A 115,343-nucleotide genomic window follows, 5' to 3' on the forward strand; every position below is an offset into this window, starting at 1 on the left:
AAGTATCCTAAGCGCAAGCCGTTGAACATGACTTTACTCAGTGAACCGACATAGATAATTCGGTCGTCAAAGCCTAACTTACCCGCCAGCCCCTGCATGCTTGTATACGGACGATGAGCAAATTGAAATTCACTGTCGTAGTCATCTTCAATGATCCAAGACTGATTTTTGTTGGCCCAATCAATCAGTTTCAAGCGTTGTTCTGTGTTGAGTGTCGTCCCCATTGGATATTGATTACTTGGGGTCACATACAAAGCCTTAGCATCACTGGCTAAAATCTTATCAACGTCGAGACCCACTTTTTCACGCACACTGACGCCATCAAGATCGAGCTTTAGCATATCGACAATTTTATGGACCTGTCGATAACCAGGCTCCTCCATCAGGATTTGGTCGCCCATCGCCAACGTGGCCATTAAGCCAATTGAGATTGCTTGCTGTGCCCCTGCCGTGATGATGATTCTGTCTGCATGACACCGAACTGAACGGCTGCTCGCGAGGTAGCCGCTTAGTGCTTCTCTTAAGGCAAAGCTGCCTTGAACATCTTGATTACCTGCGATGTTCTGACGTGTTCCGTGTCGCTGCAGTAATCTCTGCCACTTAGCAAAAGGGAATGCATCCAGATCGGGTACACCCGGAGCAAAACTTCGGTTGATATCATTGGATGTCACTCGCGCGCTACTTGCTGTATCAACCTCTGCACTCACATCATGTGAACTCTGAATACTGCTCGATTGAGATAAACTCAAGAAATGTTCAGGCTGTTCAACCGACACATAAAAACCTGAACCTTGCTTGCTCTCGATATAACCTTCGGTGACCAGTTGTTCATACGCGTAAATCACCGTATTTCGGCTTACTGACAATTCCACAGCCAACTTGCGCGTTGAAGGTAACTTGCTGCCCTTGCTCCATAAATCTTGGACAATCTTTTCTCTTATCGCATGAAACAAGGCGGTTTGGCGTGTGTCATGTTGATCGTCTAACTGTAGGTCACCGACATCAATAGGCTGCATAACTGGATCCAAATAGTGTTTAAAAGTGGCTCTATTTAATAGACCAGTTAATCGCTACATTGTTCAAAAGGCAATGATTAAGGAGCGATTATGTTATCTAACACGAAAAGAACCACGATCAAGAAAGGGGCTCACAAGGCCGAATTTGAACCAGAAAAACTGCATCAGATCATTGATGAAAGCTTAATCGCGCACATTGCACTAGAAGGTGAGCAAGGCCCGTTGATTATCCCAATGCTCGCATGGCGAGTGGATGACATGGTCTATATCCATGGCGCCAAAAACAGCCGTCTTCTGAAAGGGTTAAAAAAGGGAAACCCTACCTGCCTAACATTTACTTTGTTTGATGGCTGGGTGTTGGCACGTTCTGCTTTTCATCACAGTGCGCATTACCGCTCAGCAGTGGTATTTGGGTCTTTCTCTGCGATTGATGATAACCAAGAAAAAGATCGCTTGTTGAACATCTTCATTGAGCAAATCGCACCGGGCAGAACCGATGAAGTCAGGCTCAGCAATGAAAAGGAGCTGACCGCGACCGAACTACTAGCGATACCGTTAACCGAAGCGTCTGTGAAGATAGGGAAACATGGTGTGAATGATGATAAAGCCGATATGGATACCCCCGTTTGGGCAGGCGTATTACCTTATCGCACCGTTGTTGGACCATTAGAGACGGTTCCTGAACAAGAAGGCCTTGTCGATAAGCCGGATTACCAAGCAGCCTATGGTGAACGTTGGTATCAGAATTAGTATTCTATAATGGTCAATACGATAAAATTGTATACAATCTGACTTATCAAAAATTTAACATAGTCAGAAAATGCAGAAGAGTAAGGACATTCTCCCACTTCAAGGCTTGCTCAATGGTATTGGGCAAGTCTATTTCACATCATCTGTCGTGACTTCCCTTCTGCTATTGCTCGCCATTTCAATTGAATCTCTGCCACTGGCTTTTCTTACCTTATTCGGTGCGAGTTGCAGCTACGGTTTTTCCCTGTATACCAATAAGCCGTCTCAAGATATTGATAATGGTATGTATGGGTTAAATGGCGCGCTGATTGCTTTGTTTATCGGGAATTTCTTTGATGTGAATACGTGGCTGATTTTAGTAGTCGCTCTCGGTTCGCTGATTACCGTACCTATCGCCAAGATCGTGTTTAGCTTTAAGAAGTATCGCGGTTACACAAGTGCCTTTATTGTCACCTCTTGGTCTATCTACATGATTCAATCAGGCTTGAACCTCCCTTTTTTCACACCCTCAAACACTACATCACAGTCGGCGGCGCTTTTGGCATTCAACGATTGGTTGAACCTACCAAGTATGGCGATAACGTTATTAAAAGGCATTAGCCAAGTCAGCTTCATCAACAATGAGTTATCGGGGTTGGTTATCTTGGCTGCGATTGCGTTCAACAACATCAAGCATGCGTTATGGGTCGTGCTTGCCGTAGCCGTCAGCACAGCTTTCAGCTATTTAATCGGAGTATCCGACGAACGGATCCAACAAGGGCTTTATGGTTACAATGCTGTGCTTGCGACCTTAGCGCTTGTGCTTTATCAACGTATCCCTTGGCCGCTCATTGTCCTATCTATGTTACTAAGCTGCTTGGTCACTTTGGGCTTTCATACCTTGGCACTACTTCCACTAACAGCACCTTTCATTCTGAGTACTTGGACAGCGGTTTACTTATCAGGCTTATTGCAGAAACGAAGCTGGGCCTAAAAGAAAGCAAACTTATAGATCCGTCCAGAATCGCTCAACATATTGCTTAGGCGTTAAGCCACGGTGCTTTTTAAACATTCGATTAAAGCTTGCCACATTGGTGTAGCCTAAACGTTTCGCGACCTCTTCGACCGGGAGTTTGTAGCTCAACAATTCCACTGCGACATTGCTCAGTGCGTACCCCATGATGGTGGAAAAGTTGACGCCCAACTTGTGCAAACGGCGTTGAAACTGCTGCTCAGAAAGCCCTAATAAACTAGAAACCTTGTGAAGAGTTGGTAAACCAAAGTGGCGACTGTAATTGATCATCTCATAGGTGACCTTATGTTCATCACCTGCATCTGGCATGTTGAGATAATTGTCTAAATCGTGGAAGTTCATCGCCAAGCTCATTTTACCTGCTGCCGGAGACTGATTAATGGATAGCCTCAGTTTACTTGGAATCCAGACCTCTGTGCGTGGTTGTCCCCACTGAATATTGCACCCAAAGTACTCGTGATAAAGCTCAGTATTCTCACGATACCCAGCAATGGATACTGCTGCTGGTTTGAAGTCAGGCCCTAAATAACGCCTTAGGATCTTCATCATAAAAATCGCGATACGCACCGAGTCGTGTACTTTACCAACCTCAGAATACTCAGGGTTGTCATAACACCATTTAATGAGTGTCCCAACTTGTGCGCCATATAAGAAAGCCCCCGACTGTAAACAGTGCAACCCGATATTGACTCGGCGAATCGCTGACGCGAGATCGTGACCCGAGAAAAACCAGTTAGCAAGTGGCCCTAACTTTTCAATATCCACCCTATCTGCCAGTTTCAAAATAATGTCGGGATCGCGGGTTTTCTGTTCGAGTAAGCCATACCATTGGTCCACTTCATTCACTGGAATCAGGTTCATCGCGTTAGCAAATACTGACTTGGGAATACCCAAAGAGTCCATATCTAAGTCACGATTGGCCGCCGCATACTGATATACACCTAAAATTCCTAATGCTCTTAGGAAGTTACAATTGTTCATTTGCTACTAAGCCCCGAATTCCAAATTACAGATCAAATCATATAGAACTCATTATTAAAGTAATTAGTAAATTTTCAACCTATAAATCTGATATCCATCACACTCGGCGCTCAAATTTAACCTAGGGTTGATCAATGAGTTTACTAAGTGTCCCATTTGTTGGAACAGGCGCAGACACCGCACTACACGTTGTAGCAGGCGTTGTGTTGGTCGCGACAATCGCAGCAGCATGTTACGGCTTTTGGCGTGTTCATGAATTACCAATCAATAAAGCTCACAGTAAAGAGCATCACCAGCTCGGTTTAATTACCGCATTAACGTGGATTGGCTTCATATGGCACTGGGTATGGGTACTCGCAGTAATCGTGTCGTTTGTTGATATGGAAAAAGCCATTATCAACCTCAGGGATACATGGCGTGCGCCAAGCAACACCAGCACAGAGAGTACGAGCAATAACAATGCGGATACTGTCGGCAACGTAAACAGCACCCAATCGGTTGATAATAAGGAGAACCCAGCATGTTAGAAGGTTTGGCTGTATGGGCACTCTTTATTTATTTGCTGCGTTTAGTGGGCATGCCGTGGAACAAAGGGACTAAGGCGTTTGCTTACTTAGGTGGTACGTCTTGGCTACTATTCGTCTGGGTTGGATTGGTCAACTTTACCCCAATGGATCTGTCTGGCGGGTCGGTTGTTCAGTCTCCGCATATTCAGCTGCGTCCAGACTCAACATCGGTCACCGGCAAAACCACCAAGGTTTACATCAGTCCAAACCAAGATGTGACGAAAGGTGAGCTGATCTACGAGATTGATGACACCAAATATGTCATCGCGAGAGACAAAGCGAGCGTTCAACTTGAATCGGCTCACGTTGCCTTAGATACCGCTCGCCAAGAAGTCAGCATCGCAAAGGTCAGCCATCAATCTGCGCTTGAAGACATTAAAGCGTCTATCGCACAAATTGAATCAGCAAAAACAGACTTAGTCCTTCAATCGAAGACACTCTCTCGTTACCAACGTCAGAACAATGTTGTTGAACATACGATTACAGAGACCGACATAGACCAACAAACGGCAAAGGTAGACTTAGCGACGCATAATGTCACGACGTTAGAATCTCAACTGAGCAAGAAAGAAGTCGATGCCGAGAATGCGAAGTTAAACATTCACAAAGCAGAAACGAACGTCAGTAAAAAGCAAACTGAAGTCGACTCTGCAAAGGCAACCTTAGCCCAAGCGCAATGGGACCTTAACAGCACCAAAGTCACCGCCCCAACAGATGGCTTTGTGACTAACTTTATTCTTCGTGAGGGACAACGAGTCTCAATGATGCCTCGTATCCAGATGTATACCGAAGAGAAATACGTGCTGATGCGAGTCAATCACCAAGCGATCCGTAACGTAAAAGTGGGCCAGCCTGCTGAATTTGCAACACCGGTTTATCCAGGGAAAGTTTTCTCTGCGACCGTTGAAGGTATTGTTGAAGCGACAGGTGAAGCACAAGCCAGTTTGCTTGGTATTGATGAACAGGTTCGCGTCACAACCGGACGGAACCTTCAAAACAAACACCACTTCGTGAGACTGAAGATCGAAGAAACAGAAGGCTATGATATCCCAGTAGGTTCTGTTGGATTGGCATGGGTGAGCGGCGAAAAGCCAATCAGCTTTATGGCATTCTTAGATGTTATCCGTGGAATCATTATCAGAATGAAGTCGCAACTGTACTTCTTCTATTCGATATAACACGACTTCAATAAATTAAAAGCAATCTTAAGCCCACATAGACTGATGTCATGTGGGCTTTTTTAGTGCTTGCCTTAGTTTTAGTACCTGTCTTGGTTTTAGTATCAAGCTGGCTTCTTGTCTTTATCGCTTACTTACAACATTACAACACTTGGAAATGCTTAAATTCCCTTACTGATAAAATGTAAAATTGGTTGCAGAGCATCAACAATTCGCAAATTGCATTTTCATAATGCAAAAGCACCCTTCAAATACGCACCAAATTGCTGTAAAACAGCCCAATTCGCGGGTTTAAAAGTTGGCACGCTATCTGCAATGTATATATTGACCCTTCTTAAGCCGAGGGTCACCTAGCCAACTGACGTTGTTAGTGAACCTTTCTTGTTCACGATATATATAGGCCAATTGCGGATATTGCGATTGGCCATTTTTTTGCCTGTAATTTAAGAAACATCGTCCATCCAATATACAGACACCCATTCACACTCATAATCGCTAGCATTCATAGTGAAGCTCAACCCTGACTCATCATCTACGCCATAGAAAACGTTTTCTAATTATTTTTAAAAAATAAATATAAAAAGTAACCTCATGTTTTAAATGTCTATTTTAAACAAAGCTGTCTTAATGGCGGACTTATTGACAAAACTAGCATTGACTATGTGATTTATATCACCATAATGCGCTCGTTTGCCTGCAATACGGCGACCGTTATTTTTAATTTTGATCAATTGCGGAGGTAAAAAATGGCTGCGGATAATAACTACAGTCTTGGGCCGGTTCCAACATCGGCTAGGAAAGGAGTTGCTTCACTCACCATGGTAATGCTTGGACTCACTTTCTTCTCTGCAAGTATGTGGACAGGTGGTTCACTCGGGACAGGTCTTTCTTTCAACGATTTCTTCCTCGCCGTTCTCATCGGTAACCTAATTCTTGGTATTTACACTTCTTTTCTTGGCTACATCGGCTCATCTACTGGCCTCTCTACTCACCTCCTTGCTCGTTTCTCTTTCGGTACTAAAGGCTCATGGCTTCCTTCTGCTCTACTTGGTGGTACACAAGTCGGTTGGTTTGGTGTGGGCGTTGCCATGTTTGCGATTCCGGTACAAAAAGCCACAGGCATTGATACCAACACCTTGATTGTTGTATCAGGCTTGTTGATGACAGGTACGGTGTACTTTGGTATTAAAGCGCTGATGGTACTCTCAGCGGTTGCCGTTCCTGCAATTGCAATTCTGGGTGGTTACTCAGTATTGACTGCGGTAGACAGTGTTGGCGGGCTAGAACAGCTCCAACTCATCGAGCCAGAAACACCAATGGACTTCTCCATGGCGCTTGCAATGGTTGTGGGTTCATTCGTGAGTGCGGGTACGTTGACTGCGGATTTCGTTCGCTTTGGTAAAAAGCCAGCGAGCGCAGTATTAATTACAATGGTCGCGTTCTTCATCGGTAACTCACTGATGTTTATCTTTGGTGCGGCAGGTGCAGCAGCGACGGGGCTCTCTGACATTTCAGACGTGATGATCGCACAAGGTCTTCTACTTCCTGCCATCATCGTTCTAGGCTTGAACATCTGGACAACCAATGAAAACGCACTTTATGCGTCAGGTCTTGGTTTATCCAACATCACTGGTCGCTCAAGTACTACAATGTCTATCATTAACGGTATCGTAGGCACGATTTTCGCGCTTTGGCTGTACAACAACTTCGTCGGTTGGTTAACCTTCCTTTCGCTGGCAATTCCACCAATTGGTGGCGTAATCATCGCCGACTTCTTCGCGAACCGTAAACGTTACAAAGATTTTGCAAAAGCAGAGTTCCAAACCGTTAACTGGGCTGGCATTATCGCGGTAGCAACAGGCGTAGCCGCTGGTCACTTCCTTCCTGGCATCGTTCCTTTGAACGCCGTGTTTGGTGGTGCAATCAGTTACCTCGTGCTTAACCCTCTATTGAATAAAAACGCTCTGAAATCTCAGGCCGCTTAAGGACACACTATGACAACCTTATTAATCAAGAACGCGAAGCTTCAAGACCAAGATGGCTTGAAACAAATCCTGATTGAAAATGGTCAATTTTCTCGCATTCTCGATAATGACGCGCCAATCAATCATCAAGGTGAGATCCTTGATGCTGAAGGTGGCATTGCAGTTTCTCCTTTCTGTGAACCGCATATTCACCTAGATACTACGCAAACGGCTGGGGAACCTAACTGGAACATCTCTGGTACTTTGTTTGAAGGTATTGAGCGTTGGGCTGAACGTAAAGAATTGTTATCAATCGAAGACGTAAAGTCTCGTGCGAAGCAAACACTGAAATGGCAGATTGCTAACGGTGTTCAACACGTGCGTACTCACGTTGATGTCTCTGATCCAACGTTAGTTGCATTACGAGCGATGGTTGAAGTTCGTGAAGAGATGAAAGAGTGGGTCGACATCCAGATCGTTGCATTCCCTCAGGAAGGCATTCTTTCATATCCTAACGGCAAAGAATTGCTTGAAGAAGCTGTGAAAATCGGCGCTGACGTTATTGGTGCTATCCCTCACTTCGAATTCACTCGTGAATACGGCATTGAATCTCTGCACTATGCGTTCGAGCTTGCACGTAAGTACGACTGCCTGATCGACGTTCATTGTGATGAAATCGATGACGAGCAATCTCGCTTTGTTGAGACACTGGCGGCTCTTGCTCATAAATTCGACATGGGTGAAAAGGTAACGGCAAGCCATACCACAGCAATGGGCTCTTACAATGGTGCTTACGCATCTCGCCTATTCCGCTTGCTAAAAATGTCAGGCATTAACTTCGTCGCGAACCCGTTAGTGAACATTCACTTACAAGGCCGTTTCGATGACTACCCGAAACGTCGTGGCGTGACTCGTGTTAAAGAGATGCTAGCAGCAAACATCAACGTTTGTTTCGGCCATGATGATGTGTTTGACCCATGGTACCCACTGGGTACAGCGAATATGCTGCAAGTTCTGCACATGGGACTGCACGTAACACAAGTTATGGGCTACGACCAAATCAACACCTCACTTGATTTGATCAGCAAGAACTCAGCTCGAACTCTGAACATTCAAGACAACTACGGTATTGAAGAAGGTAAGCCTGGTAGCCTACTGATATTGCCTGCAGACAATGGTTTTGATGCTGTTCGTCGCCAAGTACCCGTTCAATACTCGGTACGACACGGTAAGGTGATCGCTGAAACGCAACCTGCGAAAACAAAAATTAACTTAGATCAGACAGAAGATATCAACTTCAAGCGTTAATATCGTCTATACTGATGAAGAAAAGGAAGCTACAGGCTTCCTTTTTACTTTGACATGGTGTGTAACTTTATAAAACTATCAGCTATTAAGCGTGGTTTTGTTAACGAGCACAACATGACAAAAAAACTCGCTGATTTCTCAATCAATGAGTGTACAACCGGAAAGACTGTGTTAACATGCACTCGCTCTGTTAGCCGGAGTTATTTAAGTTAGATAAATAGTAAAAAATGACATGTAAAATCGTTACCCGTTTTTGTAAGTAGTTTTTCCTTATTTCTTAGCAATATTAAATAATTCAATTATCAGCGCATTGCAGTAATGCAATCAACAATTTAGAAAATTTATGAATAAGGGACAAATTATGTCTAACACAAATACTGGCACTGTAAAATGGTTTAACGAAGAGAAAGGTTTCGGTTTCATTTCTCAAGACAACGGCGGTGCTGACGTATTCGTTCACTTCCGTGCAATCGCTTCAGAAGGTTTCAAAACTCTGAAAGAAGGCCAAAAGGTTTCTTTCGAAGTTGAAAACGGTCAAAAAGGCCTACAAGCAGCAAACGTTGTTGCTCAATAATTAGCTTTTAGCTAAAAAGAATTTTAAAGCGCTGATTTTTATCGGCGCTTTTTTATGCCTGAAACTTTTTATGCCTGAAACTTTTTATGCCTGAAACTTTTTATGCCTGAAACTTTTTATGCCTGAAACTTTTTATACCTGAAACAAAACTTCTTACCTGAAATAAAGCTTCTACCCCGTTATCATCGCCCCCGAACTGCGTCATATTACCTACTTTTCAGCTAACCTTTTCTCCAAACTCTTTTAACTCAACTTATCTATCAAAGCTCATCTTCTACTGATTATCAAAACACCGAGAAGACAGCCAATCAAACTATCAAACTATCAAACTATCAAACTATCAAACTATCAAACTATCAAACTATCAAACTATCAAACTATCAAAAACATAGCTATTCTTCTTGGCCGTTGCCAATTTTGTGCTGAACCTTAACCAATCGACTTAGTGAAACTCCAAAACTGCTCTTCTCCTCTTTGGTCAAAGAACACTCTATTTAATGTTCGATATAAATATGCAATCGATGTCCATAATAAAAATGATTGATTTATCCAACCCTTATCCATTAATTATATAATTTTTAAAGCAAATACATGCAAAATCCGCTAACCTTGTTCGCAAGTGGCTTTAGTTGGTTTGGTATCTGTAGTAAAAATAATGAACAAAGATGAATTTCAGAAATCCACCGCTAATTTGAAAAAAGCGGTGCCTCTTATGATGAAGAATAGAGTGTCGACAACACCTGCAAATTACGCACTTTGGTACACCTATGTCGACAATGCTATCCCGCAGCTCACTAAAGATATGGATGGTGTGTTAGAACACTATGGTATCTGCCCTCCTGCGGTAGGTGAACAGCTCTACAACAACTACGTTGCAAGCAAATCCGAAACCAATATCAATGACTTACGAGCAAACCTAGAACTGTTAGTTTCTGAGGTTTCTAACTCAATGAACGATACTCTCACCGACACTTCAGCTTTCTCTGAGATGATCGATAAGAGCTTCGAAGACTTATCTCGTGTCGACAATGAAAGTTTGTCTATCGATGAAGTGATGTCGTTGGTTCGTCAGCTGGTTTCTGAATCTCGCAACATTCGACACTCGACTCAATTCTTAAGCTCTCAACTGAACTCTGCTACGTCAGAAATCAGCAAGCTCAAGACACAGCTTGTCGAAGTGCAAAAAGACGCACTATTTGATAGCACGACTACGCTTTACAATCGACGCTCTCTGGACCGCGATTTGGAAACATTGTGCGAAGCTAAGCAGTCGTTATGTCTGATTCTTCTCGATATCGACCATTTTAAAAACTTCAACGACACCTATGGCCACTTATTTGGCGATATGGTTCTTAAAGGCATTGCGCGTAAGTTAAAACAAATGTGCCGCGAAGGTATTTCTGCTTACCGATTTGGTGGCGAAGAGTTCGCTCTCATCGTTCCAAACAAATCATTACGCATTGCACGTCAACTTGCTGATACCAATAGACGATCTCTGGAAAAACTGTCGATCAAAGATCGCCGCAGTGGACAACAGGTCGGTAGCATCACCGCATCATTTGGCGTTGCAGAGCTTGAACCTGGTGAATCAGCGGAATCACTGATCGAGCGTGCTGATAAGCTACTTTACGAAGCAAAATCTCTAGGCCGAAATAGAGTCATGCCGCTGTAGTCCGCAATTATCTAAACAGATTACTGTGAAACAGCCTGCTTGCTAAGCCCTGATCTCTAGGCACTAGGCATTAAAATAGACTCGCAGTTAACATCGAAAAGCAAAAAGCCCCAATCAATAACCAGTAGGTTAATCATTGGGGCTTTTTCGTTTATAGTCAGTGTTTGATGTTAAAGACAACCAAAATCGCTAACTCATGACTCAGCATCTTTCATGAGTACGAAAGGCTAAAGTGCGTAGCAGTAATTAAGGCAGTAATCTTCACCGCTCTTTGCTCTGAACTCTTTGTCTTCACTGCATGCTTTTGGTTTACCCTTCTCATCACCTTGAACTAGGCTGATCCAGTGACGTATTGCTGTCGTGATTCCTTCACGCTCAGTATTCGTTTGTACCGCTTCCATTGGTGACTGACCAAAAGTAGTACATGACTCGAGCTGAATATCATCGATATCGACCAGTTCAATGCAACCTGTCCCTTTGTGACAACCAAACATCACTTCTAAGTGGCTTCCACTGCTGTCTCGGAACAAGATTGAATCTGGGTCACACTTCTCACCCATGTAAGCTACAAACTGCTTAGGATGCTTTAGGCCGCTGTGTTGACCATCTTTGAAGTAAGCCATGACATGGCGGTAGTCAACTACGTAGCTCGTTACATCTTGATGTGAGCCGTTCTCTAGTGGGAACAATCGGTCTAGCAGTTGCTTCGCTTTGAGTTGCTTCTCAGTTTGCTGTTTGGCACTGATAGTCTCCACGGCAAAGACAGCTTCAGCGATAAATGGTTTTGTTTGTTTTTGGATTTCTGTTTTATCGAATGTAAGCATATTCATAGTCTTTCCCTCTTGACTAACTCGGTGAACATTCACCGATTTTTAAAGCAAAAATGTGTCCTAGAGCAATTATTCCAAACTAACGTTTAATTTATTTGTCATTTTGTGAATTGCTTAGTTTGTAGATTAGCGCTTTTTTACATACAATTTCACAACAAAAATTTTACAATGTGAATTTTACAAATATGGCCTTGTCAAAAAGTTTAGTTCGTCAGTCACATTTCCTAGGTACTAAGATCCGTAACCTAAGGAAGCGTAACCATTTAACCATGGAAGATCTGTCTGCGCGTTGTATTCGAATCAACCCAGAGTACGCACCTTCCGTTTCTTACCTTTCAATGATTGAACGTGGAAAGCGGGTTCCAAGCATCGATATGCTGGAAGTCATTGCGCAGGTCTTTCAGAAGAACCCCACGTGGTTTCTCGACGATGAATCAGAACAGCAAGCCATCGCACCTGACAAAGGGAATCGTGGCGGGATAAGTGGCATGGCACTCGAGCCGAGCTTTCTTTTCTCTAACGACATCCTGCAAATCGCGATACCAGAGATGTTGTCGCAAACCGGTATCTCTGGTCGTCAGTTCGCCCACCTCTTAATTCGAGCTCACCAAGAAAGTAATCAAAACCACTTCCCTGATCTAGAACGAGCAGCAGAAGAAGTTGGTTTGAAACGCCTTAACCTTGGCGTCGAAGATCTTATCGACATCGCGAGAAACTTAGGCATTCAAATCCGCTGGGTAACACGCACGCCTCAAGACGTGGTGGATGAGCTCGGAATCAATGCCAAGCAATTGGTGACTTCGTTCTTCGAACCACCCGGTACGATTTTCTTGAACGAAATTCTCAAAGAGTACCCAACTCGACTGAAATACGATTTATCGGTTTATATCGGCCATTGCATTTTGCACAGCAAAGAAGGGCTTAAGAGTGTGTTGTCGGTTGGGAACAACAACACATGGGACGATAATCAAATATCGGGATCTTCTCAGCTGAACTCTCAAGACATTCTTCAGGCATGGCGAGACTTCGAATCCAGCTTCTTTGCTGGCGCATTACTGTGTCCAAAAGTTCCATTTAGACAGCTGCTCGATCGTACTGGTTATGAAATCGACGTTCACAAAAGAGCGGGGGTTTCCCCCTCTGTTGCGATGCGCCGAATGACGGTAGTATCGCCCTACCCTCACTGGCACTACTTTGATGCTTATGGGCCGGGGAAACTCAAGGCGGTATACCGCGGGAACGGGATTCCACTGCCTTGGGGGAATATGAGAACGGTCGCCGACCCATGTCAACATTGGGCTGTGTTCCGTCGATTATCAGAGCCTCGAGCGGGTAGCTCAGCTCAAATCTCCATTTTAAATGTGGGAGATGAGCCAAGAATCTACTGCTGTGAATCCATCAATATGACGGATCCTGCGGGTAACAATCGTGTGTTGTGTGCTGGTATAGACTTAAACCCAGCGATTGATGCTCAAGGTGGTAATTCAAGAGACATCGCAGAGCAGCTTAAGGCTTCTTGCGTCAGCAATGGCGGCTCGGTAGCAATACCACGTAACATCAAGAAAGATCTCACGACAGTAGCCAAGATTCTAAATATAAATTGGATTGAACGCGGGATCGAAACAGAGGCGAGGCTTATCTGCTCCAGAGGGGGAGAATGTCCACGCCAACCAAGCTGCTATTCAAAGTGTGGTGAGGACTAGCGACCTTTTAGCGACTCTAATGCAGCAAAGCAACAATACGCTCTCAAATAAAAACATAGTGAATTCGTTTGCTATGTTCGATTCAAGAGCTTAGGGCGTGTTGATCTTTCGAGCTGATTTTTGCAGCGAGTTGCTGGGTATTTATACAAGGCAGAGGCGTCGATGTGTAGTTAGCCTACATGAGAAGCCGATAACGTAGTAGAAATGACCAGCAAACGCTGCCCGAAGGGTTCGGCTAAAAGCGTTTTACTCTTTGTTGAGGGAGATTTGCTTAGAATGACTAGGCTACTTCCCCCTCGCCGCGATTAAAACGCTTTTATCTCGAACAAAATTTAACCACGAAAGGTCAACACGCCCTGGTAAAAATAACCAATAGAACTCAAAATTCAGGCAAAAAAAAACCAATCACAATAAAGGTGATTGGTTATATATTTTGTGTGAACAATATGGGTTCACTAACAACGTCAGTTGGCTAGGTGACCCTCGGCTTAAGAAGGGTCACCATTACTAATGCAGCAAGCGTGCCAACTTTTTATCTACGTATTTACTACGCATCTGGACACGTATTAGACACGAATTACTGTTTATTTTGCAAAGTGGAATTGCAAATTGCAAAATAAAACAAAAACGCTAGTGATTATGTTGTTATTAAATAATGATTAACGTTCGATTAATCCTCTCAGAGCCTGTCACATCCCATTTACTCAGCCTATTTTCAATCTAACAACCCATAATATTGCTATATAACACGCATAAAAAAACGCGAACATTGAGTATCAACATTCGCGTTTCATTGGGTTCGATTCAAAGCTTCTAATGTATAGCTGCTAGTTTCTAACGTATATCTATTAGTTTCTAACTGCTCATTGCAGAAGGTGGCTTTCTCAAAAAGCGACCTTCGCAGAAATCAACTTCAACTGAACTTGTCTTTACTTTTGAGCAGCAGGCTTAGAACGATTTCTAGATGGCTTGCTACCAGACGGTTTGTTCGTCGAAGGTTTATTGCCAGAAGGCTTGTTAGACGCTGATTGGTTTGATGAACGGCCAGGGCCGTAGCTACCACCGTAACCTGATTTCTTAGGCTTACCAGCACCGTTTTGACCGCCTGAATTGGTGTTCTTCTCAGCACCTCCAGCAGCATTACCGCGCTTGTAGTTGCTACCATTGTTTCTTACAGACTTATCATCACCAGCAACTGCAGAGTTGCTGTCAGAACCTTTGTTACCTGAGTTAGGCTTGTTCGCATTTGGCTTACGCTTAGGAGCAGAACCTGAACCAGAAACATGACGCTTGTTCTTACCTGCCGGTTTGTGCCCGCGAGCATTGTCACCAGAACGTTGACCATCAGAATGTTCGCGTGTCTTTTTCGGCTTCTTAGGCTTAATCGGGCGCGAATCCAAACGAGATTCAGGCAGTTTGTTTACAGGTGCAAAACCTTCAAGTTCACGGCGCTCAAGTACTTGCTGAATAAGGCGCTCGATACCAAACAGTTCACCCACTTCATCAGCACAAACCAGTGAAATTGCTTTACCCACTTCACCAGCACGGCCAGTACGACCAATACGGTGAACGTAATCTTCTGATACGTTTGGAAGGTCGAAATTCACTACTTGAGGCAGTTGCGGAATATCGATACCACGAGCTGCAATATCTGTTGCCACTAATACGCGTACTTTACCCGTTTTGAAGTTCTCTAGGGCTTTAGTACGCGCGCCTTGGCTCTTGTTGCCATGAATAGGTGCCGCTGAGATGCCTTGCTCGTCAAGGAAGTGAGAAAGCTTGTTCGCACCGTGTTTCGTTTTACTGAACACGAGCACTTGTCGCCAATCATTATCTTTGATCAGCTTAGCGAGCATTGGTGCTTTTTTCTTTTTATCTACTGGATAAATACTCTGTTCAACAGTTGGTGCCGTTGAGTTTGCAGGGCTTACCGAGATTTCAACTGGGTTGTTTACTAAGCCTTTAGCCAAGCCACGAATATCATCAGAGAACGTTGCTGAGAACAGTAGGTTCTGACGTTTCTTAGGCAAGAAAGCCAAGATCTTACGGATATCGCGAATGAAACCCATGTCTAGCATGCGGTCGGCTTCATCTAACACTAGGATCTCTAGTTGATCAAAACGGACTGCGTTTTGGTTGTATAGATCAAGCAGACGACCCGGCGTTGCCACCAGCACATCACTGCCTTTACGCAGTTTTTGCATCTGAGGATTAATTTTCACGCCACCAAACACAACCGTAGAAGTCAGAGGTAGATTGATACCGTACTTAACCACACTGCCATTTACTTGCGCAGCAAGCTCACGAGTCGGTGTTAGCACTAGCGCACGAACTTGGTTCTGACGTACGCGAGGGCCTTTTGATAACATTTCAAGAATAGGTAGCGTGAAGCCAGCAGTTTTACCTGTACCTGTTTGAGCAGCGGCCATTACATCTTTGCCCGTTAGGACAGCTGGTACGGCTTTCTCTTGGATTGGTGATGGCTTATCGTAACCTTGTGCTTCAATAGCTTTAAGGATCGGTTCAGAAAGGCCCAGGGAGGTAAAACTCATAGATTATTTTCTCAGTTGAATAACATTTAGTATGAGCAACACCCCGCGAAGACGCATTGCTACAGCTTTTGCTTATCAATTAAATTGATACGAAGCAAAGCGCGGTATTCTGAGGCTTTTCCCCACATTCAGCAACTAAATTCTAATCGTAGCTCAAATTCAACCTAGATAACTTGTCGCTTCTGTTCGTACATTTTTTCATCAGCTGCTTTCAAGAGCGCATCAACGTCATCGTAGTTATTATTATGGATAATCCAACCAACACTAATTCGAAGATAAATAGAGTGCGCTTCATAGACAACGGGTGTGGTACATATCGCTCTTCTAAGTTTAGCCACAATCGAAGAGGCATGTTGTTCATCTATGATGCGGGGTAGCAAGACTAAGAACTCATCGCCCCCGATCCTTGCGACGAGATCTGAAACACGCAATTCACTCTTAATACGCTTAGCACACTCAATTAACACCTGATCGCCAGCAGCATGGCCAAAAGTGTCATTGATCGCTTTAAACCCATCGAGATCGATATTCACAACGGCAAAGGTTCTCGCTCTCTGCTTTTGCGTGACCTTGAATGCCTGCTTTAAGCTATACATGAAGTATCGGCGATTCGGCAACATGGTGAGTTCATCATGCATAGAGCGGCTATCGGCAATGCGGTACAGGCGATAAATGGTCATAAAGGCAATCGCCAACACAAGCATAATGGTGTAACCCACCAGCCTGACAATTTGAATTCGATACCAAGGCACATCCATCAACACATGTTCGTTCCCAGAGAGCGCCAAAAACCAACCGCCATAAGGGAAGTTCACTTGCTCAGTGGCAAACGCATTCGTAAATACATGTTGTTCACCGTGGAAGATAGGCCCCTCTTTACCTGAACTGTTCGCGCCACGAATCGCAAGTTCATATTTGTTTTCAATCTTGCCAATACCGACGTCTTCATACAGCTCATCAAGATCAATCACTGCACTAGACACTCCCCAATAGTCTTGATTAAAAGGAGGGTCTCTGAAAATAGGTGTGCGCGTAATCAAGGCTTGCCCACCTTGAAACAGGTCAAAGGGTCCAGCGATAAAGGTATTGCCAATATTTCGCGCTATTTCAACCGACTCCCACTGGGTTGGATGATCGCGATAATCAATACCCAGGATCTGCTCATTGCCTTCCATTGGATAAACGAAATTAAGGATGTCATCTTCAGCGAGGCCAATCAGGCGAATGTGGTACCCATCTCGAATGATGTTTTGGGCGATTTTGTCCCAACTTTTCATATCGCTGTCTGGGTTTATCGTCACAAGCGTAGAGAAATTATTGAGGATATACATATCCGATACGATCGCGGCTTCTATGCGAGATCGAATGATGGAAAGCTGCTTTTTTGCCTCAGAGTATGATTCATTTTTGAGGAAGGTTAATTGCTTGGCGTGAAAAACCTCTATGGCGGTTACCACCACCAAGAACAACAATAAAGATAATAATTTGGCAGGCCACTGCTTGCTAGAACGACTGGGCATTTACGAACCTCTAACACTTTTGTTCTGTTTACTGCCTTAAATCGGCTCATTTCTGGCTAATTCGTTCAGTATGCCGACAAGCAACTAAAAATCCACACTTTGCGTCGGGTCTCAGTTCATTATTGAGCGATTCATCACTTCACCGTGAGTTAACTACACTGATTATTAAATCAAAAAACCTTAATGAACCTTATAAAGCTTACATTGTATTGACCCAAACCTTACATTAAAGGATTCATCAATGTTATTTTATACTTACCATTAATCAGCTTGGTACCTTACGAACATGAAGCTAAAAACGCTAACTCTGTGCACATTGTTATCAGCCTCCGTTGCAGTTGCGGTTCACGCACAAGCAACGTCTAATGCGCAAACAAACTTTGACACACAACAGCCTGTTAACATACAAGAGAACAAACAAGCAACAAGCGTACCAAATGTTTCGTCCCCTGCTGATTCTCTCGACTCTCAAGAACAATCTTTCAAGCAATCTGCCAACCTGATTCGCACGACCTACGAAAGCCAACTTTATACCCTGCCCGCTTTCAAAGAGGGTCACTATGGTTTGCGTATGTATCGACAAACATTAGACGATAAATATTCTGCAGCGGTGTGGAGTGACATGGCGCGGGTATCGAGCAAGCTCAGCCGCCTGTCTAATGATGTTCAAACCATGGAACAGATCGTACTTTACTCAGAAAAGCGCGTGGCTTCGTATGTGGGTGATGACGACGAACGCAGTGTTCGACGCTACAACATCACCAAGCACATGCCAGAATATCTGTACCTCGGCGTTGACCTTCTTGGCTCTATGGCGCGTGCCAATGAGTACGGTTTAGAACACAAGAACGATGCCAAACTACGTGAAATCATTCGTCGCTATGACTTCTCTCGCTACGTAACCAATGAAGACATGATAAAAGCCTGGGCAGCACAATTAGCTAATCAGGTTTACTGGCTGCGCCAACTGGGTGAGCAAGATGTCGTTGACCAGTTCGTCGACACTTTCAAAAAAGCGTACCCAGACGACAAAGACAAGAAGCTTTCAAGCCAGCAGTACGGCAATAAAATCTATGGTATGACACATGTGATCTTTGGTGATTCGGAATATTACCAACACCAAGTCAGCGAGCAAGAACACCAATGGATCTACGATTACTTCAGAGAGAACATCGATACCATTCTATTGCGCGCTAAAGAAGATGTGATTGCAGAGGTTGGATTGACCTTCTTGCTTGCAGGCTTAGAAGATGACCCGGTTGTAGAGAAAACTCGACTCGCGATCCAAGCCTCAATCGATGAGAAGTACGGGATGATTCCTTCAATCACTGGTGATTTTGACCTTGAATACGGCGAACACCGCAACGTGTTGGCGATCATGCTGCTCGATTGGCAACAAGTGAACGAAGCACCGACGTTAAAAGGTAATCCTAAGGTGTTTACTACGATTCCGTATGGGCTAATTGAAAACCAGCCATTGAGTAAATAGAGACTCCGGAGTTCATCTATATGTCTCGTCCTAAAATACGTTGACGATTTTAGTAAGCCAGTAACGCAAGTTGCTGGCTTTTTTCATGCATCTTATTTGGCGTATTCATACCTAGGCTGAGATGTGGCCTCATTTCGTTGTACGTATATATTGACTCTTCAACAAGTGTTTTCAACTCGCGAAGATCTTTGCACTGAGTAAGCAAGAACTCTTGCTTGAGGATACCATTGACCCGCTCAGCTAACGCGTTTTGGTAGCAGTCATAACCATCAGTCATTGATGGAGTTATACCATGCTTTTTAAGTTTCTCTTGATAGAGGTTTGAGCAATACTGAAGCCCTCTATCTGAGTGATGGATTGTCGCATGACAATAACATCGAGTTTTTACCGTCATATCTAAAGCCTTCACAACATCGCTCGCTTTCATTTCATTGCTAACTTCATACCCCATGATTTTACGGCTGAAGGCATCGGTAACCAATGACAAGTAGTGAACGCCCTCGTTTGACTGAACATAAGTGATGTCGCTCACCAGAACTTCTTCTGGTTTTGACGGAACGACTTCTTTTAGCAAGTTCGGATGTTTTTTCATCCAGTGTCTGCTGTTCGTTGTTTTGGTGTAACTTCGTTTCGGCTTAACGAGTAAGCGCTCTTCTCTGAGGTAATTAAACAAAGCATCACGGCCAAGTTTTATTCCCTTAGCTATCAACTTCGGCTTCAGTAAGAAATAGAGCTTACGAGCTCCCAGCCGAGGCATGAATCGTCTTATCTCAAGCACCATCCCTTTCACAGGAGCAAGCACAGCCTGACGAGTGGTCTCACGCTTTTCTCTCTGATAGACACACTGACGAGATATATTGAGCAATGAACAAGCTTTACTTAAGCTTACTTTCTTCTCTTTTTGAAGGCTTCTTGCTCCTTCGCTATATACTTTTTTCTTAGCGACATCCCGTGCTCAGCATCAAGAATATCAACAACCCTATTGAGAAGAAGGCATCTGAGACGTTCATCTTCGAGTTCTTGTTCAAGTCGTTTTATTTTTTGGGCAGGCGTTTCATTCGCTCTCGGTGATTTAGGCATCGTGTTCTTCCTTGGGTTGGTAGTCCAATCCATTTTGCCATGCTTTCTTAACCAAGTAAGAACAGTCGAACGACCTTGTATGCCGTAAATTGATTGGGCTTGTTTATAGGTCATGTCGCCCTTTTCGATGGCGTCTACAACCTGTAATTTAAAGCCTAGTGTGTAATCACGCTGAGTGCGCTTAACGTGGTGTTTATTTGGAATGGTCATCATTAGTCCTCAATGTGTAAACACATTTCAGGACGGGACAATAAAACCTAAAAAGCCGCAAACCTCTCAAGGTCTGCGGCTTTTTATTGTTTGCTACGTCAATACTCGTATCAAAAGTTGTTAATATCAACACCTGCGTAAAGATAAAGACGACATCAATCCCCTGTCACCGCTTTGTTCATCACTATCGTGAAATCTCCTTCTGCATAGCCTTCTATCAGAGAGACATCGTCACACAGGATTTTACAGAAGCGATAAACACCTTGAGGGTGATAACTCATTAAAGTATTACGCGAAGGATATTGGCTTGAATTGAGAAGGTTAAAAATCACAGTCTGATTCGCCAACTCAAACATACGAGTGATCATATTTGTTAGGTAATCAGAATCGCGAGAGATGTAGTTCAGTGAGCCACTTGCGATAACCACGTCGTGCGCTTCGAGACTCATCTTACTCATGTCACCCGATAAAAACTGGCAGCGTTGTTCTGTGTAATTTTGCTTGGCCTTTTTTAGGAAGTCCGCGTGTTGATCAACGCCCGTGTAAGATTGAATTCGATAGATACTGTCGAGCAGTTCAAACAACTCTCCGTAGCCACACCCCAAATCCAAAACACTCTTCTTCTCAAAGTCGGCCGAGCGAGCGATCACTTCAAAGCGACATAATTGACTCTCTTCGTTCGTCCAGCCTAATGCTTTAGCCTTATCGCCGTTCGAGCGGTTTGTCTGCTTTCGGTGGTACCAATACACCTTGAAACGATCACGCCAGTGCATTACGAGAAATCCACCCACACTTCACGGCCACCAACCAACTCTTGGTTATGGTATTGCCATTGATACTGCGCGAGCAGCTTCTCGGTGAGCTCTAGCCCTAGACCAAAGCCGAGATTATTGTCTTCTACCGTGCCGTCGGTATTGTGATTAACGATGATGACTTTTGAACCAACTTGAACCATATCTACAGTACCGCTTCCTGTGTGTTGAAAGGCATTACGAATCAAGTTAGTTAATACGATTCGGGTTAACCCGACTGGCAACTGGCACTGTGTGTCATCGCTTTCAAGATTCACGACCACAGTCTTTCCATTCAATAGATAGGTTAGGTCATGGTTTATCTGTTGCAGCATGTCGCCAAGATGTATGTTTTCCAGAGGCAGGTCTTTGTCTTGTTGTCGAGTTAGCCACAACAAGGTCTCTGTCAGGTCTGTCATGGTGAAACCCGCACGCTTGATTCGGTCTATCACTTCAAGCTGCTTTTCAGGGCTCTTACCTTTTTGAATCAGCTTCTCTAACAGTTCACTGTTGGTTCTTGTTACAGCGATGGGTGTGCGTAATTCGTGACTCGCGTAACCTAAGAACTTCTGCTCTCGTTCTAAGCTGCTTTGAACCGAACTTAAGCTGTCACGAATGATGTTAGCCAAAGTGTTCAGCTCACTGAAATGAAAATCGGGAGTGGGTTCATTAAGATTATCTTTATCTAACGACTTAGCCCAATTTTTGAGTCTTTCAACAGGCGATGCGACCTTACGTAATACCAAAACTAGAATGACCACGAACAGAGTAATCGCGCCTAATGCAGTCAAAAAAATCGTCACAAAGTGCGGAAGTGCATCGTTATCTATGAAGTGATCTTGCCTTTGAGTAAATACCGCAGAAACATAACGAACCTCGTCACCTTTCATTACCTTCATGGCGAAGTAGCCTTCTTCTGGCGGTGAGAATATGGATTTACCAATGATCATTTTAGTAATGAGGTTGAATTGGAGTTCATTCTGCTTGAGGTTGCTCTGGATGCTTTGTGGCAAGTCACTCCATTGCGTCGCCACAGTAAACTCTTGGTTGGTCATCGGCTTACCGGGTTTTACGGCATCCTGTTGAGCTTGAGCAATCATAGAACCGCGCATCGCGATATCCATACCCGAAACAAAGTAGTTTACGCTCAATGCAGACAGAACCAGAATCGTCGTGACACCTGTAACCAGAATCGCCAATAAAACGTAGATCCTTAAACTTGGTCTGATCTTCATTCTTGTCGTAACTCCTTAATCGCAAAGCCTTTACCCGCAATGGTATGCAGCAGCTTATTGTCTTGATCAGCATCGACTTGTTTACGCAGGTTGAAGATATGCACTTTTAAGCTATTGCTGTCGGGTTGGTCGTCACCCCACACGCCCTGCATGATCGTCTCTCGTGAAACAGGATTAGGGCTAGAACGCATCAACACTTCTAAGATTTTGAGCGCAGTTGGGGAGAGCTTGAGAGGTGAATTCGCACGATAAGCTTGATGTTGCTTAAGGTCGATCTCCAAATCACTCACCGATAAGCGGCTCACCTGACCGCTGCGTCGCTTTGCCAATACTTGCGCTCGAACAATCAACTCTTCCATCGCAAATGGTTTGATCAAGTAGTCATCGGCTCCCTTTGAAAAACCCGTCAGCTTGTCATCAAGCGTATCACGTGCCGTGAGCATCAATACGGGTGTATCGATCCCCTGTGCTCGTAAGTTCTCACACACCTGTAAGCCGTTCATTTTGGGTAAGTTAAGATCGAGTATCACCGCATCATAGCGATTGGTTTCGATGAGGTTGAGACCAGCTAGACCATTCGCTGCGTGATCGCATTGAATGTCTTCTAAATCGAGGTAATCGATGACAGCCGTCGCCAAATCGAGGTCGTCTTCAACCAAAAGCAATTGAAGCTTATCTGTGAGTTTATTAGTGACGGATTCTGCCATCATGACGACCTCTATTATTAGTTGTTGTGTGGCTTGTTATGCAGTGATCTTTAATATCTTGTTTAGTAACGAACCTAGACCGATGTAGCAGAGACTCACTCGGCATTCATCAGCCTAGATATATTAGCTTAGCCATTGTTAAGCTGTTTGTTCAACGCCTTTTACTCGATTTGTGACTTTAAGAATCAGCGACTTAATCTCACACTGAATCATTAATAATGCAGGCGTCAGAATCAGCGTAATAAACGTCGCAAACAAAATACCGTAGCCTAGCGCCGCTGCCGCAGGAATCAGGAATTGAGCCTGCAAAGACGTTTCACTTAATAGTGGTGTCAAACCTGCGAACGTAGTGACCGATGTAAGTAATACGGCTCTTAATCGACCAGAACACGCTTCAACAATCGCATCGCGAACCGATTTACCTTGCTCCTTAATAAGCTCGTTAAAGCGAGAAACCAACAACAAGCTGTCATTCACCACCACACCGCTCAACGCTAGAATGCCGTTTAACGATAGGATACTGATTGTTAAGTCATTCCACCAGTGTCCTAGGATTGCGCCAACAATACCAAATGGAATCGCCGTCATGATGATCACTGGCTGAATGTAAGACTTCAGCGGGATAGCAAGCAGCGTGTAGATAGCAATCATGGCGAGTACAAACATGCTCATCATTGAGCTCGCGGTCTCTTCTTGCTCTTCCGTTTCGCCTGCAAAGTCGACCGTTAGTCCCGGATATTGCGCTTCTAAATCAGGTACAAAGGTGTCTTGCAGCTGATGAACAAGCTCTGCAGGGGCAACAACGTCTTTGTCTAACACTGCGCTGATGTACACAGCACGTTGGCTATCAATGCGTGTGATTTCTGATACTTGATAATCTGAATGCACTTCAGCAACCGTACTCAAAGGCACCACGGTACCGTCGTTGGTTCTCACGCTTGATTGCTTAATATCCGCAATGGTTTGGCGATCCGATTCTGGGTAACGAACTCGAACTTTCACCTCATCTTTACCACGTTGAAATTGCTGAACTATGTCACCACCAAACGCCTGCAATACTTGTTGTGAAAGGCTTGCCGTATCAAAACCTAGCGCACGGCCTTGTTGTGTTAATTCGAAACGATACTGAGGCTCACCCAGATCCAAGTTATGATCAATGCCACTAACACCGTCAATTGCTTGCAGCTTAGTTAAGAACTCATTGCCCGCCGCCGAAGCTGATTCTTCATTCCACGCTTTCAGTTCAACTTTGAAGTTGTCGACCATCTCCATTTTAGACAAGATTTTGAGCTTCTTAACCCCTTCCATTTGGCCAACAGCCTCTTGCCATGCATCTGCAAACTCGTTCGATGTGTAAACACTGTCGCTGTCCAATTCAATTTTCACTTGGCCAGAATCATCGGCATCGGCGATAACCTGAAGGCTCAGCAGTTCCGATGCTTCATCTTGAGCACCGTATTGCGCTCTCAGTGTTTCATCTGTTTGTGTCGCGGCCGCTTCAAGTACTAATAAGTTTTGTTGGGTTTGGCCAAAACTCGCGTCATTTTGCATCGACATGTCAGCAGTCACGGTGTCGCCAGGCATATCAGGGAAGAATGCCACACGAACCGCCCCCGTCATCGGCAAACCTGCCACCAAGATAAGCAGTGACAAGAAAACCATCACCACGGCATAACGCAGTTTCAGCGCCCATTCAATCACAGGGCAATAGATGCGCTTATTAAACCAACCTAACCCAGTATCGGCAGCATGTTGAACACGAGCCCACAGCCCCTTTTTGTCACTGCGCTTGGTGTTAATGTGCGCAAGGTGAGATGGCAGAATGAATTTAGACTCGACCAAAGACAGCAACAAACAGATAGTCACGACCGTACCGAACTGAGCGTAAATCTGACCCATTTTACCTTCAACGTTAGCCAGTGCTAAGAAAGCAACAACCGTCGTTAGCACACCAAATATGGTCGGTGATGCCACCTTCATGGTGCCTCGAATGGTACTGCCGATCGAGTCGCCTTCTTCCTTGCGTGTGGAGTAGATACTTTCCCCGACCACCACCGCATCATCGACCACTATCCCGAGCGCCATAATGAAACCAAAGGTGGTCATTTCATTGATGGTTAAACCCATAAAAGTGTCGGTCATGAAGAACATAGTGCCAAAGAATACGAACGGTAAGCCCGCTGCTACCCAGAAAGCGACACGCACATTAAGGAATACCGCTAATACGATGAATACCAGAGCAATACCCGTTAACGCATTCTTCACCAACAGGCTCAAACGGTCTTTGATCATGGTACTTTTGTCGTACCAAGTTTCGATTTCGACATCGCTCGGCAGCATGTTGCTGTTTTCCCAGCGCTCTACCACTTGTTGAGCCTGTTCAACGATGCTGACGACGTCTCCGTATTCATCCATCACGATCTGAATCGCCATCGCATTCTGTTGGTTGTAACGAGAAAGCATGAAAGTGTCATCAGCAAACATGTCTTCCACGTTAGCAATGTCACCCAATGTAATTTGAGTGCCATCGGTGGTCGTCATCACCGGAATCGCATTGAAATCTTGGATCTCATACGCCTGCTCAGACACCTTCAAACGAACCGTTTTTTCACCATTACGAAGGCTGGTAGAAATTGCAGCCGAAGATTCCGCGTTGATCGCTTCTGAAACATCAGTCAGAGTTAAGCCGTATGCTTGCAGCTTATTCTCATCAACCTCGACTGAGATCATAGGATCAGCCTTAGCCTTAATCTCTAAGTCACGAATCGCTGATTGGCTCAACAAGTCCGACTTAAGTTGGTCTGCTAAGCTCTGCAACGTTGCTCGATCTGCATCCCCATAAAGCTGTACCCATAAGGCGTGATCTTGCATGCGAGCCTTATCAATCACAGGATTGTCAGCGCCTGCAGGCAGGTTATTAATGGCATCAACCTTAGTTTTAACGTCGGTTAACAGGGTATCAAGATCATAGGTGCTCGTTTTCTCAATCGAAACGTGGCTGCCGTTCGCATCAGAAGTAGACGTAATACGCTTAATGCCCGGCACGGTTTCTAGCGCATCTTCGATCTTAATCGCCAACCCTTCTTCCGCTTGAACAGGGTCACCACTGTCATAAGTCACCGAAACAGTGACAACATCAGGCTCAAGACTTGGGAAAGCCTCTTTACGTAATGTGTTGAGCGATAACACGCCAATAATAATCACGCCAACGAGCAATAAGTTCGCTGCCACAGAATTGTTAGCAAACCACGCGATTACGCCAGTATGCGGTTTATCTGACATCTGATTACTGTGCACTTGGTTATTAGGTTTCAGCTCGTTAGACATAACTAACCCTCCGCCTTAGCCAGTACAACCATGCCTGATTTAAAGCTGCTTAATGGACGCTTGACCACTTGCACACTGTCACTATTTGATTCTGTAAGGCTATTCAGATCCGCAGAGTTGCTCAGTTTGGTAGGGTCGATGTAAATCAAACCGCCCTTTTCAAATTCAACATCCGCGTTTGATTTAGAAAGCAGACCGTTGTCATCCACAAACCACAGGTCACCTTGTTGCGAAAGTGCTGAAGCTGGCAGCTCCCATAATTGGTTTAATTGTTTTCCAGCAATCGTTGCTTGCACGAACGTACCCGGATAAAGATCTTTGTCTTGTTCCAAAGGATTATCGACTTTCACGATCAGTGAACGTTGACGTGTGTCTTGTTGTAAATGCTGCTCTACTCGCTCGACATAGCCTTGCCATTGGAATTGACCGTCAGAACTCGACAGAGTCACTGGCCACGGCTGTTGTTTCAATTGCGAGTTATCGCTGCTCGGCAGACTCAACCATTGGCTTTCAGACAAAGGCACAGAGACTTCAACCTCATCGATGCTGTATAACGTAGCGATCTGCGCGCCCGTTTGTGCGTAGCTTCCCGGTTGAACATCACGGCTCACGACCAACGAATCAAAAGGGGCAACCAAAGTTGTTTTTTCAAGGTCTTGCACAGCCTTCACCAATTCAAGCTTGGCGTTCTCTAAAGCTGCTGTTACTTGTGCCAGTTGTGGCTCACGCAATACCAAAGGTGAATCAGGCTCGCCCGACAAACCAGAACGTTGCCATTCAGACTTAGCTTGTTCGCCTTGTCTCTGTTCTTCCAATAAATCCAGTTGAGCTTGAGCCACATTCGCCTTTGCTTGGGTTACCGCTTGTTGGTAACTGGTCGAATCGATATTGGCGATCACCTCACCTTGGCCAATCACTTGCCCTGTTTCAAACTGCGAACTGATCGTTTCTACTCGGCCGCCGACTTCCGTTGAAAACATCAATTCGTAACGCGACTTCGCTTCTCCGTAACCCACAACTTCTGCTTGGTAGTTACCCAATGTTGCGAGCACCACAGACACTTGCTGCTGTTGTGATACAGCTAAAGTCGTCGTGTCAATATCAACAGACACAGCTTGAGGCTCTGAAACCGTTAGTTCACTCACCTTCTGAGGAGCAGATGCCACTTGAGAACCGTTGTAAGCAAGGGCAGCAAAGATGCTTGAACCAGCCACTAGAGTGATGGCAATTGTGATGGTATTCAGTTTCATGAAGATACTCCCAAGCCCAGAGCTAGGCCTAAATCAATTCGGTTTACGAGACGGTTATAGATGGTTTGTGTTAGCTGCGATTCAAGGTCATAGGTTTGTTGCTGAACAGTAAGTAAATCAAAAATGTCGACCAAACCCTGACGGTATTTCTCTTCATAGCTGGTGAAGCTGCGTTGTGCGCTCACTAAGGCATTCGTTAGATGTTGCTGTTGAAGCGTTAATGACGACTCTTGACCCATCGCGTTCTCCACTTCATTCACCGCACTGAGCAATGTTTCTTGGTAAGCCCAGTAACTGGTTTCAGTGGTTAGGTCTGCAATCTCAGCCTGTGCTTTCAGCTTGCCACCTTGAAACAGTGGTGCTGATACTTGGCCAAGCGCACTCCACAAAGGTCCAGTCAACAAGGCTTCACTCGGAGATTCCGCCATATCGGTTAGGCTTGCAGATAAACTGATCGAAGGCAGCATCGCTTTGTATGCTGCATCAGCTCGTAGTGTTTCCGCTTCGATATTGAAGAAAGCGGCTTGAAGATCCGGACGCCCTGCCAGATCTTGCGTCGGCATGTTGTCTAGCGGATTAATGATGGTTGGGAATGAACCGAGTTCAGCAAGCGATAACTCATCAGATTCACCACTCCACTGCCCAGTTAACAAAACCAATTCACGTCGGCTTTGTGCAAGCTGCTCGCGGTAGTCAGCTAAAGTTGCCTGAGTCGATGCGCTGCTGGTTTTCGCGTTATCCAGATCTTCAAGGCTACCTAGCCCTGCTCGGTAACGTTCTAAAACAAGCTCTTCGTTATTTTCTAGAATCACTAAGCGCTGCGCTTCAATATCAACAAGCTGCTGCTTCAAACTGATATCAAGCCAACCTCTCATCACACTCGCGACCAAAAGATCTTGAGCGCCCTGAAGATTAGCTTGAGACGTCGCTATATCTTTTAAAGCAGCGTTGTTTGTGTCTGCAAGCTTCTGCCATAGGTCAAGCTCCCAACCGACAGTCACATCTGTGGTATAGGTTTCAGTGGTGCTTGAGCCGTTAGTGCCTTCGTCCGCTTTGCCTGAAAAGCTCGCATCTACGGTTGGCAAGCGGTCGCCAGACGTCACACCTTGTTGTGCATAGGCTATTTTGAGTGCTGTGATGCTTTGTTGGAGGCTTGGACTGTTCTGCAGCGCACGCTCGATATAGAGATCGAGTTCTGGTGCATTCACGAGATCGGTGAGTTGCAACTTCTCAGCTTCCAGATCTTGGCCGTTAGAAGCATTTTGATCCAAAGCCTGTTCATCAGAGGCTTGTTGGATCAGCTCTGAGAGCAAGCTTTGCTGCGTTTGATTGGTACTTTGTTCAGCTAGCGATACGTAATCAGCCTGACTGGTTGAAGTACAACCGATCAAACCAATTAGAGCGAGCGCGATGACGGAATGTTTTAAAGGAAGATTCAATTTCATCTTCTTGTCTCCTGTAAGAATGGAGACAAGATAACGAGTTGGAGGTTAAGAGAGGGTTAAGGCGAACGTTAACCCTAAAGAAAATGCATAGAGCGTACGTTTAAACTTCTGATTTACGCTTCTGACTTGCTTGAGAAGAGCCCACCGATCTTATATCCAATCGCATAACAAACCACAGCAATAGTCACAAACACCAATGCTGAGAAGAAGTACGCCACCGATGCTGCTACGCCAGTGCCCCACACAACGCTGAACACCAAACCAAGATAAGCCTCTTGCGGCCACTGAGAGATAGGAAACTGAGTACCACCAGCAATAAGATAAACCATTGCAAACAAGCCGATAAAGGCGGTGATAAGACCGATGAGAACGCGCATATTCATGGGAAGGCCCTTGATTTATTGGACTTGGTTACTTTTGTTCTGGTGAAAACCGATTGTTCTTAATCGAAACCGAACGTTATTAATCGCAACCTAATGATATTCAAGTATATCGGATAAAACAGGCTTGCTCTATTACTCTTCCGAGTGAGCCTTATACACTACAGAGTAATGAAAGTGGTGGTTTGAATCTGAATCAACTAAAGCAGCAGGCACAAAAAAGCGGAAACCTTCTTACGTAAACTCCGTAAGCAAGATACCCGCTTTTATTGAATCTAACTATTTTACTGAATCTAGCTTAAAGTAGGATGAAGATACCCGCTAAACATGCACTCATTAGGTTGGCTAGCGTACCAGCAGCAACGGCTTTCAAGCCTAAGTTTGCTACTTCAGCACGACGCTCTGGTGCCATCACACCGATAGAACCCAGTTGAATCGCGATTGAGCCAATGTTAGCAAAGCCACACAAAGCAAAAGTTACAATTACTTGGCTGTGTTCAGATAGTAGCTCTTTGTTCTCTACGAAGTCGATGAAAGCAACGAACTCGTTCATTACGATTTTCTGACCGATGTAAGAACCCGCCATCAAGACTTCATCACTTGGAATACCAATCAGCCATGCTAGTGGTGAGAAAAGGTAACCGAAGATAGCTTGCAGCGTAATACCCGCAAAACCGAACGTTTCACCTAAGCTTTCAAGGCCCGTGTTGACCATTGCAATCACACTCACGAATGCAATCAACATAGTACCAACGGCTACTGCCACCTTCATACCGTTCATCGCGCCGCTTGCCAATGCATCGATCACGTTGCTTTGGTCAGCTTTATCTAGCTCAATGTGCTCATAGTCACTTGGCGTGTTGCGCTCAGGAACAATGATCTTCGCCATCAATAAACTACCAGGAGCCGCCATGAAGCTTGCTGCGATAAGGTATTTAAGCTCAACACCTAATCCTGCATAGCCACCAAGCACACTACCCGCAACAGACGCCATACCACCAGCCATGACAGCAAACAGTTCAGAACGAGTCATAGATTTTAAAAACGGACGAATAAGAAGAGGAGACTCACCCTGAGAAAGGAAGATGTTGCCCGTAGCGACCAAGGATTCAGCTTTGCTGGTGCCCAGCAGTTTTTGCACCGCTCCACCAAGAACTTGAATCACTTTTTGCATGATGCCTAAGTAATAAAGTGCCGAGATCAAAGCGCTAAAGAAGATGATAATAGGAAGAACGCGAATCGCGAAAATGAAACCATCAGTAGCAAGGTCACCAAAAAGGAAAGCGATACCAGCGTCCGCAAAACCAAGCAGGCTTGAAACACCATTGCTCATGCTCGTTAGTGCTAATTGTCCCCATGGGAAATACAACACTAAGGCTGCAAAACCAATTTGAAGTAACAATGCACGAGACACGGTTTTCCAGTTAATAGAAGAGCGACTCTCAGATAGCAGACATGCGCAAGCAATCAGTGCAATAACACCGACAAGACCAAATAGAATATTCATAATGTGTCCTAGCAATCCTTAAAGAGTGAACATGAGCCAAATAAATGACATCAAAGGAATAGGACAAAGAACCGCAAGCAAAACGCTACGCGATGAAGGAGCTAACAAGGTTAGCGAGTGTGACAACGAGTTGTTCATGTAAAAATTCACCTTATACAAGCAGTGGAACGTAGCTGGTCCGGTCCGTGGGGTCATTCACATATCCATGTGACGGCTTGTATTGGCTAAGCACCGGCTTAAAACCGGAAAAGAAGTATAAACAGTTAAGTGAGACTTTCATCACATTTCTTGACGCAAACGTTCGCGCGGTCAAGGATTAAACAAAACGCGGTGTTTATCATCATTTACGTGCTTCAAAAGCTGTAAACAATCTGTATGAGATTGATTTTGGAATGTTAAATCTTTAAGAGTAATCGAGTAATCACTCGGTTAATTCTGTGTCATTCTTTAAGCTTTTCTGTGCTCTACCTCATTTCCGAACACTTCAATATTCATCTTGAGTTTAGATACGTATATACTTTGTTTGATCTCACAAAATAATTATCTATAAAATTCCAATAGAGCTGATTAGATATAACGGCCTTCGAGACTAAGAGAGGAAACACGTGAAGAAAATGGACGCTCCACACGACATGACGAACGGATCTAAATTCAAAACAAATAGACACGGCTATGTGACAGTAGTTGAATATTATAATACCTATACTGTTATTGTCGCGTTTGAAAACACCGGAAATATCCGCGCTATCAGTGCGGCGAAATTACGTACAGGTCAACTTACCGATCGTTCTGTTGCGCCTGAATCAATTATGATTGGTGAAAAAGTTGAATCCGTTAAACATGGTATTCTTACTATCACTCAAGTTGAATCTGAAAACATTGTCGTTCTCACTAATGCTAATAACGAAGAAATTAGAATGTTATTACCCGCAGTGCAAAGAATGAAAGGCAAGGTAGAAGAAATCGACAGTGAAAAAACCGAGACGCCAAAACCAACCTCTCTGAGTCAATTAACCAAAAGAAATAAAAAGACCAAAGACGTTAATAATATGCTTAAGAAGATGCTTACCGACTATGGTCGATACGATTAGTGCATTAATTCCGCTATAAACTCCACAATATTCACATTCCGATAGACAAATAAAATAAGCCCTGCCTTTCTCAATAAAATACGTTGCATATTCGAGTGAAAAGTTAAATTTGATCAAAGTCTCACTCTGGATCTTTACCACAAATTAACGAGATCTACTTCACAATCTCATTTTGACTTTGTGATGTAGATCTTATTGAAATCTCAATATTTCCATTACTATGCTCTCACACAATAAGAGAACGAAGTTTCTCAACCCTTAAAATCCAATTGAGACAAATATTATGAAAAAGATTCTTGTAGTTTGCGGTAACGGCCTTGGTACTTCACTTATGATGGAAATGGCAGTAAAAGAAGTGGCTAAAAAAATCGGTTTCGAAGCAGAAGTTGATCACGAAGATCTATCATCTGCAGCATCAAGCAATGCTGATATTTGGGTAGCAGCAACAGACGTTGCAAACCAACTAAAAGAAGGCGGCAAAGAAAACATAATCAGCCTTAAAAATATTTTTGACAAAGCATCAATCGAAGAACAACTAAAAACTTTCATGTAAGGTCAAAACTATGCAAAACTTTTTCGAGTTCATGCTCGGCTTATTAAAAGAGCCGGCGATCATGGTAGGTTTAATAGCTTTCATTGGCCTTGTTGCACAGAAAGCAGATATTTCCACCATTCTAAAAGGCACAATTAAAACCGTAATGGGTTTCCTAATTTTAGGTTTTGGTGCTGGTGCCCTTGTTGGCGCTCTAAATAACTTCTCAGTTGTATTTACAGAAGCATTCGGTGTACATGGTGTTATTCCAAATAACGAAGCGATTGTGGCATTAGCACAAGAAGCATTCGGTTATGAAATGGCTCTAATCATGTTCTTTGCATTCGTTGTGAATATTTTATTGGCTCGTTTAACTCCTTTAAAATATATTTTCTTAACGGGTCACCACACCATGTTTATGTCGATGTTAGTGGCAGTTATTCTGTCTTCAGCTGGCATCGAAGGAACCGTTTTAGTCGCTATTGGTGCAATTCTAGTCGGCACACTGATGGTTGTGATGCCTGCACTAGGCCAGAAGTACACTGAAAAAGTAATGGGTACAGACCAACTGGCTATCGGTCACTTCTCTACCCTTTCTTACATCGTGTCTGGTTTCATTGGTAGCAAGTTCGGTGACACATCGAAAACAACGGAAGACATTCAAGTTCCTAAAAGCCTGATGTTCCTACGTGATACGCCAGTTGCAGTTGCAACAACCATGGCTATCTTCTTCATGCTTGCGTCTATTATTGCTGGCGGTGAGTTTGTAGAAACAGTATCAAGCGGTCAAAACTGGGTTGTCTTCACCTTCATGCAATCTCTCATCTTTGCGGGTGGTGTTTACATCGTGCTGCAAGGTGTGAAGATGCTAATTGCTGAAATCGTTCCTGCATTTAAAGGTATTTCGGACAAACTGGTACCGGGTGCAAAACCTGCTCTTGATTGCCCTATGGTATTCCCAGTAGCGCCAAACGCAGTACTTATCGGCTTCCTATGTTCTTTCGGTGCTGGTCTACTCGCAATGGCAGTACAAGGCGCGCTTGGTTGGACAATCATTGTAGCGGGCGTTGTTCCTCACTTCTTCGTTGGTGGCGCGGCTGGTGTTTACGGTAACGCAACAGGCGGTTTACGCGGTGCAATCCTAGGTTCATTTACGCAAGGTCTGTGTATCTCTTTCCTACCGATGCTGCTACTTCCAGTACTGGGTGGCCTAGGTCTTGAAGCAACAACATTTGCTGACTTCGACTTCGGTGTGGTTGGTCTGATTCTAGGGTGGATTGTTTCATGAGCCTGTTTGATTTAGTTGGTAACCAAGGCGTTATCATCAACTCTGAAGAGAACCTAACGGTTGATGCGGCGATTGATGTGACATGTTCAACACTGCTAGCGAGCAACAAAATCGAAGCTAGCTATGTTGAAGCTATCAAGCAAAAGCACAAGGACATCGGCGCGTACTATGTTCTAGCACCAAAGATTGCCATGCCACATGCTCGACCTGAAGATGGCGTTAACGAAGCATCACTGCAGGTAACGGTATTCAAGAAGGGTGTTGATTTAGAGTCGGAAGACAACGGTGACGTTTATCTTTCAATTACTCTGGCGGCAATGGATTCAGATAGCCATATCCATACTATTATGGCGCTGTCTGAACTGTTCCAAAATGATGATGACATTGATGCCATTATCGCAGCGGAAACAGAGCAAGCGATCATCGATATCTTAAAGCGATACTAGCTTCAATTTTTAGGTCTTAACCTTTAGCTCCTACTGATGTTTAGTTCCTACTGATGTTTATCTCCTGAAAGCCCCCATTAAAAAAGCGATAGCCGAGGCTATCGCTTTTCTGTTTCTGGTGCTTAGTCATTTCTCATCGAGAGTAAATTAAGACATCCCTCCCCCAAAAAGACTCGTTCGTACTAAAACGCGAACATTCTTTTATCGGTCGATAATTCGAAGCAGTACTGTGCATGCTTTTCAAGACATTCAAACACTTCTCGGTCTAGCTTATAGTTTTCAACATGGTCTCTCAAAATAGCCATCGTCTGTTTTAACGTCATACCACCACGATAAGGACGTGACTGAGATAATGCTTGGAACACATCAACTACTGCGACGATCCGACTCGGTTGATCTAATTCTTCCGCCGTTTTGCCCATCGGGTAGCCTGAGCCATCTAACCTTTCATGATGGTTGGATGCCCATTGGCAAACCTGCGGAGAACTAAACAACTCTTGCAGTGCAAATCGAGTATCCGTTGCATGTCGTTTAATACAACAATACTCCTCTTCGGTTAGCAAATCCGGCTTATGAAGAATGTCATTAGGTGTTTGCAGTTTGCCGATGTCATGAACTAACCCAGCTAAATAGAGTTTGCGCTGAGTGGTGTATGAGTAACCCAACTGCTTAGCAAGATATTCAGAGAGTTGACCTACCTTCAAAGAGTGCTTAAAGGTAAATGAACTCTTGGTATCAACCACGTTGGCAATGAATTCGGCAAAAGCCACGGTCTCATCCAACGACATTTGTTGAGAGAAGAACGGCACAGGTGCAAAGTTGTCCCGCATGTTCTCAATGTAAGGAATCTCCATCGAGAACCAAAAATCATCCAGATCGACAAGCTCACACATATGTTGCACAAGGTTGGTTTCGAACATCTCGTCTGCTTGCTCAGTCAAACGTTCAATAATGCTCGCTTTACCATCCGGAGTCAGGTTTCCATACCGATCTGAAGAAGTGATGCCGTATAGATAGTCTACTCGATCCGCGAGCATGACAATCGCAGCCAACTCCTTCTCTAACTCACTGATCGGCATCGCCTTTAACTCAACCCAAGGGGTATGATGGTAAAGCACCGGCTTAGCGAATATAGAAAGAACTGGGCATTCCTTTAGGATTTGGTAGCCCTTTTGACAATGGTGATAGCTCGCATCAGGAACAAACCCTGAAGTCAGGCTGAGCTGCTCATCAATTTGCGATACGCCACAGTCGTGAATTAACCCCAATGAGAACGCAAGTTGCGCCTGCTCTTCTTCCCACCCGACACTCAGAGCACATCGATACGCGATGTAACCCACCCTCTGTCCATGATTTTTGCTTTCAAAACCGACGTTATCAAGCGCCTTCGCAATACCAAATAGAGCCTTTCTAAGGTCTACGGTTACATTCTGGCAATGTTGAATCATTATTTAAGCCTAGCATTTTTATAGTTTTTATATATTTAGGCTGCCAATACTAATGCATAGCTAATGATTATATACACAACTATTGTAAGGTTTAACGAGTTTCGTGATAGAACTAACGTATCACGTAATATCCGTGCTACAAGTTGTTGCATATTGTTTATTATGCGACATTATATCCTGCTGTTAATCGTACATTTTCAAACCAACCGAGGACTTAAACACGTATGTTCGAAACTGTTATAGACGAAGAGCTCTCCATCGCATTGGTCGAAGAAAGCTTCGCTACCCATTACGCTGACTATTCACAAAGCCAAAATGATTACCTTAGCCAGTGGCTAGCATGGCCACCGCACTGTAAAACAGAGCAAGACTTTAGGATTTTTATCCAGCGTTCGTTACACGATTATGCTGAAGGGAAAAGCATGACATGTGCCATCGTGTATCAAGGGAAGATCGTCGGTAACTGCAGTTTCAACACCATCGACCACAATACCAAGAAAGTAACGATTGGCTATTGGGTGTCACAGACTCAACAAGGCAAAGGCATCGTCACTCGTGTGGTTCAGAAACTGATTGATATTGCTTTCAATGAGTTAGATATGGAAAAGATTGAAATATCAGCCGCCACTGAGAACATGAGCAGCCGTAAAGTTTGTGAACGCTTACATTTCACATTGGAAGGCATCATCACTTGTAACGAAAACTTGAATGGTCGCATCATCGATCACGCTATTTATGGCCTGCATCGTTCAAAGCGATAAGCGATAGCTATTTGAAAATTCCAGAACGTAGCGGGCAAGTTGACGATAAACACGCGTAGATTAAAAACAACAAAGCCACGGCATTCGACCGTGGCTTTGTTGTTTTACGAACTTAGAACTTAGAACTTAGAACTTAGAACTTAGAACTTAAGTAGATCTTAAAGCACCCAGCTATGCGACCTTAGGAATCACGATACTAAATTTAGCACCACCGTGATTGCTGTCATCTATCTTGATATCCCAAGCTAGCTTCTTAGCGGCCGAAATGGCAATCGCAAGCCCCAACCCAGAGCCTCCTGTGGCCGACGTTCTGCTTGAGTCTAGACGAGAAAACGGCAGAAAGACTTCATCCCGTCTATCTTCTGGAATCCCAGAACCATTGTCTTCAATAACTACTAACCAACTCTCGGAGTTTTCGTCCAGAGTCATCCAAATTTTATCTTGCGTGTAGTTACCCGCGTTCTTGAGAATATTATCGAACACCAAACGAGCCATCATGCAATCGCACTTAATATCGAAATCTCGCGTTATCTTAGATTCAAAGCTGATGTTGTCTAATTCCGAATAACGAATCCTATCCAAGCAATACTCAGCAAGATCCGCTCTCACCTTCACCAGCTCAAAGAAAGAGTTATCCATCACGTTCAACTTCGACAGCATGATAATCTCCGAGGTCAGCTCGTTGATGTCTTCAATATAACCATCAATGTCATCAAACAACGCTTGATGATGACTTGGTGCGCCTCTCCTTAAGAGATCCGTCGCGAGCTGAATCCGACTCAACGGCGTACGAACTTCATGTGGGATCGCTTGGGCAAAGATATGACTTTGTTTAACTTTGCTTTCGATCTCTTCAGCCATGACGTTAAAGCTACTCGCAAGATCAGACACTGGATGTATCTCATCCATACTGGAACGGGTACTCAACTTACCTCGACCAAACTGCTTCTGCTTCTCAACCAGTAACTCGATTCTTTCCTGAAAACGTCTCACAGGTAAATAAACACTTGCGCCAATTGCCACGATGACCGCCAGCAACAGCCCTAATAGAAAATGCCTTTCAGAATCTTCATACCATTCAATATCAGGAGAGAAAAAGTCACCTACCTCGCTGAATGCGAAGCTAAATTTAGAATTTGGTAATTGAAATACAGCCGAATAGAGATTGTTTTCGCTGAGGTAAATCGGCACCCCATTCAAGGTGGTGTATAACTCACATTTTTGACAAGGAGCCTCTCCCGACCAATTTTCTAACAGGCGTAAATTGAAGATATAAAATTGTTGGTAGCCTGTTTTGTCGAGTTCTTGGTATAGCGAGTTCACTTGGTTGTGCTGACGAATATACTGTTCAACAAAGTAAGAACCATCGTTAAGAAACGTTTCTATCTCGGTTCTTCGCATGTGCCCTTCACCAAGGTTCAAGAACAAGAAGATCGTCGCCGACATCCCAGTCACAATACCAAGGTATAAACGGGCGAACATAGAAACCGAACGTAACTTAGTAACAATAAACTTACGCAACCAGCATGTACCCCTTGTTGCGAACCGTGCGGATCAACTGTTTGTCTTTTGCGTGCATACGCAGCTTGCGACGCAATCCTGAAACTCGCATATCAATCGAGCGGTCATTAAACGCGTAATCAATCCCTCTAAATAACTGACAGCACTGATCTCGAGTCACAACCTGACAGATGTTATTGACCAGAAGGTTTAGGATTTCAAATTCAGCAGAGGTCAGCTTGAGGTTTTGTCCATATAACGTGGCACTTTGCGCCGTATTATTAATGACAATATCACACTGTTTTTCAGTACCAGTATCCGTTATACCAACCACAGGTGACGCTCTGCGCAGCAAAGCCTCAATGCGGGCTAACAGCGCGTGACCACGAATAGGCTTAGTGACGTAGTCGTCTGCACCAAACTTAAATAAGCTAACTTCGCTCATCTCATCCGCTGAAGCGGTAAGCACCAAGATGATTCCGTTGTAGAACTCACGAGCCTGGCGGCAAATTTGAGCACCACTCAAACCGGGTAGCATCAGATCTAACAAAACAAGATCAGGTTCAGTATTACGAATCGCTTCAAGCGCTAAATTCCCATCATGAACAACGCTGACATTGTAACCTTCCGCTTCAAGATAAAGCGTCGTTAAACGAGCGATCTCTTGGTCATCTTCGACAATGAGCACTTTGGTTTTCGACATTCCTATCACCAGTATTTATTAAAAGCGAGGGCAGTATATATACTGGTCATATATCATCAATGTTGTTATTAGAGCCTTAACTTTACCGTACGCAAATCATTGTAATCACTTTTGTACATACACGTTTACAAAATACGTAGCTCAGCAACCAGTGCGCCTGAGTTTATGAAGGTTCTAGTAAACAAGGATAATCACGTTGGCGGTTCTACATGTTCATTCAATGCTTACATTTGCTTTATTTTCTTACGCGCACTTACATTTAAGGCATTTACAAATTCCAATCAAATCAACTACCCACACACTCAACACATATCAGTTAATAGCACTGAAAATGAATAGATTAGCGGCCTAAAAAACCGCTCAAATGAACTTACAATCAAAAGAAATCGATTACCTTATGAGTTCACCAGTGTTTTCCATTGTTAAGCACACGACAACGCCTGTTAAGCGATCGGCTCTTCACGTACCATTCATCCAGCTAATAAATTGAATCCATATAAGCATTAATCACGTCATCACTGGGTTCTCTTTAAGATGAATAAATCGCTTTCACTGCTGCTAACCACCACAGCTTTGATTTCAAAATCGTCTTCTACTGACGGTTAAAAACCAGAATCCAATTTAATAAGCAGCCTACTGAATGCGTGAGTTCGGTTGGCATCGTTCGCCCAAAATATCCGTTTGCCGAGTTTAATATGATGACAAGTTATCAACCTTTCGAGTATCTCCAGTGTCCTATTTGGATATATGACATTGATAACAAGAGAATAACTTGGGCAAACAGCAGCGCCCTGCCTCTCTGGGAATCTGAATCTCTGTTTGAGCTGACATCGCGTGACTTTAGTGTAGAAATGTCAAAGGCGATAGAAGCCACACTTGAAGAGTACCAAAGGCAATTTCAGCGAAACCAAAGCATCAAAACATGGTGGAACTTCACGCCCAAGTACATTGCTAAGCGGGCACTGTGTTTGTTTTCTGGGATCCCATTGCCAGACGGCCGAACTGGAATGCTGGTGCAAGTCATCGCAGAAGAAGGTAGCCTAAAGCACGACCTCGCTTGTTCTGATGGCTCTAACCTATCCCTTCTGTTTGATAGATCGGGAGCGGTAGTGAGTGCTAACTCTGCATTTTCCCAAAACTATGGTTCGCCGTTTACCACCCTTTCCGATTTCGTTTCAAGTGAAGAAATAGCCGCCCAATGGTTGTTTTCAGCACGTAAAGGCCAAGAGATTTTAGAAGAAGTCAGCTGCCATATTGGTGATAAAGCCCACCACTTTGATGTGCAGGGAAAATGGCTATTTGATAAGAGTGAGCTGCTGTTAAACCTGACTTGCACAACCAAACAGAAAGAGAAGCTGATAAAGGCCAGATACAACGCGGAACACGACTGCCTAACTGAGCTTTACAATCGCCGTGGCATCACCAACCTTCTGGAAACCAGCATCGCCTATCGCTCACCTTTTGAATTGATGTTCGTTGACCTTGATGGCTTCAAACTGGTGAATGACACCTATGGCCACAGTGTCGGTGACCAACTGCTCAAACAAGTGGGTGAACGCCTGAAACAGCTCGTTGATGAAACCTGTATGATCGGCCGATTTGGTGGCGACGAATTCATTGTGATTGCCCACACCTGCCGAAACCACAACATCCCGCTGCTATGCTCGCGTATTATTGATGCACTGAATAGAAGCTTCCATATCCGTGGCATTGGCACACTTTCTGTTGGATGTAGCATTGGTACGGCGCATTTCCCTGATAACGCAGTGGACCAAGAGTCATTACTTAAGCAAGCAGGTATGGCAATGCACATTGCTAAAGCCAATGGTCGAAACCGCTTCCAGACTTTCACGCCGAACTTAGCGCAGATCCTTCATAGGAAAGTAGAAATCCGCCATCGATTGACTCAAGCCTTGGAAAACGACGACCTTAATCTGCATTATCAGCCGATCATGAACATCAACCACGGTAAGGTGAAAGGGTTTGAAGCACTGCTGCGTTGGTCAGACAAAGAGCTCGGTAATATTGGCCCTGATGAATTCATCACTCTGGCGGAAGAAACCGGCCAGATCGTCCCGCTAGGAAAGTGGGTGCTCAATTCTGCCCTTAAGCAGCTATCGATATGGCATCGAGAGTTTGATAGTGAACTGATGATGAGCATTAATATCTCGAGTATTCAGATGCACGCGACCTTTGCTGAACAACTGTCGGCCATGCTTAACTTCTACAATATCCACCCTCAAAGCATCGCCCTTGAAATCACCGAATCCTCAATGATTTTCAAACACGGTGAAGTTAGGCAGGCACTGAACGATATATCCAAACTGGGTGTTGAGCTTCACCTTGACGATTTCGGCACTGGTTATTCCTCTCTATCCATGTTGCACGACCTACCAATTAGCACGGTTAAACTCGATAAAAGCTTTGTCCACGGTTCGCACAAAGGAAGTAAAGCGATTGTCCAGGCGACCCATGCTATCTGTGACAAATTGGGGTTAAAGGTAGTGGCTGAAGGCGTCGAGACCGAAACCCAAAAAGACTTCTTAATCGACTGTGGATACCAGTATCTTCAAGGATTTTTGTTCAGTAAGCCGATTCCCTCAAATGAAGTCGAGATTCAATTTTTGTCCGCTTGATCAATCGGCAACTAAAGATTTATTTATCAATAAGTTAGGATGTCGATTATTTAGTAAGCAAGGTAGCGGTTTCTTTGTTAACGCTTACGTAGGCTTACATTGCACCAATCAAGAGAAAGCCAATCTTAACCCATTGTTTATTAACAACTTAAACATAAATAACAGTTCATATAGAGGTATGCGCTTATACCTACTCATTGTAATGACTTTGGCATTTCGATTACTCTCCAAAAGTACCGTACTCAGATTCAATAATTGGTAAATATGAGCAGACAAAACGGCTTCACTCTCTTAGAACTTATCGTCGCTTTATTAATCTTAGCGGTGGTTTCTGCCGCGGCCATGGTCAAGTTTTTAGACATCCAAGGAAGTGCTCGAGCGAGTAAAATACACGACGTGGCCGGCAACCTACGCACAGGCATCGATATGATCTACGCTAAATCTGCAATCGGTGGTGTCGAAGGGCAATGTAACTACGTTGAGAAAACCGAGGTTGAAACCTATTACGTTTGTCATGGTTACCCAATCGCTTATGTCGATTCCTTAAGGCGCTTACTTAACATTGATGAAACTGAACTTCACGTCATCAACAAGGAAGTCATACCTGACAGCAATGCAGAGCGAGTCGCCGCTATCTCTTTTGACACTGACAACTACACCTATTTACCTGAAGGTGATTTTTGTCAGGTGCTGTATCAGCCAGAAAAAGAACCACAAATCGTCGTCCTTGATGGCGCATGTTAATCGACATTCACCGCTTGCCACCTACACATAAAACCGTACTTTCGTCTTCAGGTTCGAGTTAGTTTTATTCACTTTATGTCAGTTCTTGTTTAGCTCATTCTTGATTGTGTCGCGACTCATATTTGAGCCTCGTTATTTCGTACACTTTTTCCATCCTTACAAAATGAGAAAGAGAATCATGAACAAGAACACCTTCGTTTTACCAGCTATCGTCATTTCAACGGTATGTATGTCATTGTCTGCATTTGCAAATAGCCGTGACAACTCTATCGAAGCTGGTGTGACTTTCATCGGAAATCAAGAACTGGCAAGCTTCGGCTACAGTAAAGAGTTATCGAACAACATCGTTGTCGGTGGCGGTTTCTCATTAGGTACGGAAGCAGTAGATTTAAATGAGCCAAACTCACAAGATGCATGGGGCTTATACTCCAACATCGGCTATAAGTTTGAAATCGCCGAGTTCGATATCATCCCCAAGATCGGTATTAACTATTTGAATGCAGATGTGGAGTTTGACAATGCTTCATCTAACGACCTCAATATCGATAACGTCTATGGGTCAATAGGTACAACCGTAAACTGGCGCATGATAGGCCTAACGTTGGATTACGGTAAGATCAATGATTCAGCAATGGTGCCAGATGGTTCAGGTGGCACAAAACCATTTGAAGAAGATGTAGTGCGTGTTACCGCAAGCTTCAATTTCTAGCTTTAGCTTTCAATTGCTAAAACCTTAGTTTTCTATTTCTTACCAAAAGAAAGCTGTAGAAAGAGAAAGTATCGAGAGCTCCTATTAGTCAGCCTAATTAGGGGCTTTTTTTAACCCTGTACATAAAGCGAGACCGATTCACTTAGAACTATGTTTGATTGTGCATGTAAATTAATCAAAAGCCACTTTTTCTTTCTGGTTATAACTCATTCAAAAAGAATGTTTATTGAATCAAATTGTTAATATAGTAAGATTTCACCAGTGACATGGGCATTATGCGAACTCCACTCATATCAAATTGAAATATTCTTCAACAAAATAGAGCACAAACACTAACCAAAAGCAGCTTATTCATGGAATCAACATCACAGTTCAACCGACCTAACGCTTTGCGTTTCACCCTTCTTAGTTAAAATAAACAAACAAGATTTTAATATCATTACATTAATTGATAAACCCTATTCATAAACCCCGACAAAACCACTACTGATATTACCATCAATTAAGAATTGCATTAAATAACGAAATATAACGCCTTAATTAAATGATATTAATATTACCTATTTCTTTGTAATTAAGTTTTATCCTGAAAAAATCTGATAAATCAGACCCATCAATAACCACCACAAATACCATGCGTAACTACATTAGCAATCACTAAAGTTATAGTTAAAACTGCTGATATAGAGGCTTACAAATGGATAAATACCAAAACAAATGGATAAATCCCCCTTGTCTCTTGTAAAACATCGGCTTTCATTTATAAATTCAAGTTTTGGGTGAACATCTCTATAACCTTTCATTACAGCCCGAATTCTGCGATTAGTATCAACATCTTAAGAGGAAATGGTGACATTTTAGTTATGTTATTTAGAACGGACTCTTGGGTTGAATGACAATCCCAGCCATCACATATCAATCACACAAATATAATAACTATCGCTTAGGAGTTGAGCCATGCACTGTTCTTTCAACATAAATAACAATAATGAGAGCTTGCAACTAATTTATAATGAAGAAAAGATATATATCAAAAGGGACAGTAATAAAATATCAGAAGAAACCCTTAATAGTAAAGAGAGTTTTGTTCTAAAATTTTTATTAGAACATTCATCAATATCAAACCCTCAATCGGCTAGAGATGTTGAAGAGTCATTTAAATTACATTTTGATGAGGAGTTCAGCTTGTATGCATTAAAAAACATTATCGCGTCGATAAGAAAGAAATATCGTAACCTATGTAAAAAGGCCAACGTAAATAATAAAAATGAACTGATATCGAATCTCTATAAAGTCGGTTACTTCATCGACCTTGATAAAAGTTCTACCAATCGAATTGCACCGAAGTACAACATCAACCAATTCAAACCTAGCCACAAAGACGTGTTAAAGCTGATGTTCAACGCTTACCAAAAAGAGTTGATAAGAGCCTTGATACTTGTGTTCACTGTTTCGTCAATTATCTTATTCGTTGTCTACTTTTTCCAAATCCTTTATACGACGAAAATCGCCGATGAATACAGTCAAAACACCAAAGAAATTGCTGAAGAAGTCATGAGTTACGGCTGCAACAACGAAGGCACAGTGCATGCGTTAAGGCACTCACTCAATTTGGATTCTGTAGTGATGACGACGCCTTTGGGTTCATGTTATGTATCCAAAACACGTTCGAAGATGGTAGAACTCGATCAGATTGATGGCTTTTACGATAGCGCTGATTTTGCTTACTCACGATTTACCGACCTTGAGCATGACATTGACCTTACTGTGCGGATCTCCAAAGGTTCAATTGAAGCTCGGTACCGAAATTCGTTACTGCCTTTGTTAGTTGACTCTGTCTCTATCCAAAAGAACGGTTACTACATTCTAAACCTTGGGGAAAATAGTACATCTATCTATCAAGCCCCACTCCCAAGCGGTGCGTCCATCACCTTCTACAGCAACGACATTGTCGCGTTGTGGGTTACGTTGGCAATGCTATTAGCCACTCTGCTCTATCACTCTTATATTTTAGGTTTTGTGGTCTATATACTTCGCTGGAAAAACATATCTTTTGAAGAAGAGCCCATCATCAATACAGAAGATAATAGCGTCCTGTATTACGAGCTGTTATCTAGAGTTCGGAATGTCGGTGTGTTGGACTTTATCAACACCATGAGACGCATCAACCTACTGACTTTCCATACGATTTTACTGATTGAAACCGTCAAGAATGCTAAAGCCAATAACAGCCACGAGATTTATGGCGTGAATGTTTGCCCAAGTGCATTGGTGGGAACGAATTTCGAGAAAATTAGACATCACTTAACCGCAATGGAAGCCAATGAGTTTGTAGTAGAGATAACCGAATACTCAAATATCGGTTATGGATGTGAAGTGATCGATAACATCAGAGACATTAAAAAGCTGGGGATTACTATCGCGCTGGATGACTTTGGAACCGGAAACAATAACATCGAAATAATCAGTATCATTTCCCCGACGTATCTCAAACTGGACCGTTGTTTTGTCAAAGACATCGAGTCAGGGGAACATCACCAAGCCGTGCTGCTCAACATCTCTGAAATTGGCCGCTTGTCCAACATTACAATGATTTACGAAGGCGTAGAGACTCGCAGGCAGCAATATATCTTGTGCCAACTAGGCTACAACCTGCATCAAGGTTACTTGTACAGCCGACCCAGTAACTCAGAGGAATAAAAGCCTCTCACCTTATTTGAAATATAGATAAGCAATGGTTTCCTATTCAAATAGCTACCTTTAATACAACTGCTGAAAGCTGACAGGGAAGTCGGCTTAAAGCCCCCCTTCCTGCTAAACATTTTTCATTTAGGCATAAAAACATTCTATCTATTTCTATAAAACCCTTGCCAATTCGAATAAAAAGGTTAGTGTTATACACATGTATATCACCATGCAGTTTTGATTATGACCGAATGGAAAGACGACCAACCGATCTTCAGGCAGCTTGCTGCGAAGATCAGTGACCAAATTCTTCAAGGTGTTTGGTTAGAGCAACAAGCATTGCCCTCTGTGCGTGCTGTCGCTGCCGATCTCAAGATCAACCACCTGACTGTCATGAAAAGCTATCAGTTACTGGTTGATGAAGGCCTAGTAGAGAAAAAACGCGGCCAAGGCATGTATGTCGCGGAAGGTGCACTTCAAAAATTAAAAGAGTCGGCACACCAAACTTTCATTAATACACAGATCCCAGCCATCGCTGAGACGCTAGGCATCATTGATATGAGTGTCGAAGAACTCGTGAAACAGCTAGAACAACATATAAAGGACAAGTCATGAGTACTTTACTTTCAGTGAAAAACGTAACCAAAACCTATTCAAACCAAGTGGGTGTTGAGAACATCAGCTTTGAGTTAAAGCCGGGCCAAGTGCTTGGGCTGCTTGGCCACAATGGCGCGGGTAAATCGACACTGATAAAATCACTGCTTGGTGGACACAACTATCAAGGTGAGATTGAGGTGAATGGTTACCACCCTATCCACCAGCACGCAGAGCTCATGCAGCACTTATCGTACATTTCAGATGTGAACGTGTTACCTGAGTGGATGACGGTTAAACAACTGCTTCGCTATACCCAAGGCGTGCACCCAAGCTTCAATAAGCAAAAAGCCGAACAAACGTTAAGCAGCACTAACATCAAACTCTCTTCAACGATCAAGCAACTTTCTAAAGGGATGAAAGTACAACTTCATCTTGCGATCATCATCGCTACCGACACTCAAGTGTTGATCTTAGATGAGCCAACGCTAGGCCTAGATCTACTCTACCGCGATACTTTTTATCGCCATCTTCTAGAGTGGTTCCATGACGGCGAACGCGCGATGATCATCGCTAGCCATGAGGTTTCAGAGATTGAACATCTATTGACGGACGTGTTGATTCTGAAACAAGGTCACTGTGTGTTGCAAAAGAGCATGGAAGACATCGAGAGCGACTATTTCATTATCGAAGTCGCAAACAACCACTCGAGCGAGATTCAGAAGCTCAACCCACTGACCTCACAGCCTGGGCTAGGAACCACTAAATGGTTACTGGAAGGCCAATATAGAACGCAAGTTGAATCATTGGGTAACATCTACAACGTGGGTCTCGCAGACCTATTCCTTGCAACACAGACGGAGAAGGCATAATGCATCCAAGTTTTTACATGCTAGAAAAAGAACTTATCGAGCACAAAATTAACACTCGATTGCCTCTGTTTGTCGGGTTGTGTGGTTTCTTGCTCTTCGTTAGCTTGTTCTTTAGCGGTCAGGCGCAACACGACTTTTTCTTCCAAATGGAAGTCAACGGCGACGTGAGTGACATCCACAGAGAGTTCGCACAAGATCTAAACTCAGTGATCTACTTTGGCGCAGGCTTGATTTCACTGCTGCTTTCGACGCTTTATATCCCTAAAACGCTGCGTAAAGAGCGCCAAGAAGGCAGCTCAATGTTTTGGAGAAGTATGCCAGTATCGAATGCCATGACTCACGGTGTGAAGCTAGGTTTCGGTTTAGTGGTTATCCCCGCTATCTGCGCACTGTTGGTTCTATTCGCTGATTCTCTGTTTTGGATTCTGAACATTTCAAGCGAACAACAATTAGCACTGATAGTAGAACAACAATCGCTATTTTATGTGCTAACCAATTGGGTGGTTTTCTTTGGTCGAATGCTGCTGGTTGCATTAGTTCTATTGCCATTAGCAACGGTTACTCTGGCGATTTCGCAACTGGTTAACTCTCCGCTGCTTGTAATTTTCATCTCAAGCTTTGCGATTAAGTGGCTAGCTATCGCGCTATTCGGATTCTATGGCATCAATGACTTCTTTTCTGTCATTGCCTCGTTACCGATGAAAGTGCTAACGACAAGCAATCCATTCAGTGCGCTTTCAGAAGTATCTATTCTGTCGCTAAGTATTTACGTACTGCTCGGTATTGGTGGTTACTTGCTGAGCCTTAAGTTGAACCGAACTGATGATGTGAGCTTGAAGACGCTGTTCCAACGCTAGAGTCACTTGTTCTGATTCTGAGCCCTGAGCCCTGAGCCCTGAGCGGCTAACCTCATCAGATATCAAAATCTAAATCAAAGCTTCTGAGAAATCGGGAGCTTTTTTATTGGCTGCTATTTATTGTTAGGCACTTTAAACCCTAACAACGGTTTTGGTGATAGAGGCAAAGGTACGGATTGGTGAAAAGGTACGGATTGGTTTTGGTGCTGAGTGAGGCAAAGATAAACTAGGAGGTATTAATGAGCTGACATTGAATTGCATTATTGTTAATGCCTGCCAGCTCTTTGGGGGATGATTTCTTTAGTCGCCGACCAGATGAAGGTCCTTGAGAGTGCTATTGAAATCGGTTTGTTGCGTTTACAGATCTTGTAACCTGTTCTGTTGCTAAGCTTTTAATTCATCATTTTAACTTCAAGCTCTTTCGCTTTTCAGTTATCGATATCAAGCTTATTTCTTTGAAGCTTCTTTCGCTGTGTCTTTCCAGTATTGGATGCGAACGCGATGAAGCTGTGCTCTTCTCATTTTTTTCATAAGGGATATTTCCTTTTCTTTAACTGCTCTTCATGAGCTATTTTTATTGCCAACTATTCGAATCTAACGGTGTTTGACGGCCAGATCAATGATACAAATCACAAAATATATAGAGTTTTGAGTACCATTTACATCAAAGTATGACCTAGTTATCAACTATGGCTCAATTCAATCTCTTAAGCCGTTGTTCGAAATTTAGATTAGTTATCTCAGATGACAAATTCATTTCAGTATCAATACAGTTCAGTGATACGTATTTAATAGACCGGACTAACACGGATTTAGTTCCCAATAACTTACCTTTCCTGCCCCTACCACTCACTGTCTCTTCTCTTCTACAAATTCCTTCTCCATAATTAAAGTTACGGCGTAACCAACATTCTTATTGAGCTGGCTATTTTTTATTCACATAGGCCTATACGACACAAACTCAAAATGGGATTATGTTTGTAACGGAAGAGCTTTTAATAGAAAAAGACAGTAATGGATAAAATTAAATGGACGTGATTATGAGTAAAGTAATTCTACAAGGGCATATTCTTGTGCCAGACAACGACCTAGAAGCAGTCACACAAGCGCTGGTTGTTCATAAGGAACTTACCCTCTCAGAACCCGGCTGTATCGTGTTTCGAGTCAGTCAAAGTTCACTTCAGCCTAATCGATTTGAAGTTTATGAAGAGTTCACCAGTAGAGAAGCATTCGAAGCCCACCAACAACGAGTCAAAGCTTCTGAATGGGGTAGCATCTCAAAGAACGTAACGCGTCATTATCAAATAACCGACGTTACTACTTCATAAATGTCCGAGCCATTAACCGACCGCATCGTCAGGTTGATCAAGCAAGATCCCTTGCGAATGCAGATTTTAGGGTGTGTCTCTCAACTCGGTTTATCACAATGCTATGTCGCCGCAGGTTTTGTGCGAAATCGAGTGTGGGACCACCTACATGGCTTTGATTCCCCTACGCCATTAAACGATATTGATGTGATCTACTTTGATCGCAGTGATACCTCTTACGAGTCGGCTATTCGATACGAATCTCAACTTCAACAGTGGTTACCTGAATTGAATTGGCAAGTTCGCAATCAAGCCAATATGCACACCCGAAATGGCGACAAACCTTATCAAAGCGCATTAGATGCGATGAGTTACTGGCCAGAGAAAGAGACGGCGGTCGCCGTAAATCAAAGCCCAACAGGAGAAATCGAGTGTATTTCTGCTTTTGGTTTAGAGAGCTTGTTTGATTTAAAAATCACACCGAACCCCAACCGCAGCAGAGACGTGTTTGATCAACGAGTCCAATCTAAAAACTGGTTAACTCATTGGCCGAAGTTAACGATTGGAAACAGTTAACGATCGACCAAAGTTAGTCATTAGCACCAGTTAACTACTGGCAGTCGAATTCAAAGCTAAAACCATTGACTACAAGTCCAATCAGATCGAATATGCTCCACTTCTCCAATCAAACGCGCACTGCTCCAACTGCTGCGCTCTCTCGTCATACTGAGTAACGACCATGAACCAACAATATATGTTGCAAGCGCTTGAAGCTTCGCGCCAAGCCCTACCTGATTGTCAACCAAACCCGCCAGTGGGCTGTGTTTTGGTCAAAAACGGTGAGGTCGTGTCGGTTGGGTACACACAAAAGGTCGGTGGAAATCACGCAGAGGTCGAGGCGCTAAATAGCTATAACGGCGAAATGGAAGGTGTTACGGCTTACGTGACATTGGAGCCATGCTCTTTTGTTGGCAGAACACCTGCTTGTGCCAACACACTGATTAAAGCAGGCATCAAACACGTCGTTGTCGCCATGCTAGACCCAGACCCTCGCAATAATGGTCGTGGTGTGGCGATACTCGAATCACACGGCGTGAAAGTCGATGTAGGGCTATGCCGAGAACAAGTGAGCGTCTTTTTAACCCCGTATCTTGGTAAATCTTAGGTCTTGAATAACCAGCGCTAGTTTAATTTCACTCGGTAAAGCGGATTAACTGGCTTATCGACAAAGTATGACCAAATATGATCGTAGACGGCATGTTGGTTAGGAAACGGCGCTAACGCTTTCGCTTCTTCTAAATTGCACCAACGGTACTCGGTGTGTTCGTCATTCAATTCAATCGCTTGGTTGGGTGGACATAACACTGCAAACACAGGGATTAGCTGAATCACATTGACGTGCGCTTCGTAAAACTGCTCCAGAAACTGTGCGTTGTACAATGCTTCCACTTCAATTTTGGTCTCTTCTTCAAATTCACGAACAATAGCCTGCCAGCCTGTTTCGCCCGCTTCAATCGAGCCTGCTACATGGCACCAAAATTCGCCTTTCACACGCTTCATTAATAGCATTTTCGTTTGTCCGTCGATCTCTGAAAGAGCGACACCAGCTACGATGGAAGTATTGAGTGGAATCATAACGTTACCTTAGGTTGAATAAGAGGGCGGCAAGGCTACCACCCTTCGTTTACGAAGTTGTCTTCTATGATTAAAAACGAGAGGCCACTCATCAATTTATGACTATCAAGTGCAACTGCTGAGGCTCGTAAGTTCAAGAACAGCCTTTATACCCAGTCATTGAGCGATTCTTATTTGAGGCGCATTTCGATAAAGAGTAGAATCGCCGCCTTGTACTGTGTTTAAGCTCTCAAAGCATACACCATAGACACACAGCCATTTATCACCATGAAGTAAGACGACAATATGCACTCATCCAAACCAACGCACGACTCAGAAAACAGCCACACACCTGAGCATTGCTTCACTCGCTTTCAACAGCCGATCGAGTCATATTCGTTGCCTGAGCGTTTCACATTCCCGTTCTATTATGAACCGCACGCACTGTGTGAAATCGCTTCTCACCAGCTTCAACAATACCTAGAAACACAAACCGATTGGCAACATGACTTCGGGCTAGATTCTGACGCAGGCCGCGGCAAGATGTTCGGCGTGTTGCTAGTGAAAAGTCCAGAAGGTGAGCTTGGTTACTTCTCTGCTTTCTCTGGCAAAATCGCTGACCAAAACTTATTACCTCACTTTGTGCCGCCAGTCTTCGACATGCTCAGCAGCGACAGTTTTTTCCATCAAGACACAGCCGACATGATGGCTGTGAATGCGAAATTTAAAGCCCTGCAAGCGAACGCTGAATACCTTGAATTGTGTGAACAATTAGCACAACAGAAAGCACAAGCAGAGCAAGAGATTGAAGCTCAGCGTTTGTTAATTATAGAAGGCCGAAAAACACGTAAAGAACAACGTGAACAAGGTAAAGAAAACCTTGATGAGCAAGCCTTCGAACAGCTAAATAACGAGTTAAACAAAGCCAGTATTGCCGACAAAAATCAGCAGAAATATCTTAAGCTCAACTGGGAACAAACCCTAAATGAACTTCAAGGTAAAGTTGGTGAGTTCACCACTCAATTAGCTGAACTCAAAGAGCAAAGAGCACACCTTTCTCATCAGCTTCAGCACAAACTGTTTTCACAATACGCTTTCCAAAATGCGGAAGGCAACATTGAGGATCTTAACCAGATCTTTGAAGATACCCCAAACAAGATACCACCAGCAGGTTCTGGCGAATGCGCCGCACCCAAGCTTCTGCAATACGCGTATCTAAATGGTTATACACCACTGGCATTGGCTGAATTTTGGTGGGGTCGTTCTCCGAAGTCGGAAATTCGCAAGCACAAGAAATACTACGCTTCTTGTCAGAGTAAATGTGTGCCGATCCTTGGCCACATGATGAAAGGCCTAGAGGTAGATCCAAACCCATTGCTAGAGAACCCTGCAGAAGGCAAAGATCTCGACATCCTATTCCAAGACGATCACATCGTGGTGGTACATAAGCCAGCAGGTTTTCTATCCGTACCAGGTAAAACCATCAAAGATTCGGCCTACACTCGCGTTCAAGAAATGCATCAGGATGTTGAAGGGCCCTTTGTTATCCACCGCTTGGATATGGCGACCTCTGGCATTCTGATATTTGCGCTGACTCGACGTGCGAACAAAAGCTTGCAGAAGCAGTTCATTACTCGTGAAGTTGAGAAGCGTTACGTGGCAATGATCGAAGGCGTTCTAGAGCAAGATGAAGGTTATGTTCGCTTACCGCTGCGTGGTGACTTATACGATCGTCCTCGTCAAATTGTCTGCTTCGAACACGGTAAGCCAGCTGAAACCAAGTGGGAAGTCATTGAGCGAAACCAAGACACCACCAAGGTTTATCTGCACCCTAAAACTGGCCGCACTCACCAGTTACGTGTTCACTGTTCACACCAAGAAGGGCTAGATATGCCTATCTTGGGTGATGGTTTATACGGGAACAAGGCCGACCGACTACACTTACATGCTGAAAGGCTAGCGCTACACCACCCAGTAACTAAAGAGTGGATGGTGTTCCAATTCGACGCTGAATTCTAAGCGTTAAGCCTATTTTCTGCATTAAGCCTGTTTTCTGCGTTAAGCTTAGGAAATAAACCAGAGTCACAAAACGTCTGTGACTCTGTCTCCTTATTTCACCTACCTCTTTGGGGTATATCTCCACGATTATTGCACTACATCAAGGTCCATTTTCTTATGACGAGTAGCATGCGCCTCTTCTTCTTTCCTTGAGGCCTTTGATATGTCATCAGCTGCTTTGAATCTGCACACCAACACATCAACTTCTTCTGTGATTGCCTCACAAGCATTAAGCTTGAAACCACTCACAGACAAAAAGCCAGACCTAAACTCGGCAATGCTGAGCTTAATTGAAGAAGTTAAAAACGAACTCCCACTTTACGAGTCAGAGACGTTTATCTGTGGGCCAAAAGGAAACTGCTCTGGCTGTTCTAAGAAATTGTTGGAGATGGTCGACAGTGAATTAATGTTCTGGGAACACAGCATTTCAATCGGCCAAGGCCCTAACTTCGAAGAACTGCGCCGTTTTGGTAAGCTATGCAGCAGTGTTAGACGCGGCTTAGAACGTAATGGTTTGGTAGAAAAGCGCCCAAAGAAAAGATAACAAGCTAATTCACAGCTGCTACAACCTTTCGATGAGCATTACAAACTATCGTTCATCATTGCAATCTATCATTCATCATTACAATCGAGCCCGGTCACTAACAGGTTGAACTCGTTTACTATAAGAGTGATAATATTTTGTAATACAATAAGTACCAAGACAAACCATTAGAGATTTTCCGACAAGTTCTTGAGCGAATCCATCCTTCATGTCTGACGTGCCTTACCTTCTGAAACACATCATCACATCCATTAGAAATCTTTTCTTGGATAACGGGGAGAGACCTTGAAGAAACCACAACCAGTACTGGGTAAGACCGGTATGCTATTTTTCCTCGTCATCATCAGTGCGTTTCCTCCATTGACCATCGACCTGTATTTGCCAGCACTTCCGCAAATGGTTGAGGTGTTCAATACCGATCAATCGATGGTTAACCTAACCCTAAGCAGCTACTTCGTGACTTATGCTGTAGGCCTGTTGTTCTGGGGACCGCTGAGTGAAAAATTTGGCCGTAAACCTATCCTATTGATTGGCTTAGCGAGCTATATGGTCGCGAGCGTGATCTGCGCAATGACCAACAGCATCGAACAATTGATTGGCGCTCGCGTCTTCCAAGCGTTTGCAGGCAGTGCCATCACGGTTATCGCCACTGCCATCGTGAAAGATCTTTATGATGGTCGAGAACGCGAAAAGATCATGGCGACCATCATGTCTCTGGTGATCATCGCACCAATGGTTGCACCGGTATTTGGCGCCTTTCTACTGAAAATCGCGTCTTGGCGAATGATGTTCGTTACCCTAGCCGTTTTTGGTGCGTTCGCATCAGTATTGGCGCTTTGCTACCGAGAGACACTTGAAAGCAAATACCAAGGCTCCATTTTCCGCTCATGGGGAAGGCTGGCCGTGGTCATGAAGAATCGTTCATTCATAAAGCTGCTGGTTATTTTCTCTATCACACCAATGGCGCTAATGGGCTTTCTTGCCGCAGGTTCTTATATCTACATCAATGACTTTGGATTGACCGAGCAACAATTCAGTTACGCTTTCGCATTCAACGCATTGTGTGCCTCATTTGGGCCAACGCTTTATATGAAGCTATCCTATCGAGTGTCGGTTCAAAAAGTGATTTCAGCGTGTTTTGCTCTATTAGCAATTGCCGGAATCTTTACGCTGACAATCGGTGGTTTGTCACCTTGGTTCTTTATGTTTATCGCAGCACCAGCGACGCTGATGGTTATCATCATGCGAGTACCAGGCACCAACTTAATGTTGAACCAGCAAGATCAAGACACAGGCTCTGCCGTCGCATTGATTCAGTTCTTCAGCATGATTTGTGGTTCACTTGGTATGGTTTTAGTTTCAATCCGCCCAGATTCGCTAATTGAAAACCTAGGCTTTATCCAATTATCGGTGGGAATCCTAGGCGGCTTGATGTGGCTGATGGTCAGAAACAAAGAGTACGTGACTAAGAAACTGAATTAGGCACATCCAAGACGCTCACTAACAACTCAATAAACCTGAGGAATGGTGCCTATTAAAAATCATTCCTCAGAAAGAAATCTAGAACGAAATCTTGATGGCGTTAAGCCGATGATTTTCATGAAGACTTTTCGAAAGCTGTTCACGTCCTCATAGCCAACTAGGTAGCTGATTTGCTCAACCGGTTTATGAGAGCTTTCCAATAACTCACATGCACTTTGAACACGCACGTGTTGGATATAATTGATAGGCGTGTAGCTGGTCGCTTTAGTAAATTGACGAATAAAGGTTCTTCGAGTCATAAACGCTTCTTCAGCCAATTGATCAAGAGACAACGAAAGGTGATGGTTCTTTTGAATAAAACGCTGCACCGACACAATCTTGTCATTGCCGTGAGCATAGTTTGGCACAAAGCTCTGATAGTAGCGTTGTTCTCTCAACCCCGTATCAAGCACGAGGTATTTACCTAGATTACGAGTATTGGTCGGCGTTGTGTATTTGGTCAGGATAAACAAAGCGAGATCCATCCACGACATCAAACCACCAGCGGTGATAATGTCAGCGTCATCGTTCAAGATTTTATCGACATCAACATCGATCTCAACATATCGCTCCGAGAATTGTTGTTGCGCTTGCCAATGCGTTGTCACGGTTCGCCCCTGCAACAACCCCGTTCCCGCCAAAATAAACACGCCCGCGCAAGCTGAACACAGTATCGCCCCACGTTGATGAGACTGAACAAGATAATCCAACAACCCTTCATCTGGTTCTAAGTAGTAGCTGCCATCTAAGTTTGGCGGCACCAAAATGATGTCTGCTTTTGAGTTCTCGATTAAGCCATCAACCGATTTAGAGCAATCCCCATAAGGCTTAATTTCAACATGAAACTGAACCTGCTCATTAGAAGGTTCGAGGCTATTAGCCAGTTGAAGAAACTCTTTCACTCCAAACACGGCACTTTGCAGAGAGCCTGGATAATCGATGATTTCGACCATTACTGATTTTGTCACTATTGCCATAGAGTCTGTCATTTTTGACGTGCGATAAAAACTACAGAGTATTCATAATATCCCTACACCGCAACACACTAAATACAAAGGTATAGACTATGAAGAACACAGCCCTACTACTTATCGACTTTCAAAATGACTACTTCCCTTCATACGAGGGTGCAAAATGGGCACTGTCTGAAACAGAAAAAGCAGCCGAAAAGGGTGCACAGTTATTATCCGCTTTCCGAGACAAGCAACTTCCTGTGGTTCATATACGTCATGAGTTTCCGACGAATGATGCTCCGTTCTTCTTGCCAGAATCAGACGGTGCTCAAATCCACAGCAGCGTGACTCCGCTAGAAAGTGAGCCAGTCATCGTAAAGCATCAAATCAATAGCTTTAGAGATACTGAACTGAACAAGGTGCTAAAGGATCAAGGCATTGAGAAACTGATCATCGTTGGCGCAATGAGCCACATGTGTATTGATGCTGTGACTCGTGCAGCAACCGATTTAGGCTATGAATGCCACGTAGCGCATGATGCTTGCACAACCTTAGACATGGAGTTCAATGGCGTTCAGGTTCCAGCAGCACATGTCCATGCGGCATTCATGGCTGCACTGAGCTTTGGTTACTGCAATGTCGCAACGGCCAGTGAGCTTGAAAGCCAACTTTAGTCAGACTCAAAACCGCCCACATGGGCGGTTTTAACTAAATTTCAAATAAAAGATCAGCTTCCAATCAATTCTTTCAGTGTCTCGTCCTAAAATACGTTGACGATTTTAGTAAGCCAGTAACGCAAGTTGCTGGCTTTTTTCATGCATCTTATTTGGCGTATTCATACCTAGGCTGAGATGTGGCCTCATTTCGTTGTACGTATATATTGACTCTTCAACAAGTGTTTTCAACTCGCGAAGATCTTTGCACTGAGTAAGCAAGAACTCTTGCTTGAGGATACCATTGACCCGCTCAGCTAACGCGTTTTGGTAGCAGTCATAACCATCAGTCATTGATGGAGTTATACCATGCTTTTTAAGTTTCTCTTGATAGAGGTTTGAGCAATACTGAAGCCCTCTATCTGAGTGATGGATTGTCGCATGACAATAACATCGAGTTTTTACCGTCATATCTAAAGCCTTCACAACATCGCTCGCTTTCATTTCATTGCTAACTTCATACCCCATGATTTTACGGCTGAAGGCATCGGTAACCAATGACAAGTAGTGAACGCCCTCGTTTGACTGAACATAAGTGATGTCGCTCACCAGAACTTCTTCTGGTTTTGACGGAACGACTTCTTTTAGCAAGTTCGGATGTTTTTTCATCCAGTGTCTGCTGTTCGTTGTTTTGGTGTAACTTCGTTTCGGCTTAACGAGTAAGCGCTCTTCTCTGAGGTAATTAAACAAAGCATCACGGCCAAGTTTTATTCCCTTAGCTATCAACTTCGGCTTCAGTAAGAAATAGAGCTTACGAGCTCCCAGCCGAGGCATGAATCGTCTTATCTCAAGCACCATCCCTTTCACAGGAGCAAGCACAGCCTGACGAGTGGTCTCACGCTTTTCTCTCTGATAGACACACTGACGAGATATATTGAGCAATGAACAAGCTTTACTTAAGCTTACTTTCTTCTCTTTTTGAAGGCTTCTTGCTCCTTCGCTATATACTTTTTTCTTAGCGACATCCCGTGCTCAGCATCAAGAATATCAACAACCCTATTGAGAAGAAGGCATCTGAGACGTTCATCTTCGAGTTCTTGTTCAAGTCGTTTTATTTTTTGGGCAGGCGTTTCATTCGCTCTCGGTGATTTAGGCATCGTGTTCTTCCTTGGGTTGGTAGTCCAATCCATTTTGCCATGCTTTCTTAACCAAGTAAGAACAGTCGAACGACCTTGTATGCCGTAAATTGATTGGGCTTGTTTATAGGTCATGTCGCCCTTTTCGATGGCGTCTACAACCTGTAATTTAAAGCCTAGTGTGTAATCACGCTGAGTGCGCTTAACGTGGTGTTTATTTGGAATGGTCATCATTAGTCCTCAATGTGTAAACACATTTCAGGACGGGACACAGATACAAAAAAGGCCCCTTTCGGAGCCTTCTTATCACAATCAGTAATCACTCAGTTTCTACTAAGCGTTAGCCACTTGGCGTGCTGGGTGTTTGATAAACACAGCGACTACAGCTACGATAGCTAGTGCAAAACAGTAGTAAGAGTTAGCCACGATATCCAAAGGCGATAGGTTAAATACCGAACCTAATAGCAATACCTGTGCACCATAAGGCAATACGCCTTGAATCACACAAGAGAAGATATCCAACAAACTTGCTGAGCGACGTGGAGACACATTGTTCTCTTCCGCCAGTTGGCGAGCCACACTACCAGACACAATAATCGCTACGGTGTTGTTTGCAGTACATAGGTTAACCATCGACACCAAGCCAGCAATACCTAGCTCGCTCGCACGGCCATTTGCTTGCTTAGAGTGTGAAGAGCCAAACGCACGGATCACACCGCTTACAAGGTTAGTTAGGAACGCTAGTCCGCCTTGGCGACGCATCAGCTCACTCAAACCACCAATCAGCATCGACAGTAGGAAGATTTCCTGCATGTTACCGAAGCCTGCATAAATATCTTGAGCGTAATCCGTCATACCGTAGCTCTCGACAGAACCTAGGCTCACGCCACCCGCTAGCAAGATACCAATGGTCAACACGACAAAGACATTCATGCCCGATACAGCAAGAATCAAAATAGTGATGTATGGCAGTACTTTCAGCCACTCAATTGGACCCGTTTCAGGAACTTGAGTTGCCGTGCTGTTGAAAGCAAAGATAACAATCGCAATCAATGCAGCAGGAAGTGCAATACGGATATTCTCTTTAAACTTATCTCTCATCTCACAGCCTTGCGAACGTGTCGCGGCAATCGTGGTATCAGAGATAATAGACAGGTTGTCACCAAACATCGCGCCACTTAAAACAACACCGGCTGTAAGTGGAATGCTCATGCCTGCTGAGTCTGCAATGCCCAATGCAACAGGTGCAACCGCAGCGATGGTGCCCATCGACGTACCCATTGCTGTCGCGATGAAAGCTGAAATCAGGAAGATACCCGGCAGGATCATGCTTGTCGGAATCGCAGATAGACCAAGATTTACCGTCGCGTCTACGCCGCCAGACGCTTTAGCTACAGCCGCAAAAGCACCCGCCAATAGGTAGATCATACACATTGCGATAATGTCTTTGTGACCGACTCCACCCAAGAATTGTTCGATAGCACGGTTCAATTTATCTTTGCTTAGCAACAAAGCCAACATCACAGCAGGCAAAGCTGCAATGGGAGCTGGAAGCTGATAGAAAGCAAAATCGACGCCTTGTAGTGACAAGTACGTACCTACGCCAATAAACAGCGCTAGGAACACGATCAGAGGGATAAGCGCAACTGCCGAAGGGGCAATTACCGCATTAGAATTTTTTGAATTGGACATGGAACATCAACGCAATAGAACAGGAAGATGAGCAGACTAATGTCACACTTAGGGCTTGTCAACGTCTAGACGTCTAAACGCCCAATTTAATGCAAAGTAATAAGCACGCCATTGAACATCACATAATAGAAAAGGCTATTTACTCACCAGTAAATAGCCTTTTGAGAACAGATTGCTTCTCGAGAACCGATAGCTTTTCGAGAGCAGATAGCGTTTATGCAGAAGCTAGCTTTTGCCTGCTTAGCGCTGTTGCTAATTTAGCTGTTTTCTTGCTTAGCGTTTTTGCTTGAACGTCACTTGGTATTCACCAATGCCTTCGTAGTGGAAAGTCGTTGGTTTATCGAAGCCCATTTCCACGATACCGCAGTATGAACCCGTGATGATTGCTTCACCCGCTTGGAAATCTACGCCACGACGAGTCATATAGTTAATCAGCCAGTAGATTGGGCTTGGTGGTAATGTATTTGGGTGCTTACCTGCGAATGCTTGAACTTGTTCGCCTTGGGTCACTTCGATATTAATCTCAGCAGAAGTGAACGCTTTTTCGCGGTCAATCTCAGGGCCAATGAACAGACCTTGGTTTACTAGGCCATCAGCAAGCTTTTCGTAGAACTCTGCACCGCTGTCATCAGCAAAACGAGACTGCATTAGCTCAAGTGCCATGTGGCAAGAACCGATCGCATCGTTGATCTGCTCTTCGCTGTAGCCTTCTTGGTTTGCAGGTAGGCTCTTAGCAAGCGTAAATGCAATTTCAGGCTCAACACGTACTACGTCGTTGTCAGCAAACAGTTCGCAAACCTCGCCTTGTTGAACGCTGCCCGAGAAGATAGGTGCAACAATGAACTTGTCTTCAGCCAAAGGAAGCAAACACTTCCAACCACCGACCTTGTCGCTCTTGAGATCGATCATTGAGGATTGGATCTTTAGCGCATCTTCCAAGTTATTCGGACGGTACTGCTCGTCCAATCTTGGTGCTTTGGTTCCCGCAACGCGGCGACTCAGCAGTTCTTCAGCTGCTTGCTTAAATACATTTGTCATATAATACCACCTTTATTTTATGACCCGTATAATATCGGATTTCTTGAAGCTTGAATAGACAATTAAACAACGAACCAACACCGCAAATTCAGCCCTCAATTTTTGCATATTCTAGACGCAAACAACTGAAACTATTTTGATTTATACCAATCACAATAAGTAAGTGTTCAGAAATAGCGCCGGAAAAAGGTTTGAGAACAAGGAATCATTTTTTGATAAGTAGTTATTCTACAATCAAAAATTATAACGCAGTTATCGAGCGTTTTAACCAGCTAGGCTGACCAGTTATTTACTACGATTGGTATTAGATACAAAAAAGCCAGTAAATTGATTACTGGCTTTCTAAGCGTACTACTAATGACTAGGCTTTACTGCCCTTTCAACGTCTTCTTCAGATTCTGCATGAAGTTTCTGAAGTGAGGCATGAAATCAACAAACAGAGGGTGCTTTCTATCTTGCATCATCATTGGCCCGAGTAAGCGAATACTCACCCCGAGTCGCGCTGCTGATTGCTCGTCTAAGCCGCTGTCTTGTTTGATCTTCTCAACAATCGCGAACATGTTTTCTCTGTCTTCAATTTCAAACTGCATGGTTTGCAGTTCACGATCTTCTTTGATGTTCACTTCTTCGATAGTGATACGGTAGTTGTTGTGTTTGCCTGTGAATGCTGTCATGTGGATCTCCTACAATGCTTAAAAAGTGTGTTGGCTAGCTCTTCATGAATCGTTCGAGCTTAGGTTTAACGGTCATCGACATCACGACCATGATCGTAAGGCCAATAGGAAGCGCAGCAATAAATCCATTAAACCATCCACTGGTAAACGCCGATGTATCCGAAAATCCAATATTATTTGCCGCTGTTACAAATGCCATGATGGACTCCATGATAAACGCCATAATCAATCCCACGATTAGGTTGCGAGCTTTCTCGCCATAATTGGGTAATACCTTGGCGACCAACTTAGTCACCAAAGTCATCATTACCACGCCAATTGGCATCATAATCACGACAACTAGAGCTAACGAAGAGAGCCAGTTGCCGATGAATGCCTCACCAAATCCGACATTCATGTAAGTCATCACGGCCGTTAAGCTGCCGCCAATGGTTAGCATTAAGCTCATCATGACCAAAATTTTGTATAAAACGGGTGTGCCTTTTTGCTCAGGAAGAGTTGGCGTTAGTGTTGCTTGAATCGTCATATCTATTTCCTGTCTTGAATTTACGAACAATTAAGTTGATAATGTCAACTATAAATACAGTAGTTGATATTGTCAACTACTTTTCTGAGGATCGTTTATGTCTGATAACACATCGCTAGAATCTATCTTTCGCTTAGTGCACTCTTTGAAACGTCAAATGAGCGAACAGATCGAGAGTTTGGATTCTGAGATCGCGCCAATGAACATTCGCGTCATGAAGATCATAACTAAGAAATCTCCATGTACGGCTATCGATATCGCACACTTCTTAAATCGCGATAAAGCACAGGTCACTCGATTGATTAACGCTTTGATCAGTCAGGAACTTGTGAAGAAATCCCCGAACCCAGAAGACAAGCGCAGCCAGTTATTGGTTCTGACCGATAAGGGTCAAGAGATCATGAGTAAGGTATCGAATATTGATCGAGAGATACTGCAGAGAATGACCAAAGGCATGGCCGACGATGAGTTAGAACAGTTTCGAAAAATCGCGAACAAAATGGCGAAGAATCTCGAAAGTTGCTCTAAGTAGAAGAAGCCTTTTCGAACAAGCCACTCGTTTCAAAAAGCAAAAACGCCACCGAATCGTACGATTGGTCGCGTTTTGTGTATGAACAAGGTTTGTACAGCTTAGCGGTTTAGCTATGGCTATCTGGATACAAGCTCTAATTCGATGCCAGTTTCCACCATGCCTGAACGGGTACGGGTTCTGAAATCACCAAACGTTCACCCATCACAGGGCTTACCATTTGCACGTCTCGCTCTTTGCTTATCGCGAGTGCTTGTTCCATTGGGTCTTGCCAATCGTGCATAGAAAGGTCAAAGGTACTGTTGTGGATTGACATCATCACCTTACCTTGAAGGTCGATGTGCGCCTGTACGCTTTGCTCTGGGAACATATGAATATCCGCCCAAAGCGAGTTGTACGCGCCTGTTTCTACCATGGTTAAATCAAACGGCCCGAAACGATCACCAATCTCTTTAAAGCCGTTGAAGTAACCAGAGTCACCGCTAAAGAATACTTTCTTATCAGAAGCGTTAATTACCCAGCTACCCCACAGTGTTTGGTCACGGTCAAGTAAGCCACGCCCAGAGAAGTGCTGTGTCGGGGTTAAAGTAAACTCTATATCCGAGGCTGTTGCCGATTCCCACCAGTTCAACTCAATGATCTTTTCTTTATCCACGCCCCATTTTTCAAGTAGCGCTCCGACTCTAAGTGGGACCAAGAATGTCCCTACTTTGTCGGCTAATACTTTAACCGCACCTTTGTCTAAATGGTCGTAGTGGTCGTGGCTGATCACCACCACATCAATATCCGGCAATTCTTGTAGTGAGATTGGTGTTGGGTGGAAGCGCTTTGGCCCCATCCATTGTACTGGCGATGCACGATCACTGAACACAGGGTCAGTCATCACTAGCTTGCCATCCAGTTTCATCATCACACTTGAGTGACCTAAGCGGTACGCAACGTCTTCTGTCTCTTCGATCAACTGCTCGGCTGTCATCGGTATCAGAGGCAATGCAGCACGCGGCACTGGCTCATTCCTTTCCACTGTCACATACGCTTTCAAGATTGAAAAAATATCAGACATACCCGATTTGTATTCCAACTCACTGTTAACAAACTTCTTCGGAAGCTTATCTAGATTGTCGTTTGATTGTGAACCTGTGCTTACGATAGCGACCACGGCAAGTACTCCTAAAATCGGCAATAGATATTTTTTCATTGGTATCTCTTTAATCATTGGGATAAACCCAATACAAAAACTACACTGGTTAGTTTACATATCAAAACACAAAAGTAAACCAATGAGTGTAACTTTAAATTTGTGAGACTTGAGCGTATAGAACTCAGCTTCGAAAATACAAATAGGAAAGACCTTCCACATTTGTACAAATATCGCTCAACTCTCACTTCTGCAATTCGTTTATTGACCAAGGAGTCAGGTTTTATTTAACATTATGTTTACAAATAAACATTGGACGTTTTTAGAAGGGACTCTAAATTGCAATTTACTATACGAACTAAGGCAATATTGGCGACGATCATCGCAGCTCTCGCCATTATCAGCGTGATGGGGATTTACTCATTTCAATCGAGCCGAGCCATTTTAATTGATAGAACCTTTGAAAGAGAGCTGCCTGCTTCGCTTGGCGAGGTGAGTAATGAAATCAACCTGAAGTTAGAAACCCCTATTCTCGCATCAAAGATGATGACGCTCTCTCCTCTAATGAAGCAGGCCTCACTCTCAGAGAAAAACCTTCGTGCCTATCTTGAGTCGGTCAAAAACGAATTCAATGCCATCAGTGCCTATTACGTATCAAACGAAGCAAGTACTTACTACACACACAATGGCGTTCTGAAAACTATCTCAGCCAACGAACAAAGTGACCAATGGTTCTACCGTTTTATCCAGTCAGACAAAGCGTTTGAGCTCTCTTTAGATATTGATGCCGGTACTGGAATCCCAGCGCTATTTGTCAACTATGTGGTGACTCGAAACGGCGAACGTATCGGTGTGACTGGCATCGGCTTGACCTTGGAAAGTATTACCCAGCTGATCAGCAACTACAGCGTGGGTAAAAGCGGTATTGTTTTTCTGGTCGATAAACAAGGGAGCATCAAGGTTCACCCAGACAAAAATCTAATTGGTCAGTCACTGGACTCTGTCGGGATTGAAAGTAGCCTGCTACTCGGTAGTCAGCAAACCATTGTTCATGAGGGTGTTGTTGACGGGCAGCCTCAAATTCTAGGCTCCAAAGCGATGCCGGGGATTGGTTGGACTCTGATAACTCAGATCCCCAAGCAAGAAGTATTAAGTGAATTAAATGGCTTCAGTCAAACCATCATCTTTATGGCTTTACTCATCGCGGCAATCTACACACCAATCGCAGCATGGGCGACCAACAAACTGTTACTGCCTTTCGTTGAGGTTGCTGAACTATTGCAGCAGATAGGAAAAGGCGGTGGCGATCTAACACTTCGCTTGGATGACTCCCGTCATGATGAAATAGGCCAGATTGCGAAAGGATATAACCAATTTGTTCAATACCTTAGCGAGCTACTTAAAGACGTGTCGAATACGGGTCAGCAAATATCAGAATCCATTCAGAGTGTGGATCGAATGGCTCAGTCGATGGAACAAGACATCAAACAACAAACTAGCCAAATAGAACAAGTCGCCACAGCCATTCACGAGATGGGAGCCAGCTCTGACGAAATCGCCCAAAACGCTAACGGTGCTGCCGATAGCGCGAGCAGAGCTTCAGGTGCGATAAGCATCGGTCAAAAATCGGTTACTGTCACCTCAGAAAGTATCGAACACATGAACCAACAACTCGACGACACCACGGCCATCGTTAATCAACTCGCTCAAGATGCTAACTCTATCGACACTGTGCTCGATGTGATCAGCGGTGTTTCTGAACAAACGAACTTGTTAGCATTGAATGCGGCAATCGAAGCCGCTCGGGCTGGTGAGCAAGGCCGTGGCTTTGCGGTGGTTGCTGACGAAGTAAGAACGCTCGCCTCTCGAAGCCAAGCATCAACTGAAGAGATACGTGGCATCATCGAAAAACTTCAACAACGTACGCAACAAGCCGTGGCAGCGATAGAAACGAGCACCACATTAGGAAGTAACTGCCGAGTAGAGGCTTCCAATTCAGAGCAGCAGCTATCGAGTATTTCTCATAGCGTTGATGAGATGAATGCTATGAACATGCAAATCGCCTCTGCGACAGGGCAACAATCCAATGTGATCAACGAGATATCACCGCACATCTCCGGCATTTCTGAAATAGCCAGAGAGAGCGATAACATGATTGAGCGAACGGCTCAGGAGTGTCAGCACTTACGCGCCAAAGCGATGCATTTAACAAATCTGGTTTCTCAGTTCAAATGCTGATCTCACAATTTAAGTCTTCCTAGAAAAACTAGTGACCTGAGTTTTGTCAGTAAAAATTAAAGCTAATCAGCAGACCATACATTCTTGAAATCTGGCCATCCCCAGTTGGTGATGGCCACGTTTTTCAAAATGCCTTGGAAACGCACGGTCTGTAAGTGATGAAACATAGGCACTAGCCAATAATCAGAAATCAACGTGGACGCAACGGGCTCCAACTCTGCCAAGTAATTCGGCAGTTCAACGGAGGCTTTGTGATGATCTAAGCGCTGTTTAAGCCAATCACTGTTCATGTCGCCGAGTGCAGAGTGTAAAACAGGATCATTCATCAACCACGAAAACAACGAAGATGGCGCATTGTCATCGAGATTGAGGTTACACAACACCAAGTCTTCTTTAAGGTCTCCGCTCTGAGAGAGTTGTGCCAGTTCTCGAAAGCTATAAGTATTCACCTCAACTTCCACACCGTATCGTTTAAGGATGTCTGATACACAGATGGCACAACGATAGAGCGCGTAGTAGTTATATACTGCAATGCTCATTTTCTTGGGCAGTTGCGTCTCTTTCGAAGGGGTTCGATACAGTTTCTGCCAACTTGGCAGTATGTTCTGAGCCAGAGACACACTGAACAAACCTTGATTTTTTTCAAGTTGAGACAATACCGCTTGTGGGTTAGCTATCCCTGCAATGTACTTACGCTGCTCATCCGTTAACAGACTAGCCGCTGAATTCTGATTGAATAGAATAAACAAACACCCATCCTCAACTCGGCTACGAAGGCCATCCGTTTCAGCCGACACCAACTTCGCATCACTTTTTCCGAGTTGATGGAAACAAGACGAGTCTTCATAAGGCGACACCTGCATTTGGCTGTCATCAAAACGAGCACTGCCCGTCATCGACTCTTCAAACTGCCAAATAGTCACCTCATCGGTCAAAGAACGACAACCATAATAGAGCTCAAATGCCGCGAGCTTGATGCGTTCATTATTAGTCTCAACCACTTTGAAAGGGCCGGTTCCAATCACAGCATGAGACACCGAATTTAATGGCGATGGCTCACGCGTTACTTGCGCAGCAGGTTGAATCGAATACTTAACGCCAGCCAATAAGCCAGCGAAGCCGGTGTCTGCTTTGGTCAGTTGGAAGCTGATCCTTAATGGCTGATCACTGTAAACCGAAGCAACATGGGCTAACTCTGTCTGATAGAAAGGTAGCGGTTGTAAGGCGGTAAACAACGATACTAACTGCTTGGCATCAACGGGTTGACCATCGTGGAAGGTTAGGCCTGGGCGCAAATAGAAAGTCCAAACCAACTTTTCAGCATCATATTCCCAATGGTGCGCCAGTTCAGGCTTCAACTTGCCCTTGCCATTACAAGTGACGAGACAACTGAATACTTGCCTGATCAAAAATCGTTCGCTACTGCGGTGAATATGATGTGGGAATAAGTCTTCAAACTTACGTTTATAGGTTAATTGCACGTGCAGCAACCCTTCACGCATCGTCGCGCCGGAGGTTTCTTGAAGGAGAGAGCCAAATACAGCGCGGTCATTGTCTAGAATTGAGAGTGCTTTTTCGTATTTGCCCTGCTCTATCAGTTTACTGGCAACATGTTGAGTCAATTCTTGATTGCTAAAGCGCAAGGTCAGATTAGAACGTTGATTCCTGCCGACTTTTGGCTCCCACACCACCCATTCAGCCTGATGCATTTTACCTAACAAGGTTCGTGCATGGCGCAAACTGGTAAACAGCTTGTCTGCAACCTCGGTTAAGGTAACCGAATGTGAGAGGTTAGGCTCGAACGAATCTAGCCTTGTGTAGTAACGCATCATGTTTAGATCAGACAAATAATGAACCTTTTTAGAAACAACCCTTCCTGATTAAGCCCATTATAAAACACATCTGCCAAAAAGTAGCGCTAAAAGACGAAAACAGGAACAACTTAACAAAAACCCATCTGTTTATTACTTCCTATTAAATGACGATAATTAATGGGTCAGCAAGGAACGATGAGTTCCTACCAAAGCCTAATACAAGAGAAGTAATCATCATGAGAAAATACTATCTTAATAAGTTAAAAAGCACCTGTAGCAAGCTCGAAAGAGAAGCACTACGAACACTTATAGAGCTATGTAACTGGCGTTATTAGTACACTTTTTAGCACCGAGTTAACGCGAGTTGAGTACAACCTAATATGCTCCTACCCCCAATATGAGTTAGGTCTCAACTCGCTTTTCCATTCCAAACACCCTCTCAACCCTGCTGTACCAATCGCTCACACACTCGATAAATTTCTGTTGTCGACTCGACAAATTTAATTCGTTTTCTTAGTTAAACGAAAAGCCTTAAGGTTCGCCCCGAAGCAAGCAAGGAGCCTCAGAAAAACTGAAAGCTCAGCTAACAACTAATTTATTTGCAGTTACCAATCAGGTATTAACTAAGGAAACGCCATGCGTATCGCAATTCTTTCTCGCAACGAAAATCTATACTCTACTTCTCGCTTAAAAGCGGCAGGAGAAGCTCGTGGTCACCAGGTCGATGTTATCGACACGCTGCACTGTGATATAGATATCGCGAGTAACAATCCGAAGATTCGCTACATGGGTGAAGAGCTACCTCAATACGATGCTGTTATTCCACGTATTGGCGCTTCCATTACCTTTTACGGCACTGCGGTTGTTCGCCAATTCGAAATGATGGGCACTTTTTGTATCAATGAGTCTGTAGCTATCAGTCGTTCTCGCGACAAACTGCGCTCACTGCAACTGTTGTCTCGTAAAGGTATTGGCTTACCAAAAACAGGTTTTGCTAGCCGCCCTGACAAGATTCAAGACTTGATCAAAAACGTAGGTGGTGCGCCACTGGTTATCAAGCTTCTTGAAGGTACTCAAGGTATCGGTGTGGTTCTGGCTGAAACAAACAAAGCAGCTGAAAGCGTTATCGAAGCATTCATGGGCCTAAAAGCGAACATCTTGGTTCAAGAGTTCATTGAAGAAGCTAATGGCGCAGACATCCGTTGTTTTGTTGTGGGTAACAAGGTTATTGCAGCAATGAAGCGCCAAGCTGGTGAGGGTGAATTCCGCTCTAACCTGCACCGTGGCGGCACAGCTCAACTGGTTAAACTAACCAAAGAAGAGCGCGCGACAGCGATCAACGCGGCGAAAATCATGGGGTTAAACCTATGTGGTGTCGATATTCTACAATCTAAGAATGGCCCAGTTGTAATGGAAGTGAACTCTTCTCCAGGCCTAGAAGGTATCGAGAAAGCGACAGGCAAAGATGTAGCAGACATGATTTTCGGATTTATCGAGAAAAATGCAAAACCAAACGCTAACCGTACTCGTGGCAAAGGCTGATTAAACGCCGTTTACTCATGATTGGAAAAAACATGAACAATAAAATGATCATAGGGAATACAGAAGCACTTTGCTTACCAGAGTTAGGGATAACTGGACTACATACGCGTGTTGATACAGGGGCTCAAACCTCTTCTCTGCACGTAGACAATCTACTATGTGTAAAAACAGACGGTGAAAACTTCGTTGAGTTCGATCTTCACCCAGACGTTTACCACCTAGAAGAGACTGTGCGCTGCAAGGCGAAGCTGAAAACGAGTAAAAGAATCAAATCATCGAACGGCGAAGTTGAACACCGTTGTGTGATTGAAACCATGCTAAAAATTGGTGGTCAGGAATGGCCTATCGATATCACGCTAAGTAACCGTCAGGATATGACTTACATGATGCTGCTTGGTCGTCAAGGCATGAGTGACAAAGTGATTGTTGACCCAGCGGGCGAATTTCTAATTTCCCACTAATTGAACTGCTCCACAGCTCAAATAGTGAGTCAACAACACGTATTAATTAAGGCCAGTCTTTGAGACTGGCCTTAATTATTTATGGCGATTTTTTTTCTCTTTAAACCCAAACCGCCAAACAGATTTAACCAAACCTTTGAGTTTGATTTTAGTCACTCGCCAATGTGTCACTGGCCTTCTTGGTGCACTCATCAGCAGATGTTCAAACGCTTGCTCACTCAAATTCACTTGTCCCCCATGCGCCACCAGCAAGGTGTCGAGCTGCATGTCATAGATACGAGATACCGACTCTCGATACTTATTGGGATGAAAAATTGGGAAAGGCGGAATCAGCTTCTTTTTGACCTCAACCATTAAGTCCGCTACGTAGGCGACACTGTGTGATGGGCAATAGACGGAAAGATCTCTGTCGGTATGGCCGGGCGTTTCCAGAACCAACCAATCATCAAAACCCGGAATGCTGTCTCCATCCGACAACTTGTAGTCCGGCTTTAGCTTCCTTGAATACCAAAGGTTTGCTTTGGGCTTGCCCAATCGATTCGCCATCCATCGTGCCAGCGCCAGATCGGTCAAATGCATCAATATGCCATCGATGCCGTGGTACCAATCCTTATCTCGATTTGCTGCAACCAAATTACAATTAGTGAGCTTTCTGAGCTTGTGCGCTGCCCCTGCGTGATCTGGATGCATGTGTGTAACCACAACCGTATGGAGATCAGCAAAATCACGCCTAAGCTCGGTTTCAATGAAATCCTTCAAATGCGGGATGTCGGCTCGACATGCGCCATCAAGCAACAGTAATTTGTCTGGGTACTCCACCAAGTACATGTCTTGGATGTAACCTTTAATGGTATGCAGCTGCAAATCGTCTTCCTATTCGTCATTCCTATCCACTGGAATAAATTAACAGTTAAATAACAAGTGGTCTAACCAGAATGTAGTAAAGATATATAAAATGTGATTTTTGGACACAAACCTGCTGATATAAATAACCAGAGGAAAATCAATCAAGCTAACATATGAATATTCACATAACACTGATTACAAGGAATTAAAATTACTAAACTATCTAGAGCACTATGCACTTTAAAGAAGAGATTCGAACCTATTATCAAATTAAATTTGAAAGTGTAACAAATACAAGGCTGTTGATGATTGTTAACTCATTGGTAACATTTACGTAAATTATCAAGGAGAACACAATGAAAAAAACAATAGTCAATACCATTCTTGCGAGCACTCTTTTATCCACTTATGCGCAAGCAGAGATAGAACTCATACCAACAATAAAACAAGCAACGATTGTTGCGACCATGAGTGAACGTCCAGGTAACCCTTCAGTTACACCTGACGGACGATTATTATTGAGCGTTCATCCACTTGACCATCCAGAAACTAAAGTCATTGAGTTAAGCGTGGCCGGAAATCAAACGCCATACCCGACAACAAAGTATGCACAAGGTGAAAACTCTAAATTTAAAGCCGTCATTGCAATCCGGACAGATGACAACGGAGTCGCATGGATCCTAGATCTCGCGACTCATTCATTAACAGGTTGGGATACTCGTAAAGAAGTATTGGTAAAATCGATAAAAATACCAGCGTCTGTTCTAAAACCAACAAGCTTCCTACAAGACTTTGCATTAGACCAAAAAAGGCAACGCATAATCATCGCTGATATGACCCAGAATGATCTGAAAAGTGAAGCAATCCCTGCCTTTATAACCGTTGACCTCAATACGGGTGAAGCTGTACGAGTAGCAGAAAATCATCCGTCAATGAAAGCCGACAGTAAAACCGGATTTGCGTTAAACCCAATAACCATAGATCCATCCTACGAATGGGTTTATTTCGGAGCGGTCAATGGCCGTACTGTTTACCGAGTAAAAGCGAGTGAGTTTGATAATAATGGGCAGGAAGTCGCAGACAATATTGAAAAATACGCCGATAAACCTTACTCCGATGGCATTACGGTAGACAGTGCTCAGAACGTTTATATTACCGATATTGAAAGGAATGCGATTGGGGTTTCCACTCCCGATGGATACCGAATTATTGCCACACTATCAGACAACCAAACTTGGCCTGATGGCATGTCATTTGGTCCTGATGGTTATATTTACGTAACGGTGAATCAACTTGATCGAACTGCAGCCTTAAACAACGGCAAAGATACTGGTATAAGACCATTCGAAGTCGTAAAAATCAAAGCTTTGGCGAATGGAACCACCGGGCGATAATCAAACAGAAGTGAGCCTCTAAATAGGCTCACTTTCCTTTCTCGATCGTTATCCATCCCATCCCCACCAGTAAATGACAAAAATTTATCGTGACGACAAAATACGTGATTTGTTGGCCTGAGTTATTAGGACTATATATGCGCCTCTAATTTATTGTCTGAGTGCTATACATGAACCAATTAATCGATGCTCTTTCTACCCAAGGTTACTTTGTTTGGGATGACTTCTTAACTCACGAAGAAGTAGTGGCATTGAGGGATTGCATTCCAGAGAACTGGAAAAAGGCTAGGATCGGCCGTAACGATGACGTAGCACGAGAAGCAACGATTCGTAGTGACAAAATTCAGTGGGTACGCCGTGATATGGGCGAACCAGCATCTCTGTTCCTCGACAAAATGGAACAAATTCGTTTAGAAGCAAACCAAGCGTTCTTTTTAGGTCTGTTCGAATACGAAGCGCACTTTGCGAAATACGAAAAAGGCGACTTCTACCAGAAGCACTTAGACTGCTTCAAAGGCAACGAAAACCGCCGCCTAACCACCGTGTTCTACATGAATGACGAATGGTCTGAAGAAGACGCAGGAGAGCTCGTGGTTTACGATCTAAAAGACAATCACATCGCGACTATTCCACCAAAGGGTGGTCGACTGTTGGTATTCTTATCTGAACAGTTCCCACACGAGGTTCTACCAACCAACACGGAGCGATTCAGTATCGCTGGTTGGTTCCGTATTAATGGCGTGAAAGACAACCAATTGGACATCGCACACTAAGCTAAGTCAATCCAGTCCAATCTCTATCTTATCCAGAGCCTATGTCATCAAAAGCCTCTCAACAGAGAGGCTTTTTCGTAGATGAGAATCACTAGAAGTGACAAGTCTAATCGACCGCTTTCATTAGCAGAGTCACAACACGGCTATTTGGCTTCACGATTGCTCTGGCGTAATAGAGAAAACTGATATTTAATAAATATTTACGATGCGTCTTAAAGAAGGATTAATTATGTCGTCTATCATCGTAGGTCATCGTGGTGTGGCGGGTACTCACCCAGAAAACACCAAAGTAAGCATTGAGCAAGCCGCTAATCTTGGCTTGAAGTGGGTCGAAGCCGATATTCAAGTCACTCTCGACGACCAACTTGTCGTTTGTCACGATCACACACTAGAACGCTGTAGTGATGGTAAAGGCCGTGTTGATGAACACACCTTGGCAGAGCTGCGTCTGTTAGATTTTGGTAGCTGGAAATCAGAGCAGTTCACCGGTGAAAAAATACTGACTCTCACTGAGTTGTTAAGCTTGGTTGAAGCCCATGATCTGAGTGTTAACCTGGAAATTAAAGTCGATAGCAAACACCAAGCGCCTCATGTGGTCGATCTTCTGCACACAGAACTGATCCGCTCAACACTGGATACCGACAGGATCTTACTTTCAAGCTTCAGCCACCAAGTCGTTGCTGAAATGGCGCACCATTTACCGAGATACCGAGTTGGCGTGATCACAGAGCAACTGACCCAAGCCGATCTTATGCTTATCAATGAGGTAAAAGCGTTCAGCTGTCACATGAACTATGAGCATGTCGATCAGAACGATCTCGACACGTTAAAAGAAGCGAACATTCAAACATGGTGCTACACCGTCAATGATCCGTCTCAGTTCAAATCTCTCTCCAAAGTAGACGCTGTATTCACTGATTTTCCGAATCAATTCGGCGCTATAAATTGACCGAGCGAATACCGAAAAAGCACGCCTCAAGAGACATTAAAATTAACCCCAATAAACCTGAAAATTAGGTAGTAAACGCAAGTGAGTAGGAGTACATTCCGCTACTCACTTGGTTTCATTAGCTCACTCTATTCAGACAGCTTCATCGGTTACTTAATTTATGGATCTCATTTTTAGTCCAACTTACCCAATTTTGGGTGCAATCTTCATTTTCGCCGCTATTGTTCGTGGCTTCTCAGGTTTCGGGTTCACCTTAGTGGCATTGCCATTAAGCGCGCTATTCGTCCCTGTTATCGAACTGGTTCCTGTTTTCATGTTGATTGACCTACTCGGCAATATTCAATTGCTGCCAAAGGTTCGAAAGCACGTTAACTGGCGCTGGGTTTCAAAGGTATTTATCCCTTGTTTGGCCTTCACTCCGGTCGGCTTACTGCTACTCAAATCGGTTAGCCAAGACACGATCATCTTGATCATCAGCGCTTTTATCTTTGCGTCTGCACTAATGATCTACAAAGGCTTTCAATACCGAAGTGAACCTAGGTTTGCGCCCTATATTCTCGGCAGTCTTGCTGGAGTAATGAATGGTGCGGCTTCAATGTCTGGGCCTCCGGTTGGCACGCATGCACTAGCAAGCCCAGTCGAGCCTCATATTGCCAGGGCAGGTCTTATCGCGTTCTTTGTATTGGCCGATTCCAGTGCGTTTGTTTCGGCATCGATAGCGGGATTAGTCGACCGTGATGTGGTTTGGCTGACGATTGTACTTTTGCCAAGCAGCATGTTTGGTGGCTATGTCGGGTCGAAACTGTTCGAGAGATTTGGCGGAGAGAAATTCAAGCCTGTCACTATTGCCCTGCTGGTGGTGATTGCCATATTCAGTGCAGGGCGAGTGTTAATCTAAGTTAAGTAAGTGAACATCTAAGCTCGGCAGGTGAAAACTAAAGTTAGATTAGTGAAAACCTAAGCTGGACGAGTAAAAACAATCTGGGTGCTACCATTCGATATGGATAGGAGTGCCCATTTTGACTAGCTCAATAAACGCATCCATATCTTGATTGGTTAAAGCAATACAACCATCCGTCCAATCAAAACTTTGAATAAAACTTTGCGAACGACGCTCACCATTTTTGATGCCGTGGATTTTGATATTTCCTCCAGGACTCACATCGTGTTTTTCGGCCCACTCTCTGTCGGCGGATTGTGGGTAGTTGATGTGCACTGAACGATAAAAATCAGACTCTTCCATAATATAATCGAGCTTGTATTGCCCTTCTGGAGTTCGATTATCCCCTTCAAATCGCTTATGCCCTTTGGGCTGCTTACCCAAGGCGATACGAAACTCCTGTACGACCTCATCGTCTTTAAATAAGTACATTCGACGCTTTGATTTATCGACCTTAACCAAAGTGACCACTTGAAGTAACGGGTCTATCTCTGAATCAATATTAGGTACGCTGTAAAACTGTTGGGATGAGCTTTGAGGTGGACGTTTCGATGAACCTTGAGAAAGCTGAGCAACCTTATTCTTATTGTCGTCAGAACCACTTTCAAGAACATCATCCACAACAATCACATTGTTTGAGTTCTCTAGAGATCGAGAAGGAGCAGACTCAAACACAATGGTTTCTATCGCCGTTGCATCGGAAACGATTTTCTCGACTACAAGCTTCTGCGCTTGTGATTTCTGAGTTACTGACTTCTGCGTTGCTGGCGGCTTTACATATTGCGGCGTATCCGTAGCAGAAGAAGTCGCTGAATAAATCAGAGAGCTCGCAAAGAGTAAGTACAGTGATAAAGGCAAAAACAACCGCACCTTTATATTCCCTCTAAGCTCATAGACATGGTTCGAGATTGAGTTTCCATTCCTAACGACTCGTAGAAACTCTGAGCTTGCTGGTTAAACTCCATCACTTCCAAACGAAGCTCTATCGCTCCTCTGGCCTGCGACCATTGGTTGAATGACTTCATCAACGCCTTGCCGACACCTTGGCTTTGAATCTGATCGTTGACCACAATCGTGTTCACCCGCGCAACCTTATGTGGCTGAATAAAACTTACCCCTTTGTTCTGCGTCACTTTGCCGGCAAGAAAGCCAACGACCTGTTCGTCTTGAACCGCAACAAAGAAGGAACCAAGCGGATCTATCATCAACCCTAACCAATACTCTTCGCTGTCGCCAAGGCTTCGTGACGGTGGTGCAAACACCATAGGTGCACCAAGATGATGTTGGCGGTTTATCTGCTCAGAAAGCGCTAAAATAGAGCGAATGTCAGTTACCTTTGCGGTACGGATTTGCATATCATCACCTTGTTTGAATTCCATAATACCTTAGCAAAAATGACTTACTTGTGCACCGTTGTCCTAGCCAACTCAGGTATCTTATAGAGGCTCCAAATGGATATTAGGCTGTATTTAAACGGGAATTGTTCCGCAAATCTAAGGCACATTAGTAGCCTTTGAATGCTACTATCTCTGCAGAATCAATACACTAACGACTGGATACCTATATGATTAAGTTTGCTGTAATTGGAACCAATTGGATTACACAAAAGTTTGTTCAAGCTGCCCATGAAACTCAATCGATGCAACTTGCTGCGGTTTATTCACGAAACTTAGACAGCGCGGCACAGTTCGCCCAAGAATTTGACGTTGAAACGACTTATGACTCTCTTGAAGCATTAGCCAATGACAGCACAATAACAGCGGTTTACATCGCGTCTCCAAACTCAATGCACTGTGAGCAATCGATCTTGATGATGAAGCACGGCAAGCATGTGATTTGTGAGAAACCTGTTGCGTCGAATATTGATGAAGCCACTCGAATGTTTGAAGTCGCAGAGCAAAACGGCGTGGTGCTGTTTGAAGCGTATAAATCTCAGTTCCTACCGAACTTTAAGCAAATCCAACTTGGGTTAGAAAAAATAGGCAAAGTGCATAAAGCGCACATCAATTACTGCCAATATTCATCGCGCTACCAAAAGTACCTCAACGGTGAAAATCCAAATACGTTCAACCCTGCCTTCTCAAACGGCTCAATGGTCGACATTGGTTTCTATTGTGTTGCCGCTTCCGTGGCACTGTTTGGCAAGCCTCAAGCAGCTCACGCTTCTGCTAAGTTGCTTGATTCTGGCGTGGATGCTCATGGCTGTGCGATCTTCCAATACCCTGAGTTCGATGTGACTCTCGCACACTCTAAGGTCAGTGATTCCTACGCACCTAGTGAGATCCAAGGGGAACAAGGGGCGATCATTATCGATCACATCGCTGAATGTACCGACGTTAAGATCCGCTATCGTGATGGCACAGTAGAAAACCTCACTCAACATCAAAGTGAGAACTCAATGAGTTATGAAGCGCAAGCCTTTGCCGATTGTATCCATGGCGATCAAGCAATCAAAGCTCAAACAACACAGCGCGCTTTAACCGTTTGCAAGCTAATTACAGAGATGCGTCAGCAAGTTGGTGTCGTTTACCCTGCAGACAAATAGGCACCACAAATACGCTAATGGTCTGATAACTAAGAAATAGTCATTTATACATAACCAAATTTAATCTTTACGACAAACAACTGGATTAGTTGATTAGAGAGTCATCTGTTTAAATCCGCGTTCGATATCTATCGTACTTATTTAATTTATTGAAGGTGTGTAAAGTGTTTTCAGTTGATGATCGCGTTGTAGCAACAAAAGGTGTTGAACTTGGTGAAATGGTAGTGACTGGCCTAAGCGCTGGTGGCGGCTACGTTCACGTTACAACTGTAGAAGGCGCAATGACGCTTACTTACCCAATGCAAGATCTTAAAAAAGCATAGTTTAACCACTTTGCTCTTTTAGTAGACCATCTGCTAAAGGTAACAGAATACAGGCTCTGGCTGATCTCACTCTTCTGCATTAGAGGGGATTGCCAGAGCCTTTTTTGTACCTGCCATTTCCCAGCAACCTTCTCATTAGTTTACTCATTGCAGTAAAGCCGAATCCAACGGACAATAGAATTGATAAAATAGTATTTATACCAAGTACTTATTGTCGGTTGATGCTCACTGTTTATTCGTGCTTAGAGTTTATTGATACTTAACGTTATTGACGCTTAATGTTCGCAATACTTTCTGGTACATTAGCATTAACTTATATTTATAATGACCTGAACTAAGGGAAGCTATGAAGCTTTACATTTACGACCACTGCCCTTTCTGTGCAAGAGTGGCCTACATCGCTCAATCTCTAGGATTGAACATCGAGCTTGTCTCTGTGGATTATGATGACGCCCAAACCCTTATCGATCTGATCGGTAAAAAGATAGTGCCAGTCTTACAGAAAGACGATGGCTCTATCATGGCGGAAAGCTTAGATATCATCGCTTACTTCATGGACTTGAAATCAAGTGATGAGCAGCGTGTACCATCAGAACAAGTCACTCTGTTCCAAACTCGTGCATTCCCGCTAAGCCAACGCATCGGTTTACCACGTTGGTGGAAACTAGACCTTGCTGAATACCAATCAGAAGCAAGCAAAGCTGCATGGCGCGCGAGCAAAGAGACGGAAGAACTCAACTTCGATAGACTAATTGAGCAAACGCCGCAGTTCGTTGAACAGATTAACCCGTTATTGAAAGATGCAGAGCTTCTACTGAACCTAGAAAATGGTGAGTCGGCACTGCCGCTTATTGACCAAGCGGTGTACTTCTCTATGTTGCGCGGTTTCTGTGTTGAACCAAGCATCACATGGCCACCAGCGCTTGAACGTTGGTTAGAGAAACAAAGCGAAACACTAAAACTGTCTCTACTTCGTTAATTCGTTAATTCGTTAAAGAATAGCAAGTAACAAACAAAAACGAGAATCTCACCGAATGAGATTCTCGTTTCTTTAAACACTCAATTCCCTTTATCAGAGCAAGCGTCTTCTCAACCCTATACGTTCCAAGATTCGTGTCGAAATCTCTTCAACAGACAGTGACGAGGTGTTGATGTATGGAATGGCTTCACGTCTGAACAACCCTTCTACCGTTTTCAGCTCATACAAACATTGAGAGTCACTCGCATACTCACTGCCTGCCAATCGATTTTCTCGGATCTCGGTCAGCCTTTCCGCATCAATCGTCAAACCAAACAGCTTATGGCGATATATCTCAAACTCCGGTAACAACCTTAAGCGAGCAATATCATCATGGATAAACGGATAGTTTGCGACGCGTAAACCAAACTGCATTGCCATGTACAAGCTCGTGGGTGTTTTACCGCTGCGAGAGACGCCCAACAAGATAATGTCTGCCTCTTCCAAGCCTTTTAAAGTAATACCGTCGTCGTGCGCTAACGTGTATTCGATAGCAGCAATACGGTCGAAGTATTTGTCCGAGTCTTTATTGACGCTACGAGAACGCTGCAGCTTCGGCTTAGGCGCCATTTTCGTATCATCTTGCACCTTCTGCACGATACTCTCTAACACGTCATAACAGTGTGCAGGCGCATCTAATAACTTAAGTTTTATCTCCGGAATCACAATCGAGAAGAACACCAAAGGTTCATGCCCTGTTGCTCGATATGAAATCTCGATCTCTTTTAATAAATCAGAAAGTTTGTCTTCACTTTCGACAAACGGGAAGGTTTTCTCATTAGCTTTGAATGGGAATTGACCTAGAACAACATGCCCTAAAGTCTCACATGTTATGGCCGTTCCATCAGAAACATAGAATACATCACGACTTTGAATATCAATTTGCATTTTTTATTTAATGTTTAAAATTATTTTGAGTAGGATGGGAACCATAATATATATAACGAAACCCTGCTGACTATTACGTCCCCCACAGCTTTTAAAAATAATTTACATTTTTTTAAACTGATACGTAATCGTTTGCCTTTAAATCCCTACAATGCTTGCTATGTTTCTGGAGAAATAAATGCAAAATAACACCCTATGGTTCAATGGCCTTTCCATGGAAGATGTCGACAAAGTCGGCGGTAAGAATGCTTCACTTGGCGAGATGGTTTCTAACCTAGCCAACGCTGGCGTATCAGTACCTAATGGTTTTGCTACCACATCTTATGCGTTTAATAACTTTCTTGACTACAAAGGTCTTGATGAGCGCATTCACCAACTTCTTGATGAACTTGATGTTGAAGACGTTGACGCACTGCGTAAGACAGGTGCAACGATTCGACAATGGGTTCTAGACGCACCATTCCCAGAATCACTAGAGCAAGACATCCGTGATAACTACCGCGAACTGATTGAAGGCAACGAAGAATTGTCTGTTGCGGTTCGTTCATCGGCAACAGCTGAAGACCTTCCAGATGCTTCTTTCGCAGGCCAACAAGAAACCTTCCTTAACGTGAAAGGTATCGATGCGGTTATCGAAGCGACTAAACACGTGTTCGCTTCTCTGTTTAACGACCGCGCAATCTCTTACCGAGTACACCAAGGCTTTGACCACCGAGGCATTTCATTGTCTGCGGGCATCCAGCGTATGGTTCGCTCAGACAAAGCTTCTTCAGGTGTGATGTTCACGCTTGATACTGAGTCAGGCTTTGACCAAGTGGTATTCATCACCTCTTCTTGGGGCCTAGGTGAAATGGTCGTACAAGGCGCTGTGAACCCAGATGAGTTCTACGTTCACAAGCCAATGCTAGAGGCGGGTCACTACCCAGTTGTTAAAAAGACGTTTGGTTCTAAGTTGATCAAGATGATCTACTCAACCAACCAAGAGATCGGCAAGCAAGTTGATATCATCGACACAGATACTCAAGAGCGTAACGAGTTCTCACTGAACGATGAAGAGATCAAAGAACTAGCAAAACAAGCGATGATCATCGAGAAGCACTACCAGCGTCCAATGGACATTGAGTGGGCAAAAGATGGCATCGACGGCAAGCTTTACATCGTTCAAGCTCGTCCTGAAACCGTATGTTCTCAGAGCGACCAAAACGTTATCGAACGTTACGAGCTAAACAACAAGGCGGATGTCTTGGTTGAAGGCCGTGCTATCGGTCAACGTATCGGTTCTGGCCCGGTTCGCTTGGTTGACTCTCTAGACCAAATGTCACTGGTTCAAGAAGGCGATGTACTGGTAACCGACATGACAGACCCAGACTGGGAACCTGTAATGAAGAAAGCCTCTGCGATTGTCACTAACCGTGGCGGCCGCACTTGTCACGCAGCAATCATTGCTCGTGAGCTCGGTATCCCTGCAATTGTTGGTTGTGGTACCGCGACAAGCAGCCTAAATGACGGCGACACCGTAACAGTGTCATGTTCAGAAGGCGAAACTGGCTACGTTTACAACGGCGAACTCGACTTTGAAATCAAGCGTTCTGAGGTTGATGAACTACCAATGCTGCCAACCAAAGTAATGATGAACGTGGGTAACCCTGATCGTGCTTTCGACTTCGCTCAAATTCCAAACGAAGGTGTTGGTCTTGCTCGTCTTGAGTTCATCATCAACAAGATGATCGGTATTCACCCTAAAGCTCTGTTGAACTTCGATGAGCAAACGGATGAGATCAAAGCAGAAATCAACCAGCGTATTCGTGGCTACAAAGATCCTATCGATTTCTACGTAAGCAAGCTAACGGAAGGCATCGCGACTATCGCGTCTGCATTCTGGCCTAAGCGTGTGATCGTACGTATGTCTGACTTTAAGTCGAACGAGTACAGCAACCTTGTTGGCGGTAAAACGTTTGAACCACATGAAGAGAACCCAATGCTGGGCTTCCGTGGTGCATCTCGTTACATCTCTCCAGTATTTGAAGACTGTTTCGAGCTTGAAACTCAAGCGCTAAAACGTGTTCGTAACGAGATGGGATTGAAGAACGTTGAAATCATGATCCCATTCGTTCGCACTCCGAGCGAAGCAGCATCGGTTATCGATATTCTGGCTAAGTTTAACCTACGCCGTGGCGACCAAGGTCTGAAAGTCATCATGATGTGTGAGCTGCCATCCAATGCAATTTTGGCTGATGAGTTCTTGAAGTACTTCGATGGCTTCTCTATCGGTTCAAACGACATGACACAGCTGACACTTGGCCTAGACCGAGATTCAGGTGACGTTGCGCACTTATTCGACGAGCGTAACCCAGCGGTTAAAGCGATGCTGAAAATGGCAATCGATGCAGCAGCTAAAGCGGGTAAATACGTGGGTATTTGTGGCCAAGGCCCATCTGACCATGACGACCTAGCTGAGTGGTTGATGGAACAAGGCATCAGCTCGGTTTCATTGAACCCAGATACGGTTATCGACACTTGGTTGAAGTTAGGTAACGTTGCGAATAAGTAACGCTTAGAGCCAACAAGTAGACACAACGGAAAGTAGAGTTAACAAAGCCAGCCATCGCGACTGGCTTTTTTGTTTACTGTATTTTAGGACGAGACACTGAGCACTCTAGAAATAGTATCTAACGCCAACCCAAGCTTCGGTCTGCCACTCACTTGGCATAGACAAACCGTTCACATCAATATCGCCTTTGGTAATGTCATAACGAGTATTCAACCACCAAGTACGGGCACTGTTCATTGGTACATTCAGTGATGTTTTCAACGAGAAGTTTTGCATGTTGATATCGCTGCCCGATAGGTCTTGCCATTCTGGCACCAAAGAAACATAAGCGCCTGAATCACCTAAGTGCTTTGCCGTGATAAGCCCGAGCGAATAACCCGTTAAGTCATCTTTAGAAGAGCTCATAGCGGGAATCTCCATACTGCCCGTCATCAGCCCAGCTCTTGGGAAAACCAAGAAACCGCCGGTATAAGCCGGATTGATCGCCACGACACCGCCGACCGACAACAAGTCATTCTTAATGCTTGTGCGTGTATTCACATAGTCTAACGATAGACCCACTTTAGGCGTGGCCTTAGCGCCTGTCTCGAACACATGGAAATATTGGACTCTCGAATTGCTGTATTCCGAGCCAAAGTCGTTCGGATCACGTTGTGATTCATTATTGTCATCAACAAAGGTCGCTTCTGCGAGTAACGCAAACTGCTGACCATTGTCCATCCCACCAGAAACCTGTCCCTGAAATTGAATATCAGAACTGCCGCTTACCATCAGCGCAGTCTGTGTATACACCTTGGTCACGTCGGCAGGGTCGATAACTCGCTCTGATTCGGCATATGCAGGAATCGATAAACCTAAGCTCAATGGAATAATAAGGGCAAACTTTTTCATTGTATCTCTCGAAAGTCGTTTGCTTCTTCCTTGAAGCTAGAAAGTCCTTCTGTCTCAAATGGGTTGTTATTTGTCAGCAAGTAGTTTTGCAGCAGAGCGCATCAACGCAGGGCCTTTGTTCTCACCAAAACCAGAGTGGTATGGGTTATTCGAGAACATCACGCCAACAAAATCACGCTCTGGGTCGATGTAAATAAACTGACCAAGGTTGCCGCTTTTAGACATTGCACCGTCATTGAAGATGAAATCGAATTGGTATGCGTTGTAATCGGCTTTTTCGTTGTAGGCATGAAGAGAACTGGTCTCTTTGCTAGTACCGACAAAGGCTTTTGGATCGCCACCATTGCGAATACGATCAATCACCGCTTGAGAAATGACAGGCTCATCCGCCACCGCTTTCCAGCTTGGCGTAAACAAAGTTCCCCAACGCGCCATGTCTTCTACCGTTGTCGACACCAAACCGACTGCGATCGCCATGCCATCAGGCGTTAGGTTAAATTCCATCGATTGGCGAGCATGTACTTTCGACCAAACTCGGTCTTCAAACACTTGAGTCCATGTTTTGTTTTCGATGTTCTCCACCATTTGGGTTAGTACCATGGTGTTGATAGAGGCATAACGGAAGTGGTCGCCCGCTTTCTCGCCATCTAGCTTCTGAGCGCCTTTAGCGACATTCATCCATGTTTCCATTTCACCGGTCTTGGCTCTTGGCGAGTTGAATGAAGCCGCAAAGAAACGTACAACATCAGAATCTGGGTTCAATATCGATTTGAGTGTCTCTTCGTTGTCTAACGCGGTAGACATGTTGAGCACCTGATGAACAGTAATGCCTTCCCAGTTAGTTCCTTTGAGTTCTGGAACATAGTGAGCGATGCTTTTCTCTGGGTCGACTTTGCCCTCTTCCACCAGCATCGCGACAACCGTACCGACCGTAGTTTTGGCCGTTGAAGCCCATACATGACTGTCCGTCGGGCTCATGCCTGGATACGCTTCGTAAACAACCTCACCTTTGTGAATTAGCATGAAGCCTTGAGTTCTAAACTGTTCATCAGCAAGGTACGCTGCCATTGTCATTTCACCCTTGCTTTCCGTCTCAACCTTCAGCTTGGCAAGGCGTGGATCAATGTTTTTAACCAATGGCTTGTAATTCTCGCTCGGTGCAGCAAACGCCGTTGGCATGAACTCACTCATGTGCAGGTTGTAATAAACACTGTGGTCACCACCCATTTGCCAATGGAAATTGTTGAAATTTTCTCGTGCTGAAGCAACAAAAGCGGGGGTAAAAGATTGTTGAGCATCTTTCACCGTAAGGGTCACCGCTGCGCCTTCGACTTTCAGTGCTGCTTCAACGGGGTTCTCGGCAAAAGCCATTTCTGCAAATACAGTTGATGACACAGCAAGCGATGAAATCGTGAGTGATGAGATAATTAAGGCAAGGGGTTTAAGTTTCATGTTCTTCTCCTCATTTGGGTTGGAAGAAGTATATGAAGTTGCGTTACACTTAATTAGGTCATTTGGTGACATTTAAAGGCAAGCTCAGAAAGCTATGAAAACTAAGAAAGCATCATCGAACACCAACAACATACTGCTAAGCTCTACCAGTAACATTGCGCCTTATATTCAATATTGCGACAAACGTTCTTTAAACTGGCACTTGGTGGCTATCGAATGCGGATTGCCAATTGAACTAACTCACTCTAACCAATGGCTTCCTACTCAAGATTTGGTTCGCTTTATTCATGGTCTGGAGCGTAAATTTGGTTATTCAATTGGGATTGAAGTTGGGCGAAAAGCTTCTCTAGAACAACTGTCGCCAGAACTAAACCAAAAAATCGACCAATGCACATCACTTGAGCAAGCAATACGTTGTTTAACTGTTGAGATATCAACCTTAAGCAATCACGTCACTATGTGGACAGAAAAACGAGATGGGATGTGGTGGCTATGTCATCGAAGCTGCTATCACCCGTCGACATCGGGTTTTGAGCAATCCGAATGGTTTCGCACACTGACTGTGATTACCTTATGTCGTCAATTTATAGAGAGTACATGGCAACCATCACATGCAAAGTTCATCTCGACAAATAATCGCGAGCGTAAGTTACCCAAGCACTTCTTTAATTCGGATATTCAATTTGAGCAGCAATATGGCGCTATAACCATTCCTTTACCTGATGACTATTGCGCTATCTCAGAACAAGATACCACCCAAAATTGGCATCAAGCTGTTGAGACACTGATAAACACTTACGCGACCTTACCTTGGTTCAATATTGAATGGTTTGCCACCATGCTCGGAATGACAAAGCGAACACTGCAACGAAACCTGAAGAGTAAAGGTATTCTCTTTAAAGAGGCCAAAGAACAGGTTCGGGAACGTAAAGCCAAGCAGTTGCTCGATGAGACTGACCTTTCAGTGCAAGAGATCAGTTGGCAGCTCGGCTACAGTGATTTGAGTAACTTTAACCGCGCTTTTAAAGGTTGGGTTGGCAAGACTGCACCAAGTTACCGAAGTCGAAATAAAAAAAGTCCGGTCAAATAACCGGACTTAATCGCAGATCTTAATATCAGTTCATTGTTCTACTGCTCTAATAAAGCTCTGGCGTTATCACCCTGCTCATAGATGTAGAGGCTGACACGAGACAGTATGGTTATCTCTTCTAAACTGACTTGAAGTGAGTTCTGCCCTCTTCCTAGGTTTGCTCTTAAACGATCGACTAACTGCTGCACGGCCATCAAATCATCTCGCGCTTTAGGCACACGAGTATTCATAAAGGTGAACCACTTTTCACTCATGTTACGGCTGATCTTAGCGAGCACTTCTGTATTGGTGATCGTAAATGCCTTATCAAGATTACCTCCATCTCGAAGGATGTCATAAATGATGTGACCGTTCTTTTTCGCCACCATCATGTTCTTGGTATTGAGCTGCAATTCACCAATGTGTCCGTTGGCCATCTTCAGGAAGAACTTAATGTCTTTGTAGCCAGCATCGGTTGCACCACAGTTGAACTTAGCATTGTCGCCTTGGCTGGTGCCGTAACGATCTTTCATCGCAGATTGGTGATGTTTCAACTCGACAAACTCTTTGGTCAAAATGATCATCGCTTTGGCAATGATCATATCATCCATACTCTCAAACACGATCGTCATACGCGCGGCATCTTTGAGATCACCAATATCGTAATGACGTTTTCGGTTAGTGATTTTATCCAGTGCGCCATGGAAATCTTTGACACCTAGATAAGCGCCGGGAGGCTGTTTGAGTGTCCCGTTGCACACCGATGCGACTTTCACAGCAAACTCTCTGAGTGCCTCTTGCGCTTCAACTGTCTCCATAAACATCAGAAACAGCTGCTTTTTCTTGAGCGTGGCATTCGCGACTTGATTTCGAGAACCAAAATCTAGGTTGCCGTTCGCTAACTTCTGACTAGATGACTCATCCAAATAGTCATGGATCTTCTCTTTCTGAGTCATGATGTCGAGAATGACTTGATCTTGCTGCTTGTTAGCGGCATTCATGTAGTCGAAGTTTTCGACCTTTTGTTTCAATGCTTGCAGCTTCTGTTGGTAATCTTTGACGTTAACCAACCGAAAGCCCTGAGACATGATGCCTTGTTGGTTTATCTTGGCGAGTACCTTCGCCTTGTTCTTTCTAACTTGTTCTTGGCTGATCTGAATTTCTTCTGTGGTCGGCATATTTAGGTTCCTTCTCCAATATGCAGTTAAAACTGTGCTTGCTGACTCGCAATTCCTTTTCTCTCCAACGATATTAGTTTATGGATTTGATAATTACATTAGCCAACAACGATAACCCTATAAAATAAATAAGGTTTGAGAGATGCTTCCCTAAAGTGACAGCACACAATGCGCCACCACCGCCAAATTCGACGTTAAGTAATATGCTTAGATCCGGTAACAATTATTGGTATCGAGCTGACCTTACGTTATCCTTTACGCAATTCTTCATTGAGAGGTTTGTCACCACAACAAGCCTAACTTCAAGACCGATAAGAGTGTTATGAATTCGACTACCGCAACTCCCTCGCCTTCTCTTGGCCGACAACTCTATACAATGACATGGCCAATGCTGTTTGGGGTACTTTCCCTCATGAGCTTCCAGCTTGTAGACAGTGCTTTTATTGGCCAACTGGGCGTGCTACCACTGGCTGTTCAAGGCTTTACGCTTCCAATACAGATGATCATCATTGGTATTCAGGTCGGGCTAGGTATCGCGACGACCGCGGTAATCGCTAGAGCCATTGGCGCGAATGAAACGCGCTATGCTAAACAGCTCGGTGGATTAGTGATTGCGATGGGCAGCGTGAGTGTCGCGCTTTTCTCCGTCATCATCTATCTGCTGCGTGGGCCAATTTTGCAGTTGTTGGATGCGCCACCGACGGTATTACCAATCATTGATTCTTATTGGATCTATTGGCTAGTCAGCTCTTGGACAGGTGCACTGCTCTACTTCTTCTACAGTGTGTGTCGTGCCAATGGTAATACCATGCTGCCCGGTTCAATGATGATCGCGACCAGTATCATCAACTTGATATTAGATCCGATTTTCATCTTTACGCTCGACATGGGCATCAATGGAGCCGCTATTGCGACCATCTTAGCGTTCGGTGCGGGTATATTTATCGTTGCTCCTAAGGTAACTAAGAAGCATTGGATGACGTTCGACTGGCACGATCTCGACATCGGCAAGAGTATTCGCTCCATTGGTAACATCATGGGGCCTGCGATGATCAGTCAGCTGCTGCCACCGGTTTCATCAATGTTCGCCACTAAGCTGCTTGCTGGCTATGGCACCGCTGCCGTTGCAGCTTGGGCGCTGGGTTCGCGTTTTGAATTCTTCTCGATTGTCGCTGTGCTAGCACTAACGATGTCGATGCCTCCGATGATTGGCCGCATGCTAGGAGAGAACAACCTAGGTAACATACGCAAGCTCGTTAAGATTGCAGTGATGTTCGTATTGGGTTTCCAATTAGTGATTGCACTGGTGACTTGGTTATTCTCAGGCGGACTAGCAAACCTAATGACCAGTGAAAGCGAAGTCTCAACGATTTTGAACTATCACCTACTGATCGTGCCTATTAGCTTAGGGCCATTGGGAATCTGTATGCTGATGGTTTCTGTCTCGAATGCTCTGGGCAAGTCTTACACCGCCTTGACGATTTCAGCGCTGCGTCTATTCGCCTTCTTCTTGCCTTGCTTGTGGGTTGGCTCGCAGCTTGCTGGTATTGAAGGTCTGTTCTGGGGCGCAATGGTAGGTAATGTGCTTGCCGGAACCTGTGCATGGTTTATGTACCAACGCGCACTTGGGCAAGTCGAGGCTAAGCTTGCTAATTAACTAGCGAACTAAACGGCTTACCAGCTAAACCGCCAGAAAATTATTGAACGAAAAAGCAGCCACTTAGGCTGCTTTTTACATTACTCTGGTTCTCAACAACACTCTAAACGTTCAAAGATTCAACCCATCGATGGTTAATTTCACTCCAGAGATAAAGAGAAACAGATAGCACAATCGATACACCCATATTTGATTTACACGGTGTAATAACCACACTCCGAGCTTAACGCCAACAGGAGCGAGAGGCATCAGAATCAATGCCGTCATCACATTCATCGTGTCGAACTCACCTAAGGCAGCATAAGGAAGCAGTTTGGCTAAATTGACTAAACCAAACAATACGGCCATCGTCGCTACCAAAACAACTTTGTCTAGTTTCAATGGCAACATATAAATACTGGCTGGCCCGCCACCTGCGTGAATCGCAGTGCTAGAAAACCCACTTAACGTGCTCCAAAACCACGCACTTATTTTTCCACCAGCTTTTTGTTCTTCCATACCTAATAGCAAATACTGGCCGCAAAATAGTAAGGAAAGAATACCAATGAGTAACTTCAGGCCTGACTCTGGTGTGGTACTCAAAAACAACCCTGCTAGTACGACTCCAAGAACCGCACCCGGAAGCATGTTTTTAATTACGGAATAGTCAGCATTGCGATAATGATGTTTAACCGCGAACACATCCATTACACACAATATTGGTAGTAAGATAGCAGCAGCTTGAGTAGGTGCGATGGTCATAGCCATAAGAGGTACCGCGATAATACCTAATGCACCACCTAAGCCCCCCTTTCCAATTCCATAAATCAAAACAGCAGGGATTGCAGTAACATAAAACCAAGGTTCAGTCACAATAAGCATAAACGGTACCATTTGTTTACAAAGGTCTTTTTAGCAACGCCATTTCTTACCATCAACCAAACCCTTTTTGATTCAAAAAAAGTCGACTGCGTTTAATATCAGCTAAAGTACCATCAGAATTTCTAGGATCACGCTCTTGCTCAATGGTAATCCAGTCTGAATAACCGATTTGATTTAAAGCCAACTGTACTTCAGCATAATTGATTACGCCTTCACCGATCGGACACATTACACCCTGTGTACAAGCCTCCCAAAAACCAACCTTTGCCTTAATAACACCAGAAAAAACCGCGTGGTTGATATCTTTAAAATGAACATATTCTAAACGAGAGGCGTACGCGATTAAGCTGCCCGCTGGATCCATTCCAGCGTAATACAGATGACCTGTATCCAAACAGAGCCCGACCTCTTCACTCGTCAAATCTGCCAACATTCGGTCAATCTCATCGCGGTATTCTATATAACCTCCAGCATGAGGATGAACGACAGGACGAATTCCATAGTGTTTCGCGATAGCAGCAATATCACGAATCGTTTGCATCATTGTGTCCCAAAGCTGGTTATCTAATCTTGGAGCTTCATCACTCAATCCGGCGCATGCACTTCGCACATCATTAACACAGTCGATCACAACCAATTTATTGCTGCCAATACGCTTAAGCATCGAACATAAATCATGTGTTCGGCTCAATATGTCCTCTTTATGTTCTAACGAGGAAAGTGGCTCAAAAAGTGTCCCTGCACAAATCACCAAACCACTCTCTTTGGTCGCCGTATTAACAAACTCACCCTCTAGAGGCATATAGCCAAACGGGCCTAGCTCTATACCTTGATATCCAGCAACTTTGCTTTCCAATATGACGGTATTCCATGATGGATTGTGGACGTTAGTGGCAGATTCCACGCCCCAACAACAAGGTGCGCATGCAATTAAGCTATTCATGACTATTCTCCATTCGATTTGACGTTAATACGCAGCAATAACGCTCAAGTAATATACGCCAATTACTTGCAGCTTCATCTTGCATTTATGCAAACCGCGTTTGTGCCAATAGCTATAACACCTCTTTATCAGTGCCTTTAGAATGAATTCATCAACAGAAAATAACTGCACGCTGCGTTTTGTGTATTTACGAACTCACAGCGCCTCATTGAGCTGTTAATTCAGCTTTACCTTGATACAGGATATTACGATGGAACCTATCTACATTGTCGCAGCGAAACGCACACCAATCGGCAGCTTCAACGGCGCACTATCTTCAGTTTCTGCGCCCACGCTAGGCGCTGCAGCAATTAAAGGTGCAATCAGTCAATGTCATATCGACCCGACTCTTATTGATGAAGTCATAGTCGGTAATGTGCTCAGTGCTGGTATTGGCATGGGACCGGGGCGCCAAGCCGCAATTCAGGCAGGGGTTCCAGAAACGGTCCCGGCATACACACTCAATATGATCTGTGGAAGCGGAATGAAAACGGTCATGGATGCGGCAAGTCATATCAAAGCGGGAGATGCTGAGATCGTAGTTGCCTGTGGAATGGAGAGCATGTCTCAAGCCCCATTTGTACAAACGCATAAAGTTAGAAGTGGCGTTCGCATGGGAAATATTTCGTTAGAAGACAGCATCATTACCGATGGTTTAACCGATGCGTTTAATCAATATCACATGGGAATCACCGCAGAAAACATTGCAGAATCACTGTCTATTTCGCGTGAAGAACAAGATGCGTTTGCACTCAAAAGTCAGTTAAGCGCGGCAAGTGCACTGGAAACCCACGGCTTTAGAAGTGAAATAGAACCAATAGAAGTATCGTTACGTCGTAAGCAATATACCGTAGAACTTGATGAGTACCCAAAAGCCGATAGCACATCAGAGAGCCTTGCCCGTTTACGTCCAGCTTTTAAAAAAGATGGCACAGTTACCGCTGGAAATGCCTCGGGTATTAACGATGGTGCAGCCGCGATCATCTTGGCATCTAAATCAGCTGTGGAACGGTATCAACTAAAACCAATGGCTGAAATCATTAGTTACGCTCAAGCAGGTTTGTCTCCGGAAATTATGGGGTTAGGACCTGTTCCAGCTATCGCGAATGCACTAGAAAAATCTGACCTCTCACTGCAAGACATCGAGTATTTTGAGCTTAATGAAGCCTTTGCAGCTCAAGCTATCGGCGTAACAAAGCAGCTCGCTGAACAACACAATGTTGAGCAAAGTTGGATCTTAGATCGCACAAACCATAATGGTGGCGCTATTGCTTTAGGTCATCCACTTGGAGCATCAGGTATCCGTATCCTTGTTAGCTTGGCGTATCAACTAGAGCGAAAACAACAAGACTATGGCTTAGCATCTTTATGTATCGGTGGAGGCATGGGGACTGCCGTGATCATCAAACGTTGCGCGTAGCCAAGTACTAAACGACAAAGTAGAAAACGACCAAGAAAGAACGACTAGCATGACTGCGGAAAAATCATCATCAGCGGTCATACCAAAAATTAAGTTAGACAAGGCGATAAGCCAACTCTGTATAGGGGCGAACTATGAGAAAGAAAATCACAGCCAACGAGATTGCGGAAAAATTGCATGACGGGATGACCATCATGATTGGCGGTTTTATGGCAAATGGTGCCCCTGAGGGCCTTATCGACCTACTGCTTGAACACAACATCAAAGACATCACACTAATTTCGACCGATACGGGGACTCAAATCACAGGTTCCGGTCGACTGATTGCAGCAAAACTCGTAAAAAAACTCTACGCCTCACACATTGGTACCAACCCAGAAACGGGAAACCAGATGAATAATCAGGAGCTAGATGTTGAACTGGTTCCACAAGGCACATTAGCTGAGCGTATTCGTGCAGGAGGTGCTGGACTTGGTGGAATCCTCACCCCAACAGGCCTTGGCACTTTGGTAGCAGAGGGTAAACAAGTGATTACCATTGATGAGAAAGACTATTTGTTAGAAAAACCTCTCCGCGCTGACCTTACTTTTATACGCGGCTCAGTTGTCGATACCAAAGGAAATGTGTTTTACAAAAAAACCACACAAAATTTCAATCCATTAATGGCGACCGCTGCCGACCTCGTGATTGTTGAAGCTGAAACAATTGTTCCACTTGGCGACATCGAACCAGAGGCGGTTCATACCCCAGGTCTATTTGTAGATTACGTCTATCAAAAGGAATCGAAATAATGACGGATATTATCTGTAAACCTCAACCTACTTATGGCGATACGCCTTTGGCGAGCAAGATTATCGACAAGGCAGCTATACGTCGAAATATTGCTTGGCGCGTAGCTCAAGAGCTGCATGATGGCGACATCGTAAATTTGGGTATCGGCCTCCCCTCTTTGGTTGCTAATGAAATTGACTCAGAAGTCGAGCTCATACTGCAATCTGAAAATGGATTACTCGGCATTGATGCCATTGCTGACGACAGTAATACTGACGCCGATTTAGTCAACGCCGGTGGACAACCGATTACCGCAACCAAAGGCGCAAGCTATTTTAACAGTGCCGACTCCTTCACTATTATTCGTGGTGGTCATGTCGACGTAACGGTTCTCGGAGCACTGCAAGTCGATGAGCAAGGTAATCTTGCTAACTGGATTATCCCTGGGAAAATGGTCCCAGGTATGGGCGGTGCTATGGATCTAGTCGTAGGCGCGAAAAAAGTCATCGTTTCAATGGAGCACACGGCGAAAGGTAAACACAAGCTTCTTAAAACCTGCTCTCTGCCATTAACCGCACTTAATCAGGTCGACATGGTCATCACAGAGATGGGCGTGATATCCATTCATGACTCCCAAATGATATTGACGGAGATAGCCCCCGGCTACACGCCAGAAGAAGTGCAACAAGCAACAGAAGCAACCTTGATAATCGCAACACCTCTCAACATTATGCCACTTCCAAAACATTAGCTTTTTTAAATAGTAAGTCGTATTTCTGCTCTTTTTTGTTATGACTGCTCCACGTCATATTTGCCCATGCTGTAACAGTATGGGCTTTTTATTGTATTCTCGACGGCACCAAGGTAGTTGATTAAAAAGCACAGATCCTTTCGATTAATTAAACACGTCCTTTAATGCAATAACTGCAATAACTGCAATAACTGCAATAACTGCAATAACTGCGTATCGTCCTCTTCTAGTGAAAAAAGCAGCAACCTAAACGACCACTGCTTGTCGTAAAACTACCTAAAACAATAGCTCCGACTACATCGTCGGAAAGTTAAAGCTGCTTGTGTGCTCTTCCAATCGCACGCTGGCAGGCCAGCGACTCGTGACGGTTTTCATTCTTGTATAAAAACGAACTCCATCATTACCGTGCATGTTTAAAGGCCCAAATATCGAACGCTTCCACCCACCAAAACTATGAAATGCCATTGGTACAGGAAGAGGAACATTGATACCTACCATCCCAGCCAATACCTCTTCTTGAAACTGACGCGCGGCCTCTCCATCTCGAGTAAAAATAGCCGTACCATTGCCATACTCGTGTCGATTAATGAGGTCTAAACCTGTTGCGTAATTAGGCACTCGTACAATCACCAACACTGGACCAAAGATTTCCTCTTTATAAATTGTCATCTCAGGAGAAACATGGTCAAACAAAGTCGGCCCTACAAAATACCCATCTTTGTGGCCTTCAACTTCAAACGAGCGTCCATCAACCAGAAGTGCAGCACCTTGCAACTCTCCCTCTGAAATATAGTCACAGATTTTTTGTTTATGAGCCGCCGAAATAACGGGGCCCATATCGTTTTCCTGTCCTTCCACAATCCCAGGCCCAACTCGCATGGACTGTATCTGCGTTTGTAATTTATCGGTTAAACGGTCGGCTGTTTCATCCCCGACAGCAACCACCACAGATAGTGCCATACAGCGTTCACCCGCAGCGCCGTAAGCGGCTCCCATGATCGCTTGAGACGTCATATCTAGCTCGGCATCAGGCATTACTAAGCAGTGATTTTTTGCACCACCTAATGCTTGGCAACGCTTACCATGAGCAGAAGCCGTCGTATAGATGTACTCGGCAATCGATGTAGAACCAACAAAGCTTACCGCTTGTACACGTTCATCGGTAAGCAATACATCCACCGCTTGTTTATCGCCATTCACCACATTGAAGACACCATTTGGTAACCCTGCTTCTTTAAGTAACAACGCCAGTTCGAGCGCCAGTGAAGGATCTTTTTCAGAAGGTTTCAAGACAAATGTATTACCCGTAGCCAGTGCTACAGGGAACATCCACATAGGAACCATTGCAGGAAAATTAAATGGAGTGATGCCAACGCACACGCCCAATGGTTGCATTAATGAATGACTATCTATGCCAGTACCAACATTCGAAGAGTGCTCCCCCTTTTGTAGGTGTGGGATACCACAAGCAAACTCAACCACTTCTAGCCCTCGAGCTAACTCTCCTATTGCATCTGAATAGACTTTCCCGTGCTCACTGGAGATCAGGCGCGCTAAACGGTCAAGATTAGCCTCCACTAAGGCTTTAAATGCAAATAGCACACGGGCTCGTTTTAATGGTGATGTTTTGGCCCAGCCCAGATGGGCCTGTTGAGCAGATTCGATCGCTTGTGCAGTTTGTTCTTTATTACTTAAAGCAACTTGCTTTGTTTGTTGGCCTGTTGCGGGGTCGAAAATCGGAGCGACACGTTCCGTTTGATATTCGCTTATTTCACCATTGATAAAATTAAATACAGTTTTCATAACTGAGTCCTTTAGTTGGAAATGAATGAAGGTGCGGCTTGTGATTTAAGACGAGATTGTGAAGATGACTGACAAGATGTAGATAAATTGCGTTGCTGCCACGCTCTAACCAAGATCGAATAGTTTGACTTGATTTGGCTAATTAGCTCCTCATCATTAATATCATTCGCAAGCCACAAACTTGATGGCAATCCAAATATTGTTCGCCCAACCGCAAAACCTTTTACCAGCGGACAATTTGCTGCAGCATTAAAGCCTGCTTGTACCTCATCTAATGGCGCATCAAGCCCAAGAATCAAAATACCTCGACAATGTGGGTCATTGTCTTGTATCAACAACTCCACTTGTTTCCAGGACGACTCAGAAAGCGGCGGTAATTTCCACCAGTCAGGTTTAACACCAATGGAATAGAATTGATTCATCAGCGTGAGATACTGCTTATCACCCAACGTCATTCCCTTAGGTAAAATAACCTCTAGCAGCAATTCGTGACCCGATTGGCAACACGCGTCATAGACTTCTTTAACTGTCTTTTCTTGTGATAGACGCAAGGCAATGCCATCGTCTGGGTGGCAAAATACTAAACACTTCACCACATGTTCTAATGGCCAAGTACGCAACTGGCTGCCGATGTCACCATGCTCTAATTGCAAAGGTCTGGATCCTGGTTCTTCTATCGGTCGACCAATCCAAGTACCTGTCCCGGTAGCAGCATTAAGGACATGCTGACCAAAAGTGCCATCACAGAGCAGACCAAACTTTCCAGCCAGACTCTCTTTTTGGCTGACATCTAACGACGCCTTATAAATTAACTGTTTCAATATGGAAATACGGTCAAAATCGGCGCCAGCGTCTTTGGCCATTTGTTCAAACTGACTACGGTGATCGAATGCTAGAACACATAACTCATCCCACTGAGTTTGACGTGTCGTAACTCGGTGTAAATGGTTTAATTGACTGTCTTGATCTGGTCGTAATACATCTTGGGCACGAGCTAAATAGTTATCTAACTCTTCTTTTGTAGGCATCGCTGGCGCACAGCCATGGCGTGATACCACTAATGCGCCACACGCGTTGGCATAAGCGCAAGCTTTCTCCCAACCTTCATCATTGAGGTAACCTCGTAGCAGGCCAGACATAAAGGCATCACCTGCACCAAGTACATTAAGAACATCCACTTTAACGCCTTCGACAGTTATGCCCTCATCCAGCGAATCAGGCACATCACCAGAAAAAACAGAACTACCCAACGCACCTCGCTTACACACGAGTTCAGCCAGGCACACAGATCGAACCGACTTTAGAGCGACAACTGTATTTGTGGAGCCGCCCGCAATATGAAACTCCTCTTCGGTACCAACAATAAGATCGAAAAGGGGTAACACTTTCTGAAGTTGATGCGTCACTTCAGCAGAATCGATATAGCGAGTTTCGCCATCGCCAAGGCTAGTTAATCCCCAAAGGACGGGCCGATAATCGATATCTAATGCAGTCTTCACACCATGCTTACGAGCGTATTTTAAGGCGAGTAATACCGCATCTCGGGTCTGTGGGTTTGAAAGGTGAGTACCTGTAATCGCTAAGCATCGTGCAGAGGCTATGTAAGATTCTGAAATATCGTCTACGCTGAGTGCCATGTCGGCACAATTATCACGGTAGAAAATTAATGGAAACGTCTCCTCATCTTTGATGCCTAACAATACTAAAGCCGTTAAACGATCACGATCGGTAATGAGATGGCGAGTATCAACCCCCACAGATTGCAACTCCTCACGAACAAATCGCCCCATATGCTCATCACCAACTCGAGCAAGCATTGACGATTTTAATCCAAGCCTTGCTGTCCCGTAAGCAACATTGCCTGATGATCCCCCTAGATACTTAGAGAACGACCCCATAGATTCTAATCGCGAGCCAATTTGTTGCCCATATAGATCAACCGCCACTCTCCCCAGACAAATCAAATCCAGTTTTTTTTCTTCAAATTGCATATCCCATTCCTTGTAGACAAATTGGTTCGCTTATTCATTCAGCTTTCATCGAGTGCAGAGATCAAACTCTGTCGCCTCTGCAAACTAAAACTCAGCTAAGAGAAATAAATCCCGCCTATAGACTGCACCAGCCCTTTATATGAAATAAAAATTCCAAAATCAATTAAAAACGAAACATACAATTCATTAAAGTGATCCAGTTTACATTTAATGTTGAAATTAGACTTTAATCTCAGAAATTGAGGAAATTTCAGAAAATTTTTTTCACCAAATTTTTCATATCAACAATTTTAAAGCCTATATTTTTTTAACAATTAAAATCAATGACTTAGCGACCACAAGAATGAGCGTTTAATTTTTAATACCATTAAAATCAATCAGTTAAATAAACCCTGACGCAGCATAAAACTTAACAACCACAAGATCTATGTAACAATTATAACAATTGCGCAGTATATCTAATAGCTAAACGAAAATTCTAAATATATAGTTACCCACAATGAATATGAAAAATATTTTTCATTAAAGAGGTAAGCTTAAAACGCCTATTTAAAGGAATGAAAGTTGCCAAATTTCTAAGACAAATAGAAGTGTTCTTAGGGATTCAATCACAAAATATCTTGTGATTGGCAGAAGCAGTGATAACAACAAGGAGACATAACATGTCATCGATAACCAACACATTTTCAAAATTCATACGCCGTTTTGCTCATAAAACCACTCTCTTCCAAAGCTCAACAGCAAGACGAGTAAAAACAGGATTCATTGCAATAGGCTTACTTGGTCTTGTTGCCTGTGGTGGTGAAGAGACAAAAAATGATGTCGTCACAATAGGTGTCGCAATTCCCAACTTTGACGATACATTTCTTGTAAATATGAAGGATTCCATGACGGCATACGCTGAAAAACAAGACAACGTTGAACTCATTTTTGTCGATGCCAAAGAAGACACAGTCAAACAGCTTGGCCAAGTTCAAAACTTCATTATCCAACAAGTCGACGGCATCATTTTAGTTCCTGTTAATACTGACGCGACCCAACCAATGACAGACAAGATTCTAGACGCAGGGATTGAACTCGTTTACCTCAACCGTCGTCCTTCATACTTACCAGAAGGTGTGGCATATGTCGGTTCTGAAGAGCTGCAATTTGGCAAAGAACAAGCTAAGTACGTCGCAGATAAAAGCGAAGGCGGCAACATTGGTATTTTGATGGGCATGATGACAATTGAAGCTGCAATTCTCCGTACTGAAGGCGTCGAAGATTACTTCCAAGACAAGCCTGATTTCAACATCATCCGCAAGCAAACCGCATTATGGCAACGCTCGCAGGCAATGGTAGTAATGGAGAACTGGATCAATTCAGGAGACAAACTCGACGTAATTATTGCCAACAATGATGATATGGCGCTAGGTGCAATTCAAGCTCTGCGTGCTGCAGGAAAACTAGATGACACGATTGTTGTAGGCGTTGATGCAACTCCTGATGGGTTAATGGCAATTGAAAATGGGGCGCTTGATGCCACTGTATTCCAAGATGGGGGTGGCCAAGCACGTGGCGCAATTGATGCGGCAATCAGTGGCATCACGAATCAACCTCGCGAGAAAATCACTTGGATCCCTGCAGAGCTTGTTACCAAAGACAACCTCGAAGAATTCAAAGCTAAGCAAGGCTAACGCCCTCTTCACTCATATGTTCTATGTACCAATCCACTGACAAGGTTAAGTGCATAGAACATTTCAATCGGAGCAGTAAATATGAGTCAAGCCTTACTAGAAATGCGTGGAATCTCAAAGTCATTCCCTGGAGTGAAAGCCCTTGATAATGTGCAACTCACATTAAAAGAGGGTCGTGTCATGGCCTTAATGGGTGAAAATGGCGCAGGAAAGTCCACTCTAATGAAAGTTCTTTTTGGTATTTATCAAAGAGATGACGGTACTATTCGTTATCAAGGTCAGCCTGTGAATTTCAGTGGTGCTAAAGATGCCCTTGAAGCCGGAATATCGATGATCCATCAAGAGTTGTCCCCAATACTTCACCGAAGTATTGCAGAAAATATTTGGCTAGGTAGAGAGCCGACCAAAGGACCATTCAACCTTATCGATCACGGTAAAATGTATAGCGACACCACCAAACTATTAGAAAAACTGGACCTGCAACTCGACCCTCGAACGCCCATGAGTGAGCTTACGGTAGCCACAATGCAGATGATCGAGATTTCGAAAGCCATCTCTTACCACTCCAAGGTCATCATCATGGATGAACCAACTTCAGCCCTTACAGGTAAAGAAGTAGACCACCTATTTGAGATCATTGAACTACTGAAATCTCAGGGTGTGGCCGTGGTATATATCAGCCACAAAATGGATGAGATCTTTCGTATCTGTGACGACATTACTATCTTTCGAGATGGTAACTTTATCGGCGAAAGAGAAGCATCTTCTACTAATAACGATGAACTCGTTCACATGATGGTAGGACGTAACCTAGGCGATGTTTATCCTCCGATCACCGCCAAACCCGGAAAAGTCAGATTAGACGTCCGAAACCTCACTGTTGAGGGGCAATTCAGTGACATCAGTTTCAAATTGCATGAAGGTGAAATTCTTGGCATTGCAGGTCTTGTTGGCTCTGGTCGCACCGAATTGATTGAAACTCTGTTTGGCGTAAGACAAAAAGATGTCGGTGAAATTTGGATCAACGGCGATCAAGTAGAAATAAAAACGCCAACCGATGCCATCAATCACAAAATGGCCTTTCTAACAGAAGACCGACGTCACTCCGGGCTTTACTTGATGTTGGATATTTTCGCTAACACCTCGATCGCCCATCTTGATGCTTATCGTAATAAAGTCGTTAGCCTACTTGATGTAAGAAAAATGCAAAAAGACTGCTCAACGCAATGTTCGACTCTCAAAGTAAAAACGCCAGGCATGTCTGAAGCCATTGATAATTTAAGTGGTGGCAACCAACAAAAAGTATTACTCGCGCGTTGGATGTTAACGAAACCAGACATTCTCTTTCTCGATGAGCCGACTCGAGGCATCGATGTGGGTGCCAAATCTGAGATCTACAAATTAATGCGTCTTCTCACTGGTATGGGCAAAAGCCTTGTCATGATTTCATCTGAGTTACCGGAAGTCATTGGAATGAGTGACCGCATTCTCGTCATGCACGATGGGCAATTCAAAGGTGAACTCGACGGTCACGAAGCCTCACAGCAACAAGTCATGTCATTAGCATTCAACTAGAAACAATAAGCTAGTCCAACATATCAAGGAAAGTCGTTATGATAGCTAAACTTCTTCAAGCCACTTCGGAACAGCCGGAAACTGGCAAAAAAACACGTTTTTTATCCAAATACGCAATCTATGTCGTCTTTGTCGCTATGTGTATCGTCATGAGCATTTTGTCTCCGGTATTCCTTACCGTTGCCAATTTACTTAATGTAATGACTCAGATGGCCAGTATTGGTCTACTCGCCCTAGGTGTAACGATCATCATCATCACTCGCGGAATCGATCTGTCTTCCGGCTCAGTGCTAGCGGTAGCTGCGGTAGTCTCTGCCAGTACAGCTCAAACCCTTGATTGGGGGATGAGAATGTACCCCAACCTGCCTGAGCTGCCTGTTATTGTCCCGATTTTGGTTGCATTAGGAGTTGGTGCTCTCTGCGGGTTGATTAACGGCGCACTCATCGCTTATACAGGAATCCCTCCATTCATTGCTACACTGGGCATGATGATCATCGCTCGTGGGGCTGCATTACTCTATTCAGACGGTCGCCCTATCAGTAGCCTAATCGATTCATACCAATGGATAGGACAAGGAAATATTGCGGGGATCCCCGTGCCTGTGGTGATATTCCTCGTTATGGCATTGTTCACTTATGTGCTCCTCAACTACACCAGATTTGGCAAATATGCTTACGCTATCGGCGGCAACGAAACAGCGGCTTACGTATCGGGGATCAACGTCACCAAGTACAAAATTCTCGTGTACGTTTACGCTGGCCTGCTAGCTGGTATTGCAGCGCTTATCTTGACTGCTCGAATCAACTCAGGTCAACCCGGCTTAGGTAACATGTATGAGCTTGATGCTATTGCTGCTGCCACTGTTGGTGGGGTATCACATGCCGGCGGAATAGGAACAATCCAAGGCACGATCGTAGGTACCATGATTATGGGTGTCCTACAAAACGGACTCGATCTACTCAACGTATCAGCCTATTGGCAGCAAGTAGTAAAAGGCTTAGTGATTGTCGTTGCCGTCATTTTTGATATGAAACGCCAAAAGAAAAGTAAGTAGCCATAAGATAATTTACAGTCATCATGCTTAAGAACGCATATTTGATAAATAGAAGCACCTAGAAATAATGTAAGCCGTCGACAGATAGCTCACACAAAAGTTGAATGTAGGGTCCTCAAGTGAGGTTTTCCATGCCACGTAAGTTCATCACTCTCGTGGCATTTTTTTGTTTATAGCACGACTGTCGTATCGTTTTAGTCAGTGTCATAGCAAATGAAATAAATGTTTCATTTAGACCTACTCAACTTCACATCACCTATTTACTCTGTAATATAAGAAGCATTCCGCTCCCTTTCTCCATTAAATTTAGGATGTTGTTTTATGCATGTTGCAACGAATTTCAACGAACTAGAAAACCAAATTCGTTTAAAACACAGTACGTTGAGCAAAAGGCTACAACAAGTCGCGCATTACGTACTCGAAAACTCAAACAGCATTGCCTTTGATACCGTTGCCGTGATTGCCAAAGCAGCCGATGTTCCACCTTCGACACTCATTCGCTTTGCAAATGCCTTTGGATTTAAGGGTTTCAACGAATTAAAACAAATATTTCGACAAAATCTTGTAGAAGAAACCACGAGCTACACTCAACGTACGCGTCTAGTTAAAGCGCTTAACGATAAAAACCTTCGAGAAGAACCTGAAGACATCTTGTACGAATTTGCTCAAGCCAACTCACAAGCAATGCTGCAGTTAGCGAAGCTGACCTCTCCAGAGAAGCTAAAGCAAGCAGTCGATGTTCTGGACAGTGCCGATAACATTTATCTGATCGGCCTTAGACGCTCTTTTAGTGTGGCGTCATATCTCACGTATGCACTACGTCACATCGAATGTAGAGCATTCCTTATCGATGGTTTAGGCGGGATGTTTGAAGAGCAAGTCAGTATGGTTGGACCGAACGACGTGGTTGTCTCAATTAGCTTTAATCCATATGCAGAAGAAACGATCAAGCTGTGTGAAATAGCGTCCAAAGCAGGCGCCAAGCAAATAGTGATTACCGACAACCAGATCAGTCCACTGTCGGAATTCAGCGACGTGTTCTTTACCGTTAAAGAGGCCAGCGTCGATGCATTTCGATCACAGTCGGCTTCATTGTGCCTGGCGCAATCCTTGGCAGTATCACTCGCGTTTAAAAAAGGCAGAACACTCGATTAATTCCAAGTTCTGCCTTGATAAACTAGTAAGAAGCTAGCAAACGGATAAAGCGACAAACCTATTGGCTAAAGTTTGACTGTTGCCCCTGTTTTCATGGACTCTAGAGCAGCCTCAGCAAGCACGAGAGCAAACTCACCATCTTTACCGCTGCAAAGCGGCGATGCTTCACCCGCTAGAATCTCAACAAAGTGATCCCATTCATTAATGTATGCTTGTTCGTAACGCTCTAAGAAGAAATGTTGGGGTTTCGCACTCACACAACCAGTATCTCCCCAGTGCTGCACGAGGTCCTCTTTCATATTACCGGCTTGCAGTAGGCCTTTTTCGCCATGTAGCTCAAGTCGCTGATCATAGCCATAGCCAGAACGACGACTGTTTGAAATAGTGGCAATCGCGCCGGACGGAAAGTTCATGACAATGACAGCAGTATCAATATCTCCGGCTTCACCAATGGCCAGGTCAACCATACAACTACCGTGTGCCGTAATTGAAATTGGATCCTCTCCAAGAATAAAGCGCGCCATATCAAGATCATGGATACTCATGTCGCGAAACATACCACCGGAAGCTTTAGCATAGTGTGCCGGTGGTGGTGACGGGTCGCGAGACGTAATCAATAGCGATTCTGCTTTGCCGATCACACCTGCACCTAGCTGACTTTTGAGCCTGCGAAACTGAGGGTCAAAGCGGCGATTGAAGCCAACAAGCATTGGCACCGGATATTGTTCAATCACACCTAGACAATCACGAACACGGCTCAATGCTAAATCGATAGGTTTTTCACATAAAATCGTCTTACCATTCTTTGCAGCTAACTCAATAAAATCAGCGTGAGTATCGGTTGCAGAACCAATACATACCCCATGAACATTGGGATCTGCCATAGCCTCTTCAATGGTTTGAATCTTTGCGTTGTACTGCCTAGCAAGTTGATTCGCTCCCTCCACATATGGATCGACAATAGAATATAAGGTTGTTCTCGGATGATTATTAATATTAACCGCGTGAACATTGCCAATGCGTCCTGCACCAAATAAAGCGATGTTAAACATACTTTCCCTCATGACGTAGAGTTACTGCCTAAACGAATAAACAGCGATAGCTAAATACAGTCACGTATTCGTGACCCTCTGATTTCCAATTTACATTCCATTTATTATTACCTGAATTAGTCACTCCCGAACACGAAAATCACTAACCGAAGCAACAAAATGAAAAAATATTATCATTAAATTTACATGACTATAAAACGTAAATCTACGCATTAAAGACCAAAAAGTAGCCAAGTTTAAATTTACCCAGTTAACATCACAGATAGAACACGTAACGATGGAAAATATTTATCACAAGAGAAACAATAGTGTTGACGCGATCATCTACGCCAACAACACAAGCTTTTTGGCAACTGACAAAGGATTACTTTATGCGCTATGCACTACACGGGATGTGTTCACTACACAATAATATTGTCAGCGATATACGTTTGGCCAAAGAAACAGGCTATGACGGGTTAGAAATTCATACGGAAAAATTGTGGCGATACATCAATGCTGGTTTAACAAGCCAAGCCCTAAAAACAAGGTTGAATGACGCCAACATTACGCCTTCTGCGATCGATATTATCGGTAGTGTGGAGAGTACGACCAAAGAAGCCCAAAACCAGTTGTTTAAAGACACAGAGATTCTGTGTCAGTTTGCCAAAGACATTGGTGCACCAACCATTCAATTAAACGCTTTCGAGGCGCTGACGGGCCTATCAGTTGAAGATAACATTCGCATTACTGCTCAAAACATCCGCAATATAACCGATATCGGAAAAGAGCATGGAATCCGCTTCCAATACGAAGGTGCTGCATGGACCCCCATTGCTACCTTAGAGCAATATTATCAATTACACGATGCCGTCAGCCGAGATAACTTTGGCTTTGTGCTCGATACTTGGCACTTCTGGGCATGTCGCGGAGCAACACCAGAAGACATGGCAAAGATCGATAAATCGCTCATCTACAATGTTCACCTTTCCGATGGACACCGTCCTGAAGTTGGTGCGCCTTGGGTCGATGAAAAAGAACTTAGAGACTGCTTGCTAGGCCAAGGAGACATTCCATTACAAGAGTGGACGTCAGCTATTCAAAGTACGGGGTATGATGGGTTCTATTCAGGAGAGTTTCTCAATGATCAACTTTGGGAAAGTGATCATTACGACACCGCCACCAGCATGCTTTCAGGAATGAAGCGTTTGTTTTCATAACCAGAACACTCCAACAACCCTGATCCAAAAAAAAGCTACCAATACGGTAGCTTTTTCTATGCTTGGCAGTTACTTTCTTTAGGTTTTTCGCAAGCATTAAAAAAGCCAATAATTATCGGCTTTTTAGTGTTATTTAGAATGTTCTGAGGTAAACGCTATTTAATCTCACGGCACATCAAACTCACGGCTAATGTTTGAGCTAGGTACATCGAAGAACTCAATGAGCGAAAGCCCATCACCTCCCCTTCTTCCACTTCAAAACACACGTCCATCTTACTGCCATGCGCCATCATCTGGTTATCTGCAATCGCGATGATAGGAACACCTCGATCATGAGCACACTCTATGACATTACTGGTTTCCATTGCATAAGGGGCAAAAGTCACAGTAAGCAATACGTCTTTATCGTTCATATTGCGGATCATAGGGGTCAGCATCCCTCCATGGTCATCAAGTAAGACAACATTGTTATCTGACTTCATGAGTGCATACCAAAGGTAAAAGGCAACCGGATAAGCTCGGCGCATTCCTTGTATATATATCGTTTCGGCTTGATCCATCAAGCTCACAGCTCTTTCAAGCTTCTGTGGTGAAACCGATACTTGTAATTTTTCTATCGCTTCAACGTTAGCGACACCGTAATCATTAAAAATAGCGGTTGGCGATTCTGGTTGATATGTTTCTTGGTCTCTTGCTTTGCGCACTCGGTCTTTATAATCCCGAGGTCTATTTAGATATTGGTCTCTAAACAGAGCCTGCATTTGGCTAAACCCACTAAAGCCCATCGCATTTGAAAATCGACTTAATGTCGACAATGGTACATTAGCTTGTTCCGCAATGGTCGCCATAGTCTCAACGGCAACTAGCATAGGCTGGGCTAACACATAGTCCGCGACTTGCTGTAAGCGTTGACTCAGGTTGTCATAGCGTTTGACGATTAACTCTTTCAGAGAGTCTAAATCACTAGGCACATGTACAATCTCGTTAGTTTCAACTTCCATACCTAACTTCTTTCCCGTTAAATATTGGTTTATAAATCAATAATACCCCAAGCTTTAACACTTGGGGTATTAATTCTAAGATAAAAGTTCGAAGTTTCGAATAGCTTCATCTTTTACGTACGGCATTGCTTTTTGCATGAAGTAAATTCTATCAAACTTCTCTGGTTCATCATTCATATAGCCACGTAGGTTGTTACCTAAAGCCTGACGTAAGCAGGTGCCAATATTGAACTTAGAGACACGACTTTGCTTGAGTCTCGCCATATCCTCGTCTCGAATGCCACTAGCTCCATGTATCACCAATGGTATCGTCACTTCGGCAGCAATACGGTCAAGTAAGCCAAAATCAATAGTGCATGTTGGTTCGGTTAGACGGTGGACATTCCCGACAGAAATCGCAACACAATCAGCACCACTTTCGCGAGCAAATCTTGCTGCATCAGCTGGGCTGGTATCAATCGTTTTAATATGGTCACGACCTTCATCGTACGGCACAGAGCCAATCTCACCTTCGACTGAAGCGCCCAATGCATGAGCAACATCTGCGACTTTACGAGTTCGAGCAATGTTCTCTTCTAGACTCAGCTGTGAGCCATCAAACATCACCGAACTAAAGCCCGCTTTTAATGCTCGATATACAATGTCTTCTTCATAGGTGTGATCGAGGTGCAGACAAACTGGCACTGTGCTTTTAGTCGCTAGACCTAAAAACATCGCCGCTGCCGTTTCGACCCCATAAAAATCAACGACATCTTTGTTACACGCTAAGATGACCGCTTTGTTCACTTCTTCCGCAGCCTCTACAACGGCGCGAGCATCTTCAAAGCCAAAGACATTAAAACAGGGAACTGAATAATTTGACGCCGCAGCATCAGGTAATAAATCGTTTAAATTAACCAACATAACGTTTCCCTCTTTTACTTAAACTTGGCGATCATATCCTTGATGCCAGGAATGGTTTCAACCTGATACTCATGATGAGGGTCAAAGTGCTGAATCAAAGATTTAGACGTTTTCCCTACAATGATAGTGAAGTAATACATTTCATAGCCCGGCGCAGCAACACTCGGGTGGTAACCTTTATCAATCGCAATTACGGAACCAGTGCGAACGTGATAAACAGGGCCAAAATCATCTTCATGCTCGTATAAAAACTGGGCGCCAAAACCAAAATCAGGATTGAAACGGAATTGATACACCTCTTCGTACAATGTCTCTTTGCTGCCATCTTCTTTGATACGGTCTTCATCATGTTTATGCGGAGGAAAACCAGACCAGCCACCAGCGCCAACCGTAAATAGCTCACTGACAAGTAAGCGGCCACGTTTGTCTGCGTTACTTTGCCCAAGCACATGTTTGATCTTACGATGTGTTTTTGTATCATCTGAGCCGTATTGAACCATTTCAACTTCATCAGCACGAACGCAGAATGGTTCTAATGATGCATCAAATTTACCACCTGCAATCATCACATCTGCACTTTCACTTACACAATCAATGGTCGCTGTATAGCCAAGCGGTACATAAACAGATTCTGGCTCACCGTCCCATACCGTGCGACGCTTGCCTATATTGTCAAAGACTTGAGGCTTATCGACACCGTTACTCACTGTGATACAACACGTACCACCAGCAAGTACAACTACCGACTCATACCCTTCAACAGTGTGAGTGTGTTGCTCACTTTGGCTTAAGTGAACCTGGTTGAAATAACAAAGCGGTGTAACTTCATCGTTAACATCAACGATTGGCTGATTTTGATTATTAAATGGGGGTATATGCTTACCCATAATCCTTTCTCCTCATTTGTCGAGTCGTCATTGCAACTCAACATAGTTCTTATTATTTAATTCAAAACGAATAAAAATGTCGGACCGAGATGGTTCGTAATCCAAAGCGCATTAATGACTGAACGTATTAATGACTGAGAAAATTACCGATCCGACTGACTCATCCCTTGATTTGTAAAGAAGGTTTAAGTCAAAAGCGTTACGCTCGACTCTCAATGAAATCGAGTAGTTCTTCTTTCGTTGGCATTGCTTCAGTGCAGCTTTCACCACTCACATTGATTGCCGCAGCAGCCGATCCGTGACGAACACCGTCTTCAAGTTCACCATCATTGATGAGCGTCCAGATAAGACCGCCAGCAAACGAATCTCCAGAACCAAAGGGTTTGTTCACTTTGACTCGGAAGATCCCTTGTTCAAACTTATAGCCATCTTTGCAATACACTTTAGAACCAAGCTCTCCAGCCTTAATCACAACTACTTGAGTATTTTCACGTAGAAATCGTTCTGCCGTTTGGTCATCATCTTGATTGCCCGGTGCCAGGACCGTTTCCATCATGTCAAACTCTTCACGATTGCCGATAACAATGTCAGATAGCCCCGCAGCGATACCGTAATAAATGGACGCATCGACATCTGTGCGCCAAGAATATGGACGGTAATCCACATCAAGAATCACGATAGTGCCCGCTCTACGAGCATGTTCCATAGCAATGAGCGTAGCTTCACGGCTTGGGCTCTCAGAAAGTGCAGTACCCGTTACAACCAAAGTCTTGGAACTCGCGATGTAATCTGCGCTCACCTGTTCTGGTTTTATGGTTAGGTCTGATGCGTTGTTTCTATAAATCAGAACTGTACAGTCGCTTGGCTTCATCTCGGTAAATGCAACAGAAGTTCGAGAACCTGTGTCATCAGTCATCATTCCGTCAAGGTTGATACCCTGCTCTTGCATGTAACCTTTTACGTAGTCACCGAACGCGTCATTTGCCACGCAACCAATAAAGCCTGTTCTACCACCCAAACGACTAACTGCTACTGCGATATTTGCTGCAGAACCGCCAACGAATTTGTTAAAGCCTGAAATATCAGCCATGTCCGTATTGAATTCGCGAGCATAGAGATCAACGCCAGCTCGGCCTAATACGATGGCATCCAGCTTGCGATCTTTTGGAAGTGCAATCTTTGTCATAGTCAGTTCCTATCTGCTGTATTCAACCCAAGCAGCGTTTTGGTCCGCAGACTCCACGCACTTCTCACATAAACGAACACCTTCGATGCCCGCATCAATACCAGGGAACCAAATATCAGATAGCGCTTGCTGGTCGTCACGGTCTGCCGCGTCAAACGCAAGCGCGAAACGATGATAAAGGTTCGCCCAAGACTCGAAGTAGCCTTCCGCATGACCACCGCCCACGCGATTCACAGCAACGCCAGGCGCATCTTGGTGCAAGTACCCCATACCACGCTCAAGAATACGCGATGGCTCACCTTGCACTTCTAAGCGCAGTTGGTTTGGTTGCTCATCCCACCACTCAATTGATGCTTTAGAGCCTACGATTCTGATTTTTTGTTGGTGCATAGAGCCAGCATTCACCGCAGAAGCCCAAAGCGTGCCTACTGCGCCGCCTTTGAATTCCATCATTACGTGTGCGTTGTCTTCTAACGGTGTACGTGACTTAATAAAGCTCTGACGCATACACGCTAAACGATCGACTTCAAGGCCAGTCATCACTTCACACAAGTAAAATGCGTGCGTACCGATATCACCCAGTACATACGTTGGACCTGAAACTTCAGGGCTCACGCGCCATTTCAAGCCTGGATCGTTAAGTTCGTACTCTTCGTTATGAAAACCATGAGCAAACTGCATATTGATAACGCGGATGTCACCTAAATCACCACGCTGTACCATTTCACGAGCTTGCTGAACCATAGGGAAACCGCTGTAGCCATACATCACGCCAATCACTCGATTGTTTTGCTCAGCGATAACTTTTAACTCTTCCGCTTCTTCTGATGTAAATGTGATAGGTTTTTCACAAACAACATGAAGGTTTGCTTCGAGTGCCGCCTTACAGATTTCATAGTGTGTAGAATTTGGCGTCGCAATAGACACGGCTTGAATACCATCTTCACGCTGTGCTTCTGCTGCAAACATCTCTTTGTAGTTTGCATAACAACGATCAGGGTCTAATCCCAAGTTGGTTCCAAAATCTCTGCAACGCTCAGCATCTAAATCAAAAGCGCCAGCAACAAGCTTAAAAAGTCCATCTCGTTGTGCAGCGTTGCGATGTGAGTAACCAATCTGACTACCACGTCCACCGCCAATCATCGCCCAGCGTAGAGGTTGTTCAAAACGACGTTCTTCATTAAACATAATCTTGCTCCGTTACCTGATACATCAACTGATTGAATGATGTATCAGTGGTTAAAGTTATTGTGATTTTAATTTTGAATATTCTTGATTAAACACCGCGACGCTGAGCCGCACGGCCCTCTTCCCAATCAGCGACTTTTTTTGCGGTATCTTCGTTACGTGTAACCTCAGGAAGTCCTACTTCCCACCAGCAATCACATTTCGACCATGCCGCCGGAGATACTGGGTCAATGTCTACAACGATAACGTAGGTACGGTCAGCTTCTTTCGCTCTTGCGAATGCAGCATCAAAGTCGGTAATTGAGGTCAATTTCTCGCTGATTGCACCTTGTGCTTCTGCATGCTTAGCAAAATCAACACGGGCTAATTCTCCGTCAGGGCGACGACAATCTTCTAAGAGGTTATTAAATGATTCATTACCTGTATTGTTCTGAAGCTTGTTGATAACAGCGAAGCCGCCATTGTCACAAACGACAACGATCATTTTGTGTCCAGTCAAAACCGACGAATAGATATCTGAGTTTTGAATGAGGTACGAACCATCACCAACAAGAACCACAACATCACTGTCTGGGTTGGCAATTTTCGCCCCCCAGCCACCTGCGATCTCATAACCCATACACGAATAGCCAAAGTCGATATCAAACTTACCAATTTGGTAATTCTGCCAGTTCATAGACAGTTCAGCAGGCAATCCGCCGGCGGCAGTCAAGACTGTATCGCCCTCTTCCATACTACGGTTCAGCTTGCCAATCACTTCAGCGTAAGAAGAAGTACCTTCAAGCAATTCACCTGCTTGTGGGTGAGTACGACGTTGGACTAACGCCTTCCACTCATCAGCTTCTACTTTGGCTTTTGAAGACCACTCATCACCTGATCGCCAGTCAGCCAAAAGACCAGATAATTTCGTCATACTGGTTTTCGCATCACCAATAACTGGATGAGAGCGATGCTTAATCGCATCGAATTTGGCCACGTTAATACTAATTAGCTGCATTTCTGGATTTTTGAATACGCTCCAAGATCCCGTAGTGAAATCTTGTAAACGTGTACCAATCGCAAGTACGACATCAGCTTCGTTAGCCATATGGTTAGCAGAGTTAGAGCCAGTAACGCCGATAGGCCCTGCGTTGAGTGGATTGTCTTGCAGCATGGTCGCACGACCAGCAATAGTTTCGACAACAGGGATGTTATGCTTAGCTGCGAACGCGGCTAGTTCATCAGTTGCAAGCGAGTAATGCACACCTCCACCTGAAATAATCAAAGGCTTCTTCGCTTTAATTAAGATCTCTTTCGCTTCTTCTAGTACGACCATTTCCGGCTCAGGGCGACGGATACGATGACATTTCTCTTCAAAAAATATCTCTGGGAAATCGTAAGCAATGCCTTGAACATCTTGCGGTAATCCAAGAAAAACTGGCCCGCATGTCGCAGGGTCGAGCATAGTATCTAGTGCTTGTGGAAGCGTATGCATCAATTGAGCAGGCGACAACACGCGGTCCCAGTAACGAGTCAATGGTTTGAATGCGTCGTTAGAAGTCACCGATGGATCTTCAAAATTTTCTGGCTGTTGCAATACAGGATCTGGAAGACGGCTTACATAAGCATCACCAGAGATAAGTAATAGTGGCAGACGGTTAGTATGTGCAATACCGGCTGCAGTGACCATATTGGTGGCACCAGGACCAATTGAGCTGGTCGCAATACCTATACGTTGACGCTTATTCGCTTTTGCATAAGCGATAGCAGCCGTAGCCATTGATTGCTCGTTTTGACCACGCCACGTTGGGATTTTTTCTTCGATGTTTTTCAGCTGTTGGCCAAAACATGTCACATTGCCGTGACCAAAAATGGCGAAAGCGGCACCAAATAATTGCTCTTCTTTCCCATCGACTACAATTTTCTGCGCTGCAAGATATTTAGCTAAGGCTTCAGCAACGGTTAGGCGTACAGTTTTCATCTTCTTCCTCGATCTTTCTTATACGTAATTGGCGCGTTACCTTGCCAATTACGTATTGTCCGTGTGTCGACTCTGGCTTATTGTTGGGATTGCCCTTCAATAAGCCATTTTTAATTACAAGCCGTATTTATTTGCGTAGCCCGTAATGTTCTCGTAAGCCGTTTTTGCAAACGTAAGCGGATGTGCTTTCGCTGGATCTTGTTCCGCTTCTACCAATAGCCAACCTTCATAATTACGCGCTTTAAGTGCAGCAAACACATCGTCGTAATTCACATCACCCGTACCTGGAACCGTGAATACCCCATCAAGCACGGCGTTTAAGAATGATTTATCAGCATCACGAGCTGCGTTCATCACTTCAATACGAAGGTCTTTAAAATGCATATGACCGATACGGTGACCCCAACGCTCAATAACATTCACAGGGTTACCACCCCCGTAAGTGATGTGGCCCGTATCTAGTGTCAGATAAACAGAATCACCGGTCGCTTCCATCAAACGATTGATATCTTCTTCCGTTTCAACAATCGTTCCCACGTGATGATGGAATGAAAGCTTGATGTCATGCTTGTTCAACAGGTAATCAGCAACAGTAGTTAGTTTTTCAGCGTAAGTTTTCCACTCATCTTCAGTCAAAATCACGCGAGATGACAACGGCTTGCTGATGTCGCCATGCACAGTATTGCTGACCTCACCGTAAACCATCGCCTTACAACCAGCGGCTTTAAGCAACAAGATATGACCTTGCATTTCCGCAATTTCTTCTTCTGCAGTTAATGTCATCAAATTTCCGCTGAACCAACCAGATGCCAATACTAGGTTGTGATTTTTCAACAATGGAATAAGAGTTTCTGGATCTCTCGGGTATTTAGTGCCTAGCTCGGTACCAGTAAAGCCAGACTCAGACATTTCGCTCAAACACGTCTCTAACGGGATCTCACCACCCAGTTCTGGCATGTCATCATTTGTCCAAGTTAAAGGGCTAATTCCGTATTGAACTTTGCTCATGGTCGTACTCCAAAATTTTTATATTTAATTTTACTTAGGCCAGTAAAATTTCAATTAGATAGGTTCATTGCATCTGATCGATATTTTGGCCAAACAGGTTTGCTTCACTGAGATTCAATATAATCCAAACCAAACTAAATGAAAAATATTTTTCATTTTGATAAATTTGTTTTTAATTTTTGAAATTATATGGAAAAAGCGAGTGTTTACGGGGGGTTCGAGAAAAGAATGGCACAGATCACAATTAATTTAATTCAATTAAAAACAACAATTTAGGAAAAATAAAGCATTTGAAAAATATTTTCCACACCTTGATCAGGTTAACATTATTGACCAAAGAGACATTAATTTAATAGCCGTAGTCATTCTGAGCTATTATGATTCTCAACATCGCTAAAATGAAAAATATTTATCAAATCTATTTATTATTATTACTAAATTCATTGGCGAGTTATTAATTCGATACTCTAACCCTACATTCATTGGGTATCGAATCATCGCCCAGCACGACCTTATTTGATGGTTAAGAGAGTGTTTGGACAATACAAAGGAGTATGTAATGTCACCTAATAATGGGACACAGTCTCACAAACATAATATCGCTTACATAGTTAGAATTTGTTGTATCGCTGCACTTGGGGGAATCTTGCTCGGTTATGATACCGCGGTAATATCAGGGGCAATTGGGCCAATAAGAGAGCATTTTGGTTTAACGCCCGCTCAAACTGGCTGGGCAGTATCCAGTGTAGTGTTGGGAAGTATTATCGGTGCTGTATCTGCAGGAACTGTTGCCCTAAAATATGGTCGTCGAAGTGCACTCTTCTTATCTGCTGTGTTGTTTATCATATCCGCCATCGGTTCCGCTATCGCACCTACATTTACCATCTATGTGTTACTCAGAATCGTCGGTGGTGTGGCAGTTGGTATCGCTTGTGTAGTTTCCCCAATGTACATGTCAGAGGTTGCCCCAAAAGATTTTCGCGGTCGAGCGGTCAGTATGTTCCAGCAATCCGCTGTTATAGGTCAAACTGGGGTGTTCTACGTTAACTATCTAATTGCGAAAGGAATGTCCGAAGCTTGGTTAGTTGATGTCGGATGGCGCTGGATGTTGGCTTCTGAAGTATTGCCAGCGACATTATTCGGTTGCCTATTAATCATGATTCCTGAATCCCCACGTTGGTTAGTACTCAAGGGGAAAATAGGTAAAGCAAAAGAGACACTCTCTCGAATTTCCAACCCAGAACATGCAGACAGAGTGATCCTAGAGGTACAAAAATCTTTAGTTCCAGCGAACGCATCCAAAAACAGTAAAATCAGCTTACGTTCCCCTCTTCTTTTTTCAATCCTTGTCATTGGTACATTTGTCGCGGCAGCGCAGCAACTTACTGGTATCAACGTCATCATGTATTACACCCCAGAAATCTTAAAACCTATAGCCGGTGGTACTGAGAACGCGTTGTTCCAAACGACATTTGTAGGTGTGGTGTTCATTCTTGGTAACGGATTAGGTATGTACTTAATCGACAAAGTTGGTCGCCTGCCGCTCATGAAATACGGAACTCTGGGCTGTGCACTTGGCATGACTATTGTTGGATATGTGCTCTATACCGGAACGGAAGGTTATGCAGCATTGTTTGCGCTGTGTTTGTATGTTGTCGCTTACGCTACATCTTGGGGTTGTGCATGTTGGACGATGATCTCAGAAATATTCCCTAACAGCATTCGTTCAAGAGCAATGGCTATCGCTGTGGGTGCACAATGGTTTACTGGATTTATTGTGACTCAAAGCTTCCCTATGCTTAACGAAAATCCATATCTAAAAGAAAACTTCAACGGCGCTTTCGCTTTTTGGGTGTTCGCCGCGTTGTCCCTCATTTGTATGGTTGTCGTTGTTAAGTACGTTCCTGAGACCAAAGGGGTTGCCCTCGAAGACATGGAAAAAGTCATGGCGAAAAAACTCGGGAAACAAGCTCCAAACAAAAAAACGGAAGCTGCTGCATAATTCAAACTGAAGACAGGTACTTATCTAAAGATAGCCTGTCTTTTCATTTATCAATTTCAGGAACCTTTGATGTTAGATAAAATGGCATTTTTTATTTACGTTGTACGCACAGGGTCAATTTCTGCCGCAGCGCGTAAGCTCAACATTTCAGTATCAGCCGGTAGCCGCTGGCTTCAGGATCTTGAGCTTAAATTTGGAATGCCATTATATCGACGCAATAATCGCTTGTTAAAACCCACACCTGCTGGCCAAACTTTATTTGATCAGTTTTCGGTACTCGTCGATCAATCTGAAACTGTCATGCGCACGATGCAAGATTACCAAAAACACGATAAAGGCCATATTGATGTAATCTGCACACCAGTCTATGCCAACCATTTTTTAATGAATCACATCAGCGAGTACTTACTCACCAACCCCGAGATCACTTTTAACCTCAACATTACACCTTGGGCACTTGATCATGCCGCTGACAGTGATATTACCATCAGCGCTAACGCATCTTATCAAGGCTATCGAGAAAAAGACTTACACCTAGTTCGTCGTGAGATAATGCAAAGTCCCTTTGTCGTCGTCGCTTCTCCGGGCTATCTTGCTAGAAACAATACTCCACAACGCCCTTCTGAACTAAAAACTCATTTATGCCTGTTTGCAACGACGCTCACCGGAAGTAATGACTGGGTGTTTACTCAGGATAATGAGTGCCAGATTATTAAAATCCCTAAATCGTTGGAGGTTAATGATAGTGACCTATTACTGCAAGCCGCACTGAACGGAACTGGTATCGCTTATCTACCGCAATTTTTGGTAGAAAAGCACATCAATGACAAAACACTAGTGCCTATTTTTGAATGCTATGACACCAGTATTTGGAGCTTAAATATGTACTACCAACCAGCCACAACCGCATCCGCCGTTGCTATTCATTTTAAAGATTTCTTATTGGCGAAACATTGATGATCAAAGAACTGATTACTTGAATCAATCGAAATTTTCACTTTCCATCGTATACACGAAAGCAGCCACTGAGGCTGCTTTTTTAGCTTTCAGGCTTAAAGGATATTGGATTTAGGTTTGCTCAAAGTGACTCAA

The 115,343-nt window shown here is 44.0% G+C and carries 99 protein-coding genes (2 of these 99 only partly in view); 53 read left to right on the plus strand and 46 right to left on the minus strand.

Annotated features, from left to right (window positions below):
* Positions 1-1,016, minus strand: the 5' portion of a protein-coding gene (gene pdxR / locus QUF19_RS17905; RefSeq protein ID WP_286301691.1) for a MocR-like pyridoxine biosynthesis transcription factor PdxR. 445 nt of this gene lie to the left of the window's left edge; 1,016 of the gene's 1,461 nt are visible here — the first part of the coding sequence; it begins with the start codon at positions 1,014-1,016; its stop codon lies off the left edge, out of view.
* A gap of 90 nt (positions 1,017-1,106) precedes the next feature.
* On the opposite strand from pdxR, the gene QUF19_RS17910 reads away from it, so the two are divergent.
* A complete protein-coding gene (locus tag QUF19_RS17910; RefSeq protein WP_286301693.1) occupies positions 1,107-1,766 on the plus strand; it encodes a pyridoxamine 5'-phosphate oxidase family protein in 660 nt (219 codons plus the stop codon).
* A gap of 70 nt (positions 1,767-1,836) precedes the next feature.
* Positions 1,837-2,739: an urea transporter gene (locus tag QUF19_RS17915; protein WP_286301695.1), complete on the plus strand. Its 903-nt coding sequence runs from the start codon at positions 1,837-1,839 to the stop codon at positions 2,737-2,739.
* A gap of 12 nt (positions 2,740-2,751) precedes the next feature.
* Here the strand turns inward: QUF19_RS17915 and QUF19_RS17920 are convergent, their stop codons facing one another.
* Complete coding sequence (locus tag QUF19_RS17920) at positions 2,752-3,759, minus strand: AraC family transcriptional regulator (RefSeq protein WP_176679977.1); 1,008 nt, start codon at positions 3,757-3,759, stop codon at positions 2,752-2,754.
* 134 nt (positions 3,760-3,893) lie between these two features.
* Between QUF19_RS17920 and QUF19_RS17925 the strand changes: the two genes are divergently transcribed.
* The 6 genes from QUF19_RS17925 (at position 3,894) to QUF19_RS17950 (ending at position 11,021) form a co-directional block, all read left to right on the plus strand.
* On the plus strand, positions 3,894-4,286 hold the full coding sequence (locus QUF19_RS17925; protein ID WP_286301702.1) for an MFS transporter: 393 nt from the start codon (positions 3,894-3,896) through the stop codon (positions 4,284-4,286).
* Complete coding sequence (locus QUF19_RS17930; protein ID WP_286301704.1) at positions 4,280-5,503, plus strand: HlyD family secretion protein; 1,224 nt, start codon at positions 4,280-4,282, stop codon at positions 5,501-5,503. The genes QUF19_RS17925 and QUF19_RS17930 overlap by 7 nt, the downstream gene beginning before the upstream one ends.
* A gap of 746 nt (positions 5,504-6,249) precedes the next feature.
* The gene (codB, locus tag QUF19_RS17935; protein ID WP_076667865.1) at positions 6,250-7,488 is read left to right on the plus strand and encodes a cytosine permease; all 1,239 of its coding nucleotides are present in this window, start codon (positions 6,250-6,252) and stop codon (positions 7,486-7,488) included.
* A 9-nt stretch (positions 7,489-7,497) separates the two neighbouring features.
* Positions 7,498-8,775, plus strand: a complete 1,278-nt coding sequence (locus tag QUF19_RS17940) for a cytosine deaminase (RefSeq protein ID WP_065112724.1) — start codon at positions 7,498-7,500, stop codon at positions 8,773-8,775.
* A gap of 361 nt (positions 8,776-9,136) precedes the next feature.
* Positions 9,137-9,349: a transcription antiterminator/RNA stability regulator CspE gene (cspE, locus tag QUF19_RS17945; RefSeq protein WP_004730009.1), complete on the plus strand. Its 213-nt coding sequence runs from the start codon at positions 9,137-9,139 to the stop codon at positions 9,347-9,349.
* A gap of 655 nt (positions 9,350-10,004) precedes the next feature.
* On the plus strand, positions 10,005-11,021 hold the full coding sequence (locus QUF19_RS17950) for a GGDEF domain-containing protein (RefSeq protein WP_102353660.1): 1,017 nt from the start codon (positions 10,005-10,007) through the stop codon (positions 11,019-11,021).
* Positions 11,022-11,248: 227 nt separating this feature from the next.
* Here QUF19_RS17950 and QUF19_RS17955 read toward each other — a convergent pair whose 3' ends face one another.
* Complete coding sequence (locus tag QUF19_RS17955; protein WP_286301721.1) at positions 11,249-11,851, minus strand: aldolase/citrate lyase/malate synthase family protein; 603 nt, start codon at positions 11,849-11,851, stop codon at positions 11,249-11,251.
* A gap of 170 nt (positions 11,852-12,021) precedes the next feature.
* Here QUF19_RS17955 and QUF19_RS17960 point away from each other — a divergent pair, with 170 nt between their 5' ends.
* Positions 12,022-13,554: a DUF3612 domain-containing protein gene (locus QUF19_RS17960; RefSeq protein ID WP_286301723.1), complete on the plus strand. Its 1,533-nt coding sequence runs from the start codon at positions 12,022-12,024 to the stop codon at positions 13,552-13,554.
* A 929-nt stretch (positions 13,555-14,483) separates the two neighbouring features.
* Here the strand turns inward: QUF19_RS17960 and QUF19_RS17965 are convergent.
* On the minus strand, positions 14,484-16,106 hold the full coding sequence (locus QUF19_RS17965) for a DEAD/DEAH box helicase (RefSeq protein WP_286301725.1): 1,623 nt from the start codon (positions 16,104-16,106) through the stop codon (positions 14,484-14,486).
* Between the two features lie 164 nt (positions 16,107-16,270).
* Positions 16,271-17,626 (minus strand): diguanylate cyclase, encoded by a 1,356-nt coding sequence (locus QUF19_RS17970; protein ID WP_286301728.1) that lies wholly within the window; start codon positions 17,624-17,626, stop codon positions 16,271-16,273.
* Positions 17,627-17,912: 286 nt separating this feature from the next.
* On the opposite strand from QUF19_RS17970, the gene QUF19_RS17975 reads away from it, so the two are divergent.
* Complete coding sequence (locus QUF19_RS17975) at positions 17,913-19,115, plus strand: DUF3541 domain-containing protein (protein WP_286301730.1); 1,203 nt, start codon at positions 17,913-17,915, stop codon at positions 19,113-19,115.
* Positions 19,116-19,164: 49 nt separating this feature from the next.
* Here QUF19_RS17975 and QUF19_RS17980 read toward each other — a convergent pair.
* From QUF19_RS17980 to QUF19_RS18020, 9 genes are all read right to left on the minus strand, one after another.
* Positions 19,165-20,405, minus strand: a protein-coding gene (locus QUF19_RS17980; RefSeq protein ID WP_434784918.1) for an IS3 family transposase whose coding sequence is annotated in 2 segments (ribosomal slippage) — positions 19,165-20,033 and positions 20,033-20,405 — 1,242 coding nt in all. Because the reading frame shifts where the segments join, the coding sequence is not laid out codon by codon here.
* 155 nt (positions 20,406-20,560) lie between these two features.
* Complete coding sequence (locus tag QUF19_RS17985; RefSeq protein WP_286301731.1) at positions 20,561-21,178, minus strand: class I SAM-dependent methyltransferase; 618 nt, start codon at positions 21,176-21,178, stop codon at positions 20,561-20,563.
* Positions 21,178-22,431 carry a sensor histidine kinase gene (locus QUF19_RS17990; protein WP_286301734.1) on the minus strand — a complete coding sequence of 418 codons (1,254 nt, stop codon included), beginning with the start codon at positions 22,429-22,431 and terminating at the stop codon, positions 21,178-21,180. Before QUF19_RS17990 ends, QUF19_RS17985 begins: the two co-directional genes overlap by 1 nt.
* Complete coding sequence (locus QUF19_RS17995; protein WP_286303318.1) at positions 22,428-23,138, minus strand: response regulator transcription factor; 711 nt, start codon at positions 23,136-23,138, stop codon at positions 22,428-22,430. The genes QUF19_RS17990 and QUF19_RS17995 overlap by 4 nt, the downstream gene beginning before the upstream one ends.
* Before the next feature lie 138 nt (positions 23,139-23,276).
* Positions 23,277-26,465, minus strand: coding sequence for an efflux RND transporter permease subunit (locus tag QUF19_RS18000; RefSeq protein WP_286301735.1), 3,189 nt, complete (start codon positions 26,463-26,465; stop codon positions 23,277-23,279).
* A 2-nt stretch (positions 26,466-26,467) separates the two neighbouring features.
* The gene (locus QUF19_RS18005; protein WP_286301737.1) at positions 26,468-27,715 is read right to left on the minus strand and encodes an efflux RND transporter periplasmic adaptor subunit; all 1,248 of its coding nucleotides are present in this window, start codon (positions 27,713-27,715) and stop codon (positions 26,468-26,470) included.
* Entirely contained in the window at positions 27,712-29,160 is a 1,449-nt protein-coding gene (locus tag QUF19_RS18010) for a TolC family protein (protein WP_286301739.1), read from the minus strand. The genes QUF19_RS18005 and QUF19_RS18010 overlap by 4 nt, the downstream gene beginning before the upstream one ends.
* A 113-nt stretch (positions 29,161-29,273) precedes the next feature.
* On the minus strand, positions 29,274-29,543 hold the full coding sequence (locus QUF19_RS18015) for a hypothetical protein (protein WP_055319859.1): 270 nt from the start codon (positions 29,541-29,543) through the stop codon (positions 29,274-29,276).
* Between the two features lie 295 nt (positions 29,544-29,838).
* Positions 29,839-31,047, minus strand: coding sequence for a NupC/NupG family nucleoside CNT transporter (locus QUF19_RS18020; RefSeq protein ID WP_286301743.1), 1,209 nt, complete (start codon positions 31,045-31,047; stop codon positions 29,839-29,841).
* A gap of 614 nt (positions 31,048-31,661) precedes the next feature.
* Between QUF19_RS18020 and QUF19_RS18025 the strand changes: the two genes are divergently transcribed.
* From QUF19_RS18025 to QUF19_RS18040, 4 genes are all read left to right on the plus strand, one after another.
* The gene (locus QUF19_RS18025; RefSeq protein WP_286303319.1) at positions 31,662-32,138 is read left to right on the plus strand and encodes a hypothetical protein; all 477 of its coding nucleotides are present in this window, start codon (positions 31,662-31,664) and stop codon (positions 32,136-32,138) included.
* A 283-nt stretch (positions 32,139-32,421) separates the two neighbouring features.
* Positions 32,422-32,691, plus strand: a complete 270-nt coding sequence (locus QUF19_RS18030; protein ID WP_009845707.1) for a PTS sugar transporter subunit IIB — start codon at positions 32,422-32,424, stop codon at positions 32,689-32,691.
* A 10-nt stretch (positions 32,692-32,701) separates the two neighbouring features.
* Positions 32,702-33,958 carry a PTS ascorbate transporter subunit IIC gene (gene ulaA / locus QUF19_RS18035; protein WP_017110802.1) on the plus strand — a complete coding sequence of 419 codons (1,257 nt, stop codon included), beginning with the start codon at positions 32,702-32,704 and terminating at the stop codon, positions 33,956-33,958.
* The gene (locus QUF19_RS18040) at positions 33,955-34,404 is read left to right on the plus strand and encodes a PTS sugar transporter subunit IIA (protein WP_065112715.1); all 450 of its coding nucleotides are present in this window, start codon (positions 33,955-33,957) and stop codon (positions 34,402-34,404) included. Before ulaA ends, QUF19_RS18040 begins: the two co-directional genes overlap by 4 nt.
* A 182-nt stretch (positions 34,405-34,586) precedes the next feature.
* Here QUF19_RS18040 and QUF19_RS18045 read toward each other — a convergent pair whose 3' ends face one another.
* Positions 34,587-35,852: an HD-GYP domain-containing protein gene (locus tag QUF19_RS18045; RefSeq protein ID WP_286301750.1), complete on the minus strand. Its 1,266-nt coding sequence runs from the start codon at positions 35,850-35,852 to the stop codon at positions 34,587-34,589.
* A 224-nt stretch (positions 35,853-36,076) separates the two neighbouring features.
* Between QUF19_RS18045 and QUF19_RS18050 the strand changes: the two genes are divergently transcribed.
* Positions 36,077-36,613 carry a GNAT family N-acetyltransferase gene (locus QUF19_RS18050; protein ID WP_286301753.1) on the plus strand — a complete coding sequence of 179 codons (537 nt, stop codon included), beginning with the start codon at positions 36,077-36,079 and terminating at the stop codon, positions 36,611-36,613.
* 171 nt (positions 36,614-36,784) lie between these two features.
* On the opposite strand, the gene QUF19_RS18055 is transcribed toward QUF19_RS18050, so the two are convergent.
* Both QUF19_RS18055 and QUF19_RS18060 read right to left on the minus strand, forming a co-directional pair.
* Positions 36,785-38,134: a sensor histidine kinase gene (locus tag QUF19_RS18055; RefSeq protein ID WP_102434132.1), complete on the minus strand. Its 1,350-nt coding sequence runs from the start codon at positions 38,132-38,134 to the stop codon at positions 36,785-36,787.
* Positions 38,127-38,816, minus strand: a complete 690-nt coding sequence (locus QUF19_RS18060) for a response regulator transcription factor (protein WP_102434131.1) — start codon at positions 38,814-38,816, stop codon at positions 38,127-38,129. Before QUF19_RS18060 ends, QUF19_RS18055 begins: the two co-directional genes overlap by 8 nt.
* Before the next feature lie 644 nt (positions 38,817-39,460).
* Between QUF19_RS18060 and QUF19_RS18065 the strand changes: the two genes are divergently transcribed.
* From QUF19_RS18065 to QUF19_RS18110, 10 genes are all read left to right on the plus strand, one after another.
* Positions 39,461-41,452 carry a putative bifunctional diguanylate cyclase/phosphodiesterase gene (locus QUF19_RS18065; RefSeq protein ID WP_286301759.1) on the plus strand — a complete coding sequence of 664 codons (1,992 nt, stop codon included), beginning with the start codon at positions 39,461-39,463 and terminating at the stop codon, positions 41,450-41,452.
* 264 nt (positions 41,453-41,716) lie between these two features.
* On the plus strand, positions 41,717-42,196 hold the full coding sequence (locus tag QUF19_RS18070; RefSeq protein WP_102434129.1) for a type II secretion system protein: 480 nt from the start codon (positions 41,717-41,719) through the stop codon (positions 42,194-42,196).
* 178 nt (positions 42,197-42,374) lie between these two features.
* Positions 42,375-42,905, plus strand: coding sequence for a hypothetical protein (locus tag QUF19_RS18075; protein WP_286301762.1), 531 nt, complete (start codon positions 42,375-42,377; stop codon positions 42,903-42,905).
* Positions 42,906-43,862: 957 nt separating this feature from the next.
* On the plus strand, positions 43,863-45,605 hold the full coding sequence (locus tag QUF19_RS18080; RefSeq protein ID WP_286301765.1) for an EAL domain-containing protein: 1,743 nt from the start codon (positions 43,863-43,865) through the stop codon (positions 45,603-45,605).
* Positions 45,606-45,833: 228 nt separating this feature from the next.
* Positions 45,834-46,205: a GntR family transcriptional regulator gene (locus tag QUF19_RS18085; RefSeq protein WP_102434125.1), complete on the plus strand. Its 372-nt coding sequence runs from the start codon at positions 45,834-45,836 to the stop codon at positions 46,203-46,205.
* Positions 46,202-47,056 (plus strand): ABC transporter ATP-binding protein, encoded by an 855-nt coding sequence (locus tag QUF19_RS18090; RefSeq protein ID WP_286301770.1) that lies wholly within the window; start codon positions 46,202-46,204, stop codon positions 47,054-47,056. The genes QUF19_RS18085 and QUF19_RS18090 overlap by 4 nt, the downstream gene beginning before the upstream one ends.
* Entirely contained in the window at positions 47,056-47,913 is an 858-nt protein-coding gene (locus QUF19_RS18095) for a hypothetical protein (RefSeq protein WP_102434123.1), read from the plus strand. Before QUF19_RS18090 ends, QUF19_RS18095 begins: the two co-directional genes overlap by 1 nt.
* Positions 47,914-48,953: 1,040 nt before the next feature.
* Positions 48,954-49,241 carry a putative quinol monooxygenase gene (locus QUF19_RS18100; protein WP_286301775.1) on the plus strand — a complete coding sequence of 96 codons (288 nt, stop codon included), beginning with the start codon at positions 48,954-48,956 and terminating at the stop codon, positions 49,239-49,241.
* The gene (locus QUF19_RS18105) at positions 49,242-49,796 is read left to right on the plus strand and encodes a nucleotidyltransferase family protein (RefSeq protein WP_286301777.1); all 555 of its coding nucleotides are present in this window, start codon (positions 49,242-49,244) and stop codon (positions 49,794-49,796) included.
* Between the two features lie 163 nt (positions 49,797-49,959).
* Positions 49,960-50,385 carry a bifunctional diaminohydroxyphosphoribosylaminopyrimidine deaminase/5-amino-6-(5-phosphoribosylamino)uracil reductase RibD gene (locus QUF19_RS18110; protein WP_286301780.1) on the plus strand — a complete coding sequence of 142 codons (426 nt, stop codon included), beginning with the start codon at positions 49,960-49,962 and terminating at the stop codon, positions 50,383-50,385.
* Between the two features lie 17 nt (positions 50,386-50,402).
* On the opposite strand, the gene QUF19_RS18115 is transcribed toward QUF19_RS18110, so the two are convergent.
* Positions 50,403-50,855 carry an NUDIX hydrolase gene (locus QUF19_RS18115; protein WP_286301781.1) on the minus strand — a complete coding sequence of 151 codons (453 nt, stop codon included), beginning with the start codon at positions 50,853-50,855 and terminating at the stop codon, positions 50,403-50,405.
* Positions 50,856-51,140: 285 nt separating this feature from the next.
* On the opposite strand from QUF19_RS18115, the gene QUF19_RS18120 reads away from it, so the two are divergent.
* From QUF19_RS18120 to QUF19_RS18130, 3 genes are all read left to right on the plus strand, one after another.
* Positions 51,141-52,853 carry an RluA family pseudouridine synthase gene (locus tag QUF19_RS18120; protein WP_286301784.1) on the plus strand — a complete coding sequence of 571 codons (1,713 nt, stop codon included), beginning with the start codon at positions 51,141-51,143 and terminating at the stop codon, positions 52,851-52,853.
* Between the two features lie 202 nt (positions 52,854-53,055).
* A complete protein-coding gene (locus QUF19_RS18125) occupies positions 53,056-53,436 on the plus strand; it encodes a hypothetical protein (protein WP_286301787.1) in 381 nt (126 codons plus the stop codon).
* 285 nt (positions 53,437-53,721) lie between these two features.
* The gene (locus QUF19_RS18130) at positions 53,722-54,918 is read left to right on the plus strand and encodes a multidrug effflux MFS transporter (RefSeq protein ID WP_434784928.1); all 1,197 of its coding nucleotides are present in this window, start codon (positions 53,722-53,724) and stop codon (positions 54,916-54,918) included.
* Between the two features lie 59 nt (positions 54,919-54,977).
* Here QUF19_RS18130 and QUF19_RS18135 read toward each other — a convergent pair whose 3' ends face one another.
* Complete coding sequence (locus QUF19_RS18135; RefSeq protein ID WP_286301789.1) at positions 54,978-55,934, minus strand: GlxA family transcriptional regulator; 957 nt, start codon at positions 55,932-55,934, stop codon at positions 54,978-54,980.
* A gap of 89 nt (positions 55,935-56,023) precedes the next feature.
* On the opposite strand from QUF19_RS18135, the gene QUF19_RS18140 reads away from it, so the two are divergent.
* Positions 56,024-56,584 (plus strand): cysteine hydrolase family protein, encoded by a 561-nt coding sequence (locus QUF19_RS18140; RefSeq protein ID WP_286301791.1) that lies wholly within the window; start codon positions 56,024-56,026, stop codon positions 56,582-56,584.
* A gap of 105 nt (positions 56,585-56,689) precedes the next feature.
* Here the strand turns inward: QUF19_RS18140 and QUF19_RS18145 are convergent.
* The 5 genes from QUF19_RS18145 to QUF19_RS18165 all read right to left on the minus strand — a co-directional run bounded on the left by QUF19_RS18145 (position 56,690) and on the right by QUF19_RS18165 (position 61,629).
* Positions 56,690-57,930 (minus strand): IS3 family transposase gene (locus QUF19_RS18145; protein ID WP_434784918.1). Its coding sequence is split into 2 segments (ribosomal slippage): positions 56,690-57,558 and positions 57,558-57,930, totalling 1,242 coding nucleotides; the frame shifts between segments, so codons are not numbered across the junction.
* 102 nt (positions 57,931-58,032) lie between these two features.
* Positions 58,033-59,391 carry a Na+/H+ antiporter NhaC family protein gene (locus QUF19_RS18150; protein ID WP_286301792.1) on the minus strand — a complete coding sequence of 453 codons (1,359 nt, stop codon included), beginning with the start codon at positions 59,389-59,391 and terminating at the stop codon, positions 58,033-58,035.
* Positions 59,392-59,664: 273 nt separating this feature from the next.
* Entirely contained in the window at positions 59,665-60,429 is a 765-nt protein-coding gene (locus QUF19_RS18155) for a hydratase (protein WP_286301794.1), read from the minus strand.
* Positions 60,430-60,797: 368 nt separating this feature from the next.
* Complete coding sequence (locus QUF19_RS18160; protein ID WP_017088697.1) at positions 60,798-61,103, minus strand: DUF3861 domain-containing protein; 306 nt, start codon at positions 61,101-61,103, stop codon at positions 60,798-60,800.
* Positions 61,104-61,137: 34 nt separating this feature from the next.
* Entirely contained in the window at positions 61,138-61,629 is a 492-nt protein-coding gene (locus QUF19_RS18165) for a DUF2798 domain-containing protein (RefSeq protein ID WP_017086655.1), read from the minus strand.
* 97 nt (positions 61,630-61,726) lie between these two features.
* Here QUF19_RS18165 and QUF19_RS18170 point away from each other — a divergent pair, with 97 nt between their 5' ends.
* Positions 61,727-62,161 carry a MarR family winged helix-turn-helix transcriptional regulator gene (locus QUF19_RS18170; protein ID WP_286301800.1) on the plus strand — a complete coding sequence of 145 codons (435 nt, stop codon included), beginning with the start codon at positions 61,727-61,729 and terminating at the stop codon, positions 62,159-62,161.
* Positions 62,162-62,294: 133 nt separating this feature from the next.
* Here QUF19_RS18170 and QUF19_RS18175 read toward each other — a convergent pair whose 3' ends face one another.
* On the minus strand, positions 62,295-63,356 hold the full coding sequence (locus QUF19_RS18175; RefSeq protein WP_286301802.1) for an MBL fold metallo-hydrolase: 1,062 nt from the start codon (positions 63,354-63,356) through the stop codon (positions 62,295-62,297).
* 279 nt (positions 63,357-63,635) lie between these two features.
* Between QUF19_RS18175 and QUF19_RS18180 the strand changes: the two genes are divergently transcribed.
* A complete protein-coding gene (locus tag QUF19_RS18180; protein ID WP_286301804.1) occupies positions 63,636-65,534 on the plus strand; it encodes a methyl-accepting chemotaxis protein in 1,899 nt (632 codons plus the stop codon).
* Between the two features lie 62 nt (positions 65,535-65,596).
* On the opposite strand, the gene QUF19_RS18185 is transcribed toward QUF19_RS18180, so the two are convergent.
* Entirely contained in the window at positions 65,597-67,381 is a 1,785-nt protein-coding gene (locus tag QUF19_RS18185; protein WP_286301805.1) for an SgrR family transcriptional regulator, read from the minus strand.
* 603 nt (positions 67,382-67,984) lie between these two features.
* On the opposite strand from QUF19_RS18185, the gene rimK reads away from it, so the two are divergent.
* Both rimK and QUF19_RS18195 read left to right on the plus strand, forming a co-directional pair.
* The gene (gene rimK, locus QUF19_RS18190) at positions 67,985-68,890 is read left to right on the plus strand and encodes a 30S ribosomal protein S6--L-glutamate ligase (protein WP_010428457.1); all 906 of its coding nucleotides are present in this window, start codon (positions 67,985-67,987) and stop codon (positions 68,888-68,890) included.
* A 32-nt stretch (positions 68,891-68,922) separates the two neighbouring features.
* Positions 68,923-69,351 (plus strand): ATP-dependent zinc protease family protein, encoded by a 429-nt coding sequence (locus tag QUF19_RS18195; RefSeq protein ID WP_004733090.1) that lies wholly within the window; start codon positions 68,923-68,925, stop codon positions 69,349-69,351.
* Between the two features lie 75 nt (positions 69,352-69,426).
* Here the strand turns inward: QUF19_RS18195 and QUF19_RS18200 are convergent, their stop codons facing one another.
* On the minus strand, positions 69,427-70,215 hold the full coding sequence (locus QUF19_RS18200) for an MBL fold metallo-hydrolase (RefSeq protein ID WP_286301814.1): 789 nt from the start codon (positions 70,213-70,215) through the stop codon (positions 69,427-69,429).
* Positions 70,216-70,553: 338 nt separating this feature from the next.
* Between QUF19_RS18200 and QUF19_RS18205 the strand changes: the two genes are divergently transcribed.
* The 4 genes from QUF19_RS18205 (at position 70,554) to QUF19_RS18220 (ending at position 74,211) form a co-directional block, all read left to right on the plus strand.
* Positions 70,554-71,591: an L-dopachrome tautomerase-related protein gene (locus tag QUF19_RS18205; RefSeq protein WP_286301817.1), complete on the plus strand. Its 1,038-nt coding sequence runs from the start codon at positions 70,554-70,556 to the stop codon at positions 71,589-71,591.
* A 170-nt stretch (positions 71,592-71,761) separates the two neighbouring features.
* A complete protein-coding gene (locus tag QUF19_RS18210; RefSeq protein WP_009846307.1) occupies positions 71,762-72,364 on the plus strand; it encodes a 2OG-Fe(II) oxygenase in 603 nt (200 codons plus the stop codon).
* A 229-nt stretch (positions 72,365-72,593) separates the two neighbouring features.
* Positions 72,594-73,313 carry a glycerophosphodiester phosphodiesterase family protein gene (locus QUF19_RS18215; protein WP_286301821.1) on the plus strand — a complete coding sequence of 240 codons (720 nt, stop codon included), beginning with the start codon at positions 72,594-72,596 and terminating at the stop codon, positions 73,311-73,313.
* A gap of 160 nt (positions 73,314-73,473) precedes the next feature.
* Positions 73,474-74,211, plus strand: coding sequence for a sulfite exporter TauE/SafE family protein (locus QUF19_RS18220; protein WP_286301823.1), 738 nt, complete (start codon positions 73,474-73,476; stop codon positions 74,209-74,211).
* A gap of 90 nt (positions 74,212-74,301) precedes the next feature.
* Here QUF19_RS18220 and QUF19_RS18225 read toward each other — a convergent pair whose 3' ends face one another.
* The gene (locus tag QUF19_RS18225; RefSeq protein WP_286301824.1) at positions 74,302-75,123 is read right to left on the minus strand and encodes a L,D-transpeptidase family protein; all 822 of its coding nucleotides are present in this window, start codon (positions 75,121-75,123) and stop codon (positions 74,302-74,304) included.
* A gap of 2 nt (positions 75,124-75,125) precedes the next feature.
* The gene (locus tag QUF19_RS18230; protein WP_029223624.1) at positions 75,126-75,608 is read right to left on the minus strand and encodes a GNAT family N-acetyltransferase; all 483 of its coding nucleotides are present in this window, start codon (positions 75,606-75,608) and stop codon (positions 75,126-75,128) included.
* Positions 75,609-75,817: 209 nt separating this feature from the next.
* Between QUF19_RS18230 and QUF19_RS18235 the strand changes: the two genes are divergently transcribed.
* The 3 genes from QUF19_RS18235 to grxB all read left to right on the plus strand — a co-directional run bounded on the left by QUF19_RS18235 (position 75,818) and on the right by grxB (position 78,100).
* Positions 75,818-76,798: a Gfo/Idh/MocA family protein gene (locus tag QUF19_RS18235; protein ID WP_286301826.1), complete on the plus strand. Its 981-nt coding sequence runs from the start codon at positions 75,818-75,820 to the stop codon at positions 76,796-76,798.
* Between the two features lie 164 nt (positions 76,799-76,962).
* Positions 76,963-77,121, plus strand: coding sequence for a hypothetical protein (locus QUF19_RS18240; RefSeq protein ID WP_165689583.1), 159 nt, complete (start codon positions 76,963-76,965; stop codon positions 77,119-77,121).
* 346 nt (positions 77,122-77,467) lie between these two features.
* Positions 77,468-78,100 (plus strand): glutaredoxin 2, encoded by a 633-nt coding sequence (grxB, locus tag QUF19_RS18245; RefSeq protein WP_286301829.1) that lies wholly within the window; start codon positions 77,468-77,470, stop codon positions 78,098-78,100.
* A gap of 93 nt (positions 78,101-78,193) precedes the next feature.
* Here the strand turns inward: grxB and ppsR are convergent, their stop codons facing one another.
* Positions 78,194-79,027 carry a posphoenolpyruvate synthetase regulatory kinase/phosphorylase PpsR gene (ppsR, locus tag QUF19_RS18250; RefSeq protein ID WP_286301830.1) on the minus strand — a complete coding sequence of 278 codons (834 nt, stop codon included), beginning with the start codon at positions 79,025-79,027 and terminating at the stop codon, positions 78,194-78,196.
* Between the two features lie 178 nt (positions 79,028-79,205).
* Here ppsR and ppsA point away from each other — a divergent pair, with 178 nt between their 5' ends.
* Positions 79,206-81,578 (plus strand): phosphoenolpyruvate synthase, encoded by a 2,373-nt coding sequence (gene ppsA, locus QUF19_RS18255; RefSeq protein ID WP_017108297.1) that lies wholly within the window; start codon positions 79,206-79,208, stop codon positions 81,576-81,578.
* Positions 81,579-81,683: 105 nt separating this feature from the next.
* On the opposite strand, the gene QUF19_RS18260 is transcribed toward ppsA, so the two are convergent.
* Both QUF19_RS18260 and QUF19_RS18265 read right to left on the minus strand, forming a co-directional pair.
* Entirely contained in the window at positions 81,684-82,469 is a 786-nt protein-coding gene (locus QUF19_RS18260) for a hypothetical protein (protein WP_286301835.1), read from the minus strand.
* Between the two features lie 66 nt (positions 82,470-82,535).
* Complete coding sequence (locus tag QUF19_RS18265; RefSeq protein ID WP_286301837.1) at positions 82,536-83,921, minus strand: serine hydrolase domain-containing protein; 1,386 nt, start codon at positions 83,919-83,921, stop codon at positions 82,536-82,538.
* 94 nt (positions 83,922-84,015) lie between these two features.
* On the opposite strand from QUF19_RS18265, the gene QUF19_RS18270 reads away from it, so the two are divergent.
* The gene (locus tag QUF19_RS18270; RefSeq protein WP_286301839.1) at positions 84,016-85,011 is read left to right on the plus strand and encodes a helix-turn-helix domain-containing protein; all 996 of its coding nucleotides are present in this window, start codon (positions 84,016-84,018) and stop codon (positions 85,009-85,011) included.
* A 38-nt stretch (positions 85,012-85,049) separates the two neighbouring features.
* Here QUF19_RS18270 and QUF19_RS18275 read toward each other — a convergent pair whose 3' ends face one another.
* Complete coding sequence (locus QUF19_RS18275) at positions 85,050-86,168, minus strand: hypothetical protein (protein ID WP_286301841.1); 1,119 nt, start codon at positions 86,166-86,168, stop codon at positions 85,050-85,052.
* Between the two features lie 322 nt (positions 86,169-86,490).
* On the opposite strand from QUF19_RS18275, the gene QUF19_RS18280 reads away from it, so the two are divergent.
* Positions 86,491-87,825 (plus strand): MATE family efflux transporter, encoded by a 1,335-nt coding sequence (locus QUF19_RS18280; RefSeq protein ID WP_286301844.1) that lies wholly within the window; start codon positions 86,491-86,493, stop codon positions 87,823-87,825.
* Positions 87,826-87,936: 111 nt separating this feature from the next.
* Here the strand turns inward: QUF19_RS18280 and QUF19_RS18285 are convergent, their stop codons facing one another.
* On the minus strand, positions 87,937-88,686 hold the full coding sequence (locus QUF19_RS18285) for a sulfite exporter TauE/SafE family protein (RefSeq protein ID WP_286301846.1): 750 nt from the start codon (positions 88,684-88,686) through the stop codon (positions 87,937-87,939).
* A gap of 52 nt (positions 88,687-88,738) precedes the next feature.
* Complete coding sequence (locus QUF19_RS18290) at positions 88,739-89,629, minus strand: TIM barrel protein (protein ID WP_286301848.1); 891 nt, start codon at positions 89,627-89,629, stop codon at positions 88,739-88,741.
* Positions 89,630-89,879: 250 nt separating this feature from the next.
* On the opposite strand from QUF19_RS18290, the gene QUF19_RS18295 reads away from it, so the two are divergent.
* The 3 genes from QUF19_RS18295 to QUF19_RS18305 all read left to right on the plus strand — a co-directional run bounded on the left by QUF19_RS18295 (position 89,880) and on the right by QUF19_RS18305 (position 92,610).
* On the plus strand, positions 89,880-91,088 hold the full coding sequence (locus QUF19_RS18295; RefSeq protein WP_286301850.1) for an acetyl-CoA C-acetyltransferase: 1,209 nt from the start codon (positions 89,880-89,882) through the stop codon (positions 91,086-91,088).
* A 134-nt stretch (positions 91,089-91,222) separates the two neighbouring features.
* Positions 91,223-91,879: a CoA transferase subunit A gene (locus tag QUF19_RS18300; protein ID WP_286301852.1), complete on the plus strand. Its 657-nt coding sequence runs from the start codon at positions 91,223-91,225 to the stop codon at positions 91,877-91,879.
* Positions 91,879-92,610, plus strand: coding sequence for a 3-oxoacid CoA-transferase subunit B (locus tag QUF19_RS18305; protein ID WP_286301855.1), 732 nt, complete (start codon positions 91,879-91,881; stop codon positions 92,608-92,610). Before QUF19_RS18300 ends, QUF19_RS18305 begins: the two co-directional genes overlap by 1 nt.
* Before the next feature lie 294 nt (positions 92,611-92,904).
* Here the strand turns inward: QUF19_RS18305 and QUF19_RS18310 are convergent, their stop codons facing one another.
* Together QUF19_RS18310 and QUF19_RS18315 are read right to left on the minus strand one after the other, a co-directional pair.
* The gene (locus QUF19_RS18310; protein ID WP_286301857.1) at positions 92,905-94,413 is read right to left on the minus strand and encodes a CoA-acylating methylmalonate-semialdehyde dehydrogenase; all 1,509 of its coding nucleotides are present in this window, start codon (positions 94,411-94,413) and stop codon (positions 92,905-92,907) included.
* An 11-nt stretch (positions 94,414-94,424) separates the two neighbouring features.
* Positions 94,425-96,404, minus strand: a complete 1,980-nt coding sequence (locus QUF19_RS18315; RefSeq protein ID WP_286301858.1) for a bifunctional 5-dehydro-2-deoxygluconokinase/5-dehydro-2-deoxyphosphogluconate aldolase — start codon at positions 96,402-96,404, stop codon at positions 94,425-94,427.
* A gap of 662 nt (positions 96,405-97,066) precedes the next feature.
* On the opposite strand from QUF19_RS18315, the gene QUF19_RS18320 reads away from it, so the two are divergent.
* From QUF19_RS18320 to QUF19_RS18335, 4 genes are all read left to right on the plus strand, one after another.
* Positions 97,067-98,080, plus strand: coding sequence for a sugar ABC transporter substrate-binding protein (locus QUF19_RS18320; protein ID WP_286301859.1), 1,014 nt, complete (start codon positions 97,067-97,069; stop codon positions 98,078-98,080).
* Between the two features lie 81 nt (positions 98,081-98,161).
* A complete protein-coding gene (locus QUF19_RS18325; protein WP_017111581.1) occupies positions 98,162-99,655 on the plus strand; it encodes a sugar ABC transporter ATP-binding protein in 1,494 nt (497 codons plus the stop codon).
* 38 nt (positions 99,656-99,693) lie between these two features.
* Positions 99,694-100,710: an ABC transporter permease gene (locus QUF19_RS18330; RefSeq protein WP_017111580.1), complete on the plus strand. Its 1,017-nt coding sequence runs from the start codon at positions 99,694-99,696 to the stop codon at positions 100,708-100,710.
* Positions 100,711-101,031: 321 nt separating this feature from the next.
* Positions 101,032-101,865, plus strand: coding sequence for a MurR/RpiR family transcriptional regulator (locus tag QUF19_RS18335; RefSeq protein WP_286301861.1), 834 nt, complete (start codon positions 101,032-101,034; stop codon positions 101,863-101,865).
* Positions 101,866-101,930: 65 nt separating this feature from the next.
* Here QUF19_RS18335 and iolG read toward each other — a convergent pair whose 3' ends face one another.
* Positions 101,931-102,917 (minus strand): inositol 2-dehydrogenase, encoded by a 987-nt coding sequence (gene iolG / locus QUF19_RS18340; protein ID WP_017111578.1) that lies wholly within the window; start codon positions 102,915-102,917, stop codon positions 101,931-101,933.
* A gap of 371 nt (positions 102,918-103,288) precedes the next feature.
* Between iolG and QUF19_RS18345 the strand changes: the two genes are divergently transcribed.
* On the plus strand, positions 103,289-104,116 hold the full coding sequence (locus tag QUF19_RS18345; protein WP_286301865.1) for a sugar phosphate isomerase/epimerase family protein: 828 nt from the start codon (positions 103,289-103,291) through the stop codon (positions 104,114-104,116).
* Between the two features lie 155 nt (positions 104,117-104,271).
* Here the strand turns inward: QUF19_RS18345 and QUF19_RS18350 are convergent, their stop codons facing one another.
* The 7 genes from QUF19_RS18350 to iolE form a co-directional block, all read right to left on the minus strand.
* A complete protein-coding gene (locus tag QUF19_RS18350) occupies positions 104,272-105,117 on the minus strand; it encodes a MurR/RpiR family transcriptional regulator (protein WP_017111576.1) in 846 nt (281 codons plus the stop codon).
* A gap of 75 nt (positions 105,118-105,192) precedes the next feature.
* Complete coding sequence (locus QUF19_RS18355; RefSeq protein ID WP_017111575.1) at positions 105,193-106,020, minus strand: class II fructose-bisphosphate aldolase; 828 nt, start codon at positions 106,018-106,020, stop codon at positions 105,193-105,195.
* A gap of 14 nt (positions 106,021-106,034) precedes the next feature.
* On the minus strand, positions 106,035-106,907 hold the full coding sequence (locus QUF19_RS18360) for a 5-deoxy-glucuronate isomerase (RefSeq protein ID WP_280619480.1): 873 nt from the start codon (positions 106,905-106,907) through the stop codon (positions 106,035-106,037).
* 199 nt (positions 106,908-107,106) lie between these two features.
* Complete coding sequence (gene iolC, locus QUF19_RS18365) at positions 107,107-108,093, minus strand: 5-dehydro-2-deoxygluconokinase (protein WP_017111573.1); 987 nt, start codon at positions 108,091-108,093, stop codon at positions 107,107-107,109.
* A gap of 9 nt (positions 108,094-108,102) precedes the next feature.
* Positions 108,103-109,281: a Gfo/Idh/MocA family protein gene (locus QUF19_RS18370; RefSeq protein ID WP_102282116.1), complete on the minus strand. Its 1,179-nt coding sequence runs from the start codon at positions 109,279-109,281 to the stop codon at positions 108,103-108,105.
* An 88-nt stretch (positions 109,282-109,369) separates the two neighbouring features.
* Positions 109,370-111,241, minus strand: a complete 1,872-nt coding sequence (gene iolD, locus QUF19_RS18375) for a 3D-(3,5/4)-trihydroxycyclohexane-1,2-dione acylhydrolase (decyclizing) (RefSeq protein WP_017111571.1) — start codon at positions 111,239-111,241, stop codon at positions 109,370-109,372.
* A gap of 114 nt (positions 111,242-111,355) precedes the next feature.
* A complete protein-coding gene (gene iolE / locus QUF19_RS18380) occupies positions 111,356-112,249 on the minus strand; it encodes a myo-inosose-2 dehydratase (RefSeq protein ID WP_286301884.1) in 894 nt (297 codons plus the stop codon).
* A 559-nt stretch (positions 112,250-112,808) separates the two neighbouring features.
* On the opposite strand from iolE, the gene QUF19_RS18385 reads away from it, so the two are divergent.
* On the plus strand, positions 112,809-114,251 hold the full coding sequence (locus tag QUF19_RS18385; protein WP_286301885.1) for a sugar porter family MFS transporter: 1,443 nt from the start codon (positions 112,809-112,811) through the stop codon (positions 114,249-114,251).
* A 69-nt stretch (positions 114,252-114,320) separates the two neighbouring features.
* Positions 114,321-115,208 carry a LysR family transcriptional regulator gene (locus tag QUF19_RS18390; RefSeq protein WP_286301888.1) on the plus strand — a complete coding sequence of 296 codons (888 nt, stop codon included), beginning with the start codon at positions 114,321-114,323 and terminating at the stop codon, positions 115,206-115,208.
* Between the two features lie 111 nt (positions 115,209-115,319).
* Here the strand turns inward: QUF19_RS18390 and QUF19_RS18395 are convergent, their stop codons facing one another.
* Positions 115,320-115,343 carry the end of a DapH/DapD/GlmU-related protein gene (locus tag QUF19_RS18395; RefSeq protein WP_286301890.1) on the minus strand. 618 nt of this gene lie beyond the right edge of the window, so the window shows 24 of its 642 coding nt (coding positions 619-642); its start codon lies beyond the right edge, outside the window; it ends in the stop codon at positions 115,320-115,322.

This window comes from Vibrio sp. FE10 (assembly GCF_030297155.1).
Lineage (GTDB): Bacteria > Pseudomonadota > Gammaproteobacteria > Enterobacterales > Vibrionaceae > Vibrio > Vibrio apostichopi.

Coding starts and splice junctions, on each gene's coding strand:
- QUF19_RS18050 (WP_286301753.1), top strand. CDS start 36,077: ATGTTCGAAACTGTTATAGACGAAGAGCTCTCCATCGCATTGGTCGAA.
- QUF19_RS17990 (WP_286301734.1), bottom strand. CDS start 22,431: ATGAAGATCAGACCAAGTTTAAGGATCTACGTTTTATTGGCGATTCTG.
- QUF19_RS18355 (WP_017111575.1), bottom strand. CDS start 106,020: ATGTTGGTTAATTTAAACGATTTATTACCTGATGCTGCGGCGTCAAAT.
- ppsA (WP_017108297.1), top strand. CDS start 79,206: ATGCAAAATAACACCCTATGGTTCAATGGCCTTTCCATGGAAGATGTC.
- QUF19_RS18315 (WP_286301858.1), bottom strand. CDS start 96,404: ATGCAATTTGAAGAAAAAAAACTGGATTTGATTTGTCTGGGGAGAGTG.
- QUF19_RS18300 (WP_286301852.1), top strand. CDS start 91,223: ATGAGAAAGAAAATCACAGCCAACGAGATTGCGGAAAAATTGCATGAC.
- iolC (WP_017111573.1), bottom strand. CDS start 108,093: ATGACAAAGATTGCACTTCCAAAAGATCGCAAGCTGGATGCCATCGTA.
- QUF19_RS17970 (WP_286301728.1), bottom strand. CDS start 17,626: ATGCCCAGTCGTTCTAGCAAGCAGTGGCCTGCCAAATTATTATCTTTA.
- QUF19_RS17985 (WP_286301731.1), bottom strand. CDS start 21,178: ATGCACTGGCGTGATCGTTTCAAGGTGTATTGGTACCACCGAAAGCAG.
- iolG (WP_017111578.1), bottom strand. CDS start 102,917: ATGTTTAACATCGCTTTATTTGGTGCAGGACGCATTGGCAATGTTCAC.
- QUF19_RS18215 (WP_286301821.1), top strand. CDS start 72,594: ATGTCGTCTATCATCGTAGGTCATCGTGGTGTGGCGGGTACTCACCCA.
- QUF19_RS17940 (WP_065112724.1), top strand. CDS start 7,498: ATGACAACCTTATTAATCAAGAACGCGAAGCTTCAAGACCAAGATGGC.
- QUF19_RS18330 (WP_017111580.1), top strand. CDS start 99,694: ATGATAGCTAAACTTCTTCAAGCCACTTCGGAACAGCCGGAAACTGGC.
- QUF19_RS18310 (WP_286301857.1), bottom strand. CDS start 94,413: ATGAAAACTGTATTTAATTTTATCAATGGTGAAATAAGCGAATATCAA.
- rimK (WP_010428457.1), top strand. CDS start 67,985: ATGCGTATCGCAATTCTTTCTCGCAACGAAAATCTATACTCTACTTCT.
- QUF19_RS18265 (WP_286301837.1), bottom strand. CDS start 83,921: ATGAAACTTAAACCCCTTGCCTTAATTATCTCATCACTCACGATTTCA.
- QUF19_RS18095 (WP_102434123.1), top strand. CDS start 47,056: ATGCATCCAAGTTTTTACATGCTAGAAAAAGAACTTATCGAGCACAAA.
- QUF19_RS18120 (WP_286301784.1), top strand. CDS start 51,141: ATGCACTCATCCAAACCAACGCACGACTCAGAAAACAGCCACACACCT.
- codB (WP_076667865.1), top strand. CDS start 6,250: ATGGCTGCGGATAATAACTACAGTCTTGGGCCGGTTCCAACATCGGCT.
- QUF19_RS18335 (WP_286301861.1), top strand. CDS start 101,032: ATGCATGTTGCAACGAATTTCAACGAACTAGAAAACCAAATTCGTTTA.
- QUF19_RS18345 (WP_286301865.1), top strand. CDS start 103,289: ATGCGCTATGCACTACACGGGATGTGTTCACTACACAATAATATTGTC.
- QUF19_RS17950 (WP_102353660.1), top strand. CDS start 10,005: ATGAACAAAGATGAATTTCAGAAATCCACCGCTAATTTGAAAAAAGCG.
- iolE (WP_286301884.1), bottom strand. CDS start 112,249: ATGAGCAAAGTTCAATACGGAATTAGCCCTTTAACTTGGACAAATGAT.
- QUF19_RS18325 (WP_017111581.1), top strand. CDS start 98,162: ATGAGTCAAGCCTTACTAGAAATGCGTGGAATCTCAAAGTCATTCCCT.
- iolD (WP_017111571.1), bottom strand. CDS start 111,241: ATGAAAACTGTACGCCTAACCGTTGCTGAAGCCTTAGCTAAATATCTT.
- QUF19_RS18360 (WP_280619480.1), bottom strand. CDS start 106,907: ATGGGTAAGCATATACCCCCATTTAATAATCAAAATCAGCCAATCGTT.
- grxB (WP_286301829.1), top strand. CDS start 77,468: ATGAAGCTTTACATTTACGACCACTGCCCTTTCTGTGCAAGAGTGGCC.
- QUF19_RS18270 (WP_286301839.1), top strand. CDS start 84,016: ATGAAAACTAAGAAAGCATCATCGAACACCAACAACATACTGCTAAGC.
- QUF19_RS18010 (WP_286301739.1), bottom strand. CDS start 29,160: ATGAAATTGAATCTTCCTTTAAAACATTCCGTCATCGCGCTCGCTCTA.
- QUF19_RS18290 (WP_286301848.1), bottom strand. CDS start 89,629: ATGAATAGCTTAATTGCATGCGCACCTTGTTGTTGGGGCGTGGAATCT.
- QUF19_RS17920 (WP_176679977.1), bottom strand. CDS start 3,759: ATGAACAATTGTAACTTCCTAAGAGCATTAGGAATTTTAGGTGTATAT.
- QUF19_RS18020 (WP_286301743.1), bottom strand. CDS start 31,047: ATGAATATTCTATTTGGTCTTGTCGGTGTTATTGCACTGATTGCTTGC.
- QUF19_RS18305 (WP_286301855.1), top strand. CDS start 91,879: ATGACGGATATTATCTGTAAACCTCAACCTACTTATGGCGATACGCCT.
- QUF19_RS18110 (WP_286301780.1), top strand. CDS start 49,960: ATGAACCAACAATATATGTTGCAAGCGCTTGAAGCTTCGCGCCAAGCC.
- QUF19_RS18100 (WP_286301775.1), top strand. CDS start 48,954: ATGAGTAAAGTAATTCTACAAGGGCATATTCTTGTGCCAGACAACGAC.
- QUF19_RS18005 (WP_286301737.1), bottom strand. CDS start 27,715: ATGAAACTGAATACCATCACAATTGCCATCACTCTAGTGGCTGGTTCA.
- QUF19_RS18165 (WP_017086655.1), bottom strand. CDS start 61,629: ATGACGATTCAAGCAACACTAACGCCAACTCTTCCTGAGCAAAAAGGC.
- QUF19_RS18350 (WP_017111576.1), bottom strand. CDS start 105,117: ATGGAAGTTGAAACTAACGAGATTGTACATGTGCCTAGTGATTTAGAC.
- QUF19_RS18160 (WP_017088697.1), bottom strand. CDS start 61,103: ATGACAGCATTCACAGGCAAACACAACAACTACCGTATCACTATCGAA.
- QUF19_RS18390 (WP_286301888.1), top strand. CDS start 114,321: ATGTTAGATAAAATGGCATTTTTTATTTACGTTGTACGCACAGGGTCA.
- QUF19_RS18085 (WP_102434125.1), top strand. CDS start 45,834: ATGACCGAATGGAAAGACGACCAACCGATCTTCAGGCAGCTTGCTGCG.
- QUF19_RS17930 (WP_286301704.1), top strand. CDS start 4,280: ATGTTAGAAGGTTTGGCTGTATGGGCACTCTTTATTTATTTGCTGCGT.
- QUF19_RS18295 (WP_286301850.1), top strand. CDS start 89,880: ATGGAACCTATCTACATTGTCGCAGCGAAACGCACACCAATCGGCAGC.
- QUF19_RS18230 (WP_029223624.1), bottom strand. CDS start 75,608: ATGCAAATCCGTACCGCAAAGGTAACTGACATTCGCTCTATTTTAGCG.
- QUF19_RS18155 (WP_286301794.1), bottom strand. CDS start 60,429: ATGACAAATGTATTTAAGCAAGCAGCTGAAGAACTGCTGAGTCGCCGC.
- QUF19_RS18125 (WP_286301787.1), top strand. CDS start 53,056: ATGTCATCAGCTGCTTTGAATCTGCACACCAACACATCAACTTCTTCT.
- QUF19_RS17995 (WP_286303318.1), bottom strand. CDS start 23,138: ATGGCAGAATCCGTCACTAATAAACTCACAGATAAGCTTCAATTGCTT.
- QUF19_RS18370 (WP_102282116.1), bottom strand. CDS start 109,281: ATGTTTAATGAAGAACGTCGTTTTGAACAACCTCTACGCTGGGCGATG.
- QUF19_RS18235 (WP_286301826.1), top strand. CDS start 75,818: ATGATTAAGTTTGCTGTAATTGGAACCAATTGGATTACACAAAAGTTT.
- QUF19_RS18015 (WP_055319859.1), bottom strand. CDS start 29,543: ATGAATATGCGCGTTCTCATCGGTCTTATCACCGCCTTTATCGGCTTG.
- QUF19_RS18285 (WP_286301846.1), bottom strand. CDS start 88,686: ATGCTTATTGTGACTGAACCTTGGTTTTATGTTACTGCAATCCCTGCT.
- QUF19_RS18080 (WP_286301765.1), top strand. CDS start 43,863: ATGCACTGTTCTTTCAACATAAATAACAATAATGAGAGCTTGCAACTA.
- QUF19_RS18210 (WP_009846307.1), top strand. CDS start 71,762: ATGAACCAATTAATCGATGCTCTTTCTACCCAAGGTTACTTTGTTTGG.
- QUF19_RS17955 (WP_286301721.1), bottom strand. CDS start 11,851: ATGAATATGCTTACATTCGATAAAACAGAAATCCAAAAACAAACAAAA.
- QUF19_RS18170 (WP_286301800.1), top strand. CDS start 61,727: ATGTCTGATAACACATCGCTAGAATCTATCTTTCGCTTAGTGCACTCT.
- QUF19_RS18025 (WP_286303319.1), top strand. CDS start 31,662: ATGGACGCTCCACACGACATGACGAACGGATCTAAATTCAAAACAAAT.
- cspE (WP_004730009.1), top strand. CDS start 9,137: ATGTCTAACACAAATACTGGCACTGTAAAATGGTTTAACGAAGAGAAA.
- QUF19_RS17910 (WP_286301693.1), top strand. CDS start 1,107: ATGTTATCTAACACGAAAAGAACCACGATCAAGAAAGGGGCTCACAAG.
- QUF19_RS18115 (WP_286301781.1), bottom strand. CDS start 50,855: ATGATTCCACTCAATACTTCCATCGTAGCTGGTGTCGCTCTTTCAGAG.
- QUF19_RS18060 (WP_102434131.1), bottom strand. CDS start 38,816: ATGTCGAAAACCAAAGTGCTCATTGTCGAAGATGACCAAGAGATCGCT.
- QUF19_RS17975 (WP_286301730.1), top strand. CDS start 17,913: ATGAAGCTAAAAACGCTAACTCTGTGCACATTGTTATCAGCCTCCGTT.
- QUF19_RS18135 (WP_286301789.1), bottom strand. CDS start 55,934: ATGGCAATAGTGACAAAATCAGTAATGGTCGAAATCATCGATTATCCA.
- QUF19_RS18220 (WP_286301823.1), top strand. CDS start 73,474: ATGGATCTCATTTTTAGTCCAACTTACCCAATTTTGGGTGCAATCTTC.
- QUF19_RS17925 (WP_286301702.1), top strand. CDS start 3,894: ATGAGTTTACTAAGTGTCCCATTTGTTGGAACAGGCGCAGACACCGCA.
- QUF19_RS18275 (WP_286301841.1), bottom strand. CDS start 86,168: ATGCCGACCACAGAAGAAATTCAGATCAGCCAAGAACAAGTTAGAAAG.
- QUF19_RS18150 (WP_286301792.1), bottom strand. CDS start 59,391: ATGTCCAATTCAAAAAATTCTAATGCGGTAATTGCCCCTTCGGCAGTT.
- QUF19_RS18040 (WP_065112715.1), top strand. CDS start 33,955: ATGAGCCTGTTTGATTTAGTTGGTAACCAAGGCGTTATCATCAACTCT.
- QUF19_RS18090 (WP_286301770.1), top strand. CDS start 46,202: ATGAGTACTTTACTTTCAGTGAAAAACGTAACCAAAACCTATTCAAAC.
- QUF19_RS18320 (WP_286301859.1), top strand. CDS start 97,067: ATGTCATCGATAACCAACACATTTTCAAAATTCATACGCCGTTTTGCT.
- QUF19_RS18385 (WP_286301885.1), top strand. CDS start 112,809: ATGTCACCTAATAATGGGACACAGTCTCACAAACATAATATCGCTTAC.
- QUF19_RS18070 (WP_102434129.1), top strand. CDS start 41,717: ATGAGCAGACAAAACGGCTTCACTCTCTTAGAACTTATCGTCGCTTTA.
- QUF19_RS18280 (WP_286301844.1), top strand. CDS start 86,491: ATGAATTCGACTACCGCAACTCCCTCGCCTTCTCTTGGCCGACAACTC.
- QUF19_RS18105 (WP_286301777.1), top strand. CDS start 49,242: ATGTCCGAGCCATTAACCGACCGCATCGTCAGGTTGATCAAGCAAGAT.
- QUF19_RS17915 (WP_286301695.1), top strand. CDS start 1,837: ATGCAGAAGAGTAAGGACATTCTCCCACTTCAAGGCTTGCTCAATGGT.
- QUF19_RS18000 (WP_286301735.1), bottom strand. CDS start 26,465: ATGTCTAACGAGCTGAAACCTAATAACCAAGTGCACAGTAATCAGATG.
- QUF19_RS18205 (WP_286301817.1), top strand. CDS start 70,554: ATGAAAAAAACAATAGTCAATACCATTCTTGCGAGCACTCTTTTATCC.
- QUF19_RS18260 (WP_286301835.1), bottom strand. CDS start 82,469: ATGAAAAAGTTTGCCCTTATTATTCCATTGAGCTTAGGTTTATCGATT.
- ppsR (WP_286301830.1), bottom strand. CDS start 79,027: ATGCAAATTGATATTCAAAGTCGTGATGTATTCTATGTTTCTGATGGA.
- QUF19_RS18140 (WP_286301791.1), top strand. CDS start 56,024: ATGAAGAACACAGCCCTACTACTTATCGACTTTCAAAATGACTACTTC.
- ulaA (WP_017110802.1), top strand. CDS start 32,702: ATGCAAAACTTTTTCGAGTTCATGCTCGGCTTATTAAAAGAGCCGGCG.
- QUF19_RS18175 (WP_286301802.1), bottom strand. CDS start 63,356: ATGAAAAAATATCTATTGCCGATTTTAGGAGTACTTGCCGTGGTCGCT.
- QUF19_RS18030 (WP_009845707.1), top strand. CDS start 32,422: ATGAAAAAGATTCTTGTAGTTTGCGGTAACGGCCTTGGTACTTCACTT.
- QUF19_RS18075 (WP_286301762.1), top strand. CDS start 42,375: ATGAACAAGAACACCTTCGTTTTACCAGCTATCGTCATTTCAACGGTA.
- QUF19_RS18045 (WP_286301750.1), bottom strand. CDS start 35,852: ATGATTCAACATTGCCAGAATGTAACCGTAGACCTTAGAAAGGCTCTA.
- QUF19_RS18195 (WP_004733090.1), top strand. CDS start 68,923: ATGAACAATAAAATGATCATAGGGAATACAGAAGCACTTTGCTTACCA.
- QUF19_RS17965 (WP_286301725.1), bottom strand. CDS start 16,106: ATGAGTTTTACCTCCCTGGGCCTTTCTGAACCGATCCTTAAAGCTATT.